A 114689-nucleotide genomic window follows, 5' to 3' on the forward strand; every position below is an offset into this window, starting at 1 on the left:
TTTCAGATAGTCCGCTTCCGAGGCGCGCCCGGTCGAGGCGATGACGTGGTAGCCGATCTTCGACAGCACGGAGATGGCGACCGAGCCAACGCCGCCCGCCGCGCCCGTGACCACCACGGGGCCGCCCTTCGGTGAGAGGCCGTGCTTCTCCAGCGCCAGCACGGACAGCATCGCCGTGAAGCCGGCGGTGCCGATCGCCATGGCGTCGCGCGCCGACAGGCCCTGCGGAAGAGCGACCAGCCAGTCGCCTTTCACCCGCGCCTTCTGCGCATAGGCGCCGAGATGGGTCTCACCCATGCCCCAACCGGTGCAGACGACCTTGTCGCCGGCCTTCCATTGCGGATGCGAGGACGCTTCGACGGTGCCTGCGAAATCGATGCCGGCGATCATCGGGAAGCGGCGCACCACCGGCGCCTTGCCGGTCAACGCGAGGCCGTCCTTGTAGTTCAGCGTCGACCATTCCACGTGGACGGTGACGTCGCCGTCCATCAGCTCGGCCTCGTCGAACTGCGCCAGCTGCGCGGTGGTGCCCTTGTCCGCCTTGTCGATCCGGATCGCTTTGAACGTGGCCACAGCAAGAACTCCCTGACTTGTTTCAGGCGATGTTTAGCCGATCAGGCCGGCTGCGCAACCGCTCGCTGAACCGGTTTCTCGACGATCGGAAGATTGATCAGCGCCGAGAGCACACCGAACAGGATCGAGAGCCACCAGATCGGCGTGTAGGAACCGAACTTCTCGAACACGATGCCGCCGAGCCAGACGCCGAGGAAGCCACCGACCTGATGGCTGACGAAGGCGAAGCCGTAAAGCGTGGCGAGCCAGCGGGTGCCGAACATCAGCGCCACCAGCGCCGAGGTCGGCGGCACCGTCGACAGCCAGGTCAGTCCGGAGAATGCACCGAACGCAATTGCCGAGAACGGCGTGATCGGGAACGAAATGAAGGCCAGCGTCGCAAGCGCGCGGGTGAAATAGATCACGGAGAGGATGTAGCGCTTGGGCAGCGAGTTCTGGAGATAGCCGACGCTGAGCGAGCCGATGATGTTGAACAGGCCGATGGCCGCGATCACCCAGCCGCCGGTTTGCGTCGAGATGCCGCGATCGACCAGGAAGGCCGGCAGATGCACGGTGATGAAAGCGAGCTGGAAGCCGCAAGTGAAGAAGCCGAGCACCAGCAGCACGTAGGAGCGATGCCCGAAGGCTTCGGAAAGCGCTTTGGTGAAGGTCTGCTCATCCGCGGGCGCAGCGTTGGCCGTGCTTGCAACCGGCGGCGTCGAGAGCGCCAGCGACAGCGGGATGATCAGCAGCATCAGGAAGCCGAACACCGTGAGCGCCTGCTGCCAGCCGAAATTGTCGATCAGCGCCACGCCGATCGGCGCGAACAGGAACTGGCCGAACGAGCCCGCCGCGGTGCCGGCGCCAAGCGCAAGGCCGCGCTTCTCGGCCGGCAACAGCTTGCTGAACGCCGACAATACCAGATTGAACGAGCAGCCGGCGAGGCCAAAGCCGACCATCACGCCCGCGCCGATGTCGAGCGACAGCGGCGTCGAGGAGTAGCGCATCAAGAGCAGGCCGCCAGCATAGAGCAGAGCGCCAACGGACATCACCCGGAACAGGCCGAAGCGGTCGGCGACCGCGCCGGCGATCGGCTGGCCCAATCCCCACAACAAATTCTGGAAGGCAATGGCTAGGCCAAACACGTCGCGGCCCCAGGCGAACTCATGGCTCATCGGCTGCACGAAGAAACCGAGTGCCGAACGCGGGCCGAAGCCGAGCATGCCGATGGCGCAGCCGCAGAGAATGATGATCGCCGGCGTGCGCCAGGAGGAAGGCCGGGAAACCGGACCGAGCTCGCCCGCTTGTGTCGACATACGCTTCCTCATCTGTCGCTGGCGGGTCCGGAATAGGCAACCGCGAGTCAGGCGTTTAATGCAAGTGCATGGAAATCCCAAGCCGAAAATGATTGCGTCCTACGAAGAGCTGCTGCCGGAGCATTGCGTTTCTTCGAGGCCTCGCTCGGAGACGGCGATCGTGTTTTGACGAGAATGTGTCCGGCGAGGGCTGGCAGCCGCGTCAGTCGCGTGTTACCTTCAATCTACTCATATTGAGCATATCGAAGTCCTAATGAAATCCCACCCGGCCTCTCGGCCGGATTTCTCAGGCTCCAAATATACTCATAATGAGCATAATTGATATGTACGGGAGGCTTCGATGCCGATCACTGGACTTTACGGCCCCGACGACTTTGCCAACCGGCCTCAGGGCCAATCCACCATCCCGCCCCGCCCCGCGCCGGCGCGGTCGGGCCCCGCACTGCCGATGCCCTCGCTGGAATGGACGCCGGAGGTCGAGCGGGCCACCGCGCCGCTCTACGAGCGCATCAAGCACGTGATCCCGCCGATCGAATGGCCGCTGATGGCGCCGACCATCAAGGCGATCAACGAGTTGAAGCAGGCGCGCGGCGCAGTGATCCTCGCGCACAATTACCAGGCGCCGGAGATCTTTCACGGCGTCGCCGACATCGGCGGCGACTCGCTCCAGCTCGCCGTCGAAGCCTCCAGGGTGAAGGCCGGCATCATCGTCCAGTGCGGCGTACACTTCATGGCGGAGACCTCGAAGCTGCTCAATCCGGACAAGACGGTGCTGATCCCGGATTCGCGCGCCGGATGCTCGCTCGCCGCCAGCATCACGGGTGCGGACGTCCGCCTGCTCCGCGAAAAATTTCCCGGCGTGCCCGTGGTTGCCTATGTCAACACGTCGGCGGAGGTGAAAGCCGAGGTCGATATCTGCTGCACCTCGTCGAACGCAGTGCAAGTGGTCGAGAGCCTGAACGCGCCCAGCGTCATCTTCCTGCCCGATCGCTATCTTGCGACCTACGTCGCCTCGAAGACCGACGTGAAGATCATCGCCTGGAAGGGCGCCTGCGAGGTGCACGAGCGCTTCACGGGCGAGGAGCTGCGCGCCTATCGCGAGGCCGATCCGTCGGTGCAGATCATCGCGCATCCCGAATGCCCGCCGGACGTTCTGGCGGAGGCCGACTTCACAGGCTCGACCGCGCACATGATCAACTGGGTCCGAGAAAAGCGGCCGCGGCGGCTCGTGATGATCACGGAATGCTCGATGGCGGACAATGTGCGCGCCGAGCTGCCTGACGTGGAGATGTTGCGCCCCTGCAATCTCTGCCCGCACATGAAGCGCATCACGCTATCCAACATCCTGGAGAGCCTGCTGACGCTGCGCGAGGAAGTGACGATCGATCCGGTGCTTGCGGAACGGGCGCGGCGCTCGGTCGAGCGGATGATCAATCTGAAGAACTAGCAAAACACACAGCTGTCGTCCCGGACAAGCGAAGCGCAGATCCGGGTCCCCCGCGCGAGCGCTCTACGCTCGTCGCGATAACCACAGGACGATGTCTGGCGAAGAAAGGCGTTGCAGAGCTTCGCTAAACAACATCCGCCGCGGCGTATGGGTCCCCGCGTTCGCGGGGACGACGGCAGGGTAGATGGAGACGTTCATGACAAACATCCACAACCTCACCCGCAGCACCGACGACGTCGTCATCGTCGGCGGCGGGCTCGCTGGACTCTTCTGCGCGCTGAAACTCGCACCACGGCCGGTGACGCTGATCTCGGCGGCTCCGCTCGGACAGGGCGCATCTTCCGCCTGGGCGCAAGGCGGCATCGCCGCCGCAATGGCCGAGGGCGATACGCCGGAAGCGCATGCCGCCGACACCATCGCGGTCGGCGGCGGCATCGTCGATGAGGCGGTCGCGCTCGGGATCGCGCGCGAGGCCGCGGCGCGGATCCACGATCTGCTCGGCTATGGCGTGCCGTTCGACCGCGATCTCGAAGGCCGTCTCGCTGTCGGGCGGGAGGCCGCGCATTCGGCGCGGCGCATCGTGCATGTGCGCGGCGACGGAGCCGGCGCGGCGATCATCGCAGCACTGAGCGACGCCGTGCGCCGCACGCCGTCGATCCGCCTGATCGAAGGCTTTGTCGCCGAAGCGCTGCTGACCGAGGATGGCGCGGTGAGCGGCCTGCAATTGCGCGAGGCTGGAAACGTCTCGGCGAGGCCGACGATGATCGCCTCGCGCGCGGTGGTGCTCGCGACCGGGGGCATCGGCCATCTCTATGCCGTCACCACAAATCCGGATGAGGCCAGCGGATCGGGCCTTGCGATCGCCGCGCGCGCCGGTGCTGTCATCGCCGACCCCGAATTCGTGCAATTCCACCCGACCGCCATCATGGCCGGGCGCGACCCGGCGCCGCTCGCGACCGAAGCGCTGCGCGGCGAAGGCGCGACGCTGGTCAACAACCATGGCGAGCGCTTCATGGCGGCGCTCCATCCACTCGCCGAGCTCGCACCACGTGACATCGTGGCCCGCGGCGCGTTCGCGGAGATCGCGGCCGGACGGGGCGCGTTCCTCGATGCGCGCGATGCGCTGGGCAGCCGCTTCGCCGACAGATTTCCGACGGTGCATGCGAGCTGCATCGCCGCCGGTATCGATCCCGCGATACAGGCCATCCCGATCGCACCGGCCGCGCACTACCACATGGGCGGCATCGCAGTGGATGCACGCGGCCGCAGCTCGATCGACGGTCTCTGGGCCGGCGGCGAAGTGTCGTCGACCGGCGCGCATGGCGCCAACCGGCTTGCCTCGAATTCGCTGCTCGAGGCCGTGGTCTATGCCGCCCGCATCGCCGACGACATCGCCGGCCGCGCCATCCCCTCGCCTGCCCGCCTCCCCGACGGACTGGTGACGCCGCGCACCGGCGCACCGGATGCGGTGGCCGTGAAGCGGCTGCGGGCGATGATGAGCGCGCGCGTCGGCGTGATCCGCGACGGTGACGGACTTGCCGAGTCGGTGCGCAGCTTCGCCGCGCTCGAGCGCGAAGCCACGAGCATCCCTGTCCGCAACATGGCGACAACGGCCCTGCTGGTCGCCGTCTCGGCGTGGAGCCGGCGCGAGAGCCGCGGTGCCCATTTCCGCATCGATCATCCGGCGGATGTGCCCGCATTGGCGCAACGAACGATGACCACGCTCGCCGTAGCGCGCGCGGTGGCGGAGAGCTTGAGCGAGCATCTCCAGCCGCGCACCGCGCAACCCATGATCGCCTGAAGGAGGCCCCCCATGATCAACCCGACCTCACTGCTCTATCCCGATGCCTTCCTCTCGCCGCTCGCGATCGACGCGGCCGTGCAGCGCGCACTCGACGAGGATCTCGGCCGCGCCGGCGACATCACCTCGCTCGCGACGATTCCGGAAGCGAGCAAGGCGCAGGCGATCCTGGTGGCGCGGCAGTCCGGCGTGATCGCCGGCTTGCCGCTGGCGCTGGCGACGCTGCAAAAGCTCTCGCCCGACATCGAGGTGCGCCCGAATGTCCGCGACGCCGCACGCGTTGCCCGCGGGCAGCAGGTGCTGACGATCACGGGCCCGGCGCGCGCCATTCTGGCGGCCGAGCGGACCGCGCTGAACTTCGTCGGCCGCCTGTCCGGCGTCGCGACGCTGACGGCCGATTACGTCGCGCGCACCGAAGGCACCAGGATGCGCATCTGCTGCACGCGAAAGACCACGCCGGGGTTGCGTGCGCTGGAGAAATATGCGGTGCGCTGCGGCGGCGGCTTCAACCACCGCTTCGGCCTCGACGATGCGATCCTGATCAAGGACAACCACATCGCGGTCGCCGGCGGCATCCGCCCGGTACTGGAGCGCGCCCGCGCCCGTGCCGGACACCTCGTCAAGGTCGAGATCGAGGTCGATACGCTGTCGCAACTGCGCGAGGTGCTCGACAGCGACATGGCTGACGCCGTGTTGCTCGACAACATGGATCTCGCGACCCTGCGCGAGGCCGTCAAGCTCAACGAGGGCCGCCTCGAGCTGGAGGCATCCGGCGGGATCACACTGGAGTCGATCGCGGCGATTGCAGCAACGGGTGTCGACTACGCGTCATCTGGCGCGCTGACGCATTCGGCGCCGAACTTCGACTGTGCGCTGGATATCGCGGCGTGAGGCCGGCTTCCCTCTCCGTCATGGCCGGGCTTGTCCCGGCCATCCACGCCCTGCAACTCGGTACAAAGAACGTGGATGCCCGGGACAAGCCCGGGCATGACGAACTCTTGTGAATGCTACCTTCGCTCGCTCACACCCATCTCGGCGGAACTCTTGGCTTCCTGCGCGAGCTCGGCGGAGAGCGCGGCGGTTTGCGCCGGGGTGCCCCAGCTCGGTTCCTCGCTGCCGTCGCCCCAGGCGCGCGGACGGTAGAAGGTGTGCACGCCGGTCTTGTACATCTTCTTCATCTCGGCGACCCAGGACGGGCGCACCCAATAGGCGTGATAGTGCGTCGACTTGCCGACCTCGGGCAGCCAGACCTGGCCGTCGAGCATTGCCTTCGAAATCTTCTTCGCGCGCTCCCACATCTCGGGCTCGCGGATCACGTCGGCATTGTTGTCGCAGGCAAAGGTGAACTGGCAGGCGAGATGGCGGTGCTTGTTCTGATAGACCGCGCCGCACACAGTGTCGGGATATTTGCCGGAGAATACGCGGTTCAATACCACCTGCGCCACCGCGATCTGGCCGCGAACCGCCTCGCCGCGGGACTCGAAATAGACCGCTTCGGCGAGACACTTCTCCGATTTCGCGCGCGACTTGTCGTCGAGTCCCAGCCGCTCGGCCGGCGATCTGGCGCGCTGGTTGTCGGCATTGACCTCGCCCTTCGGCGCGACACTCTCGCCGCTCTCGATATCCCCAGCGATCGCCTCCGTCGGCGGTGACAGCGAGGCCGTCACCTTCATGTCGGGATCCGGCATCACGATCAGCGGCTCTGCGCCGGGCTGCCAGCTCTCGATGCTCTCGACACTGCCGCCGAGCGAAGAACTGCCGAAGAACAGGTTCGAGGTCTTGACGCTGAAGGGATCGCGCACGGGCGTGGTCGGCGCGGTGGCTCGCTTCAGCGCCTCCAGCGGCTGCACCGCGAACGAGCGCGCGAGGTCGCTGGCCTGGGGCGCATTGGTGTATTGCGGCAGCGGCGGCGCGCGCAGCGCTTCCGCGAGCTCGGGATCGAGTGCGGCTGCGGACTCGGGCGACATTGCTTGTGGCAACGCGACGGTCTTGGCGCCGAACACCGAGCTGTTCGAGTTCGCCGGATCCTGGCCCGCTGGTGCTGCGCTAGGTGTGGCCGTCTCGGGCGCCTGCGTCGGCGTCACGGTTGCGAGGCGGTCACCCTTCATGGAGCGATCGACCTTGGGAAAATCGGCGGCCTGGTAGCGCGGCGGGGCCTGCAGCGCCGGATTACGGCCGAGCGCGCCGGTGACGTCGCGACCGTCGAGGCTCGCGAGGCGAACCATCGCGCTCTGCGGAACCGACGTGCCGATGGGACGGGAAAAACTGTAGGTGGCGAGCTGAATCGAGGACGCCGCGGAGAACACCTGCTTCTGCCAACGCTCGGCGACGCCGGGCTGACGCGCCAGCAGGGAGGCAATATCCTGATAGCCGGTCTCTCTCGGCATCAATGCGAAGATGCAGAGACCGATGCCGAAGGACGCGAACCGCGCGCCCTTCGGATGGTTACGCAACACAGACATCGATACGCTCACGCTACGCTTACAAAAATCGAGATGCAGTACATCCGTGCAATTCGATCTTTCTCGTGAGTATCTAATTTAGGTTGCCGGGGCGTTAATCGACGTTGCGCGCGCGGCACACTCAAGCGGTCTCAGGTGTTTTCACGGGGTGATTGCGAGCGTGGTAAATGTCCGCTGACGTCAAGCGGTAAACAATCGGTCAACGCGAATGGTGAAGGAACCCTTGCACGTGCGTATCATTACGGGACGCGCGATGAGTTCCCGCTGTTGCACACACTCGTCATTGCGAGCGCAGCGCGCAAAACGAAAGAGGCGGGGCCAAAGCCCCGCCTCTTCGCATTCAACATTTGAAATCGCTTACGCCTGGCTCGCGACCGCCTTGCCGAGCGCAGCTTGCGCCGCTGCGAGGCGGGCGATCGGCACGCGGTAGGGCGAGCAAGAGACGTAGTCGAGGCCGATGTTGTGGCAGAAGGCGACCGAGGCGGGATCGCCGCCGTGCTCACCGCAGATGCCGACCTTGAGCTTGGGCCGCGTCTTGCGGCCGCGCGCGACGCCGATCTTGACGAGCTCGCCGACGCCTTCCTGGTCGAGCGCGACGAACGGATCGATCGGCAGGATCCCCTTGGACACGTAGGTGCCGAGGAAGCTCGCGGCGTCGTCGCGGCTGATGCCGTAGGTGGTCTGCGTCAGGTCGTTGGTGCCGAACGAGAAGAATTCGGCGCTCTCCGCGATCTCGGCCGCGAGCAGGCAGGCGCGCGGCAGCTCGATCATGGTGCCGACCTGATAGGCGATCTTGGTGCCGGTTTCGCGCATCACCGCCTTCGCGGTGGCGTCGATACGCGCCTTGACGAGGTCGAGCTCCATCTTGGTCGCGATCAGCGGTACCATCACCTCGAGGCCGACGGCCTTGCCGGTGCGCTTCTCGGCCTCGACCGCCGCCTCGAAGATCGCACGCGCCTGCATCTCGGCGATCTCCGGATAGGCGATCGCGATACGGCAGCCGCGGAAGCCGAGCATCGGATTGAATTCCGAGAGCTCGCGCGCGCGGTCGGCGAGGCGCCGCGGGTCGGTGTTCATGGCACGCGCCACTTCCTCGACCTCGGCATGGGTGTGCGGCAGGAACTCGTGCAGCGGCGGATCGAGCAAGCGGACCGTGACGGGCAGGCCCTTCATGATCTCGAACAGCTCGACGAAGTCGGCGCGCTGCATCGGCAGCAGCTTGGCTAGCGCGGCGCGGCGCGACTGCTCGTCCTCGGAGAGGATCATCTCGCGCACCGTGCGGATGCGCGTCTCCTCGAAGAACATGTGCTCGGTACGGCAGAGGCCGATGCCCTCCGCGCCGAACTTGATCGCGGTGCGGGCGTCGTCCGGCGTATCGCCATTGACGCGCACGCCGATCTTGCGGACCTGGTCGGCCCACTTCATCAGCGTGCCGAACTCGCCGGAGAGCTCCGGCTCGATCATCGGCATGCGGCCGGCGAGCACCTGACCGAGCGAGCCGTCGATGGTGATGACGTCGCCGGTCTTGAAGCTGCGCGAGCCGATGCTCATGGTGCCGCGACCGTAATCGACGCGGATGGTGCCGCAGCCGGAGACGCAGGGCTTGCCCATGCCGCGCGCGACCACCGCAGCATGCGAGGTCATGCCGCCGCGCGTGGTCAGGATGCCTTCGGCGGCATGCATGCCGTGGATGTCTTCGGGGCTGGTCTCGATGCGGACCAGAATGACCTTGCGACCGTCGGCCTGAAGCTTGGCCGCCTCGTCCGAGGAGAACACGATCTCGCCGGAAGCCGCACCAGGCGAAGCCGGCAGGCCCGTCGCGATCACGTCGCGCTTGGCGTTGGGATCGATGGTCGGATGCAGCAGCTGATCGAGCGAAGCCGGATCGATCCGCATCACCGCTTCCTTCTTGGTGATCAGGCCTTCGTTGGCGAGCTCGACCGCGATGCGGAGCGCCGCTTTCGCGGTCCGCTTGCCGCCGCGGGTCTGCAGCATCCACAGCTTGCCCTGCTCGACCGTGAACTCCATGTCCTGCATGTCGCGGTAGTGCTTCTCGAGCAACGTGTAGATCCGCGTCAGCTCCTTGAAGGCCTCCGGCATCGCCGCTTCCATCGACGCCTTGTCGGACCCGGATTCCCTGCGCGCTTCTTCGGTGATGTCCTGCGGCGTGCGGATGCCCGCCACCACGTCCTCGCCTTGCGCGTTGATCAGGAACTCGCCGTACAGCTTGCTCTCGCCGGTCGAGGGGTTGCGCGTGAAGGCGACGCCGGTGGCCGAGGTCTCGCCCATGTTGCCGAACACCATGGCCTGCACGTTGACCGCGGTGCCCCAGGATTCCGGAATGTCGTGCAGCTTGCGATAGGTCACCGCGCGCGCGTTCATCCAGGATGAGAACACCGCACCGATCGCGCCCCACAGCTGGTCGTGCGGATCCTGCGGGAAGTCCTTGCCGGTCTCGCGCGCGACCGCGTCCTTGTACTTGCCGACCAGATCGACCCAGTCCTCGGCGGACAGATCGGTGTCGAGCGTATAGCCCTGGCTGTCCTTGAACGTGTCCAGGATTTCCTCGAAGTGATGATGCTCGAAGCCGAGCACCACGTCCGAATACATGGTGATGAAGCGGCGATAGCTGTCGTAGGCGAAGCGGCGGTCACCCGACAGCTCCGACAGCGCTTCCACGGTCTGGTCGTTGAGGCCGAGGTTGAGCACGGTGTCCATCATGCCCGGCATCGAGGCGCGCGCACCGGAGCGCACGGAAACGAGCAGCGGGTTCTTGGTGTCGCCGAAGATCTTGCCGGTCAACTTGCCGACATGGTCGAGCGCCTTCTCAACCTGCGACTGCAATTCCTTGGGGTAGGACTTGTCGTGTGCGTAGAAGTAGGTGCAGACCGAGGTCGGGAGGGTGAAGCCCGGAGGCACCGGCAGGCCGAGATTGGCCATCTCGGCGAGATTGGCGCCCTTGCCACCCAGCAGGTCGCGCATTTCGGTGCGGCCTTCGGCCTTGCCGTCGCCGAATGTGAAGACCCACTTACCGGCCTTGGCCGTGGCTGGCGCCGCCTTGGCGGGGGCTGCCTTCTTCGGCGCTGGCTTGGCAGCGCCCTTCGGAGCAACGGGCCTGGTCACAGCTTTCGCAGCCGGCTTGGCTGCGGGCTTGGCAACAGCCTTTGCAACGGGCTTCGGGGCAGTCTTCGACAGCGCCTTTCGGGCCGCCGGCGCGGCCTTCGCCTTGGCGGAAGGCTTTGATTTCGCTGGGAGTTTCTTAGGCTTCGAGGCGGCTTTGGCCATAGCTTGCACACAACCTGCGAGAGGAATGGGAAATCGCGCGCCTTACACCACTTTGGGCAGGGTCGCGCAAGTCGAAGAGTTCCGGAAAATGAAGGCCTAGAGATGGAGCCACTTCAACAATCCGAGCCCGATCGCGCCATTTATGATGAGAAAGATCGCGACGATCAGGTTGAGCAGGCGCGGCATGATCAGGATCAGCACGCCCGCAAGCAGCGACAGGATCGGCGAAATGTGGGCGACGGTGATGTGCATGAATTGTCTTTCCGTACGTTAAGGCGAATCGCTGGCGGATCATAGCGGACCGGGTTCCGCGGGTAGAGACGCGCAAGAGGCGAGCGGGTTCCCGGCTTCGCGAAAACTGCCCGAAATTGCCGCTGATGCGGCAAGGCTTTCCCGGAACATTGCGAAGGGGGCATGCATTGGCCAACCGGTCGCGCCGCTGGCGCCGGCTGAAATCATGTCCAAGGAGTTTTGCATGCGGAACAGGATTCTTGCTCTTGCAGCGCTCGCGGCCGCGATCGGTTCGCCCGTCGCGGCGCAGGCGCAAACCGGAATCACAGTGGGACGCGCGCCCGTCGTGGTCGATAGTGGCCCGACGATTGCGGTCGAACAGCGGCCGGCCTTCCGAGACTATGTCGTCGAACAACGTGTACCGGCCTTCAGCATTCCAGATCGCGTGGTGGTCGGCAGCACCTTACCCGAGAGCGGCGTCACCTATTATGACGTACCGCAACGTTTCGGCGCCACGACCTATCGCTACACCGTCGTGAACGGCGCGACCGTGCTGGTCGAGCCGCGTTCGCGGCGCATCGTCGAGGTGATGGACTAGCTCTTGTTTGGACGCGTTTTCGTCACGCGAACCAGTCCCCACTTCGCTCGAAAACGCTCTGCACAACTCGATGTCCGGCGCGTCACTTCAATCAGGCTGGCGCGTGCAGCTTGTTGCGGACATCAGGCCCCGCCCGGTCTTCCCCCCGCCGGGTGGGGCTTTTTTGCGTCATTCCGGGGCGCGCCACTTGGCGCGAGCCCGGAATCCATTTCTCAACGTCACGCGCGGCACGATGGATTCCGGGTTCGCGCTTCGCGCGCCCCGGAATGATAGTGGTGTTTGCCGCGCGACTGTGCCTCAATCCTGGATCTTCGAGAAATCCGCCACCGCCCGCGTGGCGCTGCGGATCTCGTTCAGCAGCTTCAGGCGGTTCTCACGCACCTTCGCATCGTCGTCATTGACGCGAACTTTTTCGAAGAACGCATCGACCGGCGGACGCAGCTTTGCCATCGCGGTCATCGCCGCGGCAAAGTCTTCCCTGGCGACCGCGGCACTTGCTTCCGCCGTCACCTCGCCGATCGCCTTCGCCAGCGCCTTCTCCTCGTCGAGGCCATAGAGCGCAGCATCGGGCGCGCCATCGAAGCTGCGCTTGTCCTTCTTCTCCTCGATGCCGAGGATATTGCTGGCGCGCTTGATGCCGGCGAGCAGGTTCTTGCCGTCGTCGGTCTCAAGGAATTTGCCGAGCGCATCGACACGGCGAACGACCATCAGGAGATCGTCCTGGCCGCCGAGCGCGAACACGGCGTCGACGAGATCGTGACGTGCGCCCTGCTCGCGCAGCTGAACTTTCAGGCGGTCTGCGAAGAAGGCGAGCAGATCGCTCGAAAGCTTCTGCGCATTGGCAGCCTTCACCGACAGACCGGCGAGTGCCGACGACGCCACCTTGGTGAGCGACAGACGCAGCGCGTTCTCGGCAATCAGCCTGATCACACCCAGCGCCGCGCGACGCAGCGCGTAGGGGTCCTTGCTCCCCGTCGGCTTCTCGTCGATCGCCCAGAACCCGACGAGCGTGTCGATCTTGTCCGCCAACGCGACCGCGACGCTGACCGGATCGGTCGGCACGCGATCCGCGGGCCCCTGCGGCTTGTAGTGCTCTTCGCAGGCGGCGGCTACGGACTCATCCTCGCCCTGGGCCAGCGCGTAGTACTTGCCCATCAGGCCCTGCACTTCAGGAAATTCGCCGACGACCTCCGTCAGCAAATCCGCCTTTGCCAGATGCGCGGCACGCGTCGCTTTGGCGACATCGGCGCCGACCAGCGGCGCGATCTCCGCCGCAAGCCGCTCGATACGCTTGATGCGCGCGGCCTGCGTGCCAAGCTTCTCGTGGAACACGATCTGCTCGAACTTCGGCAGACGCTCTTCCAGCTTCGTCTTCAGGTCCGTCTCGTAGAAGAACTTCGCATCGCTCAGCCGCGCGCGGATCACGCGCTCGTTGCCGGCAATGATGGTCTTGCCGCCGTCGGTGGCCTCGATGTTGGCGACCAGGATGAACTTGTTGGCGAGCTTGCCCTGATTGCTCTTGGGATCGCTGACGACGAAGCACTTCTGGTTGTTGCGGATGGTGGCGCGGATCACTTCCGCGGGCGTCGCCAGGAATTCCGGCTCGAACGAGCCCATCAGCACGACCGGCCATTCGACGAGGCCCGCGACCTCGTCGAGCAGGTTCTGGTCCTCGACGAGGTCGAAGCCCTGCGCGAACGCAAGCTGCTTGGCGTCGGTCAGGATGGCGTCCTTGCGGCGCTCGGGGTCGAGCACGACCTTCGCGGCAAGCAGCTTCGCGTCGTAGTCCTCGAACCGGCGGACAGAAATCGCATCCGGCGCCATGAAACGATGGCCGTAGGTGGTCTGGCCGCTCTCGATGCCGTCCACCGCAAACTTCACGACATCGGGATCTTCGGTCTCGAGCCCGAAGGTCGCCGTGATCGCGTGCAGCGGACGCACCCAGTTGAGCGAGCCGGGCTTGCCGGACCGCGCGCCCCAGCGCATCGATTTCGGCCAGGGGAAGGTGCGGATGATCACCGGCAGAATCTCGGCGAGCACGTCGATCGCGGCGCGGCCGGGTTTCTCGATCAGCGCGATGTAGAAATCACCCTTGGGGTCGCGCTGGATCTTGGCTTCGTCAAGTGAAGCAAGGCCCGTCGCCTTCAGAAAACCCTGCACGGCAGCATCGGGTGCGCCCATTTTCGGTCCGCGGCGCTCGGTCTTGAGGTCGGGCTGGCGCGCGGGAATGCCGTGCACGGTGAGCGCGAGGCGGCGCGGCGTCGCGAAGGCCTTGGCGCCTTCGTAGACCAGGCCTTCGGCGACGAGCTTGTCGGTGACCATGCGGCGCAGATCGTCGGCCGCCTTGGCCTGCATGCGCGCGGGGATTTCTTCCGAGAAGAGTTCAAGCAAAAGATCGGGCATCAGGCCGCTCCGCCCGCTTCGGTATGGATCCAGGCCTCGCCGCAGGCTTTTGCCAATTCGCGCACACGCAGAATGTAGCTCTGCCGCTCGGTCACCGAGATCACGCCACGGGCGTCGAGCAGGTTGAAGACGTGGCTTGCCTTGATGCACTGGTCATAGGCCGGCAGCGCCATCAGATGCGCCTCGCGCTTGCCGTCCTTCCAGCCTGCCTCCAGGTACTTTCTGCACGCGCCTTCCGCCATCTTGAACTGCTCGAACAGCATCGCGGTGTCGGCGACTTCGAAATTGTGTTTCGAGTATTCCCGCTCAGCCTGCAGGAAGACGTCGCCATAGGTGACCCTGGCGTCGCCGTCGCGGCCGTTGAAGTTCAGGTCATAGACGCGGTCGACGCCCTGCACATACATCGCGAGGCGTTCGAGCCCGTAGGTGAGCTCGCCGGCGACCGGCGCGCATTCGAAGCCTGCGACCTGCTGGAAATAAGTGAACTGGCTGACTTCCATGCCGTCGCACCAGCACTCCCAGCCGAGGCCCCAGGCCCCCAGCGTCGGGCTCTCCCAGTCGTCCTCGACGAAGCGGATGTCGTGCACGGCCGAATCGATGCCGATCGCGGCGAGCGACTTCAGGTACAGCTCCTGAAGGTTGGGCGGCGACGGCTTCATGATCACCTGGAACTGGTAGTAGTGCTGCATCCGGTTCGGATTCTCGCCGTAGCGGCCGTCCTTGGGCCGACGCGACGGCTGCACATAGGCCGCGTTCCAGGGCTTGGGGCCAAGGGCGCGCAAGGTGGTCGCCGGATGGAAGGTGCCTGCGCCCATCTCCATGTCGTAGGGCTGCAGGATCACGCAGCCCTGCTCGGCCCAGAACCGCTGGAGCGCGAGGATGAAGCCCTGGAACGAGCGTTCCGGGCGCATATGGGCGGGCAATGAGGCGTCCATCGTCAGATCAGGCTCTCGCGGGGGTTTTGAATCGCGCGGGACCGTATCGACGGCGGGAATGGGAATCAAGGCGAAGGGGGTGGATTCAGGCCGAATGGCCATCGCCGGAGCGCGGTGCCGTAGGGTGGGCAAAGCGAAGCGTGCCCACATCTACATCTGCGCCGAGAAAGGTGGTGGGCACGGCGCAAAAGCGCCTTTGCCCACCCTACGGCAGAGGTGTGTGAGGCCCCTAACCCGGCCGGTAAGCCCCGGTCACGGGGTCCTGCTTCAGCGTCTTGATATCCCCGGCATGGGCGGCCTCGGCGACGCGCGAGAGGCGCATCTCCTCCAGCTCATGGTTGATCCGGACAGCGGTCTTGTAGGCCCAGCGGACCACGGCAAGCCCACCCAGGACGCCCGCGAAAGCGACGAACGGCGGCATCGGTCGTTCCTTGTTCACAGTGCTCAGCCCCCACACGCATTCTTGCGCAGACCGGGCCGCGCCGCAATTGGCTCGGGCCGGACCAAATGGCGCGGGAGCAGCTCCGCCTAGAACCCGAATTTCGCCCAAATCGCCCGGGTTTCGACCGCCGAGATCAGCTCGTCCGGCAGCCCGGCCATTGATTCCGGGGCCGAAAGCTGGCCTGCCCCGGCCGGTCTCCGCCCCAGAAGTCCGGACAGAAGCCCGCCCGGCTGCGCGATCACGGGGGTGAGAACCTTCTCGCCATAGCGGGCACGAAGAGTTGAGCGGAGGTCGCCGATGCTGTCGGCCAGCCCCAGCGTAACCGCAGTCTCGCCGGCCCAGTATTCGCCCGTGAACAGGGTGTCGTCAGCGCCTTTCAGCCGCGCGCCGCGGCTCTCCTTCACCAGCGAAATGAAGATCTGGTGGATCTCGCGCTGGATCGCCTTCAGCTTGGCGACGTCATCGGGGTTTTCGGGGAGGAACGGGTCGAGCATCGCCTTGTTTGCGCCGGCGGTATAGAGACGCCGCTCGATGCCGAGCCGCTTGATCGCCTCCTGGAAACCGAAGCTGCCGCCGACCACGCCGATCGAGCCGAGGATCGAGGACGGATCGCAGATGATCTCGTCGCCAGCGCAGGCGATCATGTAGCCGCCCGACGCTGCAACGTCCTCGACGAACACCAGCACCGGAAGCTTCTTCTCCGCCGCGAGCTGCTTGATGCGAAGATAGATCTGGCGCGACTGCACCGGCGAGCCGCCGGGCGAATTGATCACCAGCGCCACCGCCTTGGCATTCCGCATCGAGAAGGCCCGCTCCAGCACCCGCGCGACGCCCGCGAGCGACATGCCCGGGCGCAGCGGCGTCACCGCGCCGATCACGCCCGACAGCCGCACCACCGGCACCACCGCCGTGCCGGGCCGGAAGCGCGCCGGCAGATATTGCAGGAGCTTGTCGGCCAGGCCGGAACTCTCACGATCGTTCAATTGTTCGGCCATGCCGTTACCTCTGATTAACCATTTTTTATCACGCGACTGTCATTGGAAGTGCCTGGAACGTGTTTTGCAGTTTGTCCGTTGGGAAGCTGCAATGAAGCAGCGGAGGAAACGCCATGAAGATCTATCTGCTGATGCTGCTGATCGGTGCGCTTTTCACGGCGATTCGCCTGACATCCGCGCAGGAACAGCAGTCGGAATCGCTTCCGCAGTAGGCTTTCACGGCTCCGCCAGCGGCAACACTGCCCTCCCCTCCAGAACTTCCATCACCTCTTTTTTAGGCAGGCGTGACTCTTCGTTAAGCATGAGGCCCGGCAGCAATCGCGTCGGGGCCCGGCCGCCTTTGACCGCGCGCACCAGCACGCGGATCGCCGGCCGAGCCGCCTCGCCATGAACCGGCAGGATCGACAGGCTGCCGAAGCCGCGTGACAGCGCTGCCAAGATCTCCGCGATCCCATCTGCACGCCAGATCAATGTCAGCGCGCCATTCGATCGGAGGATGCGCCGCGCCGCATGTACCCAGGCATCCAGCGTCTCGCTCGTTGCCACATGCGCGACATGGCGCGCCTGATCCGGCGAGCCGCGGTGGCGTGCCGGATCGTTGAAAGGCGGGTTCATCAGCACCGCATCGACGCTGTCAGGCAAGAGCCCCTGGTCCGCAAAGGCCGACGCATCGGCCGTGACATCGAGCACGATCGTCTCGGCTGCAATCGCATTCGCCGCCGCATTGGCGCGCGCAAGCTGCGCGAGTTCCGGATCGATTTCGACCAGGCTGAGGCTGATCCCCGCCACGCGCCGGGCGAGCGCCAGCCCGGCCGTGCCTACGCCGGCGCCAAGATCGACCACGCGGTCGCCAGCCCTCGCCTCCGTCGCCGCCGCGAGCAGGATGGCGTCATGGCCGGCGCGGTGGCCGGACCGCTTCTGCTTCAGCCGCAATCGGCCGCCGAGAAAGGCGTCCTCGGTGATGTCTGCCGGCGCCTCAATCATCGCCGCGCAATTCGTAGGCGAGGCCGGCCTCGGTGAGGAGCACCCTGGCCTCGAGTGCGTCGTCCTCATGGACCAGAATCCGCCGCGGCAGGATGCCGAGCGAGCCCTCGATGATGCTCATGTTCTGGTCCAGCACCAGATGATGGATATTGGCGCCGTCGAGCAGCGCGCCGATCGCTGACACCAGCACCATATCGTTGGTCCGAACCAGTTCGCGCAAAGCAGGTCTCCTGCCTGAAGGGGTTAAAGCGGCAAATGTCAATGGTTCCGCAGCACTTGCCGCATCCGCCTCCAGTTTCTATTGTATTTCCATCAGAATAGCCCCTCCGGGGCAAATATTGGAGACCGGCGTGGCCGTCATCGTACCTTTCGAAACTCCCGGCGCGTCGATCGAAGAGCTGGTTGCCCTTGTCGCCGGTGACATGGAGCGCGTCAACGCCACGATCCTGTCGCGGACCGGTTCTGACGTGACCATGATCCCGGAGGTCGCCAACCATCTGATCTCCTCCGGCGGCAAGCGCCTGCGCCCGATGCTGACGCTCGCCATGGCCAACCTCGCCGGCTACACCGGCGACGGCCACATCAAGCTCGCGGCGTCCGTCGAGTTCATGCACACCGCGACCCTGCTCCACGACGACGTTGTCGACGAGAGCGAGATGCGCCGCGGCAAGCTGTCGGCGCGCATGCTCTGGGGCAACGAGGCGAGCGTGCTTGTCGGCGACTTCCTGCTCGGCCAGGCGTTTCGCATGATGGTCGAGGTCGGCTCGCTGCGTGCGCTCGATATTCTTTCGGCGGCCGCCGCCACCATCGCCGAGGGCGAGGTGATGCAGCTTGCGGCTGCCAAGAACACCGCGACCACCGAGGACGAATATCTCGCCGTGATCCGCGGCAAGACCGCCGAGCTGTTCGCCGCCGCCTGCGAGGTCGGCCCTGTGATCGCCAACCGACCGAAGGCGGAGCAGACCGCCTGCCGCTCGGTCGGCATGAATCTCGGCATCGCCTTCCAGCTCGTCGACGACGTGCTCGACTATGGCGGCAAGAGCGCAAAGCTCGGCAAGAACACCGGCGACGATTTCCGCGAGGGCAAGATCACGCTGCCCGTCGTGCTCGCCTTCCGCCGCGGCAACGACACCGAGCGCGCCTTCTGGATCAAGGCGCTGGAGCGCGGCGAGATCGGCGACACCGACCTCGACCACGCCATCGGCCTGATGAACAAGCACCGCGCGCTGGAAGACACGCTGAGCCGCGCCCAGCACTACGGCGCCATGGCGGTGGACGCGCTGGCGCTGTTCCCGTCCTCGCCGATGAAGAGCGCGCTGGAGCAGGTCGTGGCGTTCTGCCTGGCGCGGTCGCATTAGGCGCCGATACTCATATCGCTTTCGCACCGCCGTTAATCCTGTCATCCTGAGGCGCTCGCGTAGCGAGCCTCGAAGGATGCACGGCCGAGATGCAGCCGGGCTGTCGCCTTTCGAGGCTCGCCCAGCGACGCCAACGCGTCGCCAGACGAGCGCCTCAGGGTGACGGCGATGGAGGGGTGCGCGCTGCTCCATCCCCCGGACGCGCTGCAGCGTGAAACGCTGCTGCGCTGAGCCGGGACCCACCCGACACCACACCAACATGGGCCCCGGCTCTGCAGCGCACCGCCAAGAGGCGCTGCGCTGCGTCCGGGGCACGCGAGTGGTTTGCTAGACGGCCAACTCATGTCTCATCAGATATGGTCTCGCATTCTCGCGGCCCGCTCCCCCGCGCCTGCGACCGGCGGCCCAGTCACTTGCTTTTTGCAAGCCACTCTCCTACCTTCCCGCCATGCAGCCCAAATCGTCCTCCATCCTGGAATGCCCGGTCGGCCGCGCCGTGGAGACCGTCGGCGAATGGTGGAGCATCCTGATCCTGCGGGACGCGTTCCAGGGCGCCACGAAGTTCGACGAGTTCTCGCAGAGCCTCGGGATCGCCCCGAACATCCTGTCGCGGCGGCTTGCGCATCTCACCGCGAGCGGCATGTTCGTGCGACGGCGCTATCATGAGCGGCCGCCGCGTTACGAATATGTGCTGACGGACAAGGCGCGGGATTTCTTTCCCGTGATCGTGGCGCTGCTTGCCTGGGGCAACAGGCATCTGGCGCCGAAGGGCGAATCCATCGTGCTGGCGAACCGCGACGATCGTCGCCCGCTCGATCCTGTGGTCGTCGATGCCACCGACATGCGCCCGATTACACTTGCCGATGCGGTCGTCATCGCGGGGCCGCGCGCAAGCCGCGGGATGCGCGCGCGGCTCGCCTCGCTCAAGGCCATGAACCCGGCGGTCGCGCCGGCCGGAGACTGACATGCGTCGTATCGTCGTGACGGGAATGGGCGCGGTGTCGCCGCTCGGCTGCGGTGTCGAACTGTCGTGGCGCCGGCTGCTCGCCGGCCAGAGCGGGCTGCGGCCTCTGCCCGAATGGTCGCAGGCGCTGCCCGCGCGCATCGCCGGCCTCGTACCCGACAAGGCCGGCGATGCCGAAGGCGGCTTCGATCCGGCGCAGGCCGCCGCGCCAAAGGACCAGCGCAAGATGGACCGCTTCATCCTGTTCGCACTGCTCGCCACCGCGGAGGCGGTCGCGCAGGCCGGATGGACGCCGCAGGATGCGGCGGCGCTGGAGCAGACCGCGACGATCATCGCGTCCGGCGTCGGCGGCTTCCCGGCGATGGCGGAGGCGGTGCGCATCACCGAACAGCGCGGGCCGCGCCGGCTCTCGCCGTTCACGATCCCCTCGTTCCTCGCCAATCTCGCCGCCGGCCATGTCTCGATCAAATACGGCTACAAGGGCGCACTGGGAACGCCGGTCACGGCGTGTGCCGCCGGCGTCCAGGCGATCGGCGATGCCGCGCGCATGATCCGCGCGGGCGAAGCCGAGGTCGCGATCTGCGGCGGTGCCGAGGCCTGCATCGACATCGTCAGCCTCGGCGGCTTCGCGGCGGCGCGCGCGCTGTCGAGCTCCTTCAACGACGAGCCCGCCCGCGCCTCGCGCCCGTTCGATCGCGACCGCGACGGCTTTGTCATGGGTGAAGGCGCCGGCATTCTGGTGATCGAGGAACTGGAGCATGCGCTCGCGCGCGGCGCCACGCCGATCGCGGAGATCGTCGGCTACGGCACCACAGCGGATGCCTATCACATGACGTCGGGTCCGCCCGATGGCGACGGCGCCCGCCGCGCCATGGAGATCGCGCTGCGGCAGGCGAACCTTGCACCCACGGATCTGCAGCACCTCAACGCCCATGCAACGTCGACGCCTGCCGGCGACGAGAGCGAGCTTGGCGCGATCGCCACGCTGTTCGGCCGCAATGGAGGCATTGCGGTGAGTGCGACCAAATCGGCCACAGGCCATCTGCTTGGCGCCGCCGGCGGCCTGGAAGCGATCTTCACCGTTCTCGCCCTGCGCGACCAGGTTGCGCCGCCGACGCTCAATTTCGAAAACCCTGATCCTGGTGCTGACGGCATCGACATCGTCTCAGGCATCGCGCGGCCGATGCCGATGCGGCACGCCATCTCCAACGGATTCGGCTTCGGCGGGGTGAATGCCAGCGTGATCTTCCGCCACATGGGATAGACGCAAAGACTTGCAATCACGCCGGGCATCGCTACCAAAGCAGGATGACCGAAACGAATTTCTGGCTGTTCCTCGCAGCTGCTTGTCTGATCGCCGCCATTCCCGGCCCCGGCATCTTCTACGTCGCGGCGCGAACCTTGTCGGAAGGGCGCGGCGGCGGCTTTGCCTCGACCGCAGGCACCGCGCTGGGCGGGCTGGTTCACGTCGTCGCCGGCGGCCTCGGCATCTCCGCGATCATCCTTGCCAGCGCCGAGCTGTTTGCCGCCGTCAAATTCGTCGGCGCGCTCTATCTGGTCTGGCTCGGCATCAGGACGTTTCGCGGCGCGGGCCGCGCATTGTGGCTGGACAGCGAGCCCGTCGGCGACACGCGCGCGTTCCGTGACGGCGTTCTGGTCGAAGCGCTGAACCCGAAGACCGCCGCGTTCTTCCTCGCCTTCATTCCGCAGTTCCTCGATCCCGCGGGATCGAACCCCACGCTGCAATTCATCATGCTCGGCGCGATCTCGGTGACGCTGAACACGCTCGCCGATGTCGTCGTGGTGGTGATGGCCTCTGCGACACGCACGCAGCTGACCGGACGGCCGCACCTGATGCGGCGGCTTACGCAAGGCTCCGGAATCTTCATCGCCGGCCTTGGCCTCTCGCTGGCGCTGGCGCGGCGGCCGTCAAATGGATAGCGCCCCGCAAAGCCGATATTATGAATCGCACGGCCTGCGGCTACACTATGCCGATTGGGGCAACGAGGGCGCGCCGCCCCTCATCCTGGTCCACGGCGGCCGCGATCATTGCCGCAGTTGGGACGTCATCGCCCGGTCGCTGCAACCGCACTTCCACGTCGTCGCGCCCGATCTGCGCGGTCACGGCGATTCCGACTGGACCAAGGGCGGCAGCTACGCGCTGACCGAATATGTCTACGATCTCGCCCGGCTCGTGCACACCATCGTGGCACCCCAGGTGACTCTCATCGGCCATTCGATGGGCGGTATGGTGAGCCTGATCTTTTCGGGATCATTCCCCGAGCAGGTCGCAAAGCTCGTCGTGCTCGACGGCGTGACCATGCTGCCGGATACGCCCAAACCGCCGGCGCATGAGCGCATCGGCAAATGGGTCGACCAGCTTGACAGACTGCACGAGCGCACGCCGCGCCGCTATGCGACCCTCGAGGACGCGGCCGCGCAGATGGTGCTTCACAACAAGCGCCTGTCCCGCGAGCTCGCGCTGCATCTCGCAACGCACGGCGCGCGGCGGAACGAGGACGGCACCTATAGCTGGAAGTTCGATCCCTACCAACGCGCCTCCGCGCCGCACCGGCTCTGGCCGGACGATCACGTCGCGCTGTGGTCGCGCATCGCCTGCCCGACGCTGCTGCTCAATGCCGGCGAGAGCTTTCTCGCCGGCGCCAGGGCAGCGGGCCTGGAGCGCTACTTCCCGCAGGCGCGCATCGAGACCATAGCCGGGGCCGGGCACTGGCTGCAACACGACAAGCCGCAAGAGGTATTGGGCGAGATCCGGCGGTTTCTCGGGCTTGCTGAGGAAAGCAGCGGCTAGCTCCACTGCCGTAGGGTGGGCAAAGCGAAGCGTGCCCATCACTTCGATCGCGTGACTTGGATACATGGTGGGCACGGCGCTATCGCGCCTTTACCCACCCTACGGCTACTGGCAGACGACAGCAGCGGCTAGCTCAACGTCCCCGCATGCACCCACCAGCCAGGGTGATCGCGCCGGATTTTTTCGGCGGCGGCGTGCGCATCAGTGGGCGCGCCATAGATCGCAAAGCAGGTCGCACCCGAGCCGGACATGCGGGCGAGCTTGACGCCGGCGGAGTCGCGCAAGGCCTCCAGCACCTCGCCGATCACGGGCTCGATCCGCAGCGCAGGGGCTTCCAGATCGTTGGGGACTGTTTCGAGGACTTCGACCCAATCGGCAATCGACCCGCCCTCTTCCGGCCAGGCCGGCGCTTCAAGGACGGAGGTGGCCCCCACCAGCAGTTCACCGTTGCGCAGGCCCAACTCCCTGAACACGTCCTTGGTGGCAACAGGCACGCGCGGATTGACCATCACGCAGGGCATGCGCGGCGGCGCCAAAGGCAGCAGCTGCTCGCCGACACCGGTCATGTCGCAGGCGCGCGAGAGCAGGCACACCGGCACGTCGGCGCCGGTCGCGAGCGCGACCCTCTGGAGCCTGATATCATCGAGCGACAGATCGTTGAGACGCGCCAGCAGCCGCAGCGCTGCCGCGGCATCGGCCGAGCCGCCGCCGATACCGGCCGCAACAGGGAGCACCTTGTCGAGCGCGAAGGCCCCGAGCTTCAGGTTCGGCACGGCCTCGGCCAGTAGCCTGGCGGCCTTGAGCACGAGATTGTCGGAGGTCTCGCCGCAGGCCGCGGCCAGCGGTCCGGTCGTGGAGAGCTTCAACTCGGCGCCCGGATCCAGCGTCAAACGATCCGCGCAGTCGGCGAAGGCCACCACGCTTTGGAGATCATGATAGCCGTCCGTACGACGGCCGACGACGCGAAGGCTCAAATTGACCTTCGCCCGCCCCTCTTCAATCAACGCCGGCATCGGCGATCAGCCCCCAGAACTCACTCAGATTAGCCGCCCTTGCCGTCGTCTTTCTTCTTGTCCGCCTGCGCGGCCGAAGAGCTCGAATTGTCCTCGGCGGCAAGGCCGTTGGCGATCTTGGCCTCGATCTTCGGAAGCTCCTCCGGCTCGGGCTTGAGATCGCGAGCGTGGGCCCACTGGAATTTGGCTTCCAGCGTGCGGCCGACGCGCCAATAGGCATCGCCAAGGTGATCGTTGATGGTGGGATCCTCGGGCTTGAGGTCGATCGCGCGCTCGAGGTTCTTCACCGCCTCTTCGTAATTGCCGATGCGGTAGTAAGCCCAGCCGAGCGAGTCGACGATGTAGCCGTCGTCGGGACGCTGCTCGACGGCGCGCTTGATCATCTTCATGCCTTCGTCGAGATTCACGCCCTGGTCGATCCAGGAATAGCCCAGATAGTTGAGGACGTGCGGCTGGTCGGGCTGCAGCTCGAGCGCCTTCTTCATGTCGGCTTCGGCCTTGGCCCACTCCTTGGAGCGCTCCTCGCAGATGCCGCGATAATAGTACCAGACGCTGTTGGCCTTGTCGGCGCCGGGCGGCAGCACGTCGATACCGCGCGAATAGGTCGCGCCGCAGTCGCCGAACCGCTTGCGTCCGCGTTCGATGTTGCCGAGCGCCATGATGGCTTCGAGATCCTTGGCATCCTCGGTCGTGACGCCCTTGAGGATCTTGATCGCCTCGTCGGTGCGATCGGCGGAGTCGAGATCGATGGCGAGCTGGATCTGCGCGTTGCGCTTGAGCGGCGAGGTCGACGGCACGCGCTCGTAGACCTTGATCGCCATCTGCGGCCGCTTCACCGATTCATAGAGATCGGCGAGCGAGAGCAGCGCCAGCGGATGGGTCGGCTGGAGGTAGAGCGAGAGCTGCAGATAGACCAGCGCCAGATCCTCGCCGCCGCGGCGGGTCAGCGTGGCGCCGATGCCGTAGAGCGCCTCGGCGGCGCCAGCTTGCGCGGAATCGACCAGCGGCGGCATCTTCTTGCCGGCCTTGGTGTCGCGCAGGCCTTCCACGATCAGCGGGTGGCGGGCGAGCTTCTTGTCGAATGCCTGGTAGACATTGGTCGCGGCGGCCGAGTCCTTGTTGCGCGACAGCCAGCGCGCATAGGCCTCGGTGACGCGCAGCATGGAATCGTCGAGCTTGTAGGCACGCTCGAAGCGGGTGCCGGCGTCCTTCTCCTTGCCGGAGAGCTCGAGGATCATGCCGGCGTGGAGATCTTTGAACAGCGGATACCATTCCGGACCGGCCAGCTTGTCGATGGTGGCGACGCCGCCCTTGGCATCGCCCGCGCCATAGGCGGCCCAGCCCGACAGCAGCGTGGCGACGAGATCGGTGATCGGACCGCGGATCGACTGGTTGATGTTGGTCTGCGCGGTCGCGTACTTCTTGACCTTGAGATCATGCACGCCGACGACGAGGCGCGCGACGCGGTTGGTCTTGTCGATGGTGAGGATGCGCTCGGCGAGCCTGACGGCTTCGTCGATATCACCGTCGGCGACCGACGAGATGAAGGCGCGGTCGAGCAGCTCGTTGTTCTTCGGGTCGGTGCGAAGCGCCGAGCGGTAGAAGGCGGCGGCCGATGTCGCGTCGCGCTCGACGCTGGCGTGGCGGGCGGCGAGATAGCTGCCGGCGGTGGTGAGCGATTTCAGATCGTTCCGGCTCGGGAATTGCGCCGCCGTGTCGGACGGATGATCCGGCGTCTGCGCCAGGACCGCGCCGGGGACCGTCGCGATCGCTGTGCCCATCAGGGCGATGGCGGCAACAGTCCAGCGGTTGAAACGATTTGAGAACATCAGGGCTCGCCTTGAGTTGGTAGTGCCTGGGTTTGCAGCAGAAGGCCGTATCGCATGCGAACGCGGCCGGTGGCATCGGACCCGGAACCGTCGGGCCGACAATGCCGCTTTTGGCGCTTCGCCGCAAGGATTCGGGCCGGGCGATCCCCTCCGCACGCCCCAAATCGGCCAACAGAGCCCCAAGACGCCGCCAGTATGGCGGTATCGTGGCCGCGGCAGGTCGCCGCAGCCGGGTCCTCACGCGAACGTGCGTCAGATCACCTTTTGTGACCTGGTCCGCTCTGACGTCACTCCGATCTGCTCGCTCTTACATCGCCTCGTAGTTTGGACCGCCACCGCCCTCCGGGGGAACCCAGGTGATGTTACCGTTGGGGTCTTTCACGTCGCAGGTTTTGCAGTGGACGCAATTCTGGGCGTTGATCTGGTAGCGCGGGCTCGCGCCCTCCTCGACCCACTCATAGACGCCGGCCGGGCAATAGCGATTCGAGGGACCGGCGAAGACGTCGTGCTCGGACGTCTTCTGCAGGTTCATGTCGGCAACCCGGAGATGGACCGGCTGGTCCTCCTCGTGATTGGTATTGGACAGGAACACCGAGGACAGCTTGTCGAAGGAGATCTTGCCATCCGGCTTCGGGTAGTTCTTCGGCGCGTGGCTCTTGGCCGGATCAAGCGTCGAGCGGTCGGGCTTGGCGTGCGGCTGCGTGCCGAACAGCGAGCCGCCGAACAACGTGTTGCACCACATGTCGAGGCCGCCGAGCGCGACGCCGAGCACGGTGCCGAACTTCGACCACAGCGGCTTGACGTTGCGGACAAGGAACAGATCCTTGCCGACGGACGAGGAGCGCCAGGCGTTCTCGTAGTCCACGAGCTCGTCATTGGCGCGATCGGCTTTGAGCGCCGCTGCGACATGTTCTGCCGCGAGCATGCCGGTGCCCATCGCGTTGTGCACGCCCTTGATGCGCGGCACGTTGACGAAACCGGCCGCGCAGCCGACCAGCGCGCCGCCGGGGAAGGTGAGCCTCGGCACCGACTGGTAGCCGCCTTCGGTGATGGCGCGCGCACCATAAGCGAGCCGCTTGGCGCCTTCGAACGTGCCGCGGATCGACGGATGGGTCTTGAAGCGCTGGAATTCGTCGAACGGCGACAGATACGGGTCGTCGTAGTTCAGATGCACGACGAAGCCGACCGCGACGAGATTGTCGTCGTAATGATAGAGGAACGAGCCGCCGCCGGTCTTCAGATCGAGCGGCCAGCCGAACGAATGCTGGATCATCCCCTTCTGGTGTTTTGCAGGATCGATCTGCCAGACTTCCTTCAGGCCGATGCCGAACTTCGCCGGCTCGCTCTTGGCGTCGAGCGCGAATTTCGCGATCAGCTGCTTGGTCAGGCTGCCGCGGGCGCCTTCGGCGAACAGGGTGTACTTGCCGAGCAATTCCATGCCGCGGGTGAAGGAGTCCTTCGGCTTGCCGTCGCGGCCGATACCCATGTCGCCGGTGGCGATGCCCTTGACCGCGCCCTGCTCGTCATAGAGCACTTCGGCCGCGGCGAAGCCCGGGTAGATCTCGACGCCGAGCGCCTCGGCCTTGCGCGCCAGCCAGCGGCAGACATTGCCGAGCGAGCCGATGTAGCAGTGATGGTTGTCCATCAGCGGCGGCATCATGAAGTTCGGCAGCTTGATCGCGCCGCCGCCCGTCATCCAGTAGAAGCGGTCTTCCTTCACCTGCGTCTTCAGCGGGCAGTCGGAATCCTCGCGCCAGTCGGGAACGAGCTTGTCGAGCCCGGCCGGATCGATCACGGCGCCGGAGAGAATATGCGCGCCGACCTCGGATCCCTTCTCGACCACGACGACGTTGAGATCGGCGTTGATCTGCTTCAGCCGGATCGCCGCGGCCAGGCCCGAGGGGCCGGCGCCGACGACGACGACGTCGAATTCCATGGATTCGCGCGGGGGAAGTTCTTCGGTGCTCATCTGATCTCAGCCCTTGAGACGGTCCTTGGGTCGATTGCGCCCTCTTGTTTCCGATTTTTCCGGGTAGGACAACCACGGAAATGCATTTCGCTGGGATGCAAGACGCCCCAAACTGATATAATAGTCAGACTTTCCCATGATACCCGAACCCGCACCCACCGTCCGCGAGCTGCTCGCCTTCTATCTGGAGGCCGGAGTCGATTGCGCGCTCGCGGAGGAACCGGTCGACCGCCTGGCGGAATTGGACGCTCCGCCGCCAGTCCTTCGCGCGGCACCACCGGTCGAGGCGCCACGGCCGGTTGCCGCGCCCGCGGTGATGCGCGGCGAGGCAACACCCGCGCCCGACATCGCGATTGCTTCGGCACGCGAGGCCGCACGCACCGCGCCGACGCTCGAGGCGCTGCGCGAACTGATGCAGGGCTTCGAGGGCTGCGCGCTGAAACACACCGCGACGCGGCTGGTGTTTGCCGACGGCAATCCTCAGGCACGCATCATGTTCGTCGGCGAGGCGCCGGGCCGCGACGAAGACATCGAGGGACTGCCCTTCGTCGGACGCAGTGGCAAGCTGCTCGACCTGATGATCGGCGCGATCGGGCTCAACCGCTCCACGGCCTATATCGCCAACGTGATCCCATGGCGGCCGCCCGGCAATCGCACGCCGACGCCGCAGGAGACGCAAGTGTGCCTGCCCTTCATCCAGCGTCAGATCGAGCTGGTGAACCCGGATGTGCTGGTGACGCTGGGCAATCCCTCGACGCAGACACTGCTCTCGACCCGCGAAGGCATCATGCGCACCCGCGGCCGCTGGTTCGACTACGAGACGGGCGGGCGCACGATCCGCGCTCTGCCGACGTTCCACCCGGCCTATCTCCTGCGCTCACCGTCCTACAAGCGGCTGGCCTGGCAGGATCTGCGGGCGATCGCGAAGGTGCTGGCGCTAGGCGCGGCGTAGCCACACACGCCGTCATTCCGGGGCGCGGCGAAGCCGCGAACCCGGAATCCATTCCTCCACCAACTCTGTCGCTCGATGGATTCCGGGCTCTCGCTTCGCGAGCCCCGGAATGACAAGCTACGTCCCCTTCGGCCGCACGATGGCCCAGCCGACGCGCAAGAGTTGCTGGCGGCCGGTCACCAGCCATTCGAACGCGCGCGGCACCTCCGGCACGATGCCGGGGAAGCGCGCGAGGATGTCCGGCGGCGGCGTGCCGGCGGTATCGGAGGCGCGCCAGACCACGACGCCGCCGGTCTCGCTGAATTTGGCCTGGTTGATCCACGGCGTGCGCGCGGGCTGGGCATCTATGAAGAGATGCGGACGGCCGGAATGCAACGTGATCAGGCTCGCAAGCTGGGTCTCGCCGGCGACCGCGCGCAGGCGATGGTTGGTGCGGCGGGCAAAACTCTCGTCGAAGAAATCCGAGATCGCGCGCGCCGGCATCGAGGTCGCGATCTCGCCTGCGCCGGTCCAGGGCAGGAACAACACGGCGAGCACGACGCCGGCGGCGGGCGCCACGACGGCGGCGGCCCACACCATGCGCAGCAACCGCGCGCGGCGCATCGCGATGAGGTCGCCGGCCGCCACGACCACGGCCAGCCCGGACATGACCAGCACGACACCGGCGCCGCCGACGACGGACTCGAGCCCGAGCAGGCCCGAGATCAGCACCGCGCCGAGCGCCGGCGCGAGCGCGAAGAAGTAGACGAAGTTGCGCGCGAGAGGTTCGACCGGCGGACGGTAGATGATCGGCGCCTCCTCGCCCTTGGCGACGAACAGGCCGGTGTTGAGGAAGCTCAGCGCCGGGATCGCGGCGGCCCCGAGTATGAGGCCACCGAGCAGCCAGGCCACGTGGATCGCGCGGGCGTTCAGCTCTGCGAGCTCAGGCAGGGCCGGCAGGACGAGCGTCTCGGCCCGCATCAGCCAGACCGCATAGGGCAGCGCCAGCACGGCAACGACGATCAGGGCAAACAGCGGATCGAGCGCGCGCAGCGTGCGACGGCCGCCGGCGGTCGCAAGCGCGAAGACGACGATCAGCAACAGAAGGTAGATCGCCGCGGGCGTGGTGAGCAGCAGCAGGCCGGCCTCGATCGACCAGGCAAACCAGGCATTGTCGCGGCGCTGGCCGATGATCTGCCAGGAATGCAGCAGCAGCAGCGCCCACAGCGGCCGCGCCAGCACCAGCGGGCCGAAGTCGAGCGCAGACGAAGAGAAGGCCAGCACCGTCATGGTCAGCAGCACGGCGAGCACCGCCTGCTGCGAGCCGACCACGGCGCGGGAGAGATGATAGAGCGCGATGAAGGTCGCGACCTCGCAGAGCTCGGCCAGCAGATAGACGCCGAACATGTGGCCGCCGGCGGCGCGATAGGCGATGTCGGCCAGCCAGACCGGCAAGGGGGGCCCAAGATCCGTGCCAACCTGGTACTCGCGGCCGAACGCCAGCAGCGTCGCGAGGCTGCCGGGCGGGCTGCGGTAGAACACCAGCGCCACGAACAGCCACATCGCGGCCTGCAGCAGCACGGCGATCCACACGATCAGCCGCGGCCGGGCGCGAATGAGCTCGATGACCAGGGAGGTAAACCGCATGCAACGCCTGAAAGATGCAGCCAACCCGTCCAGCCGGCCCTATTGGCTCACGCCTGTTTTGATAAAGGGCGTGACGCGTCGTGGCAACGCCAGTCTGCTCGTCATGCCCCGGCTTGACCCGGGCATCCACGTTCTTCGTGCCGCGGGGAGGCGTGGATGGCCGGGTCAAGCCCGGCCATGACGATGCAGGCAGCGGAACAAAACCCTAGAGATTTGCTGAGGCGTCGATCTCAACGCCCGCCTCCACCTGCGCCTCCACCTCGGTCACCACAAACAGGTCCCGCACGGGCTCGACGGTCCAGGGCATGTGCCTGGCGCGGGCGGCGGCGACGGGGGCGAAGAAGCTGCGGTGGTGGACGGTCGGACCGAGGCGATTCAGCGCGTCGAGATGGTCGGGGACGCCGTAACCCTTGTGCTGCTCGAAACCGTAGCCCGGGCAGTCCTGCGCCAGCGCACACATCAGCCGGTCGCGGGTCACCTTGGCGACGATCGAGGCCGCGGCGATCGACAGCACGATACCATCGCCGCCGATCACGGCCTCGCAATCGCATTCGGTGTCGAGCCGGTCGCGGCCATCGACGAAGACATGCCTGGGCTGCTCGGGCAGCGCCAGCACGGCGCGCTTCAGCGCCCACAGCGAGGCGCGCAGGATGTTGTCGCGGTCGATCCTGGCGCGCGAGGCGACGGCGACCGAGACCTGCGCGGTCGCGCAAATCTTCTCGAACAGCTTTTCGCGCTCCTCGGCCGTCAGCCGCTTGGAATCGTCGATACCGCGGGGGATGCGGTCGGGGTCGAGGATGACGGCCGCCGCCACCACGGGACCTGCCAGCGGCCCGCGGCCGGCCTCGTCGCAACCCGCGATCGGCCACACCCCGCGCTTGATCAGCGCACGCTCGCGGCGAAAGCTCGCCTTCGCGGGCGCGGCCCTCTTGCCGGCGTCCTTCTTTGGCGCGTCTTTGGCTGGCTTCCCGACTGACTTGTCCCGAATCATGGCCGGGATCGTGCGCAAGAGGCCTTGCTTGCGCAACCGGGAACCCCGGACAATTCCCGTTATTCAGGAGAGTGGTCTACTCCGCCAGATGCACCCGGCGGTCCTCTCCCACCTCGATGCCCGGCGCGACCACAACTTCCCAGGGATGGCTGTCGGGATCGGCAAAATAACCGGAATAGCCGCCATAATCGGTCTCGTGCGCGGGCTTCAACAGCGCAGCGCCCTTGCCAACGGCGAAGGCGAGCACGGTGTCGACCTCCTCGCGCGTGGCGCAGTTCCAGGCCAGCGTCATGCCGCGGAAGGTCGTTGGCCTCGGCTTGTCGAGCGAGACGGCGTCCGCCGCGAGCTGATCCCAGGGAAACAGTGCGAGCACCGGACCGCCGGTGTCGAAAAAGGCAACGGCCTCTCCGGTCGCCTTGAGGCGGCGCGAAAAACCGAGCGCGTCGTAAAAGGCGATGCTGGCGCGCATGTCACTCACGCCCAGCGTGATGACTGTGAGCCGCGGAATCGGGCCCGGGACGTCTTGACTCATGTTACGCCTCATTTGCATTCGTACTAGAACAGGCTGAGCTGAGCGCCGTCCGGCTTCGGCCTCGCAAAGTGATCCGTCGTCAGTTTCGCGCGGCGCTTGTTGAGCCCGAGCCTGTCGCAGGCGATCTCGAAGCGGCGGCCGATGGTCCAGGCCATCGGGCCAGTGCCCTTCATCCGCTCGCCCCATTTTGCGTCGTAGTCGCGGCCGCCGCGCATGTCGCGGATCAGCGTGAAGACGTGGCGGTAGCGATCCGGATAGTTCGCCATCAGCCATTCGCGGAAGAGATCGCGCACCTCCAGCGGCAGCCGCAGCAGGATGTAAGAGGCTTCCTTGACGCCAGCATGCGCCGCCGCATCCAGAATGCGCTCCATCTCGGAATCGTTCAGCGCGGGGATCACGGGGGCGACCATCACGGTTGTCGGAATGCCTGCGTCCGAGAGCTGCTTCAGCGCCTCCAGCCGCTTCGACGGCGTCGACGCCCGCGGTTCCATGGTGCGGGCCAGTTTCGGATCGAGCGAGGTGACGGAGATACCAACCTTGGCAAGGTTGCGCTTGGCCATCCGCGACAAAATGTCGATGTCGCGCGTCACCAGCGCCGATTTGGTGACGATGCCGACGGGATGGCCGGCGCGCTCAAGCACCTCCAGAATGCCGCGCATGATCTTTCCCTCGCGCTCGATCGGCTGATAGGGATCGGTGTTGGTGCCGATCGCGATCATCCGCGGCTCGTAGCCGGGTGCGGCGAGCTCCCTTTCGAGCAGCGCTGGCGCCTCCGGCTTGACGAACAGTTTCGACTCGAAGTCGAGCCCCGGCGACAGGCCGAGATAGGCATGGGTTGGACGCGCGAAGCAGTAGACGCAGCCGTGCTCACAGCCGCGATAGGGATTGATCGAGCGGTCGAAGCCGATGTCGGGCGACTCGTTGCGGGTGATCACCTTGCGCGAGGTGTCGACGGCCACCGTGGTCTTGAACGGCGGCAGCTCTTCCAGGCTCTGCCAGCCATCGTCGAAGGCGACCCGCGCCTCGGCCTCGTAGCGGCCGCTGGCGTTGGATTGCGCGCCCCGCCCGCGCCTGCGCTGGCTGTCGATGGCGACAGCCAGCTCGGGGAAAGCGACAGGAAAATCGGAAGGCGCACCCGCCGGCTCGGAGGGCGCCGTGACCGGCGGGTGCTTGAGGGCACGAGAGGATGCTCGACTCATAAAGCCAAGATAGCACGCAGCTGGAACAAATCAAGAACAAGAACGAAAAGCTCGAAAACAACCCCATGCACAGTAGCCGCCCAAATTTCGGGCGCGGTCTTTTGACATCACGCAACACGCCCGTCACAGCGATCCCGTTTGATGGCAAACAGGGATCAATCGTGCCGGAACAAAGTTGGTGACGGTCGCTGGGGTGAAAGTCGGCAGGAATATGAAAAATCAACAACAATCGGCCTTAGCGCGCAGCGACCTCGATCTGCTCGATCGCTACTGGCGCGCCGCGAACTACCTTTCCGTCGGACAGATCTATCTGCTGGACAACCCGCTGCTGCGCGAGCCCTTGCGGCCTGAGCACATCAAGCCGCGTTTGCTCGGCCATTGGGGCACGACGCCCGGCCTGAATTTCATCTACGCCCATCTCAACCGCGTCATCCGTGCGATGGATCTCAGCGTGCTCTATGTCTGCGGTCCCGGCCATGGCGGCCCCGGCATGGTCGCCAACACCTATCTCGAAGGCAGCTACAGCGAGATCTACCCGAACATCGCGCGCGATACGGACGGGCTCCGCAAGCTGTTCAGGCAGTTCTCCTTCCCCGGCGGCATTCCGAGCCATGCGGCGCCGGAGACGCCGGGCTCGATCCACGAGGGCGGCGAGCTCGGCTATGCGCTGGTGCACGCCTATGGTGCTGCGCTCGACAATCCCGACCTGATCGTCGCCTGCGTCGTCGGCGACGGCGAGGCCGAGACCGGCCCGCTCGCGGCGTCCTGGCACTCCAACAAGTTCCTCAATCCCGTGCACGACGGCGCGGTGCTGCCGATCCTGCACCTCAACGGCTACAAGATCGCCAATCCCACCGTGCTCGGGCGGATGCGCGACGAGGAGATCCGCGATCTCTTCCGCGGGTTCGGCCACGAGCCGCTGTTCGTCGAAGGCTCCGATCCCCAGCTGATGCACCAGGCCATGGCGGATGCGTTCGACGTCGCATTCGCCAGCATCCGTTCGATCCAGCAGCACGCCCGCGACGGCCGAAAGACGATTGAGCGGCCGCGCTGGCCGATGATCGTGCTGCGCAGCCCGAAGGGCTGGACCGGCCCGAAAGAGGTCGACGGCAAAAAGGTCGAGGGTTTCTGGCGCGCGCATCAGGTGCCGGTGGCGGGCTGCCGCGAAAACCCTGCGCATCTGACGATTCTCGAAGACTGGATGCGCAGCTACGAGCCGGAAAAACTGTTCGACGCGAGCGGCGCGCTGATCCCCGAGCTTCAGGCGCTGGCGCCCGAGGGCCATCGCCGCATGGGCGCCAATCCGCATGCCAATGGCGGGCTGTTGAAGAAAGAACTGAAGCTGCCGGATTTCCGCAGCTTCGCGGTCGAGGTGCCGCAGCCCGGCAGTGTCACGGGAGAAGCGACGCGCGAGCTCGGAAAATTCCTGCGCGATGTCATTCGCCTCAACGCCGCCGAGCGCAATTTCCGCATCATGGGTCCGGACGAGACGGCGTCAAACCGGTTAGATGCAGTGTTCGACGAAACCGAGCGGGTCTGGATGGAGCCGATCGAACCTTACGACGTGCATCTCGCGCAGGATGGCCGCGTGATGGAGGTCTTGAGCGAGCATCTCTGCCAGGGCTGGCTCGAAGGCTACCTCCTCACCGGTCGCCACGGCTTCTTCTCCTGCTACGAGGCCTTCATCCACATCGTGGATTCCATGTTCAACCAGCACGCCAAATGGTTGAAGGTGACGCGGCATCTGCCGTGGCGGCGGCCGATCGCCTCGCTCAACTATCTTCTGACCTCGCATGTCTGGCGTCAGGACCATAACGGCTTCAGTCATCAGGACCCCGGCTTCGTCGATCTCGTCGCCAACAAGAAGGCCGATATCGTCCGCATCTACTTCCCTCCGGATGCCAACACGCTGCTTTGGATCGCCGACCACTGCCTGCGCACCTATAACCGCATCAACGTTATCGTCGCCGGCAAGCAGCCGGCGCCGCAATGGCTCTCGATGCAGGACGCCGCCACGCATTGCGATGCCGGCATCGGCATCTGGAGCTGGGCCGGCAACGAGGACGCGACCGGCGAGCCCGACGTGGTGATGGCCTGCGCCGGCGACGTGCCGACACTGGAGACGCTTGCCGCCGTCGACCTCCTGCGCAAGGCGTTGCCCGATTTGAAGATCCGCGTCGTCAACGTCGTCGACCTGATGACGCTGCAGCCGAAGGAGCAGCATCCGCATGGGCTCAGCGATCGCGACTTCGACGGCCTGTTCACGTCAGACAAGCCGGTGATCTTCGCCTATCACGGCTATCCCCATTTGATCCACCGTCTGACCTATAACCGCACCAACCATGCCGGCCTGCACGTGCGCGGCTTCATCGAAGAAGGCACCACGACGACGCCGTTCGACATGGTCGTGCTCAACGAGCTCGACCGCTATCACCTCGCGATCGAGGCGATCGAACGCGTGCCGGGCCTTGCGACCAAAGCCGCGGCAGTGAAGCAGCAGTTCCGCGACGCGCTGATCGAGCATTCGCACTACATTCGCGAGCACGGAGAGGACATGCCCGAGATCCGCGACTGGGCCTGGCCAGGCAAGACAGGCTGACATCATGCCGGCGCCGGCCTCGGTTCTCGTCCTCAATTCGGGATCGTCGAGCATCAAGTTCGGCCTGTTCGACATCTCGGCGGCCGAGCCTGTCCTGCTCTGCAAGGGCCTGCTCGACGAGCACGAGGCCAGGCCCCGGCTCGTGGTGAAGAGCCCCGCCGGCGAAGACCTGTTCGAGACGCGGAGAGAAGCGTCGGATGCGGACAGCGGTCATCTGTTCGCCGACGTGCTCGGTTTCATCGAGGACCATTTTGGCAAAGGCCGTTTGGGTGCCGTCGGCCATCGCATCGTTCATGGCGGCCCGGATTATTCCGGTCCGGTCGAATTGACCGAAGCGGTCACCGCGAAGCTGGACGCGCTGACGCCGCTGGCGCCGTTGCATCAGCCCCGCTGCCTCGCACCGGTCCACACCATCAAGGCGATCCAGCCCGCGCTGACGCAGATCGCCTGTTTCGATACCGCCTTTCACCACGGCCTCGCGCCGCCCGCGAGCCGCTTCGCGATTCCTGGGCGTTTCGAGGCGCGCGGCGTCCGGCGCTACGGCTTCCATGGGCTATCGTTCGAATATGTCGCGGGCCGTCTCGCCGAAATCGCGCCGGGCCTCGCAGCCAGGCGCACGGTCATCGCACATCTCGGCAACGGCGCGAGCCTGTGCGCGCTGCGCGATGGTCGCAGCGTCGACACCACGATGGGCCTGACGCCGCTCGACGGCCTCGTGATGGGCACTCGCTGCGGCACGATCGATCCCGGCGTGCTGCTCTATCTGCAACAGCACGAGAAGATGTCCGTCGAAGCTGTGCAGCACCTGCTCTATCACGAGTCCGGGCTGCTCGGCGTGTCCGGGCTCTCCTCCGACATGCGCACGCTGCTCGCAAGCAGCGACCCCGCCGCGCGCGAGGCGATCGATCTCTTCACCTTCCGCGCGGCGCAGGAGGTCGCGGTGATGGCGAACACGCTTCAGGGGCTGGACTGCCTCGTGTTCACCGGCGGCATCGGCGAACATGCGAAGGAGATCCGCAGTGCGATCGGCGAGCAGCTCGCATGGCTCGGCGTGCGCATCGATCCCGTCGCCAACGACACGGCGTCCGAGCGCATCAACCGCAGCGACAGCGCCGTCGATGTGTTCGTCGTTCCCACCAACGAGGAAATCACCATCGCGCGCCATTGCGCCGCGCTGCTTCGCAAGCCGCATACCGCATGACATTTTTATGAATGATCTGCCGCAATGATGCCGTCGCAACTTCGCGGCATAAAGAGCGCATCAATCGCTGTGCGGACAGACCATGAAAACCCAGATCATCGAAGAGCTCGGACAGGGCGGCATTCTTCTGCCCGCGCTGGTGGCGGAAGGGCTTGCCGCCAACGACCGCATCAAGGTGCGAATGAGCGCGCTGCAGGCGGCAGTGAGTCATGCGCAGAACCCCGATCGTCCGGCCAGCGAGCTTGCAGTCGAGAGCCACGCCGCCGGGATCGCGCCTGCGGCGATCGCAACACTGATCGGGGGCGCCCATCTGATCGGACCGTCGCGGCTCGCGGCACCAAACCTCGCCAAGCTGATGAAGGAGATCCAGGACGACGCCGCGGCCATGATCCGCGCCGTCAGCGCTGGCGCGTCTTCGGAGGGAGAGAAAGCGAATGCGCGGCTGACGGCCATCCGCAGCGCCGGCCTGCTCGATGCGACCAACGACATCGATCTTGCCCGCATTGCCCGTCTCACCGGCGTCGCTGAGGCGGCCGGCGACAGTCTCCATCGCCTGGTGATGGATCTGCACAAGGCGCTGAACAAGCTCGCGGCGAGCTGCTCGGAGGAAACGCTCGAGGGCGCCCATGTGTTCGGCCTGCACGGCGAAGATCGCAGCGCGGTCGAAGCCTTCATGAAGGGCCTGAACGAGACGCGCGGCCTCAAGTTCAACCACCCCGGCCTCGACACCATGGCGACCCGCTCGGGCGGCCGGCTGCTGATCCAGAACGACATCGGCACCACCGATGCCCATGTCGTGGTGATCGCGGTCAAGAAGAACGCGGTCACAGTCACCTACACCGACGTGCATCTGGCGCGGGCGAAGTTCTTCATCTCGCTGTTCGACAAGTTCGAGGCAACCTGGAGCGGGCTCGACCGTCACACCGCCGCAGGTCTTGGTGAAGACAATTCGTTCTATCTCGTCACCGGGCAGTTCCAGGCCTCTCATGCCGCCGATCGCAACGAATTCCTCGCGGCCGTGGGCGGCGCACTGGTGTTCCTGATCGACTGGAACAAGGCACGCAAGCTGTTGCGCACCTGGGTCGCCAAGGACGACGCGGCAAGGATCCTGGAATGGGCGGCGCGTCACCGGATCGGACACCGCGGCTTCCTCGAGCTCGGCGGCAACGAACTTCTCGGATCCGCGGTCCGCAATGCCGCCCCCGCGCGGATCGGCTTCGGCGAACGGCTCGACCAGGCGCTCGGCCGTACCGCCGCCATCGATTTCCTCAAGGCGGCGCTGCGCGCCTCGACCGGCGCGCTGCTCACGGGTCGCTCGGTCAGGACAGTACGCGACCAGATCGAGGCTGACCTGGTGCGACACCTGGAGCGCGTCGATGGCGCCCTGCTCGCCGCCGTGCTGCGCCAGATCGGATTGGCGCATGATCTCGTCGCGGCGATCTCTCGTCATATCGACGCGCTTCGGGTCGGCCGGCCCGCCGACCCCAAGCTGCTGGCGCGACGCTGTGGCGCGATCGAGCAGAAGGCCGATCGCATCGCGCTCGAAACCCGCAAGGAGATCGACCGGCTCAACGCGCGGCCGACGATCGGGCAATTGACCGATCGCGCCGAAGAAGCCGTCGACGAACTCGAACAGGCAGCCTTCATTGCCTCCCTCATGCCCGATCGGGCGGACCCCTCGCTGCTGACAGCGCTCGCCGAGCTCTGCGCGGTCGCGATGACCGCGACCGAAGTCGCCGCCAGCGGGATCGCCGCAGCGACCGATGTACCGGAAGGACGGCGCGCGGATTCCGAGGACGCGCTGACCGCGGTGACCCGGCTGATCGATGCCGAACATGCCGCGGACAGCCTGGAACGCGCGACGACCGCACTGGTGTTCGGCGGCGGCTTCGACGTCGCGACCTCGCTCTCAGTGCTCGAGCTCGCGCGTGCGATCGAGCGCGCCACCGATCGTTTCGCCGGCTTCGGCCACCTGTTGCGCCGTCACATCATGATCGACCTCGCAGCCTAGTTGCTTGCGCAAAACCTTTCGGAGAACCGCTTCGCTGTTTTCCGGATCGTGCACCTGGAGAACCACCATGCATATCGTGCGTATCGGCGCCGGCGCCACGGAGCTGCATTCCGCCGACGAGATCGGCGCCAAGGCCGCGAACCTCGCCCGGATGGCCGCGCTCGGCTTGCCGGTGCCGCCCGCCTTCGTGCTGCCGGTCAAGCTGTGCGCGGACATCATCGCCCGCCACGCCCACGCCGAACGTCGTCTGCGCGACGGGCTCAAGGAAGGAATTGCGTTCCTGGAAGAGGCGACTGGCAAGCGCTTCGGCGACCGACGGCAGCCGCTGCTGGTCTCGGTACGCTCGGGGGCCGCCCGATCGATGCCGGGCATGCTCGACACCGTTCTCAATGTCGGCTGCACACCGGATGCGGTGCACGGACTGATCCGGGCGACCGGCCGGCCGCGGCTCGCCTGGGACTGCCGACGCCGCTTCCTGGAGAGCTTTGGCGAGACCGTGCTTGGATTGGACGCCGAGGCATTCGCCGTCCGCATCGCCGAACTGGTCGGAGCCGAGGGCGCCGACAGCGATCGCGAGCTCGACAGCGAGGCGCTGGAGCGACTTGCCGGCGACGAACAGGTGCTGGTCGAGGATCGCGCCGATGGCTGGCTCGACGATGCGGTCGCCCAGCTCGAAGCGGCAGCGCAGGCCGTCTACCGGTCCTGGATGAGCGAGCGTGCCCAGACCTATCGGAAGCTCCAGCAGCTCGAAGAGCTCGAGGGCACCGCCGTCACGGTCCAGGCGATGGTGTTCGGCAATGGCGGGCTGGCCTCCGGCGCCGGCGTCGCCTTCTCCCGCGATCCCTCGACCGGGGCGCCGCGCCCGATGATCGATCTGGTCCTCGATGCGCAGGGCGAGGACGTCGTGTCCGGCCGCCGCGCGCCCGACTCGGCCGACGCGATCGCGCGCGCATTGCCGCGAACCGAAGCCGAGCTTGGCGACGTGCTGAAGCGGCTCGAGCGCGAGTTCACCGACGTCCAGGACGTCGAATTCACCGTCGAGGACGGCAGGCTCTGGATCCTCCAGACCCGGGCCGCCAAGCGCACCCCGCGCGCCGCGGTGAAGATCGCGATCGATCTCGTGCATGAAGGCCTGATCACGCAGGACGAGGCCCTGACGCGCATTGAAGACATCGATCTCGCCGCGCTCACGGAAACCAGACTGGTTTCTCCCGGCAAGCCCGCAACCGCCGGCGTCGGAGCCTCCGGCGGCATCGGCATCGGCCGTGCGGCGTTCGATGCCGAAAGCGCCCAGCGCCTCTCGGCCGCGGGCGAGCCGGTCATCCTGCTGCGTCCCGACACCAGCACCGCCGATGTCGCAGGTTTCGCGCTGGCGGCGGGCATCGTCACGGCGGTCGGCGCGCGGACTTCGCATGCAGCCCTAGTGGCCCGGCAGATGGGCAAGCCCTGCGTGGTCGGCTGCCGCGACCTGAAGATCGATCCCGTCGCGCGGCGGGCCCAGCTCGCCGGTGCCCTGCTGTGCGAGGACGAATGGGTCACGATCGACGGCGATGCCGGAGAGCTTCATCTCGGACGCTGCGAGACGGTCGAGACGCGGCCCGAGGCCGAGCTTGCCGAGATCGCCGCGTGGCATGCGCGGTCCGCCCCGCACAAGCGCCGCCCGCACGCAGCGAGCGGCTCAGTGAGTCCCTGATAGGATCTGGAAGCAGCCGATCGCGACCTCGATCACGATCAGAACCACCACCGCGATTTCGAGGCGCAGCGAGCGCTGGGTGTCGATGATGTCGGTCAGTGCGTTAGCGGTCTCCGACACCGCGGTGAGCTTGCGCTCGAGCGTATCGAGACGCTCCTTCAATTCGTACTCGTCTTCGAGACGGGCATAGAGCCGGTCGAGTTCGGGCTTCTCCCAGAGCACGTCGGGTTTCTCGGCCACCGCAACACGGCCGGCCACGCGCTGCTGCACCAGAAGCGCGTTGCCGATCAGCTGCAGGATGGCCTTGCGGCGGCGCGGCGTGCGGCCGTGCTCGGCAAGCTCGCGTGCAAAGGGCTCGATCACGTCGAAGACTGCAGCGACGCGCCGCTCGTCGCGGGCGAGCGAGGTGCTCTTGGCGAGCGCATCCGCGACGATCAGCAGCCGGTCGTCGGAGAATTTGGCAAGGCAGATCGGCCCGCCCGGCTGGATCACCTCGGTGCTTTCATCCTTGCAGAGCTGCGCCTGGGCGATCTCTTCCTCATAGGGGCTGAGCTCGCCGGTCACGCGGGACTTCAGGCCGTCGATCAGAACCTTCTCTTCGGAAGGAAGCAGGCCGATCAGCACCACGACGCCGTAGCGGAAGATGACGGCGAGTCCGGCATGGACGCGAAAGGCGGCGGGCGTCGAGGAGACTGGCGCACCGATCTCGAGCCCGGAGGGATTGATGCGTTCACCCAGCATCACGGCGCGGATCCGCAAAGTCGGCGCGGCATCCGGCTTCGGGGACGTCGACGTCAGGCTGACAGCGAGTTGATCGGCGTTCATGCGAAGCTCTCGTCAGCAACACGGATGCAGGATTTTCCCATTTCCGGCTTTCGTCCCGCTCCCATCCTCTTCTTGCAGGATTGCGATCTGCCTGTATGTCGCGCAATATAGGAACGAAATTCCGGGTTAAAATCGTTAAAACGGGGCTTACGCCGAAATATTCGGCAACATTGCCACCCCGCGCGGGACATATTTGGATGCAATTGCTCCGGCAGTTTACCATCGCCCCCCGAAGCGCCGCCGAAAAGTTGCACTCGGCAAGGCCGCGTGTTTATGACAACATCATAACAAGCTACGCTTCTCCCGAAGTGCAGACATCGAAGCCTCAATCATGCTGAGCGTCATCATACCGACCGAAGGCGTCGAGCAGACGGCGGTCGCCACCTTGGCGGCGCTGGTCCCCGGCGCCGCGGCCGGCATCATCCGGGAAGTGCTTTTGATCGACGGCACCCGCAACGGCGTCATCGAGCGCGTTGCCGACGTCGCGGGCTGCCGTTTCGTCGGCTTCGAGGGCTCCTCGCAGGGTGCGGCGCTGGCCGCCGGCGCGCTCCAGGCCCGCTCGCCCTGGCTGATGTTTCTCCCCGCCGGCGCGGTGCTCGAAACCGGCTGGATCGAGGAGACGACCCAGTTCATCCAGGCCGTCTCGACCAGCGGCCGGGACCGTGCCGCAGTGTTCCGCTACGCGCGCTCGCCATACGCCGATACCGGATTCCGCGACATGCTCCGCGCCGTCGTGCGCAAGCTGGTTGGTCCGCTGGGCGATCAGGGACTTTTGATCGCGCGTGATCACTACGACCGGATCGGCGGCTACCCGCCCCAGGCCCGCCGCTCCGAGGCACGGCTGCTGCGGCGGCTCGGCCGCTCCTCCCGGACCATGCTGCGCAGCCGGATCGTCATGGTCGGCTGAGGCCACCAGATACTTGCCAACGTCAAATAATTATTTGACTATGGCAAATATCGAGGTGAACCATGCCGACCAACGGTACCGACGACCACATCGCAGCGGTGCGCACCTTCAACCGCTTTTACACCCGCAAGCTCGGCGTGCTCGACCAGCATCTCGGCAAGAGCCCGTTCTCGCTCAGCGAAGCCCGCGTGCTCTACGAGCTCGCGCATCGCGACGACCTTGCGGCAAAAGAGATCGGAAACGAGCTTGGTCTTGATCCCGGCTATCTCAGCCGCATCGTCCAAGGCTTCGATGAGAAGGGACTCATCACGCGAAAGCCCCTGCCCGCGGACCGCCGGCAATACCAGCTCAGTCTCACCGCCAAGGGGCGCCAGGCCTTCGCCAAGCTGAACCTGGGCTCGCAAAACGAGGTCGCCGCAATGCTGGCTCCGCTTTCGGCCGGCGATGCAGCGCGGCTCACGCAAGCCATGGCGACCATCGAGGACGTGCTGGAGCCGCGCCGGAGCCAGCCCGCGGCGTTCATGCTGCGCAGCCACCGTGTCGGCGACATGGGCTGGGTGATCTCGCGGCAGGCCGCCGCCTATGCCGCGGATTACAACTGGGACATCAGCTACGAGGCGCTGGTCGCCAAGATCTGCGCGCAATTCATTGAGAACTACGACCCCGCGCGTGAGCACTGCTGGATCGCGGAAGCCAATGGCGAGCCGATCGGCTCGATCTTTCTGGTCAAGGCCACGGACGAGATCGCCAAGCTCCGCCTGTTGCAGGTCGAGAAGAAAGCGCGCGGGCTCGGTGTCGGCCGCGCGCTGGTCGAGCAATGCATCCAGGGCGCTCGCGAGCGAGGCTACAGCAGGATGACGCTGTGGACCCAGAGCATCCTGGTGGCCGCACGCGGCATCTATCAAAGTGCGGGCTTCAGGCTGGTCGCCACTGAGCCGCATCACAGCTTCGGGCAAGATTTGGTCGGCGAGACCTGGGAGCGGGATCTGTAGCTGCAGGAAGCGAGATGGGCATGACTGCGCCCTCGCCCCTTGGGGGAGAGGGCAGCGAAGCCGGTAGACACAAGCTCACTTGGGTGAGGGGTATGTCGCCGCGAACATCCGTGCAAGTGGATAGATACCCCTCATCCGGCGATTCGCGCCACCTTCCCCCGCAAGGGGGGAAGGGAAGTAAGCAATTACACCGTCGCGCCCTGCGCCTTGGGTCTGCGCAGATGTTCGTCCAGCCGCGGCATGATCTCGACGAAATTGCAGGGACGCGTGCGGTAGTCGAGCTGGGGTCTGAGGATGCCGTCCCAGCCGTCGCGGCAGGCGCCGGGCGAACCGGGCAGGCAGAAGATGTAGGTCGCGCCCGCAACGCCCGCGGTGGCGCGGCTCTGGATCGTCGACGTTCCGATCTTGGCGTGACTCATCATGTGGAAGGCGATCGAAAAGCCGTCCATGCGCTTCTCGAACAACGGCTCGATCGCCTCGGGCGTGACATCGCGCCCCGTGAAACCGGTGCCGCCGGTGGTGATGACGACGTCGATGCCGGCATCCGCGATCCAGCGGCGGATCACGGCCCGGATCGCCTCGACATCGTCGGTGACGATCTCGCGCGCGGCAAGGTGATGGCCCGCCTCGGTGACACGATCGGCCAGCGTCTGACCGGATTTGTCATCGGCAAGCGCACGCGTGTCGGAGACGGTGAGCACCGCGATGTTGAGCGGGATGAACTGTTTTGACTCGTCGATGGAGGCCATTGCTTCACACCTTCTTTCCAAACCCACCGCCGTCATCCCCGGACGACGCATTCGCGTTCGCTCGGGAGGTGCGCGCGCAAGCGCGCCTCGAAGGATGGGTTACGGGCTCCGCCATCCTTCGAGGCTCGCCAAGAGGCGAGCACCTCAGGATGACGCCACCAATAGCTTACGATCCGCTGCCAAACGTGTTGCAGGCCTGCACCGTGCCCTGCTGGTAGCCGGTCATGAACCACTGCTTGCGCTGCGCCGCAGAGCCGTGGGTGAAGGAATCGGGCACGACGCGTCCCGTGGACTGGCGCTGCAGCGTGTCGTCGCCGATCGCGCTGGCCGTGGTCAGCGCGGCGTCGATGTCGCCCTGCTCGAGGAAGTTCGGCCGCTTCTTCGCCTCGCGATTGACCCAGACGCCGGACAGGCAGTCGGCCTGCAACTCCACCTTGACCTGGAGCGCATTGGCTTCGGCCTTGCTGCCGGCCTGCTGCTGCATCCGCGTCACGCGCGGAATGATGCCGAGCAGGTTCTGGATGTGATGGCCGGCCTCGTGCGCGATGATGTAGGCGGTGGTGAAATCGCATGCCGACTTGCCGGAGCAGCCGCGAAAGCGCGTCTCGACCTCGCGGAAGAAGCCGGTGTCGAGGAAGATGGTCCGGTCGGGCGGACAATAGAACGGCCCCATCGCCGACTGCGCCATGCCGCAGCGGCCGCCATTGGTGGCGTTGCGGAACAGGACGATCTTCGGACCGGTGTAGTTCTGGCCGCTGGCCTGGAAGATCTCGCTCCAGCGATCGTCGATCTCGCCGAGGATGCCGGAGATCATGCTGCCCATCTCGTCGGTCGGCGCGCCGCGCTTGGCCGAGGTCGACTGGCGATCGGTCTGGTAGCTGGGCGCCTGGCCGCCGCCGGTGAGGATCTCGGCGCCGCCGATCAGGATGCGCGGATCGATGCCGAAAGCGTAGCCGATCAGGCCGAGCACGATGATGGTGCCGATGCCGAGCCCGCCGCCGCCCATCGGCAGGCCGAACCCGCCCCCGCCACCGCCGCCGCCACCATCATCGCGACGATCTTCGATGTCGTCGCTGCGGCGGAAATCATCGTAGCGCATGGCGGCTTCCCTCAAGTCCTTGATGGCGTCAATCTGGCGCGCAGGAGCGCGAAAGCTCAACGCGCCACATACGTAAAATTTCCGTTGCCTTTATCAATATCGTGGTCGGCAAAAATTGCCTAGTGCGACGGCATGCCGACGCCAGCAATTTTTTCCTGGGGTCGTGCAGTTTTTTCCGAGAGAAATTTGGAGTCTTTCCGGCGCTCCGGTTGCCCCCGCAGCGCGAAGAAGCACGAAATACACCGCAAAACTCGACGAATATGCGCAACGAACCACGCGCAACGCGCGATGCGAGGCCTGCTTACAAAAGCAGCGGGTTAAGTCGATTTTTACTTTGCCGCTTCATTGTAACGGTCAGTCGGTTGTTTGGTCCCGCGTCGCCGACAGCGTCGCCTGAGTCAGAGTTCTTGAGTCATGGTAGAGTCGCGTCGCGGGGCGTCTGCAAGGGCGCCCCGCACAAATTTCGAGTCCTCGTCGCATCGCATCATCCTCGGTGATTGCGTCGCCGAGATGTCGAAGCTTCAGGCTGGTTCGGTCGATCTGGTGTTCGCAGATCCGCCCTACAACCTCCAGCTCAAGGGCGATCTCAAGCGCCCCGACGAATCCCATGTCGATGCCGTCAACGACGACTGGGACAAGTTCGACTCATTCTCCGCCTATGACGATTTCACCCGCGCCTGGCTGCTTGCCGCCCGCCGCGCGATGAAGCCGTCGGCGACGATCTGGGTGATCGGCTCCTATCACAACATCTTCCGCGTCGGCGCGATCATGCAGGACCTCGGCTTCTGGCTCCTGAACGACATCGTCTGGCGCAAGTCGAACCCGATGCCGAATTTCCGTGGCCGCCGCTTCACCAATGCGCACGAGACCATGATCTGGGCCGCGCGCGACGAGAAAGCCAAGGGCTACACGTTCAACTACGAGGCGCTGAAGGCCGCGAACGAGGACGTGCAGGCACGCTCCGACTGGCTGATTCCGCTCTGCACCGGCGAGGAGCGCCTCAAGGGCGCCGACGGCAAGAAAGTGCATCCGACGCAGAAGCCCGAAGGCCTGCTCGCGCGCGTGCTGCTGTCGTCGTCGAAGCCCGGCGATCTCGTCATCGACCCCTTCAACGGCACCGGCACCACCGGCGCGGTCGCAAAACGCCTCGGCCGCTCCTATATCGGCTTCGAGCGCGACAAGACCTATGCGAAGGCGGCGGAAGCGCGCATCGCCAAGGTCGAGCCGCTGCCGGAAGCAAGCCTCGCCCCGTTCATGACCGCCCGCGAAGCCCCGCGGGTGGCGTTCTCCGAGCTGATCGAGCGCGGCATGATCATGCCCGGCGCAAAGCTGTTCGACGCCAAGAAGAAGTTCGGCGCGCTGGTCCGTGCCGACGGCGCCATCATGTTCGGCGACAAGGTCGGCTCGATCCACCGCATGGGCGCCGTGGCGCAAGGCGCGCAAGCCTGCAACGGCTGGACCTTCTGGCATGTCGAGACCAAGAAGGGCCTCAAGCTGATCGACGAGCTGCGCGCCGAGATCCGCGCCGGCATGGGCGCGGAATAGTTCCCTCTCCGTCGTCATTCCGGGGCTCGCGAAGCGAGAGCCCGGAAGCCATCCAATCACAGCATATGCGGCCCAAATGGATTCCGGGCTCGCGCCAAGAGGCGGCGCCGGAATGACCGTGGTGGTTGTCCGGCGCGCCCTTACGGCGGCGATCGGCCTTTGTTACGCCGGCTGATCTGCGCCGCGCGCAGAGACCGCATGGCAAACTCGCCGGTTGCGCTCCCGGGCCATGTTCAGGCAGAGAAAGCCACGACGCTGCGTTCGTTCTCTAAAAAGGGAATTGGGGAGACAAACATGCTCAAATTCTATTTCAACGGATCGCCGAACCCGACCAAGGTCGCGCTTTATCTCGAAGAGGCCGGTCTGCCCTTCGAGCCGGTGAAGATCGACACCCGCAAGGGCGAGCAGTTCGCGCCTGACTATCTGAAGATCAATCCGAACGGCAAGGTGCCGGCGATCGACGACGGCGGCACCATCGTGTTCGACTCCAATGCCATCCTGCTCTATCTCGCCGAGAAGACCGGCAAATTCCTGCCCGCCGCCAGCGTGCGCGGCGAGACGCTGTCATGGCTGATGTTCATCGCCACCGGCGTCGGGCCCTATTCGGGCCAGGCCGTGCACTTCAAGCACTTTGCGCCAAAGGACCAGAACCACGACTACGCCCATAACCGCTACCAGTACGAGACCGATCGCCACTACAAGATTCTCGACGGTCATCTCGAAGGCCGCCGCTACATGGTCGGCGACAGCTATTCGATCGTCGACATGGCGCTGTGGGGCTGGGCGCGGATGCTGCCGTTCAAGCTCGGCGACGACGCCTTTGCGCGATACCCGAACGTGAAGCGGCTGGTGGACGAAATCTCGGCGCGGCCGGCAGCTAGCCGCGCGATCGCGCTGAAGGACAAGTTCACCTTCAAGGCCGAGATGGACGACGAGGCGCGCGCCAACATGTTCAGGCACATGGCGACCAAGGTCGCCTGATTTCATCGCACCGCTACAAGAGGCCACGCGCATGCGCGTGGCCTCTTGCCTGACAGACTTAGGCGGCGTGGACCGAGTTCAGGAAGTTGGCGACTTCCTGCTTCAACCGGTTGCTGTCGGAAGACAGCGAGCGCGCCGCCGAGAGCACCTGCGAGGAAGCCGAGCCGGTCTCGGACGCGCCGCGCTGCACGTCGCCGATATTGGTCGACACCCGCTGCGTGCCGTGAGCGGCCTGCTGGACGTTACGGGAAATTTCCTGCGTCGCGGCGCCCTGCTCTTCCACCGCCGCCGCAACCGTCGACGAGATTTCCGACAGCCGCGCGATGGTGCCGCTGATTTCCCGGATGGAGCCGACCGACTCCTCGGTCGCGGCCTGGATGCCGGAGACCTGCTGGGCGATCTCGCCGGTCGCCTTCGCGGTCTGCTCGGCCAGCGCCTTGACCTCGGAAGCGACCACGGCAAAGCCGCGGCCGGCTTCGCCCGCGCGCGCGGCCTCGATGGTGGCGTTGAGCGCCAGCAGGTTGGTCTGGCCGGCGATGGTGCTGATCAGCTCGACCACATCGCCGATGCGGGCGGCCGCCTTGGACAACTCGCTGACGCGCTCGTTGGTCCTGCTCGCCTGCCCCACGGCCTCGCCGGCGATGCGGGCGGATTCCTGCACCTGGCGCGCGATCTCCGAGACCGAGGAGGACAGTTCCTCCGTCGCCGAGGCAACGGCCTGCACATTGGCCGTGGCTTCCTGCGATGCAGAGGCGACCTCGTTGGACAGATCCTGCGCACGCGTCGCGGTCGATGTGAGCGTTCCGGCAGACGCCTCGAGCTGGTGCGACGCCGACGACACGGTGTTGACGATCTCACCAACCGCCTGCTCGAACCGGTCGGCCAGCCGGACCATGTCCGCCTTGCGGCTTTCCGCCTGCCGCGCCTCGACCTCCACCTGCTCCGCGCGCATGCGCTCGGTGTCGATCATGTTGGTCTTGAACACCTCGATCGCCTTGGCCATGTCGCCGATCTCGTCGGCCTTGCCGCGCCCGGGGATCTCGACCTCGAGATTGCCACCGGCAAGCAGCCCCATCGCGCGCGTCATCGAGGTCAACGGACCCACGATGCTGCGGGCGATCAGGAAGGCGACGATCACGCCGAACAGGATGGCGAGCCCGCCCGCGATCTCCTGGATGGTCGTCGTACCGTCGATCACAGCTTCGGCGATGGCGCGCGAATCCTTGTAGTCCTTCTTCAAGGCGGTTTCCGCCACCTTCAGCTTGGCGATGCTGTCCACGATGAGGGGCGCGAGGTTCTTGTGGTAGATCTCGTCGGCCTGGAGCATCGCGGCGGACGTGGTCTCGAACGCGGATTTGTAGATCCCGAGCGAGGTCTTCACCGGTGCGAGCGTGGTTCGCAACTCCGTCGCCTGCGGGCTCTTTTCGATCGCCGTGAGCCGCTGCATGGCCCGGTCCACATTCGTCCTGAAGTTGGCGGGCCCCTTGGTGTCGCGCAGGGCCAGGAAGCGCCAGTTGGCGATCTGGACGAGGAGCAGCCTGGATTCGAGATCCGCAACGAGGGCCGCGGTGTCTTCGTCAACGGCGGCACGCGCCGTATCGACCAGCTTGCCCATCTTGACGGTCAATTCGTCGCCGCTCGGCAACAGGGTGGCCTTGCCCGTTCTCGCCTCGTTGACGGCATCGCCGAGATTGTCACGCAGGCTTCGCATTTTGGCGATGTCGGCGATCAGGTCGTTGTAGAGCTTGCGCCGCTCCTCGGAGAGCGTTCCCTTCGCCCCAACCTGCAACAGCTCGGTCGCCGCCGTCTCGCGCTCCGCCGCTTCCCGCATCGCAGGCTCGTTGGCGTCGTAGATGTAGCGCAGATTGGCGCGCTGGATCGCCTGAAGGTGGGTCGAGATCTCCAGCACCCGCGCCGTGCTGTCCGAAAACGCCGAGGCCTTTGCGACCTGGTACTGCACTGCCCGCAAATTCCAGACGGCGACCACCGCCATCACGAGACCAACCACCACCAAGGCCATGAAGCCTGCGTACAGGCGTCCCCTGATCCGCAAACGAAAGTTCGGCATTCCCACTGTCCACCCAGAAGCATGTGAATTCGAGCGGCCGAACGCGTCAGGCGATCGTCACGGCCACCCTGGCAGCCGCGGGTCGATTCTCGGCGAACCACGCTGCACTGCGACACAATGGGGGAGACTTGTTAATTGAACCTTCCAAATTTTCGCGCAGACTCGCAGCGACGCGCGCAATATCTGCTGATTTTATGGACAGTTGCGCAAGCATTTAGCGTACGGCCGCATGTGCATGCAGCCCGCTGCAAACGCCGTCCGGTTGAACGTCTTGTTAGCTGCCTGCCGGCATCAATTTGCCGAGCGCATTTTCGACCACTTCCAGCGTGTAGGGCTTCTGGACCACCGGCGCCGAGGCCAGATCCACCGGGATCGGCGCGCGCTCGCCATAGCCGGTCGCGAACATGAAGGGTACGCCGATCTCCTTCAGCTTCTGCGCCACCTTGATGCTGCTCTCGTTGCCGAGATTGAGGTCGAGCAACGCGAAGCTCGGACGCGTCCGCTCGATCGCTCGCAGCGCCTGGTCGACGCTCGCCGCGGTATCGACGTGGCGTGCGCCGAGATCAAGCAGAATGACCTCAGCCGCCATAGCGATAATGAGATTGTCCTCGACGATCAGCGCCGTGTCGGAAATCCGCGGACGGGTGGATTGCTGTTCTTCTACGCGCATTGCGGCTCCTGCGATCGATGGCACCAACTCGACGAAGTTTGGTGGAATGATGAACTTCGCCTGCACCCCGAGCAGGTCGAAACGAATCTCGGCCTCGCCCTTGAGGTCGTACGGCACGGAGCGCTCGATGATCGTGGTCCCGAAGCCGCGGCGTGACGGCGGCTGCACCGGCGGACCGCCGCTCTCCTTCCATTCGATCTCGAGGCTCGAATTCGGGTCGATACGCCACGCCACCTCGACCTGACCGGTCGAATCGGCGAGCGCGCCATATTTGGCGGAATTGGTCATCATCTCGTGGACGACGAGCGCCAGCGTCGCGAACGCCCTGGGATCTAGCGACACGTCCGGCCCGTCGATCTTCACGCGGTCCGCGCGCGCGCCGAGATAGGCGCCTGCCTCGGATTGGAGCAGCATGCGCAGCGCCACCGGCGCCCAGTTGAGATTGGTGATCTGGTCGTGGGCACGTGCCAGCGCCTGGATGCGGCCACCGAGCACACTGGCGAACTCCTCGACGTTCTTGGCAGTGTCCTTGCTCTGCGCCACCAGCGCGCGGACCAGGCTGAGGATGTTGCGGACACGATGATTGAGCTCGGCGATCATCAGCTCCTGCCGCTCCTGCGCGCCACGGCGCTCGCGGGCAGCGAGATCGGACAGTTTCAGGATCACCTCGAGCAATGTGACGCGAAGGCTCTCGGCGATGCGGATATCGGCCGCCGACCACGGTTTCGACTGGCCTGCCACGGTCTCCTGCCAGAGCTCGAAACTCTTGCGCGGCGTCAGGCGCGGCCCGCTCGGGCCCTCCTCGTAGACCTTCTCGGGGGCGCCGGCCCAGTTGATCGACCGCAGCACTTCGCGCCGGAAGAAGATCAGGCAATCGCGCGGGGTCCGCGAAATCGGGATCGCGAGGAAGCCCGCGGCCCGGTCCCGGAAGGACTGGCCGGCCGCGTAGACCTTGGCGATCTCGGCGCTGGCGAAGATGCGCCCCGGCGAAGTCCGGTTGATGAAGGTGACCAGCTCCTTCACTTCCTCCTCGGTCGGCGTTTCGCCGTCGAGCGTGATCTTGTTGTCGGACCAGACCGCGACGCCGTCGCATTCGATCATCCTGCGATAGTCGCCGACGAAATCGACGATCGCGCGGCGGCTGTGTTCGTGGGTCGCGGCGGTCTCGATCAGCCGCTCCTGAACCTTGTGGGCGCGGGCCTCGTAGGCGACACCGCCCTCACGCTCCCGTCCCTCGACGATCCAGGAGAACATCTGCCCGAACAGCTCGGAGGCCGTGCGCTTCTCGAAGGAGATGTAGCGCGGCGAGTAATGATGGCAGGCAAACAGGCCCCAGAGCTTGCCGTCGCGCAGGATCGACACCGACATCGATGCGCCGACGCCCATGTTGCGCAGATATTCGATGTGGATTGGCGAGACCGAGCGCAGCACGCTCATGGAGAGATCGAGCAGCCCCACATTGTGCGTGGGAGTAGAGAACAGCGCGGCCGGCTTTGCGTTGATGTCGGCGATGATGCGCAGCCAGTTGCGCTCATAGAGGACGCGCGCCTGCCGGGGGATGTCGGACGCCGGATAGTGCAATCCGAGAAACCGTTCGAGCCCGGCTTCCGCCGCTTCCGCGATCACCTCGCCCGATCCGTCCGGGTGAAACTGGTAGACCATGACGCGATCGAATCCGGACAACACCTTGAGCTGGCGCGCGGCCTCGCGGGCCAGCTCCGTCATGCCGCGGGTCTTGCGGATCCGTTCGAGCATCAGGCGCACGAGCTCGCCGGAATTGACGTCGGGCTCGATCACGCTGGGCTCGGCCTCGACGACGAGATAAACGCCGGAGAAATGGATCGAGAGATCGTAGAGCGGCTTGCCGGACTGGATCTCGACGCCGAACACGCGCTCGGTCGCGTCAGGACCGCTCAGCTGGTCGACATGATTGCGAATCATGTCGATCGCGGCTCCTGAAAAGAAATCGGACAGCGGTCGCTGCAGGATGTCGGCGATGTCGGCGATGTCGGCCGCAAGAAAGCTGTTGGCGTTTTCCGAGGTCATGCAGATGGTGAAATCGGACAGCAGCGTCAGCAGGAAGCCGAACGGCTGCACGCTGCCGGGGATATGGATCGGCTCGCGATCGCAATTGGTGAGATTGACCGCCTCGTTCATGCGCGGTCCGCCGCCTGCTCGAACGCGGCAAAGGCCGCGCATGCCGACTCGATCGCTTCGTCCTCGTCGCAGGCCTGTTCGGATGCAAGCGTCGCCAGAAAGCTCTGCCAGAGCCGCTGGCCGGCGCCATGGGCGAGATAGGTTGTGGCCTCGCCGATGCGCGGATCCGCCGCGTCGGCGACCGTCCTGAGCAGGAATTTGGCGCCGAGCCGCGAGCCCTCCAGCACATACATCGTGCCAAACACGCCGCTGCGCGTCAGGGGCTGCACCGGCACCGTGGATTGCGCGGCGCTGCCGAGCCGTGCGAGATCGGCCGCAATCGCGGCGCTGCGCGACCGCACCGGCCAATCCGGAAACATTCTGGCAACGCCTGCCCTGACGAGCGCCGCCTCGAGCGGCAGAAGCGCGCCGGCACTGGCTTGCAGGAAGCGACGATAGCCGGACATGGTGGTGAGATCGAACGACGTCAGCTGCGCATCGAGGTCCCGGTGCTCAGCCGCGGTGGCGTCTCTTAGTCTTTCGCGGAGTCCGGAGAAGCTGCGGCCCACATGTGTCGAAACGTCCGAAGCCCCAGCCAGCATGAAATTCCCGACGCGCGCAATGCCGGGGGCGCGATTGCCCCGGAACGAACCAAACGCCGGGGGAAACCCAAAGGTTCCCGCCCGGCATCGAAAAAATGGGAACGGCGTGTCCCTAGCCTCGCCGACGGGGCCTCCTCAGCTCGTACTCAATCTCGGACCGGGTCATCCCGCAGTCCAGCAGCTCCCGTTCAGTCATGGCTGCGAGCTGATACCGGGCCCGGGACCGCTCCCGCCCGATCCCAACCATCTCGATCAGCGCCCGCCAGGCCCGCACGACCATCGATGGCCGCAACGGACGGGGGTGGTCACGACACGCGACGCGGCTCAATCCGGTCAGCCCGCGGGCCTTACGGGTGTCTGCGGAAAAGGCCCCAGCGCCTTCTCGGTCAGGATCGAGTCGCAGTATTCCCGGATCTCCTTGATCCTGCCGTCCTCGAAACGAAACACCAGACAATAGTCGTTGTCGTAGCGGACGCCCTCCGGCGTGACGTTGTCGCCCTTGGCCTCCACCACGACGACGTCGCCGTCGGCGATGAAGCGGTGAGCGACCGTCCGGGTCCGGTCGGCCAGGCGGGTACGCACATAGGCGTGCAGATCGTTGAGGATCGACTGCTTGCCGGAAAAGGTGCGCGACCAGGAATACTGGCCGGTCACGACCCATTTTGCGTCATCGGCAAGGCTTGCGGTGAACAAAGCGCGGTCGCGCGCGGCCGGATCGGGATCGGCGGCGGCGGCAAAGATATCCTGCATCAGTTTCTTGTTGGCGCTCGCGCTCATGGCGGCATCTCCGTTTGGTGGCAACACGGAGATCATCGTGGGCCGACGAACATTCTTCAAATCGATAGTGAATATGATATCTATTCGCCTCATGAATTTGCATTCACTGGATTTGAACCTGCTGACCGCGCTCGACGCCCTGCTGCGCGAGGTCAATGTCAGCCGCGCGGCCCTGAGGATCGGCCTATCGCAACCGGCGACGAGCCACGCGCTCCAGCGCCTGCGCGACATCTTTGGCGACCCGCTTCTGGTGCGCACCGGCGCCCGGATGGAGCTGACGCCGCGGGCACAGGCGCTGCGCGCGCCGCTGGCACAGGCACTAGACCAGGTACGCGGACTGTTCGTGCCGGAGGAGTTCGATGCCGCGCGCAGCGAGCGGCAGTTCCGCCTGATGATGCCGGATCTCGCGGTCGAGCTGCTGATGCCGCCGCTGATGGAGAAGGTGACGCGAGCCGCGCCGAATGTCCGCATCGACGTCGTGCCGTGGCGGGGGCCCACGATCTTCCATGCCGAATTCGCCCGCACCATCGACCTCGTGATCTCGATCGGCAACGCTTTCAAGGGCTTTCACCGCCAATTGCTCTACACTGACAGCGACGCGCTGGCGGTGCGGCGCGGCCATCCGATGGCTGCGAAGCTGAAGCGGCGCGAGACCTTCCTGGCCGCGCGGCATGTCGGCGTGATCATTCGCGGCCAGCCTGAGGACCTGATCGACACCTGGCTGCGCACCAAGGGCATCGAGCGGCACATTTCGCTGGTGGTGCCGGGCTATCTCGAAGCGCTGCACGTCGCCGCCCGCACCGACCTCGTCGCCTTCGTGCCGCGCCGGCTGATCGCGGCGCTGTCCAGGCAATTCGGCCTGGTCGCGGTGACGCCGCCGCTCGACCCCGGCATCGACGAGCAGTTCATGTTCCATCCGACCCGCGCGCAGATGGACCCGGGCTCGGTCTGGCTGCGGCGGCTGGTGCTGGAGACGGGACGGGAGCTGGAGAAGAAAGAACGGCGTGCTGGGTAGGACACAGCTTCAAAGCAAATGGTGTCGTCCCGGACAAGCGCAGCGAAGCAGAGCGCTGATCCGGGACCCATGGCCCCAGGGTGTAGTTTGACGAAGACTGGTCGTTCGGTACTGCTACCGAGCACGATCGATAGATTCCGCGGTATGGGTCCCGGGTCTGCGCTTACGCTTGCCCGGGACGACACCGAGTTTGTTACGCCTTCTGCGCGTCCATCACCTTGCGCACCGCAGGCCGATCCGACATGCGCTTGAAATGGTCGGCGATCTTCGGCGTGGCGTTGATGTCGACGCTGTCGCCTTCGAGCCAGAGCGAGAGGGTGTGAAGATAGGGATCGCAGGTCGTGAACTGGTCGCCCATCACCCACGGACCTTTGAACATCTTCTGCTCGATCAGGGCGAAGCAGGCGGCCATGGTCTTGGGGACCATCGCCTTCATGTCGGCGAACGAACTCTCCTGCGTCGCCCAGCGCGCGCCGCGCATCTTGTGGGCATGGTTGATGTGCACGGTCGAGCAGAGATAGGAGTTGAACGACTGCACCTGGGCGAAGTCGAAGGGATCGTCGAGCGGCGCGAGCTTCGCCTTGGGGAAGGTCTGCGCGATGTAGCCCAGCATCGCCGGCGTCTCGGTGAGGACGCCGCGGTCGGTCACCAGCGCCGGCACGCGCCCCTTCGGGTTGATTGCGAGATAGTCCGGGCTGTTCTGCTGGTTGTCCTTGAAACTCAGCCGTTCAGCCGTGTAGTCGGCGCCGGCCTCCTCCAGGGTCATGTAGGTGGCGAGCGCGCAGGTGCCGGTGGCGTAGTAGAGCTTGAGCATGTCTGACCTCATGGGAAAGCTGGAAATTAACGGCTGTCGGCAGCCAGGTCTATAGCACGCCGTTCTACGTACTTCGCTCTTCGCAGTTGCCCACATCCGCCCGCCTGTGCCAAGACGCCCGGACTTGGAGGGGTTTGTCATGACGGTACTCATCGCCGGCGGCGGCATCGGCGGGCTGACGCTCGCACTCAGCCTGCACGGCATCGGCGTTCCCGTAAAAGTGTTCGAGAGCGTCGCGGAATTGAAGCCGCTCGGCGTCGGCATCAACGTGCTGCCGCATGCGGTGCGCGAGCTGATCGAGCTCGGGCTGATGGACAAGCTCGATGCCAGCGGCGTCCGCACCCGCGAGCTCGCCTATTTCTCCAAGCACGGCAAGCCGATCTGGAGCGAGCCGCGCGGGCTCGAAGCCGGCTACAAATGGCCGCAATTCTCGATCCATCGCGGCACGCTGCAGCAGATCTTGCTCGACACCGCGGTCGAGCGGCTCGGGCGCGAGAACATTCTGACCAGCCATCATCTGACCGGATGGACCGAGACGGCAGGCGGCGTGCGCGCCGACTTCATCGACAAAGCGACCGGCAAGGCCGCCGGGACCTACGATGGCGCGATCCTGATCGCCGCCGACGGCATTCATTCCGCCGTGCGAGAACAGCTCTATCCGAACGAAGGCCCGCCGATCTGGAACGGCCGCATCCTCTGGCGCGGCGTGACGCCGTCAAAGGCCTTCCTCACCGGCCGCACCATGATCATGGCCGGGCACGAGATCCTGAAATTCGTCTGCTATCCGATTTCGAAGGTGCCGGATGAAGCAGGCAATCATCTGATCAACTGGGTCGCCGAGCGCCACATGCCGCCGACTTACCAGTGGCGGCGCGAGGACTACAACCGCACCGCGCGGCTGGAGGAATTTCTGCCCTGGTTCGAGAGCTGGCAGTTCGACTGGCTCGACGTGCCCGGCCTGATCAGGAACTGCCCGCATGCCTATGAATATCCGCTGGTCGATCGCGATCCGGTGTCGCAATGGACCTTTGGCCGCGTCACGCTGATGGGCGACGCCGCGCATCCGATGTACCCGATCGGCTCCAACGGAGCATCGCAGGCGATCCTCGATGCCCGCACCATCACGCGCGAGATCCTCGCGCATGGACCAACGCAAGCAGCGCTGCTGGCCTATGAGGCCGAGCGGCGGCCGGCGACCACCGACCTCGTCCTGCTCAACCGCAAGAACGGCCCCGAGCAGGTCATGCAGCTGGTCGAGGAGCGCGCGCCAGATGGCTTTGGGGTCGTCACCGACGTGCTGTCGCAGCAGGAGCTGGAAGGCATCGCTGCGAACTACAAGCGCGTCGCGGGGTTTCAGGTCGAGGCGCTGAATGCGAAGCCGCCGATCGTGAGCAAGGACGCGCGGGCGAAGGTGTGATGCTCTCGCTCAAAGCGAGATGTGCATGAATGCGCCCTCGCCCCTTGTGGGAGAGGGTAGCGATGCTGGCAGATGCGGGCTCAGTTGGGTGAGGGGTCTGTCTCCGCGAATCCAATCCGCATTTGAATTCGCCGAGAGATACCCCTTATCCGGCGCTTCGCGCCACCTTCGCCCACAAGGGGAGAAGGGAAGTGGAGTGCGCGGCTAGCTATTTCCCCACCACCCTCGCCGCTTCCAGCAGCCGCTCGCTTGCGCTCGCCGTCGCCAGCACCGTGCCGTCTTCCGCCATCAGCCGGGCTTCGACGAACGCGATGGTCTTGCCGAGCTGCGTCACCTTCGCCTCGCCGATAATCGGGCCGGGTTTTGCGGGGCTGAGAAAATTCACGGTCATGCTGATGGTGGTGGTGTAGAGCCGGCCCTCGCTCATCACCAGCACCGCCGGCCCCATCGTATCGTCGAGCATGGCCGAGAGCATGCCGCCCTGGATGAAGCCGGCGGGGTTGCAGAACTCCGGCTCGCCCTCGAAGGCGAGCCTGATCCAGCCTTCCTCAGGACGGGCATCGAGCAGGCGCCATCCGAGCAATTCGGCGCAAGATGGCTTACGAAAATTGTCGAGCGCGGTCTTGACCATGGGGCTGTCTCCCTCCCATACGCGATAGCGTAGTCCTGCTGCCAACGTGCTGTCAGGAGGATGGGTCCGATCAAAGGTCCAGCGCGTGCGCGATCACCTTGCGCATGACGTTCGGCAGCGCTTCGCCGGCAAGGGTCGCGACCGGCACCCAGCGCATGCCCGCGGGTGCCCGGGTGCGGGCCTCGGCCTTCGCCGTGTAGACCACCAGCTCCAGCGGAAAATGCGTGAAGACGTGGGTGACGACGCCCACCTTGCGCTGCCAGCGCGACAGCCCTTTCAACGCCGGCGCCTGCTGTTTCGCTGTTGCATCCTCTTGTCCGGCGAGCCAGTCCGAGCCTGGCACTTCCGTCATGCCGCCGAGCAGGCCCTTTTCGGGACGGGATCGAACCAGCAGCTCGTCACCGCGCGTGACGACAAAGGCCGCGCCCCGTCGCAGCGTCCCGCTCTTCTTCGGCGCCTTGCGCGGAAAGCTCTCCTGGGTGCCCTGCGCACGCGCGGTACAATCCTCGTTCAGTGGGCACAGCGAGCAGGCCGGCTTCTTCGGCGTGCAGATCGACGAACCCAGATCCATCAGCGCCTGCGCGCTGTCGCCGGCGCGAGAGTTGGCGAGCAGCGTCGCCGCCAATTGCTGGATCAGTGGTTTTGCCTGCGGGAGTTCTTCTTCGACGGCAAAGAGCCGCGACACCACGCGCTCGATATTGCCGTCGACCGGCATGGTGTGACGATCGAACGCGATCGCCGCAATCGCCGCGGCCGTATAAGGCCCGATCCCCGGCAACGCGCGCAGGCCCTCCTCGGTGTCGGGAAACACGCCGCCATGGTCGCGCGTCACTGCGACCGCACAGGCGTAGAGATTTCGCGCACGCGAGTAGTAGCCGAGCCCGGCCCACATCCGCAGCACGTCGTCCTGCGACGCCCGCCCCAGCGCGGTGACCTCGGGCCAGCGCGCGACGAATTTCTCGAAATAGGGGCCGACCGCCTTCACGGTGGTCTGCTGGAGCATGATCTCCGACAACCAGACGCGGTAAGGGTCCGACGTCTCGCCGGGAGCGGCCCGCCACGGCAATCGGCGGCGGTGGCGGTCGTACCATTGGAGCAGTGCGATCGGGCGCGACGAGATCTCCGCCTGACCGGGTTCCGATTTCGCCTTCAGCGCGGATTTGTGGCTCATGCTCACACTGTAGCGATGTCGCTCCGATCTCTCCACGTCAGGCCCGCGCTCGTCCCTGGCATCCACGTCTTTCTTCACGACGAGGAGCCTGTGGGTCGCGCCCCGAAGTGCTATAAGGGTCCATGTCCAGATTCCCTCCAAGGCCCGGCCCCATCAGCGCCAAGCCGCTGGCGACCCTGCTCAACGATGTCTTTGCCGAGGCCTACGCCAAGCAGGGCTTTGCCTCGCGCGAGCTGGTGACGCGGTGGGCGCAGATTGCCGGGCCGGAGATCGCGGCCCATGCCGAGCCGCTCAAAATGCAATGGCCGCGGCCGGTCGAGGGCCAGCCGCAGGAACCGGCGACGCTGGTGCTGCGGGTCGAAGGGCCGATGGCGCTGGAGATCCAGCACTCGGCCGACGTGATCCTGGAGCGGGTCAACCGCTTCTTCGGCTGGAGCGCGGTCGGCAAGCTGGCCTTCCGCCAAGCCCCCTTGTCGCGGCCCCGGGCCCGGAAGCGCCCTGGCCCGCCGGACCCCAAGGCGGTCGCCAAGGTGGCGGAGAGCCTGGGCGACATCGAAGATGAAGAACTGAAGACGGCGCTGGCCCGGCTCGGGGCCGCTATCAAGCGAAATTGAGCCTCATTTTGCGGTCAATCTGGACCTGTCCTTGCGGCGCGCCATTGCCACAAACCACGTTTCAAGCTAGCGACAGGCCGCCTGAACTGGAACTTCGGGCGAGACCACGCCAATCCGGGAGCCGACCTTGATCATCACCCGCCGCGCCTTCAACACGATGCTGTCGCTGACCGGGCTTGCCGCGCTCGCCGGGCTGTCCCCCCTGGGCTTGATCTCCGATGCGATGGCGCAGGCCGCTGGCGACGTCGCCAAGCCCGTGTCGCTGCCCGACATGATGCTCGGGTCGAAGGACGCCGCCGTCACCATCACCGAATTCGCCTCGATGACCTGCCCGCACTGCGCGGCGTTCAACGAGCAGGTGTTCCCCAAGATCAAGTCGGAATACATCGACACCGGCAAGGTGCGTTACATCTTCCGCGAGTTCCCGCTCGACATCAAAGCCGCCGCCGGCTCGATGCTGTCGCGCTGCATCGCCAAGGACGACGCGCCGAAATACTTCGCCGTCACCGACATGCTGTTCCGCCAGCAGAACGACTGGGTGTTGAAGAACACCACCGAGACCCTGACCCGGATCGGCAAGCAGGCCGGCCTCACCCAGAGCCAGGTCGAGGCCTGCCTGAAGGACCAGGCGCTGCTCGACAAGATCGCCGCCGACCAGAAATATGCGAGCGACGTTCTGAAGGTGGATTCGACGCCGACCTTCTTCATCAACGGCGAGAAGATCAAGGGCGAGACCTCGTTCGAGGAATTCGCCAAGAAGATCAATCCGCTGCTGAAGAGCTGATTCGCTCGTCAAGATCCTGATTCGCATCTCGAAAGCCGTATCTTTCCCGTCATAAATCCCTTGGGAAAAGCGGCTTTCGCCGGTTGCCCTCGCAACGCACCGCGGCCATTGTCCAGCCGCATGAGGCGCCTCGCGCGACTCGCCCGGATAGCGACATTGCCTTCCATGGTATTGTCCCGGCAGGGGGATTCGCGCCTGCCAACAGAGATGCGTGCTTATGAAAATCACCCGCCTGCGCCTTCACGGCTTCAAGTCCTTCGTTGAAGCCACGGACTTCGTCATCGAGCCCGGCCTGACCGGCGTGGTCGGCCCCAACGGCTGCGGCAAGTCGAATCTCGTCGAAGCGCTGCGCTGGGCGATGGGCGAAACCTCGTACAAGTCGCTGCGTGCCGCCGACATGGACGCGGTGATCTTCGCAGGCTCCGGCAACCGTCCGGCGCGCAACCACGCCGAAGTGACGATGACGATCGACAATTCCGATCGCACCGCGCCGGCGGCGATGAACGACAGCCAGCTTCTGGAAATCTCTCGCCGCATCGAGCGCGAGGCCGGCTCGGTCTATCGCATCAACGGCCGCGACGTGCGCGCCCGCGACGTGCAGATCCTGTTCGCCGACGCCGCCACCGGCGCGCGCTCGCCCGCCCTGGTCCACCAGGGCAAGATCGGCGAGATCATCCAGGCCAAGCCCGAGCAGCGCCGCCGCGTGCTGGAAGACGCCGCCGGCGTCGCCGGCCTGCACGCCCGCCGCCACGAGGCCGAGTTGCGGCTCAAGGCCGCCGAAACCAACCTCACCCGCGTCGAGGACGTGATCGGCCAGCTCGCGGGGCAAATGGAAGGCCTGAAGAAGCAGGCCCGCCAGGCCGTGCGCTATCGCGAGGTCGCGGCCAAGGTCCGCAAGGCCGAAGCAACCCTGTTCCACCTGCGCTGGATCGGCGCCCATGCCGACGTCAGCGAATCCGGCCAGACCCATGATCTCGCCGTGCGCGAGATGGCCGAGCGCACCCACCACCAGGCCGAGGCGGCCCGCATCCAGGCCATCCGCGCCACCGAGATGCCGGCGCTGCGCGATGCCGAGGCGCGCGCCGCGGCCGGGCTGCAGCGCCTGACCAATGCCCGCGAGCTGCTCGACCGCGAGGAAGAGCGCGCCAAGGAACGCGTGGCCGAGCTCGAGCGCCGCCTGGCGCAGTTCGAAGGCGACATTTCCCGTGCTCAGCAACAAACCATGGACGCCGACGTCGCGCTGCAGCGGCTCGACGCCGAAGACGCCGAGTTGAAGGAAGAGATCAAGTCGCGCGTCGAGAAGCGTTCCGGCGTCGACGAGCGCGTCGCGGAAGCCGAGGCAACGCTGACCGAAACCGAGCAGCAGTTCGCCGAGCTCACCACCGCGCTCGCCGACCTCACCGCCAAGCGCAACCAGCTCGAAGCCAATGTCCGCACCCACCGCGACAAGCTCGCCCGGCTCGACCAGGAAATCACGAACGTCGCGGCCGAGGAGCAGAAGCTCGCCGAGGAGACCGGAGGCTTCGGCGCTCTCGACGAGCTGACCGCGACGGTCGAAAACGCGGAGCAGACGCTGGCGGCTTCGGAGGCCGCCGCGCAGGCGAGCGAAGCCGCCCACGTCGCCGCCCGCCAGACCCTGGAATCCTCGCGCTCGCCGCTCGTCGAAGCCGACAAGCGCGTGCAGCGGCTCGAGACCGAGGCGCGCACGATCTCCAAGATCGTCAACGGCGAGACCAAGAATTTGTGGCCGCCGATCATCGACGGCATCACTGTCGACAAGGGTTTCGAGAAGGCGATCGGCGCCGCGCTCGGCGACGATCTCGACGCACCCGTCGATCCGTCGGCGCCGATGCGCTGGACCAATGCCGGTGTCACCGAGGGTGATCCGGAGCTGCCCGAGGGCGTCGTACCGCTCGCCAACCATGTGCAGGCACCGACCGAGCTGGCCCGCCGTCTGGCGCAGATCGGCGTGGTGCCGCGCGAGCGCGGGGCCGAGCTGATCTCGCAGCTCAAGACCGGCCAGCGGCTGGTCTCGCCAGAGGGCGACGTCTGGCGCTGGGACGGCTTTGTCGCAGCCGCTCACGCCCCGACCGGCGCGGCACGGCGGCTTGCCGAGCGCGCCCGCCTCGTCGACATCGAGAACGAGCTTGAGCAGGCCCGCATCGACGCGCAGATCAAGCGTCAGGCGCTGGAGAATGCCGAAGCCGAACTGCAGATGGCCGCCAGCACCGAAGGCGCCTCGCGTGAGGCCTGGCGCGCCGCGCAGCGCGAGCTGAACGTCGCGCGCGAGCGCCATGCCACCGCCGAGCGCGAGATCAGCCGTCACGCCGCACGCAAGGCGACGCTGTCGGAAGCGCACAGTCGCCTTGCCGCCGACCGCGCCGAAGCCGAAGCCGCCTACGAATACGCCGAGGCCGGCATCACCGAGCTGCCGTCGAGCGAGGACACCGAGACCCGCCTCGCCGCCGTCCGCAGCGACATCGAAGGCCACCGCCGCATGGCCGCCCAGGTCCGCGCCGAGGCGCAGGCGCTGGCGCGCGAGGCCGAGCTTGCCGACCGCCGCGTGCAGGCGATCCTCGCCGAGCGCACCGAATGGGCGAACCGCAAGGAGAGCGCGGCCTCTCACATCGACACCATCCAGGCTCGTATTGCCGAACTCACGATCGAGCGTAGCGATCTCGAAAACGCGCCGCAGGTGTTTGCCGAGAAGCGCAGCGCGCTGATCACCGAGATCGAATACGCCGAGAACGACCGCCGTATGGCGGCCGACGCGCTCGCCACCGCGGAAGCCGCGATGGCGGAGACCGATCGCGTCGCCAAGCTGACGCTGGAAGCACTCTCCAGCTCGCGCGAGGCCACCGCCCGCGCCGAGGAGCGCATGGAAGGCGCGCGGCGCCGGCTCGAGGACATCGAGCGCGAGATCCGCGACATGCTCGAAGTCGAGCCGCAGGCCGTCGCTGGCCTCGCCGAGATCGAGCCCGGCGCGGAGCTGCCGCCGCTGCACGACATCGAGGAAGACCTCGAAAAGATGCGCCGCGACCGCGAGCGCCTTGGCGCGGTGAACCTGCGCGCCGAGGAAGAGCTGCGCGAGGTCGAGACCCAGCACACGAGTCTGGTTACCGAGCGCGACGACCTCGTCGAAGCCATCAAGCGGCTGCGCCAGGGCATCCAGAGCCTCAACAAGGAAGCGCGCGAGCGGCTGTTGACCTCGTTCGAGGTCGTCAACAACCACTTCAAGCGCCTGTTCGTCGAGCTGTTCGGCGGCGGCGAGGCGGCGCTGCACCTGATCGAGAGCGACGATCCGCTGGAAGCCGGCCTCGAGATCATCGCCAAGCCGCCGGGCAAGAAGCCGCAGACACTGTCGCTGCTGTCGGGCGGCGAGCAGGCACTGACCGCGATGGCGCTGATCTTCGCGGTGTTCCTCACCAACCCGTCGCCGATCTGCGTGCTGGACGAAGTCGACGCGCCGCTCGACGACCACAACGTCGAACGGTACTGCAACCTGCTGCACGAGATGACCAGCTCGACCGACACCCGCTTCATCATCATCACGCACAACCCGATCACGATGGCGCGGATGAACCGGCTGTTCGGCGTCACCATGGCCGAGCGCGGCGTCTCGCAGCTCGTGTCGGTGAGCCTGTCAGAGGCGGTGGACATTCTCGACCAGAACGTGGCGTGAGATCTCGGTCGCGCCACACCCATTGACGTCATCATCCGCGAAAGCGGATGATCCAGTACGCCGCGCCCTCTCGGCTTTGACGGCACTGTCTCGGAGTACTGGATGCCCCGCCTTCGCGGGGCATGACCACGAATGATGATTGCTCCCACACTTCCACCTGAACTGAAAGCCGCCCTCGACGGCAAGCTCCAGGGCTTTTCGCGCACGGATGCCGCGCAGCGCTCGCAGAAGATTTCGACCACTTACCGGGCTGGCGGCGGCTCCGGCACGATCAAGTCGGACGCCGATGCACTCGCCTACGCGCTGGCGCGGATGCCGGCGACCTACGCGGCGGTGGCCGCAAGCCTCAATGCACTGACCGAGATTGCACCGGACCTTGCCCCGGAAACACTGCTCGACGTCGGCGCAGGCCCCGGCACGGCAAGCTGGGCTGCCGCTGAGGCCTTTCCGTCGCTGCAAGATTTCACCCTGCTCGATGCCAATGCCACGCTCAGCCGACTCGCGCTCGAACTGGTGCGCGACAGTACGCGCCTCGCCGACTGCCGCTACTTGCCGGGCGACGCCGGCGGCAACCTCGCCGAGGCCTCGCAAGCCGATCTGGTCGTTGCGAGCTACGTCATCGGCGAGCTCAGCGAGGCCGGCCAGCGCAAGCTCGCAGAAGCCATGTGGGCCAAGGCACGCCATGCGCTGGTCGTGATCGAGCCCGGCACACCCGCCGGCACCGCCCGCATTCTCGCTCTGCGCCAACAGCTGATCGCCGCGGGCGCCCACGTCGCTGCGCCGTGCCCGCACGAAAAGCCCTGCCCGCTCACGGCGCCCGACTGGTGCCATTTCAGCCAGCGCCTGCCGCGCTCCCAGGCCCACCGCCAGATCAAGGGCGCCGACGTGCCGTTCGAGGACGAACGCTTCATCTACGTCGCCCTGACCCGTGCAGCGCCTGCGAGCCGCGCCTCGCGCGTGCTGGCGCCGCCGGATCTCGGCAAGGCCGAGATCACGGCCAAGCTCTGCACCGAACACGGCGTTGAGCTCAGCAGGATTCCGCGACGCGGCAAGGCCGCCTATGCCAGCGCCCGCCGGTGGCGCTGGGGCGATGCCGTCATTGCCGAAAGTTAACCTCGCTCGGCGCTATAGCCTTGAACTCGGATGGCTCCCGGGCCGACCAAATCTGACCTCTCCTCCGCGCCGGGGCTCTCGCTCCGCGCCAATTTGGTCTAGGCTGCGCCCGCCTTCTTCCCCCTTCAGGAGTTCTCCATGTCGACCGGCTGGATCGTTCTCGGCGTCATCGTCGTTCTCGTGTTCCTGGCGTTCAGCGCCTACAACCGCCTGGTGGCGCTGGGCCAGCGCGTGAGCCAGGCCTTTGCCGATATCGACGTGCAGCTCAAGCAGCGTCACGACCTGATCCCGAATCTGGTCGAGACCGTGAAGGGTTATGCCTCGCATGAGCGCGGCACGCTCGACGACGTCATCAAGGCGCGCAATTCGGCGATGTCGGCGCAGGGCCCGGCGCAGGTCTCCGCCGCCGAGAACCAGCTCTCCGGCGCGCTCGGCCGGCTGATCGCGCTGTCGGAGGCCTATCCCGACCTCAAGGCCAACGCCAATTTCCAGCAGCTCGCATCCGAGCTCTCCGACCTCGAGAACAAGATCGCGGCGAGCCGCCGCTTCTTCAACAGCGCGGTCCAGGAGTACAACACCGGCATCCAGCAGATGCCTGCCGCGTTGTTCGCCGGCATGTTCGGCTTCACCAAGAAGGACTTCTTCGATCTCGGCGCCAGCCGCACCGAGGTCGAGGCGACGCCGCAGGTGAAGTTCTGATTGCTGCGTGAGCGACCTCTCACCTTCGTCATTCCGGGGCGCGTCGAAGACGCGAACCGGGAAGCTCGACCGAGACACTAAGCTCTGGATTCCGGGTTCAGGCCTGCGGCCTGCCCCGGAATGACGGGAGCTAACGGAAGCAGCCATGGCCGCGTATGGTCTCTACACGCACATCGCCTCGAACAAATTTCGTTCGATGCTGCTGCTCGCCGGCCTGTTCGCGCTGGTCTATGTGCTGGTCTATGCCGGCGCGCTGGTCGCCGAAGTCGTCATCGACGGCAACGAGACCGTTGCGTTTTATCTGAGCCATGCGTTCTATGATCTGAAAGTCGCAGCGCCGGTCGCGACGATCGTGGCGGCGGTCTGGATCGTGATCGCCTATTTCTTCCACCAGTCGATGATCGATGCCGTCACCGGCGGCCACGACGTCACCCGGCAGGAGGAGCCGCGGCTCTACAATCTGCTCGAAAATCTCTGCATCTCGCGCGGCATCACGATGCCAAAGCTGAAGATCATGGAGAGCCCGGCGCTGAACGCGTTCGCGACCGGCCTCAACCCGCGGCAATATTCGATCACCGTTACCACCGGCCTCCTCGATGCGCTTGATGACAAGGAGATCGAGGCGGTGCTGGGCCATGAGCTGACCCACATCAGGAACGGCGACGTGCAGTTGATGGTCGTCGCCGTCATCATCGCCGGCGTGGTCGGCTTCTTCGGCGAATTGTTCTTCCGCCTGTTCACCAATTTCAGCTGGAGCTCCGGCGGCTCGTGGTCCTCTGGGTCGTCGTCGCGATCGTCCTCGTCCAGCAGCGACAGCAAGAACTCCGGGGGCGGCGCGGTGATCGTGATCATCATCGCGGTCGTGCTGATCGTGGTGGCCTGGCTGATGTCGCAGGTGGTCAAGCTGGCGCTGTCGAGGTCGCGCGAATATCTCGCCGACGCCGGCTCGGTCGAGCTGACGAAAGATCCCGACGCCATGATCTCGGCGCTGCGCAAGATCGAGAACCGCGGCGAGCTGCCGGGCGCGACCTCGGCGGTGATGGAGCTGTGCGTCGACAATCCGCGCGAGGGCTTTGCCGATTTGTTCGCGACTCATCCGTCAGTGCAATCCCGCGTTGACGCGCTGGTCAAGTTCGCCGGTGGCCGCGATCCCGGCCCGCTGCCGCCGCCCGGCGACGAAACCGAAGAGCCGGAGCAGGACGCCGACCAGCCCGATGCCCCGCCGCCGGTGGCGAACGGACCGTGGAACGATGCTGGCGGCTCGGCCAGTCCACCGCCCGTGCCCGCACCCAGCCCGGCCGGAACCGCAGCGGGACGCCCAATCGATCCCATGGGCCCCTGGGGTCGCCATTGAGCGCGTGATTTACCGCCGCGTGCGGCGGGTTTTGCGGGACTTCAGAAAAACTCCGGGAATTGCCGGAGCCGGCTGCCAGAGATTTGAATTCTCCCTTGTTTCTGCCATGTTCGCGCCCAACAGCAGACTCGGGATATCGATTTGGGGCCCGGCCGGTTGCAGCTGCGATCGGAGGGCACGTGAGGGGACAGCAATGGCAAAGCCGGCAGTGGTTGTGGTGGGCGCGGACAAGGGCGGGGTCGGCAAGACCACAGTATCGCGCACCTTGCTCGATTATTTTTCCGCCAACAACGTGCCGACGCGCGCGTTCGACACGGAGTCGCCGCGCGGAACGCTGAAGCGCTTCCACCCTGACATCACCGAGATCGTCGACATGACGACGACGGCCGATCAGATGAAGATCTTCGACACGCTCAACGCGACGAGCCCGTCGGTCACCGTGATCGACGTCCGCGCCGGCCTGCTCTCGCCGGCGCTCGCCTCGCTGCGCGACATCGGTTTTCTCGACGCCGCCAAGGCTGGCCAGATCACCTTCGCGGTGTTCCACATCCTCGGCCCCTCGATCGCCTCGCTGGACGAGATCGCCGAGACCGCGGGCTTCATGGGCGGCGCGAAATATTTCCTGGTGAAGAACTTCATCAACGACACCCAGTTCTTCCAATGGGACCAGGCGACCTACCAATCGTATTTCAACCGCATCAAGGACGCGACCGAGCTGACCATCCCCAAGCTCAACGAGATGGCCTATGAACAGGTCGAGGTATCGTCCGTTCCGTTCCTGAAATTCGTCGCCAACAAGGGCATTCACGACGAAGCCGCGAACTACTCGTTCGTGCTGCGCGGTTATGTCCGGCACTGGCTTGCGAACGTCTGGAGTGAATTCGACCGGATCCACCTGACCGATATCGTCGGTGCGAAGCCCGGCCGCAACAGCGAAAAATAGTTGCGAAAGCCGGGCGGATGCGGCTGGATTGAGCGGTGAATCCGCGCAGATATAGCTGTCGATGCCCGCGACGCCCCTCTACATCATCTGTTCGCCCCGCCCGCAGGTCGGCAAGACGCTGCTGGCGCGGCTTCTGACCGAGTTTCTGCTGCTCAAGAACGGCGACGTCGCGGCCTTCGATGTCAATCTGAAGGAGCCGTCGCTGCTCGACTTCCTGCCGAAGGTCACCGAAACGGCCGATGTGATCGACACGTTCGGCAAGATGCAGCTGATGGACCGCGTCATCCTCGATGATGGCCTTGCCAAGGTGATCGACCTCGGCTTCCACGCCTTCGACGAGTTCTTCAAGATGACCGACGAGATCGGCCTGCTCAAGGAGGCGGCACGCCGCCACGTCGCGCCGATGATCCTGTTCATGGCGGACACCGACCGCGCCTCGGCTCGGGCCCATGAGATGCTGCGCGACCAGATCCCGCGGATGAACCTGATCACGGTGGACAACGAGCACATCGTGCGCGGCGAGCTGCCGGCTGCCATGGCGGCCGGACGGGTGTTCCGCCTGCCGGCGCTGCCCGGCTTCCTGAAGACCTATATCGACCGGCTGAACTTCTCCTTCACCGGCTACCTTCGCCAGGAGAAGGATTCCTCGACCGAGCTCCACCAGTGGATTCGGCGCAACTACCTCGCCTTCCGCGAGCTCGAGCTCAGCCTGATCCTGCAGCGGTCGTAGGCGATAATTTTACCCGGATATTATTGACTGCGCGCCAGACCGCGTTTATGGAGGACGCCCATCGTGTCCTTCAACAAGGTCTTCCCCGTGAGCATTGACCGAAAAGCAGCCATCGCCGCCTACAAGGAGCGGAAGACCATCGCGGGCATCTTCGTCATCCGCTGCGCGGCCTCGAGCGAGGCCTGGGTCGGCCAGGCGCCGAACCTCGAAACGATCCAGAACCGCATCTGGTTCTCGCTGCGCCAGGGCAACCACGCCTGCCGCAGCCTTCAGGCCGCCTGGAGCGCGCATGGCGAGGCGGGACTTACGTTTGGCGAATGTGAGCGCCTGGAAGACGAGGAGAACGCCTATGTCAGGAACGCGCTCCTGAAGGAACGCATGCTGCACTGGCGGGCCGAGCTGAAGGCCGAGGCGATCTGACGCTCTCAGTGCCCCTCGAACGTCATCAGCGTGCGCACCGGCACGTCCATGGCACGCAGCTTGGCGGCGCCGCCGAGATCGGGCAAGTCGATGATGAAGCAGGCCGCGACGACATTGGCGCCGATCTGGCGCAGCAGCTTCACCGCGCCTTCTGCGGTGCCGCCGGTGGCGATGAGGTCGTCGACCAGGATCACGCGCTCGCCGGGCGAGATGGCGTCCACATGCATCTCCATCTCGTCGATGCCGTATTCCAACGAATAGGCGATGCGCACGGTGGTGTGCGGCAGCTTGCCTTTCTTGCGGATCGGAACGAAGCCGGCCGAGAGCTGGTGCGCCACCGCGCCGCCGATGATGAAGCCGCGCGCTTCCATGCCGGCGACCTTGTCAATCTTGTTGCCGGCCCAGGGATTGACGAGCTCGTCCACCGCGCGGCGGAACGCGCGTGCATCCGCGAGCAAGGTGGTGATGTCTCGGAACATGATCCCCGGCTTGGGATAGTCGGGGATGGTGCGGACGCTCGCCTTCAGATCAAAGGTCATTCGTGCCTCTCAATTGACCGGCGCATCGAGCCGGAACGCATTCTCGACGATACGCAAGCCCACCTCGTTGCCGAGCGACATCAGCGATTCCGGGTGGAATTGCACGCCCGCGACCGGCAGGGTCTTGTGCTCGAGCGCCATGGCGACGCCGTCCTCGGTGCTGGCGGTGACACTCAACACCTCCGGCATGCTGTCGCGCTCGACGAAGAGCGAGTGATAACGGCCGATGACGATCTCGTTCGGCAGATTGCGCATCAAGCGCCCGCCGCGCACCTGCACCCGCGAGGGCCGGCCATGGGCGGGATGCGTGAGCTGCCCGAGCTCGCCGCCGAAATATTCGCCGATCGCCTGCACGCCGAGGCAAACTCCGAACACCGGCAGCTTGTTCTCGAGCGCCGCATCGATGGTCTTCTTAATTCCAAAATCTTCGGGGCGACCGGGGCCGGGCGACAGCACCAGCAGGTCCCACCTCTTCTGCTTGAGCATGTCGAGCGCATGCACATGCCGGACCACGGTGACGCTGGCGCCGACCTGGCGGAAATAGTCGGCGAGCATGTGCACGAAACTGTCGTCGTGGTCGATCAGCAGCACCCGCTTGCCCGAACCCGTGGCGTCGGGCGCAAAGGCCGACAGCGGCTTCGGCGGATCGCCGCGGAGCGCCTGGAACAGCGCCGCGGCCTTGACCTGGCATTCGCGGTCTTCCGCGGCGGGATCGGAGTCAAACAGACAGGTGGCACCGACGCGGACTTCGGCGAGACCGTCCTTCATGCGGATGGTGCGGATGGTGAGGCCGGTGTTGATGCTGCCGTCGAAGTTCACAGCGCCGATCGCGCCGGCATACCAGCGCCGCGGCGAACGTTCGTGATCCTCGACGAACTGCATCGCCCAGAGTTTTGGCGCGCCGGTGACGGTGACGGCCCACGCGTGAGTGAGGAAGGCGTCGAGCGCGTCGAAGCCGGGGCGCAGCATGCCCTCGACATGATCGACGGTGTGGAACAGCTTTGAGTAGGTCTCGATCTGCCGCCGCGCCAGCACCTTGATCGTGCCGGGGACGCAGACGCGGGCCTTGTCGTTGCGGTCGACGTCCGTGCACATGTTGAGCTCGAACTCGTCCTTCTCCGAATTCAGGAGCTGGCGGATCTGCTCGGCGTCGCCGATCGCATCGGTGCCGCGCGCGATGGTGCCGGAGATCGGGCAGGTCTCGACGCGGCGTCCGTCGGAGCGCACGAACATCTCCGGCGAAGCCGAGACGAGAAACTCGCCCTCGCCGAGATTCATCAGCGCGCCGTAGGGCGACGGGTTGATGATGCAAAGCCGCTGGAACACTTCGGCAGGCGAGCGCTCGCAGGGCTCGGCGAACAGCTGGCCCGGCACCGCCTCGAACAGATCGCCGCGGGCGAAGGCCGCGCGCGCGGTCTCGACGGTGGCTTGGTATTCGCCGGGCGCGTGATCGGCAAAGCCCTGGCGCGGCGTCTTCTGATACGGGCTTTCGGCCGTTTCGTGCGGCAGGCCTGCGGTGGACTTGCCCTTCCAGGCGAAATCGTAGGTCAGCACCACGCCGCGGCCGGTGGCGCGGTCATAGGCCAGCAGGCGATCGGGCACGTAGAGCACGATGTCGCGCTGGTCCTGCTCGCGCGGGCGCTTCTGCACGAGATCCTCGATCTGGAACACCAGGTCATAGGCGAAGGCACCGAACAGGCCGAGCAGCCCGTCGTCATTGGCGGAGAATGCGGCGACGATGTCGCGCACCAGCGACATCACGCTGGCGCGCCGCGTGCGCTGGTCTTCCTCGACCGGCGCGTCGCCGCGGATGATATGGCCTGACAGCCGCGAGGCGGTCTTCTCGGAGATGACCACGCAGGGTTCTAGCAGCACCTCCGCGAGGAAGGCGATCAGCACCTGCCCTCGCTCGTTCAGCGCTTCCAGCTTGAAGTTGACGCCGGTCGTTTCGAGCTTGAGCGGCGGGTCGGAGAAGCCGAGGTCGAAGCTCTCATAGCGGCCCGGCACGGTCGTGCCGGAGGACAGCACCACGCCGCGGCGACGATCGAGCAGGCTGACGAGATCGTCGAGCCTGTTGGCGCCGCCGGTAAATTGCTCCGCCACGCGCGTGATCGCGAGACCTGCGCGGGTCACGTATTCGCTTCGAGCCGGGAGCGCAAAGACTGTCCTGTTCATGTCGTCCTCTTACGAAACTTGCCGAGGAAACGCCACACAGGACAAACGATCAGGCCGCCGCACTGCGTGGCGACCTCAGACGATTTTGGGAGAATAAATCGCACCGGCCACCTCTTTAGGAGGTGCGCCACCAAAGACGGGCTGGGCGGACGACGGTGCTCATGGGCGGATACTCACCATGGCGCGGGGACGGCGTCAAGGCTGACCGCCCCACGCGGCTTCCGGCCGTTTACCCCAAATGCTTCCGGAAAAACTCCGTCGCCCGTCCCCAGGCGAGTTCGGCGGCTTCGCGGTCGTGGACGGCCTGGCGCTGCTCGTTGACGAAGGCGTGCTCGGCGTCATAGCGGAACAGCTCCAGCGACTTGCCGGCGGCCTTCATGGCCTTTTCGAAGCCGTTGACCAGCTCCGGCGTGCACCAATCGTCCTTGTTGGCGAAATGAGCCTGGAGCGGGATCTTGACGTCGGCCGGCCTGGCGGCCTGCTCCGGCGGGATGCCGTAGAACACCACGCCGGCGGCGAGCTCCGGCACATGCACCGAGCCGATGATGGTGACGGCGCCGCCGAGGCAGAAGCCTGTCAGGCCGACCTTGGCGCCGTTGCGCGACAGATATTGCGTGGCGCCACGCACGGTCTGCGTGGTGGCGTCCATGAAGTCGAGGGAGTTCATCTCTTTGCCGGCGGCGTCCGTGTCGTGATACGGCACCACCTTGCCTTTGTAGAGATCGGGCGCCAGCGCATCGAAACCGGCCAGCGCGAAGCGGTCGCACAGGCCCTTGATCTGGTCCGACAGGCCCCACCATTCCTGGATCACGACCACGCCCGGCGCGTTGCCGCGCGCGGCATTGGCGAGATAGCCCGACGCGTCCTTGCCGTCCGGGCGCTTGAAGGTGATGGCGGTTCCCATGGTGTCCTCCGATGAGTTTCTGGGGAAGCGGTTGCGGGCATCTTGGCGGGTGCGGGCGCGCGGCGCAATCAACACTCTCGTCATTCAGGGCTCGATGCTGCGCATCGCCCCGGAATGACGGCAACAAAAAAGCCCCCGTTCGGGGGCTTTTTCATTCTCGCCTCGCGCCGCTCAGTGCGAGTCGGCCCAGACCTTCTTCTTGGTGAAGTACATCAGGCCGGCGAAGATGATCAGGAAGATGAAGACCTGGAAGCCCAGGCGCTTGCGCGCTTCCATGTGGGGCTCGGCGGTCCACATCAGGAACGTGGTGACGTCCTTGGCGTACTGCGCGACCGTGGCCGGCGAGCCGTCGTCATAAGTCACCTGGCCGTCGCTGAGCGGCTTCGGCATCTTGATGGCGTGACCCGGGAAGTACTTGTTGTAGTAGGAGCCCTCCGGAATGGTCACGCCTTCCGGCACGTGATCGTCGAAGCCCTGGAGCACCGCCGAGACGTAGTCCGGGCCCTGCTCCTGGTACTGGGTGAAGAAGTCGACGATGAACATCGGGAAGCCGCGGCCGTAGGAGCGGGCTTTGGTGATCAGCGACAGGTCGGGCGGCGCCGCGCCGCCGTTCGCCGCGCGAGCCGCCTGCTCGTTCGGAAATGGCGAGGGGAAGTAGTCCGCCGGCCGGCCCGGACGCTCGAACATGTCACCGGAATCGTTCGGACCGTCCTTGACCTTGTACTCGGAGGCGAACGCGGCCGCCTGCGCCACGGAATAGCCGGGGCCACCGTCTTCCGCGAGGTTGCGGAAGGCGATGTAGGACAGGCCGTGGCAGCTGGCGCAGACTTCCTTGTAGACCTTCAGGCCGCGCTGCAGCGCACCGCGGTCGTACTTGCCGAACGGGCCAGCGAACGACCATTTGTTGCCCGGCGGCTTGTCGCTGCCTTCGGATGCGCGGGCATCCTGCAGGCTGCCGAGGAACAGCGCACCGGCGGCGACGAGCGCGATGGCGATCGAGGCCACGGCCTTGCCGCTCCTGGCCAGAATCGCCTCCGAGATCGAGTTCGGCACCGGCCGCGGCTTCTCGATGCGCGAGAGCAGCGGCAGCACGATCAGGAAGTAGGCGAAGTAGCAGACCGTCAGGACCCGGCCGGCGATCACGTAGATGCCTTCCGGCGGCTGCGCGCCGAGATAGCCGAGCAGGATGCAGACCGCGACGAAGATCCAGAAGAACTGCTTGGCCAGCGGACGGTACTTCGACGACCTGGTCCGGGCGGCATCGAGCCAGGGCAGGAAGCACAGGATGATGATCGCCGAGAACATCCCGATCACGCCCGCGAGCTTGTTCGGGATCGAGCGCAGGATCGCGTAGAACGGCAGGTAATACCATTCCGGCACGATGTGCGGCGGCGTCACGCCCGGGTTCGCCGGGATATAGTTGTCGGCGTCGCCGAGATAGTTCGGCATGTAGAAGATGAACCAGGCGTAGAGCAGCAGGAAGCAGGCAACGCCGAACCCGTCCTTGATGGTGGCATGCGGCGTGAACGGAACCGTGTCCTTTTCCGTCTTCGGCTCGACGCCATCAGGATTGTTCTGGCCGGCAACGTGCAGCGCCCAGACGTGGAGCACGACGACGCCCGCGATCAGGAACGGCAGCAGGTAGTGCAGCGAGAAGAAGCGGTTCAGCGTCGGGTTGCCGACCGAATAGCCGCCCCACAGCAGCGTCACGATGCTCTCGCCGACATAGGGGATGGCGGAGAACAAATTGGTGATGACGGTGGCGCCCCAGAAGCTCATCTGGCCCCAAGGCAGCACGTAGCCCATGAAGCCCGTCGCCATCATCAGGAGGTAGATGATGACGCCGAGGATCCACAGCACCTCGCGCGGCTCCTTGTAGGAGCCGTAATAGAGGCCGCGCAGCATGTGGATGTAGACCGCGAAGAAGAACATCGACGCGCCGCAGGCGTGCATGTTGCGCAGCAGCCAGCCGTAATTGACGTCACGGACGAGCAGTTCGACCGACTTGAAGGCGAGATCGGCATGCGGCGTGTAATGCATCGCCAGGATCACGCCGGTCAGGATCTGCATCCCCAGCATGAAGGACAGGATGGCGCCGAAGGTCCACCAGTAGTTCAGGTTGCGCGGGGTGGGATAGACGACGAAGGAAGAGTGCATGAGGCCGAGGATCGGCAGGCGCCGCTCGAGCCATTGCAGGGCCGGATTGCTCGGCTTGTATTCGGATGGTCCGCTCATGATGCGATCCTGAGGAAATAATACGACGAGACGGCGCGAAGCTTCGGACGCGGGTCCGAAGCTCAGCCGATCTGGATTTTGGTGTCGGAAACGAAAGTGTACGGCGGCACCGGAAGGTTCGCGGGCGCGGGCCCCTGTCGGATACGGCCGGACGAATCGTACTGCGAACCATGGCAGGGGCAGAAGAACCCGTCGTAATTGCCCTCATGAGCGATCGGGATGCAGCCGAGATGGGTGCAGATGCCGATCACGACCAGCCATTGCTCGTGGCCGGACTTGACCCGGGCCTCGTCGCTCTGCGGATCGGGCAGGCTCGCCACGTTGACGGCGCGCGCCTCGTCGATCTGCTTCTTGGTGCGGTGGCTGATGTAGATCGGCTTGCCGCGCCAGAACACCTTAATGTCCTGCCCCTCGGCGACCGGGCTGAGATCGACCTCGATCGGCGCACCGGCCGCGATGGTCGACGCATCAGGATTCATTTGGGAGATAAAGGGCCAGAGCGCAGCCGCGCCCCCTACTGCTGCAGCTGCCCCGGTTGCAACGAATAAGAAATCACGGCGTGTCGGATGGTCCGCCGAAGACGCTGTCGTCACGATTCCAACCCTTTCTTCTTATGCTACCGGTGGAACCGCTCCGGAGGCCCCCAAGGTCCCCAGAACAGGCTGCCGGCGCCCGCGGCCCCCCGCGGCGGCAGAACTTCACGTGTCCCCACCAAAACAAGGCGAAAACAGCAGTCCAGAATCGTTCTATTGGCACCCTTGCCGGGCGAGCGCAAGCCCGCTAACGGCGGGGAGACGTGCAATGCACGAATTCCCGCGCCGGCGATGTTTTATTGAGACATTTCTCGCGCTCAACAACCCGCCCGCCCGCCATGCAGATCGCACTTTTCCAACCCGACATCGCCCAGAACACCGGCACGATTCTCAGGCTTTGCGCCTGCCTGGGCATGGCCGCCCATATCATCGAACCGGCGGGCTTCCCGTTCTCCGACCGCCTGTTCCGCCGGGCGGGAATGGATTACCTCGACCATGTCAGCGTGACCCGCCACGCCTCCTGGTCGAGATTCGAGGACTGGCGCGCGGCACAGGGCTACCGGCTGCTGCTGTTCACCACCAAGGCGGCCACCGATTACCGCGATTTTCATTACCAGAGCTCGGACATCCTGCTATTCGGGCGAGAGAGCGCTGGCGTCACCGAGGCGGTGGTCGAGGCCGCCGACGCGCGGCTGGTGATCCCGATCACGCCGGGGCTGCGGTCGCTCAATGTCGCCATGACCGCGGCGATGGCCGCAGGCGAGGCGCTGCGGCAGCTCCGGAACCCGCAAGTTTGATAAGGCTGAGGAGAGACGATTGAGTTACGCGGTCAAGGAAATCTTCCTGACCCTGCAAGGCGAAGGCGCCCATGCCGGGCGCGCGTCGGTGTTCTGCCGTTTCGCCGGCTGCAATCTCTGGAGCGGGCGCGAGGCCGACCGCCTGGAGGCGACCTGCAAGTTCTGCGACACCGATTTCGTCGGCACCGACGGCACGCTCGGCGGCCGCTATGCTTCCGCCGCGGAACTCGCCGATACGATCGCCGCGCAATGGACGGCCAGGGGCGACAACCGCTACGTGGTGCTGACCGGCGGCGAGCCGCTGCTGCAGGTCGATGCCGCCCTGGTCGACGCGCTCCATGCGCGCGGGTTCGAGATCGGCGTCGAGACCAATGGCACCATCGCGCCGCCGGAGGGCCTCGACTGGATCTGCGTCAGCCCCAAGGGCGGCAGCGAGCTCGTGCTGCGCCGCGGCCACGAGTTGAAGCTGGTCTATCCGCAGACGCTCGCCGCGCCCGAAGCCTTCGAAGGCCTCGCCTTCGAGCGCTTCTCGCTGCAACCGATGGACGGCCCCGAGGTCGTCCAAAACACCGCGCGTGCGATCGATTACTGCCTGCACCATCCGCAATGGCGGCTCAGCGTGCAGACGCATAAATCGCTCGGCATCAGATAGGATTGGTTTTCGAACAGATGTGGGAATTGACGAAATCGTTTCGCTTCGAGGCGGCGCATTCACTGTCGGGAACGACGTTCGGAGCGGCCAGCGAAGAGATCCACGGCCACTCCTTCCGCGCCGAGGTGACGTTGCGCGGCACGCCGGACCCTGCGACCGGCATGGTGGTCGATCTCGGCCTCGTCCAGCGCGCCATCGAGGACGTGCGGCTTTCGCTCGACCACAAGTTCCTCAACAAGATCGAGGCGCTCGGCAAGCCGACGCTGGAGAACCTGTCGCGCTTCGTCTGGGAGCGGCTGCAGCATATCGGCGAGCTGACCCGCGTCAGCATCCACCGCGACAGTTGCAACGAGAGCTGCACCTATTACGGTCCACAGGGCTAACGGCATGGCATCGACGACAGACCCGAGCTTGATCGAAGACCGCAAGACCCGCGCCCGCGCCTGGTTCGAAGCCTTGCGCGATGACATCTGCGCCAGCTTCGAGCGGCTGGAGGATGACGCGCCGCAGAGCCTCTATGCTGGCGAAGCGGGCCGCTTCAAACGCACGCCCTGGCAGCGCACCGATCACAGCGGCGCGGCCGGCGGAGGCGGCGTGATGTCGATGATGTCGGGCCGCCTGTTCGAGAAGGTCGGCGTGCACTGCTCGACCGTGCACGGCGAGTTCGCGCCCGAGTTTCGCGCGCAGATTCCGGGCGCGGCCGACGATCCGCGGTTCTGGGCTTCCGGCATCTCGCTGATCGCGCATCACCGTAATCCGCACGTACCCGCCGTGCACATGAACACGCGCTTCGTCGTCACCACCAAGGCCTGGTTCGGCGGCGGCGCCGATCTGACGCCGGTGCTCGACCGCCGACGCACGCAGGACGATGCCGACACGCTCGCCTTCCACGCCGCGATGAAAGCGGCCTGCGACCAGCCGAACGGCATCGCCGACTACGACAAGTACAAGAAGTGGTGCGACGAGTATTTCTATCTGCCGCACCGGAAAGAGGCGCGCGGCATCGGCGGGATCTTCTACGACTGGCACGACAGCGGCGACTGGGGCGCCGACCTCGCCTTCACCCAGGACGTCGGCCGCGCTTTTCTGAAGATCTACCCCGAACTCGTCAGGCGAAATTTCGCGAGCGCCTGGACCGCCGACGATCGCGAGGAGCAACTGATCCGGCGCGGGCGCTATGTCGAATTCAACCTGCTCTACGACCGCGGCACCATCTTCGGGCTCAAGACCGGCGGCAATGTGGACTCCATCCTGTCGTCGCTGCCGCCGGAGGTGAAATGGCCATGAGCGCAATCAAGCCATTGCCGCGCGCGATGCTGATCGACATGGACGACACCATCCTGTCCGCCTATGGCCGGCCCGAGATCGCCTGGAACACGATCGCGCACGAGTTCGCCGAGGAGCTCGCGCCGCTGCCGCCGGGCGAGGTCGCGACCACTGTGCTGGCTTTCGCAAAGAACTTCTGGGCCAACGCGGACGCCTCCTGGCGGCTCAAGCTTGCGGAAGCGCGGCACCTGACCGTCAAGGGTGGCTTTGCCGCGCTCGCCGCCGCCGGCCATCGCGCACTATCAGACGATCTCGCCATCCGCCTCGCCGATCGCTTCACCACCTATCGCGAGGAGGAGATGTTCGTCTTCCCCGGCGCGCATGAGGCGATCGACCGGTTGAAGGCGCTCGGCATCAAGCTTGCGCTCGTCACCAACGGCGCCGCCGACACCCAGCGCGCCAAGGTCGAGCGCTTCGAGCTCGCGCACCGCTTCCATCACATCCAGATCGAGGGCGAGCACGGCTTCGGCAAGCCCGAGGAGCGCGCCTATCTGCACGCGATGGACGCGCTCGGCGTCACCGCCGAGGACACCTGGATGATCGGCGACAATCTGGAATGGGAAGTCGTGACGCCGCAGCGCCTCGGCATCTATTCGATCTGGATCGACGTGCATGGCGACGGCTTGCCCGAGGGCTCGACGGTCAAGCCCGACCGCATCATCCGCTCGCTGACCGAGCTGGTGCCGGGCTAGATCGCGAAAACAACCCCATGCACAGTAGCCGGCCGCAGCAAATTCAATAGCTTGCAGTAAATGCGGGCACGACTGCTGATTTTACGAAATCATTTGACGCGTCGGACAAAACAGGTGCATGGTGTCACCATCGCGGCGCATGGGACGGATAAGCCCCTGCGCAACCCATCGAGCAGGCGCCATCGCCTCCGTCATGGTCCCGCTCCCGGCCTGAAGCTCTGTCATCGGTGTTTCAATTGCCTGACAGCGGATGCGCGCTGCCGCAGCACATCCACTGATCCCGCCCGTCGTGATCGGCATGTCATGCCGGCCTGCTAGCTTCTCTCGTCAATCAACCTGAAAGGACCATCCATGGAACTAAAAGCCGGCGATATCGTCATGCTGAAATCCGGCGGCCAGCCGCTCACCGTCGCCGAAGTGAAGGGCGACGACGCGGTCTGTGTCTGGATGGGCGTCGAAGGCGATCTGTTTCGCGAGACATTGCCGCTCGCCGTGCTCGAACAACTGGAAGAGTTGGACGAGGACGACGAGGATGAAGAAGACGACGAAGACGAGGAATAGGCGCGGCCAGAACCTCATCCTGGCAGCGCGGGAACCAAACCAAGAGGCGTCGATTAGGATGTCATGATCCTCCGCACGCCTCAATTCGCCGTTCGGGCCGGAAGCCTTGCGATGATCGCGCTCGTCGCAGCAATGGCAGGCTCTCGCCCGAGCGGTGCGGACCTCTCGTCCGCTTCCACAACACTGCGGAATGCCGCCGAATTTTCCTCGATTTCAAATCAAGCCGATCGCTCGCGCGCGCTGTTCGAGGAAATCGGCAAGGTGCTCACCAACCCGCGTTGCATGAATTGCCACCCGGCCGGCGATCATCCGCTGCAGGGCAACGACGGCCACGAGCATGTCCCGCCCATATGGCGTGCCGAGACCGGGCATTTCGAGGTCAGCTGCTCCGGATGCCATAGCGGAAAGAACTTCTCGCTTCACGAAGCGGCCACCTATCGAAGCATTCCCGGTCATCCGCGATGGGGCTTCGCGCCACTGTCGATGGCGTGGGAAGGCAAGTCTCTGGGCGACATTTGCCGCCAGTTGAAGGACGTCCAGCGCAATGGCGGTCGTGACCTCGCCGCGCTGCAGGAACACATCGCCAAGGACGATCTCGTCGCGTGGGGTTGGAATCCGGGCGAAGGCCGCAAGCCGGCTCCGGGCAGCCGGAAGGGAGCCGGAGAACTGGTACAAGCCTGGATCGATACCGGCGCGGAGTGCCCACGCTGACGCAGGCAAGTATCCGGGCGTCGCGTCGCCCATAACGACCACAGCGGACCTCCCGGGGCGTAGACGGCCAGGCCATCAATGGAACTCCCGGGAACATTGGCCGTTTGCATTTGTTCCAAAACCGGGAGACGCGCGCGTGAATCGCCGAGACCTTCTTCGCGCATCTGCTGCTGTTTCAGCCGCAGTCATATTGCCACGGGCTGCTGGCGCGCAGACCAGCGATGCTACGTCCTTCAGCCCATCCACCGTGCGCGAGCTGGCGCGCGCGCTTGCGGCCAAGCCGTTCGTGGCCCCGGACGAGAAGCTTCCGGATGCACTGAAGAATCTCGACTACGACCAATACCGATCCATTCGGTTCGCCCCCGAAAAGGCGCTGTGGCGGGACGAAAAACTGCCATTCGAGGTGCAGTTTTTCCACCGCGGCTTCTTCTACAAGAACAGGGTCGACATCTTCCAGGTGGCGAACCGGAGCGTCACGCCGGTCTCGTATCGGCGCGCCGACTTTTCGTTCGGCGAGGGACTCGGACAATGGCCGGATGCGGACCTCGGATTCTCCGGCTTCCGCATCCACACACCGATCAACCGACCGGATTATTACGACGAACTTTGCGTATTCCTTGGTGCCAGCTACTTCCGGGCCGTCGCGAAAGGACAGACCTATGGCCTGTCCGCGCGAGGGCTCGCGATCGATACCGGCGAGAGCAAAGGCGAAGAATTCCCGGTGTTCAAGGCCTTCTGGCTGGAGAAGCCTGCGCCCAACGCCTCCTCGATGGTGGTCCACGCGCTGCTCGACAGCAAGAGCGCGGCAGCAAGCTACCGTTTCACCATTCGGCCCGGCCAAACCACGGTCTTCGACGTCGAGATGGCGCTCTATCCGCGGGTCGACGTCGCGCATGCCGGGCTTGCGCCGATGACCAGCATGTTCTTCTTCGGTCCGAACGATCGGAAGGACTTCGACGATTTTCGTCCCTCGGTTCACGACTCGGACGGACTTTCGATCTTCAACGGCAGAGGTGAGCAGCTCTGGCGACCGCTCAACAATCCGCACGACCTGCAGGTCAGCAGTTTTGGCGACGTCAATCCCGGCGGCTTCGGCCTCATGCAGCGGGAAAGAAACTATCTCGCTTATCAGGATCTGGAATCCAGTTTCGAAACACGCCCGAGCCTCTGGTTCGAACCGATCGGCGATTGGGGCGAAGGCGCGGTGAAACTGTTCGAGATACCGACCAAGGAGGAGGTCCACGACAACATCGCCGCGCTCTGGCAACCGAAACAGCCCCTGACGGCAAAGAGCGAACACATCTTTACCTATCGACTGCACTGGGGACCGGACGCGCCGAAGGTCGACGCGCTCGCGCGATTCACGCGAACGGGAATCGGCAGCCGGGGAGATGACGGCAAGCTGTTCGTCCTGGAGCTGATGGGCGACCGACTCAAAGGCGTCGATCCCAAGACCATGAAAGGGGTGGTGACCGCTGAGAAAGCTGAAATCAGCAACATCGTCACGCAACCCAATCCCGTGACCGGCGGATGGCGTCTGAGCTTCCAATGCGCGGTCAAGGGCCAGGCCTCGATCGAGCTGCGCGCGTTCCTGGCGCAGAACGATGCGCCGGTCTCCGAAGTATGGATCTATCGATGGACGCCCTGAAGCAGTCGCAGGCGCCGCCGCCAAGCGCCCCCGCCCGCCCGTTTCTGCCGCAGGAAAGCCCGCTGTCGATGCTGCCGTGCCGGCTGGACCGCGCGGCCGACGTCAGGCGATCGCAAGCGCTCACGAACGCAAGCTTGGTGGCTCGCCGTCTCCTCATCTTTGCCGGAACTGCCCTGCTGACGCTTGCAGGCGGCTACGGCATGTACGACGTCGTGAAGGTCGGCGGTGTGACCTTTCTCGAGGCGCTGCTGCTCGGTCTGTTCCTCGTGCTGCTCGCCTGGGTCGCGTTCTCTTTCATGTCCGCCCTTGCCGGATTCTTCGTGCTGCTGACGCGCGGGCAAGTCAGCCTGCCGATCGCCACGACGGGCCCGCTACCCTCCATCAGCACGCGCACCGCAATGCTGCTGCCGACCTACAACGAGGACCCGCATCATGTGATGGCGCGGCTGCGCGCAATGTATGAGTCCATCGAAGCCACCGGATATGGCGCACAATTCGACTGGTTCTTGCTGAGCGATACGACCGACCCGGATATCTGGATCAGCGAAGAAATGGCCTTCATCCAGTTGCGCCGCGCCTGCGGCGGCGACCGGCTGTACTACCGGCATCGCTCCGACAATACCGCGCGCAAGTCCGGCAACATCGCCGACTGGGTCACACGATTTGGCGCGGCCTATGATCACATGATCGTCCTCGATGCGGATAGCCTCATGGAGGCTGACACGATCGTTCGCATCGTCCACGCGATGGAACGCCACCCTGCTTGCGCGCTGATCCAGACGCAGCCCGTCATCGTCAACGCGCGCACCCTGTTCAGCAGGCTGCAGCAATTTTCGGGGCGCGTGTACGGCCCCCTCATTACGGCGGGCAATGCCTGGTGGCACGGCGGCGACAGCAACTATTGGGGCCACAACGCCATCATCCGGATACAGGCCTTCGCTGCGGAAGCCGGCCTGCCTGAACTGCGCGGTCGCAAACCGTTCGGGGGACACATCCTCAGCCATGATTTCGTCGAGGCCGCGTTGATGCGCCGCGCCGGTTGGGCGATCTATATGGTCCCGGCGGTTCGCGGCAGCTTCGAAGAGGTCCCGCCGTCGCTGCTGGACTTTGCGGGGAGAGACCGCCGCTGGTGCCAGGGCAACCTGCAGCATCTCGCGGTCCTGCCCGCGCGCGGGCTGCACTGGGTCTCGAGGCTGCATCTGCTCACCGGCATCGGCTCCTACGTGACGGCGCCGCTGTGGCTTCTGTTCCTGTTGCTCGGTCTGCTCATCTCGCTGCAGGCGCACTTCATCCGGCCCGAATACTTTCCGAAGGGCTTCAGTCTGTTTCCCACCTGGCCGCAACAGGACCCGGTGCTTGCGGCCTGGGTGTTTGCCGCGACCATGGGACTTCTGATCCTGCCGAAGCTGCTGGCCTATCTGGTGCTGATCAGCAACCGTGACGAGCGGACCGGATTTGCAGGAAGCTTTCGTACTCTGGCAGGAGTCGTTTGCGAGACGTTCGTGGCGGCTTTGCTTGCGCCCAGCATGATGATCCTCCAGACCAAGGCCGTCGTGGAAATTCTCGCTGGCCGGGATGCGGGCTGGCAGGTGCAGCGCAGAGGCGATGGACAGCCTGCCCGCGGCGAAGTCTATCGAAAGCTCGCCGGGCCGACGCTGTGCGGCCTCGCCCTGTCGCTCTGTGCCTATGCGGTCTCCTTGCCCCTGCTGCTCTGGATGTCGCCAGTGCTGCTGGGGCTGCTGCTTTCGATTCCGCTGGGGATCATCACGTCTTCGCGGCTGGGCGCGCCCGGGGTCTTTGCCACGCCGGAAACCAACAGCCCGCCTGCCGTGGTGCTCCGCGCGAACGAGCTCGCCGCATCAGGGCGCGCTGAAATGGCCGGAGCTCTACGCCAGCTCGGCCGGGATCCTGAATTGCTGGTCGAACATTTGGGCTCGTTATCGCCCGCCAGCCCGCGCAGATTTGCTCCCATCGACGTGCCTCTTGCGACGGCAACCGCCAAGGTCGAGCAATGCGAAAGCCTGGAGGATGCCGCGGCCTGGCTCGACAGATCGGAATTGCACGCCGTTCTTGGCCATCCGACGCTGCTCAAACAAGTCCTCGATATGCCCCAGGGCAGGCTAGAGTAGCAGTCCAATGCCACATCGAAAGGCGATCAATCCGCCTGCGAGCTGAGCGAATCCTTGGCTCAACACTGCCTATACAGAATGACCGGAACTTCCGGGACAAGTTGGTTCAAGAAGTCGAAGTCGCCGATATTCCTCGTCAGCACGCTGGCACCGATACTCCGCGCCTGAAGATGGATGAGCGCATCGTTGAGATATTTTCTCTCGTGACCAGCGCCCTTCGGCGCGCCGCAGAGACGAAAAAGTTCGCCTGCAAGCATTCCCGCTTCGCCCCACGTCGCGGTTTCCGGAGCTTGCAAGCGATGCGGCGGAATGTCCTGGATCAGTTCCCGCATCGTCTGCAGGCCCTCGTAGAAGGATTAGCCGGCTCCAGCCTTCCGAATACATGCGTTAATTCGGCGAGGCAGACGGCCGAGTGGTGGCAGACGCGATAAGTCAGCAATTGGTCAACGGCGTCCGGCGTGCGCGCCTGCAAGACGTCGAGGTAAACGCTGGTATCGAGAATTATGGCGCCACCGATGAGCGGCTGGTCGGATGCCCAGGCAAGTTCCGAATCCGCCCGCCTCGTCAACCGCTCCGAACGTTTCTGCGGCTTCAGCCTCCGCAGCGTTGCCTGGAGATCAAATGGCAAGATCGATATCTGCCGGGATGCTTCCCTTGCGCCGGACAAGACGCGCGCCGAAATCGTCCTCGAGTGCCAAGCGCGACAACGCAAGCTCGAGAAGCTCAGTGTCGGAAGATATGTGAGCCCGCTTCTTTGCCGCCTCGATCAGGCCTGCCGGCACGCGGCCGGACAAGCGCGTGTTCTTTGCCGCTCCGAGCAAACCGACGGCGCGCGCCTGCTCGAGCACAAGCCGGTTCCGCTTGAGCGCAATGTGCTCCTCGGTCTCAGTCGACGCGCGGCTCCGCACAACCATGACGACCTCCAATGTTGGACAAAAAATAACAATTGTTCAACATCCTTGCAAGGCTGCCCGCGGCGGCTCAATTCACCTGCGCGCCCGAGTTCTTCACGATCGGCGTCCACTTCTGCACCTCGCTCGCGACAAAGGCCTTGAAGCCCTCGGGAGTCGAGCCCTGCACGATGAAGCCCTGCGCCGCAAAGTAGGCCCTGATGTCGGGGGATTGCAGCGCCTTGTTCACTTCCGCGCTCAGCTTTTCGACGATCTCGGGCGGCGTGCCGGCCGGCGCAAACAGGCCTTGCCATGACAGCGCCTCGAAACCCTTCAATCCGGTTTCGGCCCGGAGCGCGCCACCGGCGAGGATGTCACCAGCACGTTCCTGATGGATGTGCCGATCCGGGTGGTCTGCTCGGCGAAGCACCCGCTGGCGCAGCAACGCGCCGTCTCGTGGAAGAAACTGCGCGACGAGCGCTGGGTGATCTATTCCAGCGAGTTCAACCGGCACCTGGAGAGCCTGCTGCACGCGCATGACAGCTCTCTCTCCATCCAGACCGCCGTCGAGGTCAAATATCTGACCACCGCCCTGGCGCTGGTGGGCGTCGGGACCGGCCTTGCGGCCGTTCCCGACTATGGACGGCTGTTCGCGCCGAATTTCGACGTGCGTTTCATCAAGTTGCGCGCGCCGGAAATCCACCGCCGCTACTACATCTATCAACGGCGCGGGCTCGTGCTCTCACCGCCCGCGGAGGCGTTCGTCAAGCTGCTGCGCAGCGCGGCGCGCAGCGATGGATGAAGCCGTGCCACGAATTTTCGGGCGCACAGGGCAATGCGGATCGCCCACGCGCCAATTGCGTTGGGCCAAAAGGCTGACTAGGACGTTTGGATGAGCATCGAATCGCCTCCGAGTTGGCCGGTCGTGGAGCCGCCGCCCTTTCTTCCCGCGCCTCGCCGCCGATGGCCGTTTGCGCTCTTCGTGGCCGTTGTTCTGGCACTCGCAGGCGCAGGGGCGGCTTATACCTGGCTGAACCCGGGATTGTTCATTCCGTCCGCGGGGCGCGAGGCCGCGGAAGCTGACGCCGGTGCCAATGACAGCGCGGTCATGACCGAACTGCTCGCCGCGCAACAGAAGACAGCCGACGACCTGGCGGCGATCGACAGGACCATCGCCAACCAACAGGAGCAGTTGAAGGCAATCGTCAGTCAACTAGCCGAGCTCAGTTCGAAAATTGACGCTCTGAAGAGCCCGGCCCCGCAGCCACCGGTCGCACCGTCTCCTTTTCCTGGGCCCACTGTCGCGAGGCCATCGGCTTCAGTGCCTCCCGTCGCGCCAGTTCCGGCAGCGCGCGTCGTCCCGAAGCAAAAGAAGCCGCCGCGCGCAGCGACCCCGACGGGTCCGATCTCGGTCGGGGGAGCGCCGCTGCCCCCGACGCCCGACGCGACCGTGCGCTGAGCCGGGGTTCTCCCCATCTCAACCTGACGAAGAAGTTGCATTCATCTCCGATGGTCTCGCCGGTTCGTCCAAATTCTCCCAGGATTTTCTCACCACTCACGCTGCGCTCCGTCCGGATGTCTGCCTGATCGACGTGATGTTGATCAGCACGCAGAAGGTGGCCCTTGAGCGCGGCATCAATTTCGCCGTCTTCAATCATCTGGCCTGGATCACAGAAGGCGGCTGTATCGGATTTCTGAACTCCCTCGTCGCCGGCGTGACAGGAAGCGGGGCGGGCTCGCCGCTTTTCGATCTTCTCGATCGCGCCCCGCTCGTGCTTGCAGCCAGCTATCCGGAGTTCGGAACGCAGATCTCCACATCTCCCCGTGTTCATTTCGTCGGGCCGATCCGGGAGCCGGTCGCATCTGCACCGTGGCCTCGCCGATTCCCGGACCGGCCCCTTGTGCTGGTCAGTCTCAGCAGCACCTTCCAGGGCCAGGGATCGACGCTGCGCAACATATGCACCGCCCTGGCGCCGCTGCCGCTCGAGGTTCTGGTCACGACAGGACGGGGCTTTGCGCCGGAGTCACTGCCGATTGCGGGCGCGGTGGAGGCTCGGTCATTTGTTTCGCACGACGCGGTGCTTCCGTCGGTCGATCTCGTCGTCACCCATGCCGGACTGGGTACACTGATGTACAGCGCAGGCGCGGGCAAGCCCTGCCTGTGCTTTCCGAATGGGCGCGACCAGAACGACAATGCCGCCCACATCGAGGCGCTCGCGCTGGGACAGGTGCTTTCGCCCGATGCGGCACCGGCCGGGATTGGTGATGCCGTGATGGATATGCTTGGCGATCAGGCGACACTTGCGGCCTGTCACGCGTTCGCCTCCCGGGTCAGGCGTTTTGGCGACCTCGCGCGTGCAGCCGATCTCGTCGAGGAGCTGGTGCGAGTTGCTTGAAGAGCGGCGGCCTGGATCAGGGCGCCAGCGATGCCACGTAGGCGGCCAGGGCGATCATGTCGTTCGCGGACAGCTTTTCCACGGTCGGCTTCATCAGAGCGCTCGCGCTTGCGACGCGTCCCCCGGTCTGGAATTCATGAAGCTGTCGCACGATGTAGGTCGGCGATCGGCCTGCAATTGGTGGAATCTCACCAGTGCCTCTCAGATCGGAACCGTGGCAGCCGGCACAGGCAACGGTCGTGCCCGCCCCGCCGGTCTTCGCGAGTGTTTCTCCCTTCACGAGGCTTCCGACCGGCACATACGCCGTGAAGGTCGATCGTGAGTCGCGAAGCTCGAACTGTTCTGCGTTGTCCGGCATCTCGACAATGCGCTCGCCGAGCGCTTCGGAGCCGCCCTCCGGGCTCTTGACGTAAAACATGCGAGATGGCCCGGTCCTGGGAATGATCTCGCTTTCGACGACCTTGATCAAACGCCTGGGCTTCAGCCCGGCAAAATACTCCGCCGCGGCGTGCATCTCGGCATCGGTCATGGCCTTGGCCGAGGCCACCATGGTTTTGGGCGGTCTCTCCGGCCCCGACATCTTTCGGGCGCCACTTTTGAAGTCGGCGAGCTGCTGGACCAGATAGTTCACCGGCAACCCCGCGAGACTCGCACCTTCAGGACCACCAGTGCCCTCGACGCGATGGCAAGCTCCGCAGGCGCGGACGTCCGGCTTGCGCCCGGTGGCAACGATCTCCGGCATGGCCGGGTGGTCATCCGGATGCCAATCCAGCGCAAGGAAAAGATCTCTCGCCTGCTTCCAACTGAAGGAGGCGTTGCTGCCGGCGAGTTGGTTGGGTCTGTCGTCCGGCGGGGGCACCTTGACGGACGGGTCCCACAGGAACGCCCAAGCCGGAAACCCGTCAGACGGAGGGGCAGCGTTGGCTTGCTGCGCAATAGCAGCCGGTGCAATGAAGATGACGGTGATCAATAGCATCAGCGCGGGCAAGTTCACGGCAATGGCTCTCTCTTCAAATGGATCGAACAGAATTGGAAATGTGAAATGGATCGAACAGAACGGCGATGAACAATGACGATGACCCAGGTCTCCCGAGCCGAGCAGCCCTCGCGCTTTGAAAACCAAAGGCGACTGGTTGGGCTGGCTTGTCCGCAAGATAGGCGCAATCGCTGGAATGATCTGCGGAAAACATTGCGTGGATCGCAGCGAGCCAATAGGCTCCCGAAAGGCTTAAGCTGAGGGGCGATCGTGGAACGGGAAGAACTCGAGCGCCTCGTTGGCGGCAGGTTGCGGCTTGGATTCGACGAGATCTTGAACCATCCGAGACTGCCGGAAGCGCGTCACGCCTATCTTTCGCACTTCGTCGGCCTCTATGAGGGTGACCCGTTTCTGGTTCGTCTGCTGCTTGAGGCAGGCCGATTTTTCGTCTTTCATTGCGCGGCGGTGATCGAGACAGCTCAGGACCCGGCGAGACGGGAGACATGGTTCACGGTGGCTGCCTTGAAGGAGCAGCTCGCCATTTTCGGCTATGCGAGCGGCCGGCAAGTCGATCATCTCGTCGCGCGATTGCGCGAGGTTGGATATCTGGAGCAACATCGAGCACCCGGCGACGGGCGCGTTCGGCTGCTTGCGTCCACGCCAAAGCTGCGCGCGCATCACACCGAATGGCTGGCGACGCACTACGTCCCGCTTGCGATCCTCTTCCCCCATCATGACTACCGCCCGGTGCTGTCGCGGGACCGCGCATTCCACGCGCTGCACTGCGGCACGTGCCTGCCATTCCATCCGGTGGCAGCGCGCCTGATGATGACGCTGGCAGAGCGCCTGCTGTTTTTCACGCACGCGGCGGGACCGCTCATCGAGAATGTGGTGCTGAAGGCTGCGATGGATGCTGCCGATCCAACCGCCGCGGTCCCCTACATCGACGCCGCCGATCGTTTCGGCGTTTCCCGAACGCATGTCCGCAACCTGATGCAGGATGCGGAACGGGCCGGTCTGGTCAAGATCACCGGACGGGGCGGTCGAAGCATCCTGATCCTGCCGCGCTTCTGGGTCGCCTACGATCACGGATTGGCCGTGGGGATGTATCTTCACGATGCGGTCAATGTCGTCGCGATGCAGCGGTGGGCCACGTCCAACAAGGAGGGCGATACGACGGCGCCGCCCGATCGCACCGTGACGGCCAGTCATTCGTCCTAGATCAAAAGCCCCAGCTTGATTTCGCGGCCGCTACATCGCGGCCGGCGAGCCGCCGATGTTTCGGCCGCGAGGACATATGCGCAAGGTTTTCCAAGCGCGGGTCGCAATCCCAAGGCTATTCTGCGGTCGCGTCCGGAATATCCGCTCGCAAGCCACCCGATTTCCTCAGCGCCCTCATTGTTCAAGAGATTTTCATGGCCAAAGCCAATTCCAGTATCGATACGTCCCGTCCCGACCGCTTCCCGCTCCCTGCAACCGGCTATGCGCTCCTCTTTGCCGGCCTGGCGGCCTACGGGCTGTACGCGTTTTTCATCTCCGGCCCTGCCATGCGTGACGCCGCACGCGCCGACCTCGAACGGGCGATCGCGGACGAAAATCGGCAATTCTGCGAGACGTTCGGAATGTCCCCAACGAGCGCCGCGTTCGCCACCTGCAGCAAAGAGCTGACGATCATCCGCCAAAAGCAGGTCGATCGTGACAACGCGGCCGCTCAGGGCATTCTCTAGCAACCCTCTCGCGGCGACCGTCATCGCCACATGTCGCGTTTCGCGACTCGCACATTGTCCGGCACGGGATCCCCGTGCCCCGGTCCCAGTTTCTTTCCGATCCCCCATGAAGGAATTTTGTTATGGTTCGACGTACAGCGCTTGGCTTAGGTCTCGCGACGATGTGGATCGTGTCTGCCGCCGCGCAGGAGTCCGCTCCATCCTATCAGGCCGACCCAACGACCTATAAGGTCATCTTCGAAGATCAGAACTTCCGGGTGATCGCCGGCACCTGGAAGAAGGGCACGACCGACAAGCCGCATTCTCATCCCGTTCCCTTCGTCGTCTATGCGCTCAACGATTGCACCCTGCGGATTCATAATCCGGACGGCACGATTCACGAGACCAAGAGCGTGGCCGGCACGGCCTTTTCGGGACCAATCACACCTTCGCACACCGCTGAAAATGTCGGCGCGTCCGATTGCCAGGCCATTTTCGTCGAACGCAAGTAATTCACCCCAAGACGATCGGAGGTGCGACCAGGGACGCACCTCCTCTCTTCAGACCAGGCGCGAATGCCGATTGGTCCGGGAGCCTCTACGCCATCAACTGGCGCGCCGCAGCCGTGATCATCACCAGGCCGCCGGTGATCACGGCGACGTCGAGGATCGCGGTGTGAATGTGCACCGGCATCCGCTCGACAAAGGCCTTGGCAAGGAACGCGCCGGGGATCGCGATGCCGCCGATCAGGAGCGCGAAGGCGAGCACCTGGGCGGTGACGGCGCCGGCGAGGCCGAACACGGAGATCTTGATGAGGCCGGTGCCGAGCGAGATCATCGCGTCGGTCGCGATCACGGCGGCGCCCTCGAGGCCCGCGGCCATCAGCAGCGACAGCAGGATCACGCCCGAGCCCGAGGTACCGCCGACCAGCACGCCGTAGCCGACCGAACCGGCCGCAAGGCCCGCGTCGCCGATTCTGACCTGGCGGCGGCGAAGCACGCGGCGCAGCGGCACGCTCAGGATCAGCATCGAGCCGATCACGAGCGCGGCGCCCGCGTTGGTGAGACGCGTGTAGCCGTAGGCACCGAGCGCGGTCGTCAGCGCAGCGCAGGCGAGCACGACAGCTGCGCGGCGGCGATCGGCATAGCGCAGATAGGCGAGCGCACGGCTGGAATTGGTGAGAATCGCGGAGATCGCGATGATCGGCACCACTGGCTCGGCGCCGACCAGCGGCACCAGCACCAGCGGCATCAGGGCGCCGGTGCCGTAACCGGCGAGACCACCGATGATCGATGCGAACAACGCCATCAGCGCGACCAGCAGGAGCTGGAAAATCGAGATGTCGGCGAAGCCTGAGACGATGGTCAATGTTTCTGGTCGCGGCTGACGCGTGCCGCAGCTTGATCTGCGATGGAAGCGAGCGCCGCTTCCTCTAGTGGAAAATCCGCCGCAAGCCAAGCGTCCTCGGCGAGCGTCAACACATGTCCGAGCGCGGGCCCTTCGGCCATGCCGCGCGCGATGAAGTCGGCGGCCTTCAGCGGAAATTTCGGCGCGGTCCAGCGCTGCGGCAGCTCGGCAAGCGCGCGCCAGTGCGACGAACGCACGTCGCTCTCCACCCGCGCCCAGCCGAGCAACACGCGATCGTGATAGCGCTCCGCGCCAAGCCGGTAGAGCAGCCGCCGCGCGTTGGCCTCGTCCTTGGCGACGAAACGCCACCAGCGATGCCCCATCGAATCCAGCGCCTTGGCTTCGGCGTTGGAGAGCCGGAAGCGCAGCGCGACGCGCCTGGCGTCTTCCGTCACCGCAACCGTCATCGCCGCGAGGCGGCGCGTGGGACTTGGCGGCAGCCCGAGCTCGCGCTCGATCGCGATCATGGTCGCGAGCGGCCCGGTATAGGCGACACCGCCGATCAGCGCCTGCAGCAATCCGCCATCGGCCATGGCCAGCGCCGCGTCAGATGCGCCGCCGGCCAGCAGCAGCTTCAGCATCTCCATCCGCACCCGTTCGGCCGACAGGCTGGCAAGCCCCGCACGTCCGCGGATGCAGGCGAGATAACCGTCACGATCGGGCGCGCCGGCCCCGAAGGCGGCGTGGATGCGAAAGAAGCGCAGGATCCGCAGGAAATCCTCGGCGATGCGCTGGTCGGGATCGCCGATGAACCGCACGCGGCGCGCCTCGGCATCCGCGATGCCGCCGACATAGTCGTAGACGACGCCGTTCGCATCGACCGACAGGCCGTTCATGGTGAAGTCGCGCCGCTCGGCGTCCCTCACCCAGTCGCGGCCGAACGCGACCTTGGCCTTGCGGCCGAAAGTCTCGGTGTCCTCGCGCAGCGTCGTGACTTCGTAAGGCTGACCGTCGATGACCAGCGTGACGGTGCCGTGGTCGATGCCGGTCGGCACGCTCTTGATGCCGGCAGCCTTGGCACGCCGCACCACTTCGTCCGGCAACGCGGTCGTTGCGATGTCGATATCGCCGGGCATCAGGCCGAGCAGCGCGTTGCGCACGGCGCCGCCGACCACCCGCCCCTCCTCGCCATTGGCGTTGAGCAGCGCGAGCACGCGCGCGGTCCCGCCTGCGGTCAGCCAGGGCGCGTCGGCGAGTAACGGCTTCGCGCTCATCATGCCGCCCCTATTTCTCCACGCCCGGCACCAGCCGGCCATTCTCGACATGGGCCGGAATGTAGGTCGAATCTGGCGCGGCGCCGGAGAAATGCGCAAAGCCGATCAGCCCCGCGATGACCAGCACGAGCGCGACCAGGACAAGGCGCGCGACGACCGTGACCGGCCAGGACGATTGCACGAACAGGCCGGATCGGGTGGCGGCCAGGAACAACGCATAGACGGCAAACGGGACGAGGAAAATTCCGATCTCGGTCAGAACCGGCCGGATCATGATGAATAGATCCGCTCATAGAGTACACGCAGCATTCCAGCCGTCGCACCCCAGATGTAGCGTTCCGCGAACGGCATCGCGTAGTAGGAGCGCTCCATGCCGCGGAATTCCTTGCTGTGCACCTGATGGTTCGCCGGGTTCATCAGGAAGGATAGCGGCACCTCGAAGGCGTCATCAACTTCTGAATGGTTGATGGTGAGCTCGAAGCCGGGCCGCACCCTGGCGACCGTCGGCAGGATACGGAAGCCGAACGCGGTGCCGTAGAGATCGAGATAGCCGAGCGGCTCGACGAAGTCTCTGGACAGCCCGACCTCCTCCTCGGCCTCGCGCAGCGCCGCATCGAGCGGCGAGGTGTCGATCGCGTCGATCTTGCCGCCGGGAAAGGCGATCTGGCCGGCATGATCGTTGAGATGCGCGGCGCGCTGCGTCAGCAGGATGGTCGGCTCGGGATGATCGACCACCGCGATCAGCACCGCCGCCGGTCGCACCGGCTGCTCGCGCGCGATGATCTCGAGCATCTTGTCTGTGCCGGGATCGCCCGAGGCCGGAACGATGTTCGGATCGTACAGGCCGGACGGAACGTCGAAGCCGAGCTTCGCCCTGGAGCGGGCGAAGAAATCCGCAGCGCCAAGCACGACGGGCTGGTGACCAGGATCGTGACCAGGCTCGTTCTTGGAGATAGGCTTGTTCAAAGCGCGGCCCTCACCTGCTCCGCGTCGGCCATGGCGAAGAATTCGCCGGCCGACTCGACGCCAAACATCGACTGGCCATCGACCATCCGCTCCTCGCCCATGTCAACCAGATCGTAATAGAGCGCGCGGGTGACCTTGGCCCAGAGATCGGCACGGACATGCAGATAGGGCGTCAGACCGCCGTCTTTGGCCTGCTCGAAGCGCAGCCGGTGCGCGGCATCGCAGGTGACCCAGTCGTCGACATTGGTGCGGAAGCTCAGCACGCGATGGTGGCCCTCACCGTCCTTCTGCATCTCGACCGCCATGAACGGCGCGTCGTCGACGCGAATGCCGACCTTCTCCACGGGCGTGACGAGGAAATACTTGTCGCCTTCCCGCTTCAGGACGGTCGAGAACAGGCGGACCAGCGCAGGACGCCCGATTGGCGTCCCCATGTAGAACCAAGTACCATCGGCAGCGATTCGGATGTCGAGATCGCCGCAAAACGGCGGATTCCACAGATGCACCGGAGGCAGGCCCTTTTTGGCGCCTTCGGCATTGGCAGCACTTTTGGCGGCGGCAGTCAGCCCCTCAAGTCCATGATCGGCGCTCTGCCCTTGGTTCGCCATGGTTTGCCCTGACTTTGTCTTTGGCACGATTGGTGCAGGCCTGATTTGTACGTCTACGTTGTATATCGCGGTAGGGTTCCACCCCGGATTAGTCCGGTGTGGAGGTCGCCACTTCGTGATGCCCTACATATGCCTAAGCCGATAAGGTGGGGATAGGTTAATTCAACGAATACATGGCCTTCCTGCAAGTCTAGCATAAGGCCCATGTGAGGGAATGACGACGCAAGAAAGCGCGGCAGGCTGAAGGAGCTGACGGATGGCGGAGAGTGTCGAGAAGCTCGAGGACGGGATCGTCCGTTCGGCCGAGCAGGTGTCGGCCCAGGTTCGCGCGGCGAAAGACGCGATCGCGTCCGTGATCTTCGGCCAGGATCGCGTGATCGAGAATACGCTGGTCACCATCCTCTCCGGCGGCCATGCGCTGTTGATCGGCGTGCCGGGTCTTGCCAAGACCAAGCTGGTCGAGACGCTCGGCGTTACGCTCGGCCTCGATGCCAAGCGCATCCAGTTCACGCCCGATCTGATGCCGTCGGACATTCTCGGCGCCGAAGTGCTGGACGAGAGCACCGCGGGCAAGCGCGCCTTCCGCTTCATCTCCGGCCCGGTGTTCGCGCAACTCCTGATGGCCGACGAGATCAACCGCGCCAGCCCGCGCACGCAATCGGCGCTGCTGCAGGCGATGCAGGAGCAGCACATCACCGTTGCCGGCGCGCGTCATGATCTGCCGAAGCCGTTCCACGTGCTCGCCACGCAAAACCCGCTGGAGCAGGAAGGCACCTATCCGCTGCCAGAAGCGCAGCTCGACCGCTTCCTGATGGAAATCGACGTCGACTATCCCGATCGCGACGCCGAGCGCCGTATCCTGTTCGAGACCACCGGCGCAGACGAAACGCTGGCCAAGGGCTCGATGATCGCGGACGCGCTGATCACCGCGCAGCGGCTGGTTCGCCGCCTGCCGGTCGGCGATTCCGTGGTCGAGGCGATCCTGTCGCTGGTCCGCTCGGCCCGTCCCGGTCAGGAGAGCGGCGAGACCGGCAAGTTCATCGCCTGGGGCCCCGGACCGCGCGCCAGCCAATCGCTGATGCTCGCCGTGCGCGCACGCGCGCTGATCGACGGGCGTCTCGCACCGTCGATCGACGACGTGCTCGACCTCGCCGAGCCCGTGCTGAAGCACCGCATGGCGCTGACGTTCCAGGCGCGCGCCGAAGGCCGCACGATTCCGGACGTGATCAAGCAATTGAAGACGCGGATCGGTTGATGGCCGCAGAAAACGGGCACGCAGCGAAGGAGACAGTTGCGATCCGACGTGCCGATGGCGAAAGCCGTACGCTCGCCGCTTCGCTGCCGCGCCTGGTGCTCGAAGCCCGTCGTATCGCCGCCAACGTCATCCATGGCCTGCACGGAAGGCGCCGCGCCGGCTCCGGCGAGAATTTCTGGCAATACCGCCGCTTCGTCTCCGGCGAGCCGGCACAGAACGTCGACTGGCGGCGCTCGGCGCGTGACGACCATCTCTATGTCCGCGAGCTCGAATGGGAAGCCTCGCACACGGTCTGGATCTGGCCCGACCGCTCGCCGTCGATGGCATTCGCCTCGAAGACCGCGCGCGAATCCAAGCTGGAGCGGACGCTGATCGTCGCCTTCGCGCTGGCCGAGCTGCTGGTCGCCGGCGGCGAACGCGTCGGCATTCCCGGCCTGATGGCGCCGACCACGAGCCGCAGCATCATCGACAAGATGGCGCAGGCGATGATGCATGACGATGCCGACCGGCTGAGCCTGCCGCCGTCCTTTGTGCCCGCGGCGCTGGCCGAGACGATCGTGCTGTCGGATTTCTGGTCACCGATCTCGGAGATCAGGACCACGCTTGCGGGGCTCTCCGGCTCCGGCGCGCATGGCACGCTCGTGCAGGTCGTCGATCCCGCCGAGGAGTCGTTCCCCTATTCCGGACGCGTCGAATTCGTCGAGCCGGAAGGCTTCGGCGTGATCACCGCCGGCCGCGCCGAAAGCTGGGCGCAGGATTACACCGCGCGGCTCGCGCTGCACCGCGACCAGATCCGCGCCGAGACGCGCAAGCTCGACTGGCTGTTCACGACACATGCGACCGACCGCTCCGCTGCCGAGCTGCTGCTGTTCCTGCACGCCGGCATGCAGGTGAGCAAGTCGGGCGCCCGCACCACCTCCATCAAGGCGGGGCCGGCCGCATGATGGGATTGCCGCTCGCCTTCACCGAACCGCTGCTGCTGATCGGCCTCGTCAGCCTTCCGGTGCTGTGGTGGCTTTTGCGCGTGATGCCGCCGCGGCCGCGCCGCATCGAGTTTCCGCCGACGCGCCTGCTGTTCGACATCGCACCGAGGGAAGAGACGCCGTCGCGGACGCCGTGGTGGCTGACCGCGCTGCGCCTGCTGGCTGCGGCGCTGGTCATTTTCGCCGCCGCCGGCCCGACCTGGAATCCGCAAACAGGCATCGCGGGCAGCAAGGCGCCGCTGATGATCATGCTCGACGACGGCTGGAGCGCGGCATCGCACTGGGACGTCAGGATCAGGGCCGCCGACGAGCTGATCGCCAGCGCCGACACCGACCGCCGCGCGATCGCGCTGGTGCCGCTGTCGGAGCCGAACCGCGACATCACCCTGATGCCAGCGGGCGCGGCGCGCGTGGCGTTGCGGCAGCTGGCGCCAAAGCCCTATTCGATCGATCGCGTCGACACGCTGACCGCTGTCGACCGTTTCCTGAAGGCCACCGGCGACTGCGAGATCGCCTGGCTGTCGGATGGCATCGACACCGGGCGCGGCGAGGACTTCGTGCAGGCTCTCGGCAAGACCGTCGGCGACCGCAGCCTGACCGTGTTCGAAGGCGGCACGTCGTCGCCGCTGGGGCTGGTCGCGGCCGAAAACGCCGCCGCCAAGATGACCGTGAAGGTGCTGCGCACCGACAGCGGCATCACCATCGGCACCGTGCGCGCGCTGGACCAGAAGGCCTCGCCGATCGGCGAAACACGCTATTCGTTCGGCCCGCAGGACAAGGAGACCGAAGCCGCGTTCGACCTGCCGGTCGAGCTGCGCAACGACATCACGCGGCTCGAGATCACGGGCGAGCGTTCGGCTGGCGCGGTGCAGCTGCTCGACAAGCGCTGGCGCCGCCGCGCCATCGGCATCGTCACCGGCACGACCAGCGAGACCGCGCAGCCGCTGCTGGCACCGACCTTCTACCTCACCCGCGCGCTGGCGCCGTTCGCCGACGTGCGGCTCGCCGACAAGGGCTCGCCGCAGCAGGGCATCACGCAGTTCCTCGACCAGAAGCTGCCGATGATCATCCTCGCCGATGTCGGCACCGTCGCCCCTGAAATCCGCGAGCGCCTCAATGCCTGGATCGAGCAGGGCGGCGTGCTGGTGCGGTTCGCAGGTCCTCGTCTGGCGCAGGCCGAAGACGATCTCGTTCCGGTCAAGCTGCGCAAGGGCGGCCGCACGCTCGGCGGCAGCCTGACCTGGGAGAAGCCGCAGCATCTTGCATCCTTCGCAGCCGACGGGCCGTTCTCGGGCGTCGCCGTGCCCAAGGACATCACCGTGAGCCGGCAGGTGCTGGCCGAGCCCGACGCCGTGCTCGCCACCAAGAGCTGGGCCTCGCTGGAAGACGGCACGCCGCTCGTCACCGGCGAGCATCGCGGCAAGGGCCTGGTCAGCCTGTTCCACGTCAGCGCCGACATGCGCTGGTCTGATCTGCCGATGTCCGGCACCTTCGTCGAAATGCTGCGGCGGATCGTCGACATGTCCGGCTACACCGCCAAGCCCGGCCCCGGGGTCGCGGGCGAGGCGACTGCCGAGACGGTGGCGCCGCTGCACATCCTCGACGGCTTCGGCGCCTTCGGTCCGCCGCCGGCCACCGCCAAGCCGCTGCCCGCGGACTATCGCGACCGCGCCACACCCGATCATCCGCCCGGCTTCTACGGTCCGGCAGAAGGACCGCTCGCCGTGAACACCCTTGCTAGCGCCGACCGCATCGCCGCGCTGAACACCGCGAGCCTGCGCGCCCGGCACGCCACCTATACCAATGCCGAGCCGCGCGATTTGCGCGGCTGGCTGCTGTCGACCGCGCTCGCGCTGTTCCTGATCGACGCCATCATCGTCGCAGTGCTCGGCGGCGGCATCGCCGCGCTGCTGCGCCGGCGCGCCGCGCCCACCATGATCGTGCTCGGGCTGCTGCTTGCAGGCTTCGGCGCGTTCTCGCCGACGCCGGCGCGCGCCGACAGCGCCTCGGACGAGTTCGCCATGAAAGCGGTGTCGCAGACCCGCCTCGCCTATGTCGTCACCGGCAATGCCGACGTCGATTCCATCGTCAAGTCCGGGCTATCGGGACTGACGCAGTTCCTGGCGCAGCGCACCGCGCTCGAGGCCGGCGATCCCGTCGGCATCGATCCCGGCCGCGACGAGCTCGCCTTCTTTCCGCTGATCTACTGGCCGATCGTGCCGGGCGCGCCCAAGCCGCCGCAGGATGCCATCAACAAGATCGACGCCTACATGAAGCAGGGCGGCACCGTGCTGTTCGACACCCGCGACGCGATCGAAGCGCTGCCCGGCGAGAACGGCGCCGCGCAGACCCCTGGCATGCAGACGCTGCGCGAGATCCTGTCGTCGCTCGACGTGCCCGAGCTCGAGCCGGTGCCGCGCGAGCACGTGCTGACCAAGACCTTCTATCTGCTGCGCGACTTTCCGGGCCGCTTCAGCACCGGCCAGACCTGGGTCGAGGCCCTGCCGCGCGACGAGGACGAGGACAGCGCGCAGCGGCCGGCACGCGGCGGCGACGGCGTCTCACCGATCATCATCACCTCGAACGATCTTGCCGGCGCCTGGGCGGTTCGGCTCGACGGCCAGTACATGCTGCCGGTGGCCGGCGGCGACGCCCGCCAGCGCGAATTCGCCTACCGCGCCGGCGCCAACATCGTGATGTACACGCTGACCGGCAACTACAAGGCCGACCAGGTGCACGCACCGGCGCTGATCGAGCGGCTGGGGCAATGAGCACCGTCGTCATCCTGAGGTGCGAGACCGGCGGTGCGCTCGCACCGCTGGCCGAGCCTCGAAGGATGGGCCACACCCACTGGCCGAGCATCCTTCGAGACGCGTCGCAAGTGCGACGCGCTCCTCAGGATGACGCCAACATGCTGGATCTCACATGAATTACGGCATTGCGTTCACGCCGCTCGTCCCCGCCATCGTCTTGTGGCTCGCGCTCGCCGCGATCGTGGTCATTGCGATCGTGCTGCTGGTGGCGCGTGCGCGCGGCGCCGCCGTGCGCGTGGCCGCGCTGGCGCTGTTCCTGCTGGCGCTCGCCAATCCCTCCTTCACGCGCGAGGACCGCGATCCCCTCACCTCGGTCGCCGCAGTCGTCATCGACAAGAGCCCGAGCCAGAATTTCGGCAAGCGCAACGAGGAAGCCGCCAAGGCGCAGGAGGCGCTGGTCGACGGCCTGAAGAAAATCAAGGGGCTGGAAGTCCGCGTCGTCGACGCCGGCCAGGCCGATGGCGAAACCGACGGCACCAAACTGTTCGGTGCGCTGGCCTCGGCATTGTCGGACGTGCCGGTCGACCGCGTCGCCGGCGCGTTCCTGATCACCGACGGCCGCGTCCACGACATCCCGGCGAGCGCCGCAGCGCTCGGCTTCCAGGCGCCGGTGCACGCGCTGATCACCGGGCAGAAGGACGAGCGCGACCGCCGCATTGCGATCACGGCCGCGCCGCGCTTCGGCATCGTCGGGCAGAAACAGACCATTACCTACCGGCTCGACGACCAGGGCGTCACCGGCGAGCGCGCCAAGGTCACGATCCGCCGGGACGGCGAAGTGCTCAGCGAGCGCACATTGTCCAGCGGACAGATCGCAAGCGTCGACGTCGACATCAAGCATGCCGGACCGAACATCGTCGAGATCGAAGCCTCGCCGCTCGAGAAAGAACTGACGCCTGTCAACAACCGCGCCGTCGTCGCCATCGACGGCGTGCGCGACAAGCTGCGCGTGCTGCTGGTCTCGGGCGAGCCGCATTCGGGCGAGCGCACCTGGCGCAATTTGCTGAAGTCCGACGCCAGCGTCGATCTCGTGCACTTCACCATCCTGCGTCCGCCGGAGAAGCAGGACGGCACGCCGATCAACGAATTGTCGCTGATCGCGTTTCCGACCCGCGAGCTGTTCCAGCAGAAGATCAACGAATTCCAGCTGATCATCTTCGACCGCTACGCCCGCCAGGGCGTGCTGCCGATCGCCTATTTCGACAACATCGCGCGCTATGTCCGCGCTGGCGGCGCGGTGCTGGTCTCGGCCGGCCCCGACTATGCCTCCAACACCAGCATCTGGCGCACGCCGCTGGATTCGGTGCTGCCGGCTGAACCGGTCGGCGTGACCGAGAAGCCGTTCTATGCGCATCTGTCCGACGTCGGCAAACGCCATCCGGTCACGCGCGGCCTGGAAGGCTCCGCCTCCGAGCCGCCGCGCTGGAGCCGCTTCTTCCGCACCGTCGACACCCGCAATGCCGTCAACCCGCCGGTGATGACCGGCGTGGACGGCAAGCCGCTGCTGTTCCTGTCGCGCTTCGGCGAGGGCCGCGTCGCGCTGCTGCTCTCCGACCACATCTGGCTGTGGGCGCGCGGCTATGAGGGCGGCGGCCCGCATCTCGACTTGCTCAGGCGGATGTCGCACTGGCTGATGAAGCAGCCGGATCTCGACGAGGAAGCACTGCGCCTGCAGGTGCAGGGTAAGGACCTCGTGGTGGTGCGCCAGACCATGGCGGACAGCGTCCAGCCGGTCAGCGTCACTTCGCCGTCGGGTGTGGCGCACGATCTGACGCTAAGCGCCGGCGATCCCGGCGAGTGGCGCGCCAGCCTTCCTGCGAACGAGCTCGGCCTGTGGCAAGCCACCGACGGCACGCTGAAGGCGCTGATCAATGTCGGCCCGACCAATCCGAAGGAGTTTTCGGAAGTCACCTCCACCATCGACACCTTGAAGCCGCTGACGCAAGCGACCGGCGGCAATGCCGTGCGCGTCGTCGACGGCGCCAGCGTCGAGCTGCCGCGCATCGTGCCGGTGCGCTCGGCCGGCATGTTCGCCGGCGACGGCTGGATGGGCGTGCGGATGCGCGACGCCAGCGTCGTCAAGGGCGTCGGCGTGCTGCCGATCTTCGCCGGCCTGATCGGCCTGCTGCTGCTGCTCGGCGCATTCGCCGCGACCTGGGTGCGCGAAGGGCGCTGATCTTTCAGTTGCAGGAACGACACATCGCGGGCTGGCCTGCGCGCGTGGGTTCGGCGGCGGTTGACATCCACTCACCGATCGGGCGATGTTACAATATAACATCGTGAAAGCCCGAGGGGATCGGCGCTTCGCGATGCGGGGTGGCGTTTCCAGATGAAGTGGTTCCGGTCGAATATCAGGCACGGCGCCCGGCTCGCGTTGTTCGCGATGCTGGTGCAGCTCGCGCTGACGTTCGGCCACAGCCATTGGTTCGCCCAGGCGACGACGCTCGCCCAGTCCTCGCTTCAGCAAGCCGATAGCGCCAAGAGCGTTGCGCCGGACGACCGCGCCGCGGTCCAGAAGCAATCGCCCGCGGGCCCCGACCGCGAGCAGCCGGGCGACGACAATTGCGCGATCTGCGCCGTCGTCGCGATGGCGGGCACCGTCGTCTCCGCGACGCCGCCTTTGCTGCTGCTACCGCAGGCGATCGAGCTGCTCTATCTCACCCTAGATGCCGAATTCGTCCATCTGACATCGGCTGCCACGGCGTTCCAGCCGCGCGCCCCTCCCGCGTCCTGATCTCCAACGCTTGATCATGCCCAGGCTCGCCGCGTTTCGGCGAATGCCCGGGAAACGTTGAAGTCGAATTCCGTCGCACCGCGACGGCAGGCCGCCTCCGATCAGCAACCCCATCTGCGGACGGCGCCTGAGTGGAATCAGGACCATGTCATTTCAATTGCGACGCGCGCAGCGTCTGGGCGGAGCAAGCCTGCTCCTGCTCGGCGCCGCCGCCACTCCGGCGCTGGCCCAGGACAAACCCGCGGCGACCGAGCTTCCCGCCGTCACCGTGACGGCGCCCAGCCCCATCGTGCGCCGGGCCATCGTGCCATCACGCACGGCAAGCCGCGCCACGCGTCCTGCGCCAGCGCGCAACCGCGAACGCACTGCCGAACCCGCGCCGGCGGCACCCGCCGCGCCGCAGCCCGGCGTGCTGCCTGTCGTGACCAACCAGTTCGCCACCGTCACGGTGATCCCGAACGAGGAGATCCGCCGTCAGGGCGGCGGTCAGCTCGGCGATCTCCTGTTCTCCAAGCCCGGCATCACCGGCTCGGGCTTCGCACCCGGCGCCTCCAGCCGGCCGATCATCCGGGGTCTCGACGTCAACCGCGTCGGCATCGTCGAGAACGGCACCAATGCGGGCGGCGCCTCCGATCTCGGCGAGGATCACTTCGTCCCGATCGATCCGCTCGCGACCAACCAGATCGAAGTGGTGCGCGGGCCGGCCGCGCTGCGCTACGGCTCGACCTCGATCGGCGGCGTCGTCAGCGCCACCAACAACCGGATTCCGGACGCCCTGCCGGCTTGCGCGCCGTCGTTCCAGGCTTACGGCCTGCCGGCCAAGGCCCCGCTCGCAGCGGCCGCGACGTCGCCGTGCGTCACCGCCGAGACGCGCACCGCGTTCTCTTCGGTCGATCGCGGCGTCGAGAGCGGCGTGCTGCTCGACACCGGCGGCGGCAATTTTGCCTTCCATGCCGACGTCTATGGCCGCACCACCTCGGACTATTCCATCCCGAGCTATCCTTACCTGAACGACCAGACGCGATCCGTGAACGGCCGCCAGCCAAACTCGGCGACGCGCTCGGACGGCGCCTCGATCGGCGGTTCCTACTTCTTCCAGGGCGGCTATATCGGCGCATCGATCACGCAGAACGACTCGCTCTACCACATCCCCGGCATCGACGGCGCCGACCACAACACGCGGATCGACGGCCACCAGACCAAGATCAACGTCAAGGGCGAGTATCATCCCGACGCGGCCGCGATCGACGCCGTCCGCTTCTGGGCTGGCGCGACCGACTACCGGCACAACGAGATCGGGCTTGCCGATCCGGCCGATCCCACCAGCGACGGCGTGCGGCAGACCTTCACCAACAAGGAGCAGGAGATCCGCACCGAGGTGCAGCTGATGCCGTTCAACGCGCGCTTCGCCGAGGTGACGACGGCGCTCGGCTTCCAGGTCGGCCATCAGGAGCTGAGCGCGCCGAGCCCGGACAATCCCGGCACGCTGTTCAATGGGCTGTGGGACCCCAACAACAGCACGCGCGTTGCGGCTTACGCCTTCAACGAGTTCAAGTTCACCGAGCAAACAAAGGCGCAGATCGCCGGCCGCATCGAGCATGTCGAGCTGCACGGCACCACGCCCGACTTCCCGGCGGATTACCTGCCTGACGGCACGCCGCAGGCGGGCACTGCGCGCAATCCGTCGTTCACGCCGAAGAGCGGCAGCATCGGCCTGTTGCAGGATTTGCCGGGCGGCATGGTCGGCAGCATCACCGCGCAATATGTCGAGCGCGCACCGAAGGCGGCCGAGCTGTTTTCCCGCGGCGGCCACGATGCGACCGCGACGTTCGACATCGGCAATCCCAGCCTCACCATCGAGACCGCCAAATCGGTCGAGCTCGGCGTGCGCAGGGCGACGGGACCGTTCCGCTTCGAGGCGACCGTCTACTACACGCATTTCGACAACTTCATCTATCGCCGGCTCACCGGCGTGATGTGCGACGGCGACTTCGCCTCGTGCGGCACGCCGGGCGCCGAACTGAACCAGGCGGTCTATTCGCAACGCAATGCCAACTTCCGCGGCGGCGAGTTCCAGTCGCAGCTCGATGTCGGCGCGTTCCAGGGCGGTATCTGGGGCATCGAGAACCAGCTCGACATGGTCCGCGCCACCTTCACCGACGGCACCAACGTGCCACGCATTCCGCCGCTGCGGATGGGCGGCGGCGTGTTCTGGCGCGACGACAACTGGTTGATGCGCGTCAACCTGTTGCACGCCTTCGCGCAGAACAACGTCGCCGTGATCGCGGAGACGCCGACCCCGGGCTACAATCTGTTGAAGGCCGAGGTCAGCTACAAGACAAAACTCGACCGCAGTTGGTTCGGCGCGCGCGAGATGACGGCTGGCATCGTCGGCAACAACCTGCTCAACGAAAACATCCGCAACTCGGTGTCCTACACCAAGGACGAGGTCCTGATGCCCGGCATCGGCGTGCGGGCGTTTGCCAACTTCAAGTTCTAGCCGCGATCGGGTCGGGGCCTGCGGGCCCCGATCAATCTCGGGCACGTGCATCGGAGCCCGGAGCTACGCCCGCGTAAGCCGCTTCTCGAAGCGCCACTGCTCGACGGGGAAGGGCCCGTTCGAGGTCTCGGACAACATCATGAAGGTGCCGGCATTGCGCCAGCCGCTTTTCTCGTAGAACCGCGCGGCCCGCGCGTTGCCGACGGCACAGGCCAGCCACGCCAGCTCCACGCCGCGCGCGGCGAGCCGCGCTTCCGCGTCGGCGATCAGCGCCGCGGCCACACCCGTGCCGTGCGCTTCGGCCGACACGAAGAGCTGATTCAGCTCGTCCCCCTTGAGCGCGCAGAAGCCGAGTGGCGCACCGGCCGGGCCGACGACGCAGACATCGGGAAGCTTGACCGCGAGCCGGTCGCGAAAGCTTGGGACGGTCCGGAGCCGGACCAGCTCGGGCGGCGCCAGATGCGCATGCGACCCATGCCAGGCATCGTGCCACACTAGCGCGAGATGATCGATCTCACCGGCATCAGCGGGGCGCACCTGCATCGTCGACACTCCCTCAGGCATTGGTTGCAGCCCGGATCGAGCGACACGCCCTACCCTGCCCGCGCCTTGCTCCAGTCGGGCCCGACCGCTCCCGATACGCCCGCGAAGGCGCCATCGACCAGCTCGAACACCAGGATGCGGGCGGCATCGACCGGGCCCGGCATGGTGATGCGGCCCTTGTCGACCCGCTTGAAGCCGACGCGGCTGTAATAGGGCTCGTCGCCGACCAGCAGCACGAGGCGGTGACCCTTTTCCTTTGCGTCCTTCAGCGCGCGCTCCATCAGCAGACGGCCGACGCCGCGGCTGCGGAACGGCGGCTCGACGGTGAGCGGCCCGAGCATCAGCGCAGGCGTCTCGCCGATCAGAATCGGCAATTGCCTGACCGAGCCGACCAGCAGCGTGCCGATATGCGCAGTGAAGGACAGTTCGAGCAGATGGTCGACATGCTCGCGGATGCGGTAGGCGCTGAGCACGAAGCGGCCGGGGCCGAAGGTACGTTCGTGCAGCCGTTCGATCGCATGGGCGTCGCCAGCGGCTTCGGGATGGATGGTGAGCGAGAGATCGGTCATGTTGACCGGCGGGATAACATCTCAGAGGGCCGTGGTCCACCGGGCTCATGGTCCATCCTCCCCTGTGCCGGGCCGCGGGTAAGGACCGCCGCGAACAGCAGCGTCCAGAGCGACAGCATCAGAGTGGGAATGACGTAATACGGCGTGAAGACGGGATGCGTGGCAAAGAACGCGAGATTCAGCGCGAGATTGCCGGCCACCAGCAGCGTGAGTTTCCTGACGCCGGCATGGCCTGCGAAACGCCATAACAGCGCGGTCCAGACACAGGCGATTACGATCACCGGAAACTGTGTATCGCCGAGATAGGCCCGCAGCACGGCAGGATCGAGGCTCCGCGGGGCCGTATCCTGGCCGCCATAGGCCGAGACCAGCGGATTACCGGAATTGACGAGATTGGCCGCGAAGACCGGCAGCAGGCCGACCAGAAACGCCAGGCCGAGCGTCAGACCCGATACGAAGGTTTCGCGGGTGCGGCATATCAGGAACGACAGGCCGAAGAACAGGAAATAGCCGGCCGACAGAACCACGTTCGCGATCCTGAAGCTCGCGGACAGGCCGAGCAGAACGCCGACGGCCGCGACCATCAGGAGGCGGCGCCGGCCGTCATCGACGAACAGCCTCGCGGTGAACAGGCCCGCCAACGCGCAGATGACCATGGTCGGCGCGATCGAATAGCTCGCCTTGGCCGGGTTGATCATGAAGATGATCGACAGCGCGCCCAACAGTGCGGCCGCTGTCAACGACGCAGGCTCCCGCGCACGCCACAGACCGTACAGCGCGAAACCGGCGATGATGGTGGTCGCCAGCGCATATAGCGGAACGACATGGAATCCCTCCGGGAAAAGCGCCAGCACGAAGCCCGTGCCCGGCGGCGGCGTCATCACCCATTTGCTGCCGTCGGCAGTCTGGGTGTGGCAAGGCGCCCGCGTCGGATCGCGCCAGTTCGGAAAATCGATGCTGCGCAACTTGTTCGCGAGATAGCCGTCGGTTTCACGGGCGAGGCTGGTGTCGAGCCCATGCCATCCGAAGCGCTGGAACAGATGCGCTTGCCTGAGATAGCAGATGTCGTCATAGACGCCGCGGCTTTCGCTCCAATGCGAGATCAGCCTGATGTTGCTGGCCAGAATTGCCAGAAACACAATGGAAAAAAATACTTTGACAGCTCTCATGGGCTCTCGCCGGGCCTGCCGGCCTAGCCTGGAAACGGTCCGCCTGTACAGGAAAAGCACCGGCAAGTATAGCAAGGTGGGGATTTTGGAGGTGGGGCGGCCGTGGCCGACATGAGTTTGGGGCCGGACTTGGGTTCAAGCGACACGTGCCGCAGCGCCGCAAGGCAGGCCGGCGCGCCGCGGGTCCTGCTCGTCATTCCCTGCTTCAACGAGGAGGCCTCGATCGGCGGCCTCCTGAGCGAGATCGCCGCGATCGGCCGCGGCTACCACACCCTCGTCGTCGACGACGGCTCGTCCGATGCGACGTGCGCGGTGGCAAGCTGCCGCTCGCCCGTTGCCCGCCTCGCGCAGAATCTCGGCATCGGCGGCGCCGTGCAGACCGGCATCAAATACGCGGCGGGGCACGACTTCGATTTCTGCATCCAGATCGACGGCGACGGGCAGCATGATCCGCGCGCGATCGAGACGCTGCTCGATGCCTATCGCAGCCACCCGACCAACATCACCATCGGAAGCCGCTTCATCGACCATTCCGGCTTCTGCTCGACGCCGATGCGCCGTGCCGGCATCAGGCTGATCGTGCTTGCGCTCAACGGGCTCTTCACCGGCGGCCGCATCACCGATCCGACCAGCGGCATGCGGCTGCTCGACCGCTCGGCCATCGCCTTGTTCGCGAAATCCTATCCTGCGGATTTTCCGGAGCCGATTTCGCTGGCCTGGGCGATGCGCGCGGGGCTGACCGTCAGCGAGGTGCCGGTCGAGATGCGGGCGCGGGAGGCCGGCGTCAGCTCGATCGACGGTTTGAAGTCGGCGAGCTACATGGTCCGCGTTCTCGGCTACATCCTGCTCGCGCGTCTCGTGAGAGCGCCATGACGCCGAGACTTCCAGTGATGATTTGCGATCCTATCATTCCATCGAACATTTCGAGGAGGCAGCCGTGACAAGTGCCATTCCGAGCCCGGAGACGGTCGTCGTCATCTCCGCCTTTGCACTGATCTACATGCTGGTGCTGCTGCGCAAGACGTTGCAGGGCAAGTTCGACCTCTATGACTTCATGATGCTGTCCATGGTGGCGATCATACCGGCAGGCTTCGCGCTGTTTCCAAACCTGGCCTATCTGGTCAGCCATTTGACCGGCGTCGTATTTCCGTTCGTCGTGATGTTCGGCGCGCTGTTCCTGGTGGTGTTCGCGTTCATGCACAACATGACGGCGCGGCTGCACCGGCTGGAGCGGCAGAACTGCGCGCTGATCCAGGAGCAGAGCCTGCTGGCGCTGGAGCTGAAGGAGAGCGGGCAGACAAGCGGGACGAATGTTGCCTGAATAGAAGCAAGCCGACCGAGCCCAATTCATCATGTCCTCGGCATTTGCCGCCACGTCGCCATCAGCGGCTTGCCGTCCAGGACCTCCGCGAGCCTTTGCCGCGTGCCATGCGTGGTCCCCTCCGGCAGCGCCGTGATCGCAAAGAAGCCGCACTCGACGATCTCGTGGTTCGGCTTGGGCAGGCGATCCTGCCTGAACTGCCTGACCACGTAGACCGCGACATGATCGCGGCGGGAGACGTGGCTGTTGAGGAAGATGCCGTGCAGCACGGCCTCTCCGGTGAGATCGATATCGCCCTCCTCCTTGAGCTCGCGCCGCATCGCCTGCTCCATGGTCTCGCCGAGATCGACGCCGCCGCCGGGCAGATACCAGCCGCTGACGTAGCTGTGCCTTACCAGGAACACCCGGTTCTCGTCGTCCAGCACCACGGCGCGGACGCCGAGCGTCATGCCGCGAACCAGCAGGAAATAGGCGTGAAAGATTCGCCGCAGCAGCGGTTCGAATTTTCGTCGGACGCTGTTCAGACGATCCCCCATCAGGCTCCCTTGGCGCCCCGCTTCAGGCTTTGCTTGCGCGTCGCACGCGACCTTGCCATTACAGCGGAGCAATAGCGAGGCAATCGCCCGTCATGACTGACCCTACGCTGGGCCCCTTCACGCTCGCCCATTTGTCCGACCCGCATCTGCCGCCGCTGCCGAAACCGCGGCTGGTCGAGCTCGCGGGCAAGCGCGCGCTCGGCTACGTCAACTGGACCCGCAACCGCCACAAGTACCAGCGCCGCGAAGTGCTCGACGCACTGGTCGCCGACGTCAGGGCGCAGGCGCCCGACCACATCGCCGTCACGGGCGACCTCGTCAACCTGGCGATGGAGGCGGAGTTCGCGCCCGCGCGGGCCTGGCTCGACGAGGTCGGCCCGCCCGACCGGGTCACCACGATTCCCGGCAATCACGACGCCTATGTCCGCGCCACCTTTCATCGCTTCGGCGAGACCTTTGCGCCCTATCTTGCCGGCGACGACGGCAGCACCGGGTTTCCGAGCCTGCGCCGGCGCGGGCCGCTCGCGCTGATCAGCCTGTCCACGGCGGTGCCGACCTTGCCGCTGATGGCGACGGGCACGCTCGGCCGCGAGCAACTGGCGGCCCTCGAACAGGTGCTGGAACGGCTTTCGGCCGAGGACGTCTTCCGGGTGCTGCTGGTGCATCATCCGCTGAAGTCCGACGCGCGCCAGAAGCGGATGACGGATTCCGCCGATCTGCTGGCCCTGTTGAAACGCCACGGCGTCGAGCTGATCCTGCACGGGCACGACCACATTCATTCGACGATGTGGTTCGAGGGCCCCAACGGCAACATCCCCGCAGTCGGCGTGCCGTCGGCCTCCGCGCTCGCGCACGGGCGCTACCCGGCCGCGGCTTATAATCTGTTCACGATCGAGAAGGACAATGCCGGCTGGCGCTGCGAGCAGACGGTGCGGAGTCTCGAGTCCGGATTTCAGATCCGGCAGATCAAGCATGCAAGGCTGGTTTAGCTCTCTGTCATTCCGGGGCATGCGAAGCATGAGCCCGGAATCCATCGAGCCGCAGCGCATGAGGACAAATGGATTCCGGGTTCATGCTTCGCATGCCCCGGAATGACGGCGAAGGGTACCTCACCAGCTCCGCAGGGCCGCCAGCACGGCAACCCCGAACAGCGCGGCGGCACCGAGCACGAATCCGAACACGAACGGCCAGACGCGCGAGCGGCGTGGCGGCGGCGCGGCCTCGGACTTCGGCTCCGATGGCACCACCATCGCGCGCTCGCGTTCGATCATGCGGCGGGCGACGTAGTCGGTGACGGCTTCGACGATCACGGAAATGTCGTGCGATTCGGCGAGCACGATGCGGCCGAAGCGGGTGTCTTGGACGAAGCGGTACATCCGCTTGTCGCGCCCCATCAGGATGTGCGCGACGACGTCGATCCAGAGCCTCGGCGTATCGCCCTGGCTGACGCCGCGGTCAAACAGGTCGATCTGATCAGGCACTTGGGCGAACAGGGGATCGAGAGCGTCGTTGAGGATCTCGAGCCGCGCCACCTCGGCGTCGCGCAGATCGACGACTACACCGGTCCGGTCAGCAGCCTCGATCCGCGCGCGCAGCAGCGCGTCGCGCAGCCGCACCGGGCGCGGCTGGCTGGGATGGGTCCCGCTGGTCTCGGGCTCTGACATTGTCGGCCTCGTCCTCACTATCCTCCATTAACCTATCAGCAACCACTCCTTCCGCAAAGGCCCCACAATTCCAGAGACTTACGGCGCCGCAGCCGGCTCACCTGTGCCAAAAACAGACGATCCCACCCAGGCAGAGCCTGGATGGGACCATCCGTCCTTGGACGTCTTCTTGAATTCGGGCCGTCAGGCCGAGACGCGCGCCGGCTCTTCCACGATCGAGAAGCGGACGCCGGCCTTGTGGCGGTTCTCTTCCGAGACGGTGCGCCAGGCATCCTCGGCTTCCGTGCGGGTCTTGAACGGACCCTGCACCTGGGCCGAGCCTTCCACGAGCTTGTGGAAGTTCATCGAACCGAACTCGCCGCCGATCACCCAGAAATTGCTGCCTTTGGTCATTGTCACTCTCCTGTTTGGTAGCGTGATGCGTTAGCCGAACTGGTTCATGGTGTTGTGAGCGCCGCCCGCCTTCAGGGCAGCCTCGCCGGCGAAGTATTCCTTGTGGTCGTCGCCGATGTCGGAGCCGGCCATGTTCTGATGCTTGGCGCAGGCGATGCCCTGACGGATTTCCGCGCGCTGGACGTTCTTGACGTAGCCCAGCATGCCCTGCTCGCCGAAGTACTCGCGTGCGAGATTGTCGGTCGAGAGCGCTGCCGTGTGATAGGTCGGCAACGTGATCAGGTGGTGGAAGATGCCGGCACGCTTGGCGGAATCGGCCTGGAAGGTGCGGATGCGCTCGTCGGCTTCGATGGCCAGCGGCGTATCGTCGTATTCCGGCTTCATCAGTTCGGCGCGGTTGTACTTGCTGACGTCCGTGCCCGCTTCCTTCATCGCGTCGTAGACCTGCCAACGGAAGTTGAGGGTCCAGTTGAAGGACGGCGAGTTGTTGTAGGCGAGCTTGGCGTTCGGAACCACCTTGCGGATCCGATCGACCATCTTGGCGATCTGCTCGATATGCGGCTTCTCGGTTTCGATCCACAGCAGATCAGCGCCGTTCTGCAGCGAGGTGATGCTGTCGAGCACGCAGCGATCTTCGCCAGTGCCGGGACGGAACTGGTAGAGATTGCTGGGCAGGCGCTTCGGACGCAGCATCTTGCCGTTCCGGTTGATGATGACGTCGCCGTTGCGGGCGTTCTCCGGCGTCACTTCCTCGCAATCGAGGAAGCTGTTGTACTGATCGCCGATATCACCCGGCTTGTGGCTGACGGCGATCTGCTGCGTGAGGCCGGCGCCGAGCGAGTCGGTGCGGGTCACGACGACGCCGTCTTCGACGCCCAGTTCGAGGAACGCATGGCGGCAGGCCCGGATCTTCGCCAGGAACACCTCGTGCGGCACGGTGACCTTGCCGTCCTGGTGGCCGCACTGCTTCTCGTCCGAAACCTGGTTCTCGATCTGCAGCGCGCAGGCGCCCGCCTCGATCATCTTCTTGGCGAGCAGATAGGTCGCCTCGGCGTTGCCGAAGCCCGCGTCGATGTCGGCGATAACAGGGACGACATGGGTCTGGAAGTTGTCGATCTTCTCGATCAGCTCCTTCTCGCGGGTCTTGTCGCCTTCCTTGCGCGCCTTGTCGAGGTTGCGGAAGATGTCGTTCAGCTCGCGCGAGTCGGCCTGACGCAGGAAGGTGTAGAGCTCTTCGATCAGAGCCGGCACCGAGGTCTTCTCGTGCATCGACTGGTCCGGCAGCGGTCCGAACTCGGAGCGCAGCGCCGCGATCATCCAGCCGGAGAGATAGAGGTAGCGGCGATCGGTCTTGCCGCCGAAGTGCTTCTTGATCGAGATCAGCTTCTGCTGGGCGATGAAGCCGTGCCAGCAACCCAGCGATTGGGTGTACTTGGTCGGATCGGCGTCATAGGCCGCCATATCGGCCCGCATCAGCGCCGCAGTGTAGCGGGCGATGTCCAGACCGGTCTTGAAGCGGTTCTGCAGGCGCATGCGCGCGACGGCCTCGGCCTTCACCCCGTTCCAGGTCGGCTTGGTTTCGAGGAGCGCCTGGGCCGCCTCGATCTCGCTCTGATACGAGGCCGGGCGCTGCAGGGCGTTGATGCCACGGGGCTGGTAGTTCATGTGCTCGATCCTTTCGCTGATGACAAAGCGCTTGGCATTGTCATCGACATTTTTGACAGTGCATTGCGAAATGCGTGTCCCGAGCTAAACGCGAGAAAGGGAAGTTCGTATAGAGGGCTTGTATTTGAATGGTGATGTCATGTAACATCGGAACATGTAATAGATGTTATTTTGTAAATCTTGTAACAAAACAGGACAGTGATGCTGTCCTTTGCGCCTCTGGAGACCTGAAGATGCCCGCCGAGCCCGGGAAGAAACTGTTCGTCGGTCCGCGCTTCCGGAGGATCCGGCAGCAGCTGGGGCTGTCACAGACCCAGATGGCCGAGGGACTCGGGATCTCGCCCAGCTACGTCAACCTGATCGAGCGCAACCAGCGTCCGGTGACCGCGCAGATCCTGCTGCGGCTGGCCGAGACCTACGACCTCGACCTGCGCGACCTCGCCACCGCGGACGAGGACCGCTTCTTCGCCGAGCTGAACGAGATCTTTTCCGATCCGCTGTTCCGCCAGATCGACGTGCCCAAGCAGGAGCTGCGCGACCTCGCCGAGCTATGCCCGGGCGTGACTCACGCGCTGCAACGGCTCTACGCGGCCTATACCGAGGCCCGCCAGGGCGAGACGCTGGCCGCGGCGCAGATGGCCGACCGCGATGTCGGCACGCGCTACGAGGCCAATCCGGTCGAGCGCGTGCGCGAGCTGATCGAGGCCAACCGCAACTATTTTCCGGAGCTCGAACAGGCCGCCGAAACCTTGCGCGACGAGCTGAACGTGCCGGCCGAAGGGCTGTATGCCGCACTCGCCGCGCGGCTGCGCGAAAAGCACTCGATCCAGACCCGCATCATGCCCGTCGACGTGATGCGCGAAACGCTGCGGCGTTTCGACCGTCACCGCCGCCAGCTGCTGATCTCGGAACTCGTTGATCCGTCAGGCCGCGCCTTCCAGCTCGCCTTCCAGCTGGGCTTAGGGGAATGCGCGCAAGCCCTGGAGACCATCATCGGCCGCGCCGGCCCGCTCGACGACGCGCCGCGCCGGCTGTTCCGCATCACCCTCGCCAACTATTTCGCAGCGGCTGTGATGATGCCCTATCCGGCGTTCCTGGCCGCGGCCGAGGCCTTGAACTACGACATCCATCTGCTGGCACAGCGCTTCAACTCCGGCTTCGAGCAGGTGTGCCATCGACTCACCACGCTGCAGCGGCCGAATGCGCGCGGGATTCCGTTCTTCCTGCTGCGCGTCGACAATGCCGGCAACGTCTCGAAGCGATTTTCGTCCGGCACTTTTCCGTTCTCGAAATTCGGCGGAACGTGCCCGTTGTGGAACGTGCACTCGACCTTCGACACGCCGGATCGCCTGCTCAAGCAGGTGATCGAGCTGTCCGACGGCACGCGCTATTTCTCAATCGCGCAGATGGTGCGCCGCCCCGTCGCGCCGCACCCGCTGCCGCAGCCGCGCTTCGCCATCGGCCTCGGCTGCGAGATCCGCCACGCCTCACGTCTCGTCTATGCCGCCGGAATGGACCTCGAGAAGACCGAAGGCACGCCGATCGGCGTCAACTGCCGCCTCTGCGAGCGCGAAAACTGCGCCCAGCGCGCCGAGCCGCCGATCACGCGCACGCTGATCCTGGACGAGACGACGCGGCGGGTGAGCTCGTTCGCATTCTCGAATGCACGGGAGTTGTGAGGTTTGCCATTGGCCCTGTAGCGGTTCTCGCAACTTCAGAGGAACTTCCGTTTTTTCCCGACGTTGTCCTGGCAGAAGGGCGGCGCGGCTTGTTTGCCGCCGGTCGGCGACATGAAAAACTTTTCAAATGCAGCATTCGCGCCTGACGTGATCGAGGCCATGACCATCGCCCTCGGCGCGGCGGTCGCCACCCTGCCCGAGCCGGTGCATTCGGCGCATATCGACACCATTGCCCAATCCATTCTCCGAACAGCCAAAACCGGCGAGCGCAACGTCGCGGTCTTGCAGCGGATTGCGCTGATGGAGCTCAGCCTTGCGCCGCGCACATGACGAGGCGAATCATGAGAGTCGAGGCCGGCGTCATTGCAGCCATTTTGGCGCTGTGCGGCTCTGCGGTTGTGCACGCGGAAAACTGGACCACCTATCGCATTCCTGAAACCGGGACCACGGTGGACATCCCCGCCTCGATCTTCACGGACGACGCCGGCAAGCCGGACGGCCAGGGCCAGCGGTTTCGCTCGGCCGATGGCAGAGCCGATATGACCGTGCAAGCGGTGCCCCGGACCGGCGAGTCTCCGGCCGCCTTCCTCGCCCGGAAGAATCCACCGTCCGGCATCGTCTACAAGCGGATCACGCCGCGCTTCTTCGTCGTGTCCAGCGTCAAGCGCGACACCATCTGGTACGACCGCTGCAACTTTTCGGTCCGCTATGTCCGTTGCGTGCTGATCAATTATCCCGCGGCCGAGAAACGCCAGTGGGGCGCCGTCGTGACCAGGATCAGCCACAGCCTGGGCGGCGGCTGACATTTTGCGGCCCGCCTTGGTTAATCCCGCACTAATTCGCCCACGCGATCTGCAACCAA

The 114689-nt window shown here is 65.6% G+C and carries 105 protein-coding genes and 2 pseudogenes (1 of these 107 cut by a window edge); 56 read left to right on the forward strand and 51 right to left on the reverse strand.

Annotated features, from left to right (window positions below; all coding sequences use genetic code 11):
- Together acuI and F8237_RS07155 are read right to left on the reverse strand one after the other, a co-directional pair.
- A protein-coding gene (acuI, locus tag F8237_RS07150; RefSeq protein ID WP_151643213.1) for an acrylyl-CoA reductase (NADPH) crosses the window boundary here: on the reverse strand, positions 1-573 show its 5' portion. It extends 414 nt beyond the left edge of the window; the window shows 573 of its 987 coding nt (coding positions 1-573); it begins with the start codon at positions 571-573; its stop codon lies beyond the left edge, outside the window.
- A gap of 41 nt (positions 574-614) precedes the next feature.
- Positions 615-1868 (reverse strand): MFS transporter, encoded by a 1254-nt coding sequence (locus F8237_RS07155; protein ID WP_151643215.1) that lies wholly within the window; start codon positions 1866-1868, stop codon positions 615-617.
- Positions 1869-2208: 340 nt separating this feature from the next.
- On the opposite strand from F8237_RS07155, the gene nadA reads away from it, so the two are divergent.
- The 3 genes from nadA (at position 2209) to nadC (ending at position 6007) form a co-directional block, all read left to right on the forward strand.
- The gene (gene nadA / locus F8237_RS07160) at positions 2209-3315 is read left to right on the forward strand and encodes a quinolinate synthase NadA (protein WP_151643217.1); all 1107 of its coding nucleotides are present in this window, start codon (positions 2209-2211) and stop codon (positions 3313-3315) included.
- A gap of 196 nt (positions 3316-3511) precedes the next feature.
- Positions 3512-5116 (forward strand): L-aspartate oxidase, encoded by a 1605-nt coding sequence (locus F8237_RS07165; RefSeq protein WP_151643219.1) that lies wholly within the window; start codon positions 3512-3514, stop codon positions 5114-5116.
- A 12-nt stretch (positions 5117-5128) separates the two neighbouring features.
- Positions 5129-6007 (forward strand): carboxylating nicotinate-nucleotide diphosphorylase, encoded by an 879-nt coding sequence (gene nadC / locus F8237_RS07170; RefSeq protein WP_151643221.1) that lies wholly within the window; start codon positions 5129-5131, stop codon positions 6005-6007.
- Positions 6008-6123: 116 nt separating this feature from the next.
- Here nadC and F8237_RS07175 read toward each other — a convergent pair whose 3' ends face one another.
- The 3 genes from F8237_RS07175 to F8237_RS07185 all read right to left on the reverse strand — a co-directional run bounded on the left by F8237_RS07175 (position 6124) and on the right by F8237_RS07185 (position 11115).
- The gene (locus F8237_RS07175; protein ID WP_162005911.1) at positions 6124-7578 is read right to left on the reverse strand and encodes a cell wall hydrolase; all 1455 of its coding nucleotides are present in this window, start codon (positions 7576-7578) and stop codon (positions 6124-6126) included.
- A 357-nt stretch (positions 7579-7935) separates the two neighbouring features.
- The gene (ppdK, locus tag F8237_RS07180; protein ID WP_162005912.1) at positions 7936-10863 is read right to left on the reverse strand and encodes a pyruvate, phosphate dikinase; all 2928 of its coding nucleotides are present in this window, start codon (positions 10861-10863) and stop codon (positions 7936-7938) included.
- A 96-nt stretch (positions 10864-10959) separates the two neighbouring features.
- Positions 10960-11115 carry a DUF3096 domain-containing protein gene (locus F8237_RS07185; protein WP_007594951.1) on the reverse strand — a complete coding sequence of 52 codons (156 nt, stop codon included), beginning with the start codon at positions 11113-11115 and terminating at the stop codon, positions 10960-10962.
- Positions 11116-11338: 223 nt separating this feature from the next.
- Between F8237_RS07185 and F8237_RS07190 the strand changes: the two genes are divergently transcribed.
- The gene (locus F8237_RS07190) at positions 11339-11692 is read left to right on the forward strand and encodes a DUF1236 domain-containing protein (protein ID WP_162005913.1); all 354 of its coding nucleotides are present in this window, start codon (positions 11339-11341) and stop codon (positions 11690-11692) included.
- A 297-nt stretch (positions 11693-11989) separates the two neighbouring features.
- Here the strand turns inward: F8237_RS07190 and glyS are convergent, their stop codons facing one another.
- The 6 genes from glyS to F8237_RS07220 form a co-directional block, all read right to left on the reverse strand.
- On the reverse strand, positions 11990-14095 hold the full coding sequence (glyS, locus tag F8237_RS07195; RefSeq protein WP_151643227.1) for a glycine--tRNA ligase subunit beta: 2106 nt from the start codon (positions 14093-14095) through the stop codon (positions 11990-11992).
- Positions 14095-15030, reverse strand: a complete 936-nt coding sequence (locus tag F8237_RS07200; RefSeq protein ID WP_151643229.1) for a glycine--tRNA ligase subunit alpha — start codon at positions 15028-15030, stop codon at positions 14095-14097. The genes glyS and F8237_RS07200 overlap by 1 nt, the downstream gene beginning before the upstream one ends.
- A 229-nt stretch (positions 15031-15259) precedes the next feature.
- Positions 15260-15451 carry a hypothetical protein gene (locus F8237_RS07205; protein WP_151650477.1) on the reverse strand — a complete coding sequence of 64 codons (192 nt, stop codon included), beginning with the start codon at positions 15449-15451 and terminating at the stop codon, positions 15260-15262.
- A gap of 107 nt (positions 15452-15558) precedes the next feature.
- Positions 15559-16467 (reverse strand): S49 family peptidase, encoded by a 909-nt coding sequence (locus tag F8237_RS07210; RefSeq protein WP_151643231.1) that lies wholly within the window; start codon positions 16465-16467, stop codon positions 15559-15561.
- A 216-nt stretch (positions 16468-16683) separates the two neighbouring features.
- On the reverse strand, positions 16684-17451 hold the full coding sequence (locus F8237_RS07215; RefSeq protein ID WP_151643234.1) for a tRNA1(Val) (adenine(37)-N6)-methyltransferase: 768 nt from the start codon (positions 17449-17451) through the stop codon (positions 16684-16686).
- On the reverse strand, positions 17444-17671 hold the full coding sequence (locus tag F8237_RS07220) for a putative signal transducing protein (RefSeq protein WP_151643236.1): 228 nt from the start codon (positions 17669-17671) through the stop codon (positions 17444-17446). The genes F8237_RS07215 and F8237_RS07220 overlap by 8 nt, the downstream gene beginning before the upstream one ends.
- Positions 17672-17801: 130 nt before the next feature.
- On the opposite strand from F8237_RS07220, the gene F8237_RS07225 reads away from it, so the two are divergent.
- The 5 genes from F8237_RS07225 (at position 17802) to F8237_RS07245 (ending at position 22585) form a co-directional block, all read left to right on the forward strand.
- The gene (locus F8237_RS07225; protein WP_011085318.1) at positions 17802-18809 is read left to right on the forward strand and encodes a polyprenyl synthetase family protein; all 1008 of its coding nucleotides are present in this window, start codon (positions 17802-17804) and stop codon (positions 18807-18809) included.
- 448 nt (positions 18810-19257) lie between these two features.
- The gene (locus tag F8237_RS07230; protein ID WP_151643238.1) at positions 19258-19773 is read left to right on the forward strand and encodes a winged helix-turn-helix transcriptional regulator; all 516 of its coding nucleotides are present in this window, start codon (positions 19258-19260) and stop codon (positions 19771-19773) included.
- Position 19774: 1 nt separating this feature from the next.
- Positions 19775-21037 (forward strand): beta-ketoacyl-ACP synthase II, encoded by a 1263-nt coding sequence (gene fabF, locus F8237_RS07235; RefSeq protein WP_151643240.1) that lies wholly within the window; start codon positions 19775-19777, stop codon positions 21035-21037.
- Positions 21038-21081: 44 nt separating this feature from the next.
- Complete coding sequence (locus F8237_RS07240) at positions 21082-21714, forward strand: LysE family translocator (protein WP_151643242.1); 633 nt, start codon at positions 21082-21084, stop codon at positions 21712-21714.
- Positions 21707-22585 (forward strand): alpha/beta fold hydrolase, encoded by an 879-nt coding sequence (locus F8237_RS07245; protein WP_151643244.1) that lies wholly within the window; start codon positions 21707-21709, stop codon positions 22583-22585. The genes F8237_RS07240 and F8237_RS07245 overlap by 8 nt, the downstream gene beginning before the upstream one ends.
- A gap of 128 nt (positions 22586-22713) precedes the next feature.
- Here the strand turns inward: F8237_RS07245 and F8237_RS07250 are convergent, their stop codons facing one another.
- The 3 genes from F8237_RS07250 to F8237_RS07260 all read right to left on the reverse strand — a co-directional run bounded on the left by F8237_RS07250 (position 22714) and on the right by F8237_RS07260 (position 27396).
- On the reverse strand, positions 22714-23598 hold the full coding sequence (locus tag F8237_RS07250; RefSeq protein WP_151643245.1) for a 4-(cytidine 5'-diphospho)-2-C-methyl-D-erythritol kinase: 885 nt from the start codon (positions 23596-23598) through the stop codon (positions 22714-22716).
- Between the two features lie 29 nt (positions 23599-23627).
- Positions 23628-25427, reverse strand: a complete 1800-nt coding sequence (locus F8237_RS07255) for a tetratricopeptide repeat protein (RefSeq protein WP_151643247.1) — start codon at positions 25425-25427, stop codon at positions 23628-23630.
- A 307-nt stretch (positions 25428-25734) separates the two neighbouring features.
- Positions 25735-27396 (reverse strand): electron transfer flavoprotein-ubiquinone oxidoreductase, encoded by a 1662-nt coding sequence (locus F8237_RS07260; protein WP_151643249.1) that lies wholly within the window; start codon positions 27394-27396, stop codon positions 25735-25737.
- 136 nt (positions 27397-27532) lie between these two features.
- Here F8237_RS07260 and F8237_RS07265 point away from each other — a divergent pair, with 136 nt between their 5' ends.
- Complete coding sequence (locus F8237_RS07265; protein WP_151643251.1) at positions 27533-28348, forward strand: uracil-DNA glycosylase; 816 nt, start codon at positions 27533-27535, stop codon at positions 28346-28348.
- A gap of 117 nt (positions 28349-28465) precedes the next feature.
- Here the strand turns inward: F8237_RS07265 and F8237_RS07270 are convergent, their stop codons facing one another.
- The 4 genes from F8237_RS07270 to F8237_RS07285 form a co-directional block, all read right to left on the reverse strand.
- Positions 28466-29974: a glycosyltransferase family 39 protein gene (locus tag F8237_RS07270; protein WP_151643253.1), complete on the reverse strand. Its 1509-nt coding sequence runs from the start codon at positions 29972-29974 to the stop codon at positions 28466-28468.
- A gap of 205 nt (positions 29975-30179) precedes the next feature.
- A complete protein-coding gene (locus tag F8237_RS07275; RefSeq protein ID WP_151643255.1) occupies positions 30180-30965 on the reverse strand; it encodes a ribonuclease HII in 786 nt (261 codons plus the stop codon).
- A gap of 76 nt (positions 30966-31041) precedes the next feature.
- Positions 31042-31497 carry a VOC family protein gene (locus tag F8237_RS07280; RefSeq protein WP_151643257.1) on the reverse strand — a complete coding sequence of 152 codons (456 nt, stop codon included), beginning with the start codon at positions 31495-31497 and terminating at the stop codon, positions 31042-31044.
- A gap of 23 nt (positions 31498-31520) precedes the next feature.
- On the reverse strand, positions 31521-32696 hold the full coding sequence (locus F8237_RS07285; RefSeq protein WP_151643259.1) for a PA0069 family radical SAM protein: 1176 nt from the start codon (positions 32694-32696) through the stop codon (positions 31521-31523).
- A 211-nt stretch (positions 32697-32907) separates the two neighbouring features.
- On the opposite strand from F8237_RS07285, the gene F8237_RS07290 reads away from it, so the two are divergent.
- From F8237_RS07290 to F8237_RS07305, 4 genes are all read left to right on the forward strand, one after another.
- The gene (locus F8237_RS07290; protein ID WP_162005914.1) at positions 32908-35295 is read left to right on the forward strand and encodes a phosphoketolase family protein; all 2388 of its coding nucleotides are present in this window, start codon (positions 32908-32910) and stop codon (positions 35293-35295) included.
- A gap of 4 nt (positions 35296-35299) precedes the next feature.
- Positions 35300-36496, forward strand: a complete 1197-nt coding sequence (locus tag F8237_RS07295) for an acetate/propionate family kinase (protein WP_151643261.1) — start codon at positions 35300-35302, stop codon at positions 36494-36496.
- An 82-nt stretch (positions 36497-36578) separates the two neighbouring features.
- Complete coding sequence (locus F8237_RS07300) at positions 36579-38507, forward strand: hypothetical protein (protein ID WP_151643263.1); 1929 nt, start codon at positions 36579-36581, stop codon at positions 38505-38507.
- 67 nt (positions 38508-38574) lie between these two features.
- On the forward strand, positions 38575-40200 hold the full coding sequence (locus F8237_RS07305) for a PEP/pyruvate-binding domain-containing protein (protein WP_151643265.1): 1626 nt from the start codon (positions 38575-38577) through the stop codon (positions 40198-40200).
- Here F8237_RS07305 and F8237_RS07310 read toward each other — a convergent pair.
- Complete coding sequence (locus F8237_RS07310) at positions 40186-41025, reverse strand: RMD1 family protein (RefSeq protein WP_151643267.1); 840 nt, start codon at positions 41023-41025, stop codon at positions 40186-40188. The genes F8237_RS07305 and F8237_RS07310 overlap by 15 nt on opposite strands.
- Positions 41026-41356: 331 nt before the next feature.
- On the opposite strand from F8237_RS07310, the gene F8237_RS07315 reads away from it, so the two are divergent.
- Together F8237_RS07315 and F8237_RS07320 are read left to right on the forward strand one after the other, a co-directional pair.
- On the forward strand, positions 41357-41932 hold the full coding sequence (locus F8237_RS07315; RefSeq protein ID WP_151643269.1) for a glycosyltransferase family protein: 576 nt from the start codon (positions 41357-41359) through the stop codon (positions 41930-41932).
- Between the two features lie 62 nt (positions 41933-41994).
- Positions 41995-42924, forward strand: a complete 930-nt coding sequence (locus tag F8237_RS07320; protein ID WP_151643271.1) for a bifunctional helix-turn-helix transcriptional regulator/GNAT family N-acetyltransferase — start codon at positions 41995-41997, stop codon at positions 42922-42924.
- A 185-nt stretch (positions 42925-43109) separates the two neighbouring features.
- Here the strand turns inward: F8237_RS07320 and moaB are convergent, their stop codons facing one another.
- Positions 43110-43673 (reverse strand): molybdenum cofactor biosynthesis protein B, encoded by a 564-nt coding sequence (gene moaB / locus F8237_RS07325; protein ID WP_151643273.1) that lies wholly within the window; start codon positions 43671-43673, stop codon positions 43110-43112.
- Positions 43674-43839: 166 nt separating this feature from the next.
- Positions 43840-44772, reverse strand: a complete 933-nt coding sequence (ypfJ, locus tag F8237_RS07330) for a KPN_02809 family neutral zinc metallopeptidase (RefSeq protein WP_151643275.1) — start codon at positions 44770-44772, stop codon at positions 43840-43842.
- A gap of 414 nt (positions 44773-45186) precedes the next feature.
- Here ypfJ and F8237_RS07335 point away from each other — a divergent pair, with 414 nt between their 5' ends.
- Together F8237_RS07335 and F8237_RS07340 are read left to right on the forward strand one after the other, a co-directional pair.
- Complete coding sequence (locus F8237_RS07335) at positions 45187-46317, forward strand: site-specific DNA-methyltransferase (RefSeq protein WP_151643277.1); 1131 nt, start codon at positions 45187-45189, stop codon at positions 46315-46317.
- 294 nt (positions 46318-46611) lie between these two features.
- Positions 46612-47298: a glutathione S-transferase family protein gene (locus tag F8237_RS07340; RefSeq protein ID WP_151643279.1), complete on the forward strand. Its 687-nt coding sequence runs from the start codon at positions 46612-46614 to the stop codon at positions 47296-47298.
- A gap of 58 nt (positions 47299-47356) precedes the next feature.
- Here F8237_RS07340 and F8237_RS07345 read toward each other — a convergent pair whose 3' ends face one another.
- From F8237_RS07345 to F8237_RS07365, 5 genes are all read right to left on the reverse strand, one after another.
- A complete protein-coding gene (locus tag F8237_RS07345; RefSeq protein ID WP_162005915.1) occupies positions 47357-49366 on the reverse strand; it encodes a methyl-accepting chemotaxis protein in 2010 nt (669 codons plus the stop codon).
- Between the two features lie 274 nt (positions 49367-49640).
- Positions 49641-52193: an HWE histidine kinase domain-containing protein gene (locus tag F8237_RS07350; protein ID WP_151643283.1), complete on the reverse strand. Its 2553-nt coding sequence runs from the start codon at positions 52191-52193 to the stop codon at positions 49641-49643.
- Positions 52190-52774 carry a biliverdin-producing heme oxygenase gene (locus F8237_RS07355; protein WP_151643285.1) on the reverse strand — a complete coding sequence of 195 codons (585 nt, stop codon included), beginning with the start codon at positions 52772-52774 and terminating at the stop codon, positions 52190-52192. Before F8237_RS07355 ends, F8237_RS07350 begins: the two co-directional genes overlap by 4 nt.
- A 112-nt stretch (positions 52775-52886) precedes the next feature.
- The gene (locus tag F8237_RS37195; protein ID WP_151643287.1) at positions 52887-53054 is read right to left on the reverse strand and encodes a YjiS-like domain-containing protein; all 168 of its coding nucleotides are present in this window, start codon (positions 53052-53054) and stop codon (positions 52887-52889) included.
- 53 nt (positions 53055-53107) lie between these two features.
- Complete coding sequence (locus tag F8237_RS07365) at positions 53108-53551, reverse strand: nuclear transport factor 2 family protein (protein ID WP_162005916.1); 444 nt, start codon at positions 53549-53551, stop codon at positions 53108-53110.
- A gap of 91 nt (positions 53552-53642) precedes the next feature.
- Here F8237_RS07365 and F8237_RS07370 point away from each other — a divergent pair, with 91 nt between their 5' ends.
- Positions 53643-54566 carry a LysR family transcriptional regulator gene (locus F8237_RS07370; RefSeq protein WP_151643291.1) on the forward strand — a complete coding sequence of 308 codons (924 nt, stop codon included), beginning with the start codon at positions 53643-53645 and terminating at the stop codon, positions 54564-54566.
- A 193-nt stretch (positions 54567-54759) separates the two neighbouring features.
- Here F8237_RS07370 and F8237_RS07375 read toward each other — a convergent pair whose 3' ends face one another.
- Positions 54760-55380: a glutathione S-transferase family protein gene (locus F8237_RS07375; protein WP_151643293.1), complete on the reverse strand. Its 621-nt coding sequence runs from the start codon at positions 55378-55380 to the stop codon at positions 54760-54762.
- A 139-nt stretch (positions 55381-55519) separates the two neighbouring features.
- Here F8237_RS07375 and F8237_RS07380 point away from each other — a divergent pair, with 139 nt between their 5' ends.
- Positions 55520-56797, forward strand: a complete 1278-nt coding sequence (locus F8237_RS07380) for a flavin-dependent oxidoreductase (RefSeq protein WP_151643295.1) — start codon at positions 55520-55522, stop codon at positions 56795-56797.
- A gap of 208 nt (positions 56798-57005) precedes the next feature.
- On the opposite strand, the gene F8237_RS07385 is transcribed toward F8237_RS07380, so the two are convergent.
- A complete protein-coding gene (locus F8237_RS07385; protein WP_151643297.1) occupies positions 57006-57428 on the reverse strand; it encodes a PaaI family thioesterase in 423 nt (140 codons plus the stop codon).
- A 70-nt stretch (positions 57429-57498) separates the two neighbouring features.
- Complete coding sequence (mutY, locus tag F8237_RS07390) at positions 57499-58599, reverse strand: A/G-specific adenine glycosylase (RefSeq protein ID WP_162005917.1); 1101 nt, start codon at positions 58597-58599, stop codon at positions 57499-57501.
- A gap of 122 nt (positions 58600-58721) precedes the next feature.
- Between mutY and F8237_RS07395 the strand changes: the two genes are divergently transcribed.
- The 9 genes from F8237_RS07395 (at position 58722) to F8237_RS07435 (ending at position 68938) form a co-directional block, all read left to right on the forward strand.
- On the forward strand, positions 58722-59213 hold the full coding sequence (locus F8237_RS07395; protein WP_151643301.1) for a DUF721 domain-containing protein: 492 nt from the start codon (positions 58722-58724) through the stop codon (positions 59211-59213).
- A 127-nt stretch (positions 59214-59340) separates the two neighbouring features.
- Positions 59341-59997, forward strand: a complete 657-nt coding sequence (locus F8237_RS07400; protein WP_151643303.1) for a DsbA family protein — start codon at positions 59341-59343, stop codon at positions 59995-59997.
- A gap of 217 nt (positions 59998-60214) precedes the next feature.
- A complete protein-coding gene (gene smc, locus F8237_RS07405) occupies positions 60215-63679 on the forward strand; it encodes a chromosome segregation protein SMC (RefSeq protein WP_151643305.1) in 3465 nt (1154 codons plus the stop codon).
- Between the two features lie 132 nt (positions 63680-63811).
- Positions 63812-64792, forward strand: coding sequence for a small ribosomal subunit Rsm22 family protein (locus F8237_RS07410; RefSeq protein ID WP_151643307.1), 981 nt, complete (start codon positions 63812-63814; stop codon positions 64790-64792).
- A gap of 138 nt (positions 64793-64930) precedes the next feature.
- Entirely contained in the window at positions 64931-65491 is a 561-nt protein-coding gene (locus tag F8237_RS07415) for a LemA family protein (protein ID WP_151643309.1), read from the forward strand.
- A 145-nt stretch (positions 65492-65636) separates the two neighbouring features.
- Positions 65637-66845, forward strand: a complete 1209-nt coding sequence (locus tag F8237_RS07420) for a M48 family metallopeptidase (protein WP_151643311.1) — start codon at positions 65637-65639, stop codon at positions 66843-66845.
- A 193-nt stretch (positions 66846-67038) separates the two neighbouring features.
- Positions 67039-67788 (forward strand): P-loop NTPase family protein, encoded by a 750-nt coding sequence (locus tag F8237_RS07425; RefSeq protein ID WP_015687960.1) that lies wholly within the window; start codon positions 67039-67041, stop codon positions 67786-67788.
- Positions 67789-67849: 61 nt separating this feature from the next.
- The gene (locus F8237_RS07430) at positions 67850-68518 is read left to right on the forward strand and encodes a hypothetical protein (protein WP_151643313.1); all 669 of its coding nucleotides are present in this window, start codon (positions 67850-67852) and stop codon (positions 68516-68518) included.
- Between the two features lie 87 nt (positions 68519-68605).
- Positions 68606-68938, forward strand: coding sequence for a GIY-YIG nuclease family protein (locus tag F8237_RS07435; RefSeq protein ID WP_151650479.1), 333 nt, complete (start codon positions 68606-68608; stop codon positions 68936-68938).
- A gap of 5 nt (positions 68939-68943) precedes the next feature.
- Here F8237_RS07435 and F8237_RS07440 read toward each other — a convergent pair whose 3' ends face one another.
- The 5 genes from F8237_RS07440 to petA form a co-directional block, all read right to left on the reverse strand.
- Entirely contained in the window at positions 68944-69477 is a 534-nt protein-coding gene (locus F8237_RS07440; RefSeq protein WP_151643315.1) for an adenine phosphoribosyltransferase, read from the reverse strand.
- A 9-nt stretch (positions 69478-69486) separates the two neighbouring features.
- The gene (locus tag F8237_RS07445) at positions 69487-71652 is read right to left on the reverse strand and encodes an anthranilate synthase component I (protein ID WP_151643317.1); all 2166 of its coding nucleotides are present in this window, start codon (positions 71650-71652) and stop codon (positions 69487-69489) included.
- 229 nt (positions 71653-71881) lie between these two features.
- Positions 71882-72556: a dienelactone hydrolase family protein gene (locus tag F8237_RS07450; RefSeq protein WP_151643319.1), complete on the reverse strand. Its 675-nt coding sequence runs from the start codon at positions 72554-72556 to the stop codon at positions 71882-71884.
- 171 nt (positions 72557-72727) lie between these two features.
- Entirely contained in the window at positions 72728-74791 is a 2064-nt protein-coding gene (gene fbcH / locus F8237_RS07455; RefSeq protein WP_151643321.1) for a cytochrome b/c1, read from the reverse strand.
- 62 nt (positions 74792-74853) lie between these two features.
- Positions 74854-75384, reverse strand: a complete 531-nt coding sequence (gene petA / locus F8237_RS07460) for a ubiquinol-cytochrome c reductase iron-sulfur subunit (RefSeq protein ID WP_041748489.1) — start codon at positions 75382-75384, stop codon at positions 74854-74856.
- 278 nt (positions 75385-75662) lie between these two features.
- Here petA and F8237_RS07465 point away from each other — a divergent pair, with 278 nt between their 5' ends.
- The 9 genes from F8237_RS07465 to mdoH all read left to right on the forward strand — a co-directional run bounded on the left by F8237_RS07465 (position 75663) and on the right by mdoH (position 83840).
- On the forward strand, positions 75663-76121 hold the full coding sequence (locus tag F8237_RS07465; protein ID WP_151643323.1) for a tRNA (cytidine(34)-2'-O)-methyltransferase: 459 nt from the start codon (positions 75663-75665) through the stop codon (positions 76119-76121).
- Between the two features lie 19 nt (positions 76122-76140).
- On the forward strand, positions 76141-76773 hold the full coding sequence (queE, locus tag F8237_RS07470) for a 7-carboxy-7-deazaguanine synthase (RefSeq protein ID WP_151643325.1): 633 nt from the start codon (positions 76141-76143) through the stop codon (positions 76771-76773).
- A 17-nt stretch (positions 76774-76790) separates the two neighbouring features.
- Positions 76791-77156, forward strand: coding sequence for a 6-pyruvoyl trahydropterin synthase family protein (locus F8237_RS07475; protein ID WP_151650481.1), 366 nt, complete (start codon positions 76791-76793; stop codon positions 77154-77156).
- Between the two features lie 4 nt (positions 77157-77160).
- Complete coding sequence (gene hemF, locus F8237_RS07480; RefSeq protein WP_201280185.1) at positions 77161-78060, forward strand: oxygen-dependent coproporphyrinogen oxidase; 900 nt, start codon at positions 77161-77163, stop codon at positions 78058-78060.
- Entirely contained in the window at positions 78051-78791 is a 741-nt protein-coding gene (locus F8237_RS07485; protein WP_151643327.1) for an HAD family hydrolase, read from the forward strand. The genes hemF and F8237_RS07485 overlap by 10 nt, the downstream gene beginning before the upstream one ends.
- A 351-nt stretch (positions 78792-79142) precedes the next feature.
- Positions 79143-79352: a DUF2158 domain-containing protein gene (locus F8237_RS07490; RefSeq protein WP_151643329.1), complete on the forward strand. Its 210-nt coding sequence runs from the start codon at positions 79143-79145 to the stop codon at positions 79350-79352.
- Positions 79353-79463: 111 nt separating this feature from the next.
- Positions 79464-80063 (forward strand): Isoquinoline 1-oxidoreductase subunit, encoded by a 600-nt coding sequence (locus tag F8237_RS07495; protein WP_244626086.1) that lies wholly within the window; start codon positions 79464-79466, stop codon positions 80061-80063.
- 136 nt (positions 80064-80199) lie between these two features.
- Positions 80200-81711 carry a glucan biosynthesis protein G gene (locus F8237_RS07500; RefSeq protein ID WP_151643334.1) on the forward strand — a complete coding sequence of 504 codons (1512 nt, stop codon included), beginning with the start codon at positions 80200-80202 and terminating at the stop codon, positions 81709-81711.
- Complete coding sequence (mdoH, locus tag F8237_RS07505; protein WP_167527462.1) at positions 81699-83840, forward strand: glucans biosynthesis glucosyltransferase MdoH; 2142 nt, start codon at positions 81699-81701, stop codon at positions 83838-83840. Before F8237_RS07500 ends, mdoH begins: the two co-directional genes overlap by 13 nt.
- Before the next feature lie 59 nt (positions 83841-83899).
- On the opposite strand, the pseudogene F8237_RS07510 reads toward mdoH, so the two are convergent.
- From F8237_RS07510 to F8237_RS07520, 3 genes and pseudogenes are all read right to left on the reverse strand, one after another.
- Positions 83900-84468 (reverse strand): annotated as a pseudogene (locus F8237_RS07510) (type II toxin-antitoxin system VapC family toxin).
- Positions 84458-84754, reverse strand: coding sequence for a hypothetical protein (locus tag F8237_RS07515; RefSeq protein ID WP_151650482.1), 297 nt, complete (start codon positions 84752-84754; stop codon positions 84458-84460). The pseudogene F8237_RS07510 and the gene F8237_RS07515 overlap by 11 nt, the downstream one beginning before the upstream one ends.
- 67 nt (positions 84755-84821) lie before the next feature.
- Positions 84822-85067: a tripartite tricarboxylate transporter substrate-binding protein gene (locus F8237_RS07520; protein WP_244626087.1), complete on the reverse strand. Its 246-nt coding sequence runs from the start codon at positions 85065-85067 to the stop codon at positions 84822-84824.
- 24 nt (positions 85068-85091) lie between these two features.
- Here F8237_RS07520 and F8237_RS07525 point away from each other — a divergent pair.
- The 3 genes and pseudogenes from F8237_RS07525 to F8237_RS07535 all read left to right on the forward strand — a co-directional run.
- Positions 85092-85532 (forward strand): annotated as a pseudogene (locus F8237_RS07525) (LysR substrate-binding domain-containing protein); the annotation flags it as partial.
- Between the two features lie 90 nt (positions 85533-85622).
- The gene (locus F8237_RS07530) at positions 85623-86189 is read left to right on the forward strand and encodes a hypothetical protein (protein WP_151643338.1); all 567 of its coding nucleotides are present in this window, start codon (positions 85623-85625) and stop codon (positions 86187-86189) included.
- Between the two features lie 136 nt (positions 86190-86325).
- Entirely contained in the window at positions 86326-87126 is an 801-nt protein-coding gene (locus F8237_RS07535; RefSeq protein ID WP_151643340.1) for a glycosyltransferase, read from the forward strand.
- A gap of 16 nt (positions 87127-87142) precedes the next feature.
- Here the strand turns inward: F8237_RS07535 and F8237_RS07540 are convergent, their stop codons facing one another.
- Positions 87143-88279, reverse strand: a complete 1137-nt coding sequence (locus F8237_RS07540) for a c-type cytochrome (RefSeq protein ID WP_244626089.1) — start codon at positions 88277-88279, stop codon at positions 87143-87145.
- Positions 88280-88372: 93 nt separating this feature from the next.
- Between F8237_RS07540 and F8237_RS07545 the strand changes: the two genes are divergently transcribed.
- The 3 genes from F8237_RS07545 (at position 88373) to F8237_RS07555 (ending at position 90320) form a co-directional block, all read left to right on the forward strand.
- On the forward strand, positions 88373-89323 hold the full coding sequence (locus F8237_RS07545) for a hypothetical protein (RefSeq protein ID WP_151643342.1): 951 nt from the start codon (positions 88373-88375) through the stop codon (positions 89321-89323).
- 194 nt (positions 89324-89517) lie between these two features.
- A complete protein-coding gene (locus F8237_RS07550; RefSeq protein WP_151643344.1) occupies positions 89518-89829 on the forward strand; it encodes a hypothetical protein in 312 nt (103 codons plus the stop codon).
- 161 nt (positions 89830-89990) lie between these two features.
- The gene (locus F8237_RS07555) at positions 89991-90320 is read left to right on the forward strand and encodes a cupin domain-containing protein (RefSeq protein ID WP_244626138.1); all 330 of its coding nucleotides are present in this window, start codon (positions 89991-89993) and stop codon (positions 90318-90320) included.
- A gap of 85 nt (positions 90321-90405) precedes the next feature.
- Here the strand turns inward: F8237_RS07555 and F8237_RS07560 are convergent, their stop codons facing one another.
- The 5 genes from F8237_RS07560 to F8237_RS07580 are packed head-to-tail and all read right to left on the reverse strand — an operon-like array spanning position 90406 to position 94003.
- Positions 90406-91176: a TSUP family transporter gene (locus F8237_RS07560; protein ID WP_151643348.1), complete on the reverse strand. Its 771-nt coding sequence runs from the start codon at positions 91174-91176 to the stop codon at positions 90406-90408.
- Complete coding sequence (locus F8237_RS07565; protein WP_151650484.1) at positions 91173-92429, reverse strand: CCA tRNA nucleotidyltransferase; 1257 nt, start codon at positions 92427-92429, stop codon at positions 91173-91175. Before F8237_RS07565 ends, F8237_RS07560 begins: the two co-directional genes overlap by 4 nt.
- 10 nt (positions 92430-92439) lie before the next feature.
- Positions 92440-92703: a DUF6111 family protein gene (locus tag F8237_RS07570; protein ID WP_151643350.1), complete on the reverse strand. Its 264-nt coding sequence runs from the start codon at positions 92701-92703 to the stop codon at positions 92440-92442.
- Positions 92700-93395, reverse strand: a complete 696-nt coding sequence (locus tag F8237_RS07575; RefSeq protein WP_374761603.1) for a CoA pyrophosphatase — start codon at positions 93393-93395, stop codon at positions 92700-92702. The genes F8237_RS07570 and F8237_RS07575 overlap by 4 nt, the downstream gene beginning before the upstream one ends.
- The gene (locus tag F8237_RS07580) at positions 93392-94003 is read right to left on the reverse strand and encodes a DUF1285 domain-containing protein (RefSeq protein ID WP_151643352.1); all 612 of its coding nucleotides are present in this window, start codon (positions 94001-94003) and stop codon (positions 93392-93394) included. Before F8237_RS07580 ends, F8237_RS07575 begins: the two co-directional genes overlap by 4 nt.
- Before the next feature lie 256 nt (positions 94004-94259).
- Between F8237_RS07580 and F8237_RS07585 the strand changes: the two genes are divergently transcribed.
- From F8237_RS07585 to F8237_RS07610, 6 genes are all read left to right on the forward strand, one after another.
- Complete coding sequence (locus tag F8237_RS07585; RefSeq protein ID WP_151643354.1) at positions 94260-95258, forward strand: AAA family ATPase; 999 nt, start codon at positions 94260-94262, stop codon at positions 95256-95258.
- Positions 95258-96202, forward strand: a complete 945-nt coding sequence (locus F8237_RS07590; protein WP_151643356.1) for a DUF58 domain-containing protein — start codon at positions 95258-95260, stop codon at positions 96200-96202. The genes F8237_RS07585 and F8237_RS07590 overlap by 1 nt, the downstream gene beginning before the upstream one ends.
- A complete protein-coding gene (locus F8237_RS07595) occupies positions 96199-99012 on the forward strand; it encodes a DUF4159 domain-containing protein (protein WP_151643358.1) in 2814 nt (937 codons plus the stop codon). The genes F8237_RS07590 and F8237_RS07595 overlap by 4 nt, the downstream gene beginning before the upstream one ends.
- A gap of 154 nt (positions 99013-99166) precedes the next feature.
- Positions 99167-101230 (forward strand): hypothetical protein, encoded by a 2064-nt coding sequence (locus tag F8237_RS07600; protein WP_151643360.1) that lies wholly within the window; start codon positions 99167-99169, stop codon positions 101228-101230.
- 153 nt (positions 101231-101383) lie between these two features.
- A complete protein-coding gene (locus F8237_RS07605; RefSeq protein ID WP_151643362.1) occupies positions 101384-101788 on the forward strand; it encodes a DUF2946 family protein in 405 nt (134 codons plus the stop codon).
- Between the two features lie 145 nt (positions 101789-101933).
- Positions 101934-104288, forward strand: coding sequence for a TonB-dependent receptor (locus F8237_RS07610; protein ID WP_151643364.1), 2355 nt, complete (start codon positions 101934-101936; stop codon positions 104286-104288).
- 63 nt (positions 104289-104351) lie between these two features.
- Here F8237_RS07610 and F8237_RS07615 read toward each other — a convergent pair whose 3' ends face one another.
- Genes F8237_RS07615 through F8237_RS07625 form a run of 3 tightly spaced genes read right to left on the reverse strand, consistent with a single transcriptional unit; the run spans position 104352 to position 106569 of the window.
- Complete coding sequence (locus F8237_RS07615; RefSeq protein WP_151643366.1) at positions 104352-104831, reverse strand: GNAT family N-acetyltransferase; 480 nt, start codon at positions 104829-104831, stop codon at positions 104352-104354.
- Positions 104832-104881: 50 nt separating this feature from the next.
- Positions 104882-105400, reverse strand: coding sequence for a GNAT family N-acetyltransferase (locus F8237_RS07620; RefSeq protein WP_151643368.1), 519 nt, complete (start codon positions 105398-105400; stop codon positions 104882-104884).
- Complete coding sequence (locus tag F8237_RS07625) at positions 105397-106569, reverse strand: hypothetical protein (protein ID WP_244626090.1); 1173 nt, start codon at positions 106567-106569, stop codon at positions 105397-105399. Before F8237_RS07625 ends, F8237_RS07620 begins: the two co-directional genes overlap by 4 nt.
- Before the next feature lie 129 nt (positions 106570-106698).
- Between F8237_RS07625 and F8237_RS07630 the strand changes: the two genes are divergently transcribed.
- Both F8237_RS07630 and F8237_RS07635 read left to right on the forward strand, forming a co-directional pair.
- Entirely contained in the window at positions 106699-107442 is a 744-nt protein-coding gene (locus F8237_RS07630) for a glycosyltransferase family 2 protein (protein ID WP_244626091.1), read from the forward strand.
- Between the two features lie 64 nt (positions 107443-107506).
- Positions 107507-107890 (forward strand): DUF2304 domain-containing protein, encoded by a 384-nt coding sequence (locus F8237_RS07635; RefSeq protein ID WP_151643372.1) that lies wholly within the window; start codon positions 107507-107509, stop codon positions 107888-107890.
- 29 nt (positions 107891-107919) lie between these two features.
- On the opposite strand, the gene F8237_RS07640 is transcribed toward F8237_RS07635, so the two are convergent.
- A complete protein-coding gene (locus F8237_RS07640) occupies positions 107920-108426 on the reverse strand; it encodes an NUDIX domain-containing protein (protein ID WP_151643375.1) in 507 nt (168 codons plus the stop codon).
- A 107-nt stretch (positions 108427-108533) separates the two neighbouring features.
- Between F8237_RS07640 and F8237_RS07645 the strand changes: the two genes are divergently transcribed.
- Positions 108534-109415, forward strand: coding sequence for a metallophosphoesterase family protein (locus tag F8237_RS07645; protein ID WP_151650487.1), 882 nt, complete (start codon positions 108534-108536; stop codon positions 109413-109415).
- Between the two features lie 120 nt (positions 109416-109535).
- Here the strand turns inward: F8237_RS07645 and F8237_RS07650 are convergent, their stop codons facing one another.
- The 3 genes from F8237_RS07650 to F8237_RS07660 form a co-directional block, all read right to left on the reverse strand.
- Complete coding sequence (locus tag F8237_RS07650) at positions 109536-110090, reverse strand: hypothetical protein (protein WP_162005919.1); 555 nt, start codon at positions 110088-110090, stop codon at positions 109536-109538.
- Between the two features lie 183 nt (positions 110091-110273).
- Positions 110274-110483, reverse strand: coding sequence for a DUF4170 domain-containing protein (locus tag F8237_RS07655; protein ID WP_015688019.1), 210 nt, complete (start codon positions 110481-110483; stop codon positions 110274-110276).
- Between the two features lie 30 nt (positions 110484-110513).
- Positions 110514-112148 carry an isocitrate lyase gene (locus F8237_RS07660; RefSeq protein WP_151643379.1) on the reverse strand — a complete coding sequence of 545 codons (1635 nt, stop codon included), beginning with the start codon at positions 112146-112148 and terminating at the stop codon, positions 110514-110516.
- 233 nt (positions 112149-112381) lie between these two features.
- Here F8237_RS07660 and F8237_RS07665 point away from each other — a divergent pair, with 233 nt between their 5' ends.
- Positions 112382-113827, forward strand: coding sequence for a helix-turn-helix domain-containing protein (locus F8237_RS07665; RefSeq protein ID WP_151643381.1), 1446 nt, complete (start codon positions 112382-112384; stop codon positions 113825-113827).
- A gap of 35 nt (positions 113828-113862) precedes the next feature.
- Here the strand turns inward: F8237_RS07665 and F8237_RS37200 are convergent, their stop codons facing one another.
- Positions 113863-113988 (reverse strand): hypothetical protein, encoded by a 126-nt coding sequence (locus F8237_RS37200; protein WP_259173238.1) that lies wholly within the window; start codon positions 113986-113988, stop codon positions 113863-113865.
- Between F8237_RS37200 and F8237_RS07670 the strand changes: the two genes are divergently transcribed.
- Together F8237_RS07670 and F8237_RS07675 are read left to right on the forward strand one after the other, a co-directional pair.
- Positions 113939-114157 carry a hypothetical protein gene (locus tag F8237_RS07670; protein WP_151650488.1) on the forward strand — a complete coding sequence of 73 codons (219 nt, stop codon included), beginning with the start codon at positions 113939-113941 and terminating at the stop codon, positions 114155-114157. The two genes, F8237_RS37200 and F8237_RS07670, sit on opposite strands and share 50 nt — an antisense overlap.
- 11 nt (positions 114158-114168) lie before the next feature.
- The gene (locus F8237_RS07675) at positions 114169-114630 is read left to right on the forward strand and encodes a hypothetical protein (RefSeq protein WP_201280186.1); all 462 of its coding nucleotides are present in this window, start codon (positions 114169-114171) and stop codon (positions 114628-114630) included.
- Positions 114631-114689 lie beyond the last annotated feature (59 nt).

Origin of the sequence: Bradyrhizobium betae, from assembly GCF_008932115.1 — a bacterium.
Taxonomy (GTDB): domain Bacteria; phylum Pseudomonadota; class Alphaproteobacteria; order Rhizobiales; family Xanthobacteraceae; genus Bradyrhizobium; species Bradyrhizobium betae.

Coding starts and splice junctions, on each gene's coding strand:
- F8237_RS07155 (WP_151643215.1), bottom strand. CDS start 1,868: ATGTCGACACAAGCGGGCGAGCTCGGTCCGGTTTCCCGGCCTTCCTCC.
- nadA (WP_151643217.1), top strand. CDS start 2,209: ATGCCGATCACTGGACTTTACGGCCCCGACGACTTTGCCAACCGGCCT.
- F8237_RS07165 (WP_151643219.1), top strand. CDS start 3,512: ATGACAAACATCCACAACCTCACCCGCAGCACCGACGACGTCGTCATC.
- nadC (WP_151643221.1), top strand. CDS start 5,129: ATGATCAACCCGACCTCACTGCTCTATCCCGATGCCTTCCTCTCGCCG.
- F8237_RS07175 (WP_162005911.1), bottom strand. CDS start 7,578: ATGTCTGTGTTGCGTAACCATCCGAAGGGCGCGCGGTTCGCGTCCTTC.
- ppdK (WP_162005912.1), bottom strand. CDS start 10,863: ATGGCCAAAGCCGCCTCGAAGCCTAAGAAACTCCCAGCGAAATCAAAG.
- F8237_RS07185 (WP_007594951.1), bottom strand. CDS start 11,115: ATGCACATCACCGTCGCCCACATTTCGCCGATCCTGTCGCTGCTTGCG.
- F8237_RS07190 (WP_162005913.1), top strand. CDS start 11,339: ATGCGGAACAGGATTCTTGCTCTTGCAGCGCTCGCGGCCGCGATCGGT.
- glyS (WP_151643227.1), bottom strand. CDS start 14,095: ATGCCCGATCTTTTGCTTGAACTCTTCTCGGAAGAAATCCCCGCGCGC.
- F8237_RS07200 (WP_151643229.1), bottom strand. CDS start 15,030: ATGGACGCCTCATTGCCCGCCCATATGCGCCCGGAACGCTCGTTCCAG.
- F8237_RS07205 (WP_151650477.1), bottom strand. CDS start 15,451: ATGCCGCCGTTCGTCGCTTTCGCGGGCGTCCTGGGTGGGCTTGCCGTG.
- F8237_RS07210 (WP_151643231.1), bottom strand. CDS start 16,467: ATGGCCGAACAATTGAACGATCGTGAGAGTTCCGGCCTGGCCGACAAG.
- F8237_RS07215 (WP_151643234.1), bottom strand. CDS start 17,451: ATGATTGAGGCGCCGGCAGACATCACCGAGGACGCCTTTCTCGGCGGC.
- F8237_RS07230 (WP_151643238.1), top strand. CDS start 19,258: ATGCAGCCCAAATCGTCCTCCATCCTGGAATGCCCGGTCGGCCGCGCC.
- fabF (WP_151643240.1), top strand. CDS start 19,775: ATGCGTCGTATCGTCGTGACGGGAATGGGCGCGGTGTCGCCGCTCGGC.
- F8237_RS07240 (WP_151643242.1), top strand. CDS start 21,082: ATGACCGAAACGAATTTCTGGCTGTTCCTCGCAGCTGCTTGTCTGATC.
- F8237_RS07245 (WP_151643244.1), top strand. CDS start 21,707: ATGGATAGCGCCCCGCAAAGCCGATATTATGAATCGCACGGCCTGCGG.
- F8237_RS07250 (WP_151643245.1), bottom strand. CDS start 23,598: ATGCCGGCGTTGATTGAAGAGGGGCGGGCGAAGGTCAATTTGAGCCTT.
- F8237_RS07255 (WP_151643247.1), bottom strand. CDS start 25,427: ATGTTCTCAAATCGTTTCAACCGCTGGACTGTTGCCGCCATCGCCCTG.
- F8237_RS07260 (WP_151643249.1), bottom strand. CDS start 27,396: ATGAGCACCGAAGAACTTCCCCCGCGCGAATCCATGGAATTCGACGTC.
- F8237_RS07265 (WP_151643251.1), top strand. CDS start 27,533: ATGATACCCGAACCCGCACCCACCGTCCGCGAGCTGCTCGCCTTCTAT.
- F8237_RS07270 (WP_151643253.1), bottom strand. CDS start 29,974: ATGCGGTTTACCTCCCTGGTCATCGAGCTCATTCGCGCCCGGCCGCGG.
- F8237_RS07275 (WP_151643255.1), bottom strand. CDS start 30,965: ATGATTCGGGACAAGTCAGTCGGGAAGCCAGCCAAAGACGCGCCAAAG.
- F8237_RS07280 (WP_151643257.1), bottom strand. CDS start 31,497: ATGAGTCAAGACGTCCCGGGCCCGATTCCGCGGCTCACAGTCATCACG.
- F8237_RS07285 (WP_151643259.1), bottom strand. CDS start 32,696: ATGAGTCGAGCATCCTCTCGTGCCCTCAAGCACCCGCCGGTCACGGCG.
- F8237_RS07290 (WP_162005914.1), top strand. CDS start 32,908: ATGAAAAATCAACAACAATCGGCCTTAGCGCGCAGCGACCTCGATCTG.
- F8237_RS07295 (WP_151643261.1), top strand. CDS start 35,300: ATGCCGGCGCCGGCCTCGGTTCTCGTCCTCAATTCGGGATCGTCGAGC.
- F8237_RS07300 (WP_151643263.1), top strand. CDS start 36,579: ATGAAAACCCAGATCATCGAAGAGCTCGGACAGGGCGGCATTCTTCTG.
- F8237_RS07305 (WP_151643265.1), top strand. CDS start 38,575: ATGCATATCGTGCGTATCGGCGCCGGCGCCACGGAGCTGCATTCCGCC.
- F8237_RS07310 (WP_151643267.1), bottom strand. CDS start 41,025: ATGAACGCCGATCAACTCGCTGTCAGCCTGACGTCGACGTCCCCGAAG.
- F8237_RS07315 (WP_151643269.1), top strand. CDS start 41,357: ATGCTGAGCGTCATCATACCGACCGAAGGCGTCGAGCAGACGGCGGTC.
- F8237_RS07320 (WP_151643271.1), top strand. CDS start 41,995: ATGCCGACCAACGGTACCGACGACCACATCGCAGCGGTGCGCACCTTC.
- moaB (WP_151643273.1), bottom strand. CDS start 43,673: ATGGCCTCCATCGACGAGTCAAAACAGTTCATCCCGCTCAACATCGCG.
- ypfJ (WP_151643275.1), bottom strand. CDS start 44,772: ATGCGCTACGATGATTTCCGCCGCAGCGACGACATCGAAGATCGTCGC.
- F8237_RS07335 (WP_151643277.1), top strand. CDS start 45,187: ATGGTAGAGTCGCGTCGCGGGGCGTCTGCAAGGGCGCCCCGCACAAAT.
- F8237_RS07340 (WP_151643279.1), top strand. CDS start 46,612: ATGCTCAAATTCTATTTCAACGGATCGCCGAACCCGACCAAGGTCGCG.
- F8237_RS07345 (WP_162005915.1), bottom strand. CDS start 49,366: ATGCCGAACTTTCGTTTGCGGATCAGGGGACGCCTGTACGCAGGCTTC.
- F8237_RS07350 (WP_151643283.1), bottom strand. CDS start 52,193: ATGAACGAGGCGGTCAATCTCACCAATTGCGATCGCGAGCCGATCCAT.
- F8237_RS07355 (WP_151643285.1), bottom strand. CDS start 52,774: ATGCTGGCTGGGGCTTCGGACGTTTCGACACATGTGGGCCGCAGCTTC.
- F8237_RS37195 (WP_151643287.1), bottom strand. CDS start 53,054: ATGGTCGTGCGGGCCTGGCGGGCGCTGATCGAGATGGTTGGGATCGGG.
- F8237_RS07365 (WP_162005916.1), bottom strand. CDS start 53,551: ATGAGCGCGAGCGCCAACAAGAAACTGATGCAGGATATCTTTGCCGCC.
- F8237_RS07370 (WP_151643291.1), top strand. CDS start 53,643: ATGAATTTGCATTCACTGGATTTGAACCTGCTGACCGCGCTCGACGCC.
- F8237_RS07375 (WP_151643293.1), bottom strand. CDS start 55,380: ATGCTCAAGCTCTACTACGCCACCGGCACCTGCGCGCTCGCCACCTAC.
- F8237_RS07380 (WP_151643295.1), top strand. CDS start 55,520: ATGACGGTACTCATCGCCGGCGGCGGCATCGGCGGGCTGACGCTCGCA.
- F8237_RS07385 (WP_151643297.1), bottom strand. CDS start 57,428: ATGGTCAAGACCGCGCTCGACAATTTTCGTAAGCCATCTTGCGCCGAA.
- mutY (WP_162005917.1), bottom strand. CDS start 58,599: ATGAGCCACAAATCCGCGCTGAAGGCGAAATCGGAACCCGGTCAGGCG.
- F8237_RS07395 (WP_151643301.1), top strand. CDS start 58,722: ATGTCCAGATTCCCTCCAAGGCCCGGCCCCATCAGCGCCAAGCCGCTG.
- smc (WP_151643305.1), top strand. CDS start 60,215: ATGAAAATCACCCGCCTGCGCCTTCACGGCTTCAAGTCCTTCGTTGAA.
- F8237_RS07410 (WP_151643307.1), top strand. CDS start 63,812: ATGATGATTGCTCCCACACTTCCACCTGAACTGAAAGCCGCCCTCGAC.
- F8237_RS07415 (WP_151643309.1), top strand. CDS start 64,931: ATGTCGACCGGCTGGATCGTTCTCGGCGTCATCGTCGTTCTCGTGTTC.
- F8237_RS07420 (WP_151643311.1), top strand. CDS start 65,637: ATGGCCGCGTATGGTCTCTACACGCACATCGCCTCGAACAAATTTCGT.
- F8237_RS07425 (WP_015687960.1), top strand. CDS start 67,039: ATGGCAAAGCCGGCAGTGGTTGTGGTGGGCGCGGACAAGGGCGGGGTC.
- F8237_RS07430 (WP_151643313.1), top strand. CDS start 67,850: ATGCCCGCGACGCCCCTCTACATCATCTGTTCGCCCCGCCCGCAGGTC.
- F8237_RS07440 (WP_151643315.1), bottom strand. CDS start 69,477: ATGACCTTTGATCTGAAGGCGAGCGTCCGCACCATCCCCGACTATCCC.
- F8237_RS07445 (WP_151643317.1), bottom strand. CDS start 71,652: ATGAACAGGACAGTCTTTGCGCTCCCGGCTCGAAGCGAATACGTGACC.
- F8237_RS07450 (WP_151643319.1), bottom strand. CDS start 72,556: ATGGGAACCGCCATCACCTTCAAGCGCCCGGACGGCAAGGACGCGTCG.
- fbcH (WP_151643321.1), bottom strand. CDS start 74,791: ATGAGCGGACCATCCGAATACAAGCCGAGCAATCCGGCCCTGCAATGG.
- F8237_RS07465 (WP_151643323.1), top strand. CDS start 75,663: ATGCAGATCGCACTTTTCCAACCCGACATCGCCCAGAACACCGGCACG.
- F8237_RS07475 (WP_151650481.1), top strand. CDS start 76,791: ATGTGGGAATTGACGAAATCGTTTCGCTTCGAGGCGGCGCATTCACTG.
- hemF (WP_201280185.1), top strand. CDS start 77,161: ATGGCATCGACGACAGACCCGAGCTTGATCGAAGACCGCAAGACCCGC.
- F8237_RS07485 (WP_151643327.1), top strand. CDS start 78,051: ATGGCCATGAGCGCAATCAAGCCATTGCCGCGCGCGATGCTGATCGAC.
- F8237_RS07490 (WP_151643329.1), top strand. CDS start 79,143: ATGGAACTAAAAGCCGGCGATATCGTCATGCTGAAATCCGGCGGCCAG.
- F8237_RS07495 (WP_244626086.1), top strand. CDS start 79,464: ATGATCGCGCTCGTCGCAGCAATGGCAGGCTCTCGCCCGAGCGGTGCG.
- mdoH (WP_167527462.1), top strand. CDS start 81,699: ATGGACGCCCTGAAGCAGTCGCAGGCGCCGCCGCCAAGCGCCCCCGCC.
- F8237_RS07515 (WP_151650482.1), bottom strand. CDS start 84,754: ATGGTTGTGCGGAGCCGCGCGTCGACTGAGACCGAGGAGCACATTGCG.
- F8237_RS07530 (WP_151643338.1), top strand. CDS start 85,623: ATGAGCATCGAATCGCCTCCGAGTTGGCCGGTCGTGGAGCCGCCGCCC.
- F8237_RS07535 (WP_151643340.1), top strand. CDS start 86,326: ATGTTGATCAGCACGCAGAAGGTGGCCCTTGAGCGCGGCATCAATTTC.
- F8237_RS07550 (WP_151643344.1), top strand. CDS start 89,518: ATGGCCAAAGCCAATTCCAGTATCGATACGTCCCGTCCCGACCGCTTC.
- F8237_RS07555 (WP_244626138.1), top strand. CDS start 89,991: ATGTGGATCGTGTCTGCCGCCGCGCAGGAGTCCGCTCCATCCTATCAG.
- F8237_RS07565 (WP_151650484.1), bottom strand. CDS start 92,429: ATGAGCGCGAAGCCGTTACTCGCCGACGCGCCCTGGCTGACCGCAGGC.
- F8237_RS07570 (WP_151643350.1), bottom strand. CDS start 92,703: ATGATCCGGCCGGTTCTGACCGAGATCGGAATTTTCCTCGTCCCGTTT.
- F8237_RS07580 (WP_151643352.1), bottom strand. CDS start 94,003: ATGGCGAACCAAGGGCAGAGCGCCGATCATGGACTTGAGGGGCTGACT.
- F8237_RS07585 (WP_151643354.1), top strand. CDS start 94,260: ATGGCGGAGAGTGTCGAGAAGCTCGAGGACGGGATCGTCCGTTCGGCC.
- F8237_RS07590 (WP_151643356.1), top strand. CDS start 95,258: ATGGCCGCAGAAAACGGGCACGCAGCGAAGGAGACAGTTGCGATCCGA.
- F8237_RS07595 (WP_151643358.1), top strand. CDS start 96,199: ATGATGGGATTGCCGCTCGCCTTCACCGAACCGCTGCTGCTGATCGGC.
- F8237_RS07600 (WP_151643360.1), top strand. CDS start 99,167: ATGAATTACGGCATTGCGTTCACGCCGCTCGTCCCCGCCATCGTCTTG.
- F8237_RS07605 (WP_151643362.1), top strand. CDS start 101,384: ATGAAGTGGTTCCGGTCGAATATCAGGCACGGCGCCCGGCTCGCGTTG.
- F8237_RS07610 (WP_151643364.1), top strand. CDS start 101,934: ATGTCATTTCAATTGCGACGCGCGCAGCGTCTGGGCGGAGCAAGCCTG.
- F8237_RS07615 (WP_151643366.1), bottom strand. CDS start 104,831: ATGCAGGTGCGCCCCGCTGATGCCGGTGAGATCGATCATCTCGCGCTA.
- F8237_RS07620 (WP_151643368.1), bottom strand. CDS start 105,400: ATGACCGATCTCTCGCTCACCATCCATCCCGAAGCCGCTGGCGACGCC.
- F8237_RS07625 (WP_244626090.1), bottom strand. CDS start 106,569: ATGAGAGCTGTCAAAGTATTTTTTTCCATTGTGTTTCTGGCAATTCTG.
- F8237_RS07640 (WP_151643375.1), bottom strand. CDS start 108,426: ATGGGGGATCGTCTGAACAGCGTCCGACGAAAATTCGAACCGCTGCTG.
- F8237_RS07650 (WP_162005919.1), bottom strand. CDS start 110,090: ATGTCAGAGCCCGAGACCAGCGGGACCCATCCCAGCCAGCCGCGCCCG.
- F8237_RS07655 (WP_015688019.1), bottom strand. CDS start 110,483: ATGACCAAAGGCAGCAATTTCTGGGTGATCGGCGGCGAGTTCGGTTCG.
- F8237_RS07660 (WP_151643379.1), bottom strand. CDS start 112,148: ATGAACTACCAGCCCCGTGGCATCAACGCCCTGCAGCGCCCGGCCTCG.
- F8237_RS07665 (WP_151643381.1), top strand. CDS start 112,382: ATGCCCGCCGAGCCCGGGAAGAAACTGTTCGTCGGTCCGCGCTTCCGG.
- F8237_RS07670 (WP_151650488.1), top strand. CDS start 113,939: ATGAAAAACTTTTCAAATGCAGCATTCGCGCCTGACGTGATCGAGGCC.
- F8237_RS37200 (WP_259173238.1), bottom strand. CDS start 113,988: ATGGCCTCGATCACGTCAGGCGCGAATGCTGCATTTGAAAAGTTTTTC.
- F8237_RS07675 (WP_201280186.1), top strand. CDS start 114,169: ATGAGAGTCGAGGCCGGCGTCATTGCAGCCATTTTGGCGCTGTGCGGC.